This window comes from uncultured Paraglaciecola sp., from assembly GCF_943787955.1.
Taxonomy (GTDB): domain Bacteria; phylum Pseudomonadota; class Gammaproteobacteria; order Enterobacterales; family Alteromonadaceae; genus Paraglaciecola.
The window spans coordinates 1-115,343 of sequence record NZ_CALSOK010000015.1 but is presented as its reverse complement, the minus strand read 5'-3'; the positions used below and the strand labels follow the sequence as shown (position 1 = coordinate 115,343).

General features: G+C 41.2%; 89 protein-coding genes, 2 tRNA genes and 4 pseudogenes (1 of these 95 running past the window's edge). 70 read left to right on the top strand and 25 right to left on the bottom strand.

Annotation, left to right across the window (positions count from 1 at the left end; all coding sequences use genetic code 11):
- The 3 genes in view from Q0Y52_RS14855 to Q0Y52_RS14845 are tightly spaced (each overlapping or abutting the next) and all read left to right on the top strand, a layout consistent with a single transcriptional unit that may run on beyond the window.
- Positions 1-911: the 3' portion of a TolC family protein gene (locus tag Q0Y52_RS14855; RefSeq protein ID WP_297822912.1), read on the top strand. Its footprint begins 442 nt before the window's first position; 911 of the gene's 1,353 nt are visible here — the last part of the coding sequence; the start codon falls outside the window, past its left edge; its stop codon occupies positions 909-911.
- Positions 908-2,437: an efflux RND transporter periplasmic adaptor subunit gene (locus tag Q0Y52_RS14850; RefSeq protein ID WP_297822910.1), complete on the top strand. Its 1,530-nt coding sequence runs from the start codon at positions 908-910 to the stop codon at positions 2,435-2,437. The genes Q0Y52_RS14855 and Q0Y52_RS14850 overlap by 4 nt, the downstream gene beginning before the upstream one ends.
- Positions 2,430-5,549, top strand: a complete 3,120-nt coding sequence (locus Q0Y52_RS14845) for an efflux RND transporter permease subunit (protein ID WP_297822908.1) — start codon at positions 2,430-2,432, stop codon at positions 5,547-5,549. Before Q0Y52_RS14850 ends, Q0Y52_RS14845 begins: the two co-directional genes overlap by 8 nt.
- Before the next feature lie 474 nt (positions 5,550-6,023).
- On the opposite strand, the gene suhB is transcribed toward Q0Y52_RS14845, so the two are convergent.
- A complete protein-coding gene (gene suhB / locus Q0Y52_RS14840) occupies positions 6,024-6,797 on the bottom strand; it encodes an inositol-1-monophosphatase (protein ID WP_297822906.1) in 774 nt (257 codons plus the stop codon).
- A 261-nt stretch (positions 6,798-7,058) separates the two neighbouring features.
- On the opposite strand from suhB, the gene trmJ reads away from it, so the two are divergent.
- The 11 genes from trmJ (at position 7,059) to Q0Y52_RS14785 (ending at position 19,245) form a co-directional block, all read left to right on the top strand.
- Entirely contained in the window at positions 7,059-7,796 is a 738-nt protein-coding gene (gene trmJ, locus Q0Y52_RS14835) for a tRNA (cytosine(32)/uridine(32)-2'-O)-methyltransferase TrmJ (protein WP_297822904.1), read from the top strand.
- A 235-nt stretch (positions 7,797-8,031) separates the two neighbouring features.
- Positions 8,032-8,841, top strand: coding sequence for a serine O-acetyltransferase (cysE, locus tag Q0Y52_RS14830; RefSeq protein WP_297822901.1), 810 nt, complete (start codon positions 8,032-8,034; stop codon positions 8,839-8,841).
- Between the two features lie 87 nt (positions 8,842-8,928).
- A complete protein-coding gene (gene iscR, locus Q0Y52_RS14825; RefSeq protein WP_297822899.1) occupies positions 8,929-9,417 on the top strand; it encodes a Fe-S cluster assembly transcriptional regulator IscR in 489 nt (162 codons plus the stop codon).
- Positions 9,418-9,429: 12 nt separating this feature from the next.
- Positions 9,430-10,653: an IscS subfamily cysteine desulfurase gene (locus tag Q0Y52_RS14820; RefSeq protein ID WP_297822897.1), complete on the top strand. Its 1,224-nt coding sequence runs from the start codon at positions 9,430-9,432 to the stop codon at positions 10,651-10,653.
- A gap of 132 nt (positions 10,654-10,785) precedes the next feature.
- Complete coding sequence (gene iscU, locus Q0Y52_RS14815) at positions 10,786-11,166, top strand: Fe-S cluster assembly scaffold IscU (protein ID WP_297822895.1); 381 nt, start codon at positions 10,786-10,788, stop codon at positions 11,164-11,166.
- A gap of 33 nt (positions 11,167-11,199) precedes the next feature.
- Complete coding sequence (gene iscA / locus Q0Y52_RS14810) at positions 11,200-11,523, top strand: iron-sulfur cluster assembly protein IscA (RefSeq protein WP_297822892.1); 324 nt, start codon at positions 11,200-11,202, stop codon at positions 11,521-11,523.
- A 55-nt stretch (positions 11,524-11,578) separates the two neighbouring features.
- The gene (hscB, locus tag Q0Y52_RS14805; protein WP_297822889.1) at positions 11,579-12,106 is read left to right on the top strand and encodes a co-chaperone HscB; all 528 of its coding nucleotides are present in this window, start codon (positions 11,579-11,581) and stop codon (positions 12,104-12,106) included.
- 37 nt (positions 12,107-12,143) lie between these two features.
- The gene (gene hscA, locus Q0Y52_RS14800) at positions 12,144-14,006 is read left to right on the top strand and encodes a Fe-S protein assembly chaperone HscA (RefSeq protein ID WP_297822888.1); all 1,863 of its coding nucleotides are present in this window, start codon (positions 12,144-12,146) and stop codon (positions 14,004-14,006) included.
- Between the two features lie 27 nt (positions 14,007-14,033).
- Positions 14,034-14,372, top strand: coding sequence for an ISC system 2Fe-2S type ferredoxin (gene fdx / locus Q0Y52_RS14795; RefSeq protein WP_297822887.1), 339 nt, complete (start codon positions 14,034-14,036; stop codon positions 14,370-14,372).
- Between the two features lie 161 nt (positions 14,373-14,533).
- Positions 14,534-14,824 (top strand): YebG family protein, encoded by a 291-nt coding sequence (locus Q0Y52_RS14790; protein ID WP_297822885.1) that lies wholly within the window; start codon positions 14,534-14,536, stop codon positions 14,822-14,824.
- A 704-nt stretch (positions 14,825-15,528) separates the two neighbouring features.
- Positions 15,529-19,245, top strand: coding sequence for an EAL domain-containing protein (locus tag Q0Y52_RS14785; RefSeq protein ID WP_297822883.1), 3,717 nt, complete (start codon positions 15,529-15,531; stop codon positions 19,243-19,245).
- Between the two features lie 447 nt (positions 19,246-19,692).
- Here Q0Y52_RS14785 and glnD read toward each other — a convergent pair whose 3' ends face one another.
- On the bottom strand, positions 19,693-22,308 hold the full coding sequence (gene glnD / locus Q0Y52_RS14780) for a [protein-PII] uridylyltransferase (protein ID WP_297822881.1): 2,616 nt from the start codon (positions 22,306-22,308) through the stop codon (positions 19,693-19,695).
- Positions 22,309-22,448: 140 nt separating this feature from the next.
- Positions 22,449-23,240 (bottom strand): type I methionyl aminopeptidase, encoded by a 792-nt coding sequence (map, locus tag Q0Y52_RS14775; protein WP_297822879.1) that lies wholly within the window; start codon positions 23,238-23,240, stop codon positions 22,449-22,451.
- A gap of 676 nt (positions 23,241-23,916) precedes the next feature.
- On the opposite strand from map, the gene rpsB reads away from it, so the two are divergent.
- The 18 genes from rpsB to tilS all read left to right on the top strand — a co-directional run bounded on the left by rpsB (position 23,917) and on the right by tilS (position 44,678).
- Positions 23,917-24,648, top strand: coding sequence for a 30S ribosomal protein S2 (gene rpsB, locus Q0Y52_RS14770; RefSeq protein ID WP_297822876.1), 732 nt, complete (start codon positions 23,917-23,919; stop codon positions 24,646-24,648).
- A gap of 164 nt (positions 24,649-24,812) precedes the next feature.
- Positions 24,813-25,685 (top strand): translation elongation factor Ts, encoded by an 873-nt coding sequence (gene tsf / locus Q0Y52_RS14765; RefSeq protein ID WP_297822874.1) that lies wholly within the window; start codon positions 24,813-24,815, stop codon positions 25,683-25,685.
- A 220-nt stretch (positions 25,686-25,905) separates the two neighbouring features.
- A complete protein-coding gene (gene pyrH / locus Q0Y52_RS14760; RefSeq protein ID WP_297822872.1) occupies positions 25,906-26,655 on the top strand; it encodes a UMP kinase in 750 nt (249 codons plus the stop codon).
- Between the two features lie 16 nt (positions 26,656-26,671).
- Complete coding sequence (gene frr, locus Q0Y52_RS14755) at positions 26,672-27,229, top strand: ribosome recycling factor (protein ID WP_297822870.1); 558 nt, start codon at positions 26,672-26,674, stop codon at positions 27,227-27,229.
- A gap of 17 nt (positions 27,230-27,246) precedes the next feature.
- Entirely contained in the window at positions 27,247-27,987 is a 741-nt protein-coding gene (gene uppS / locus Q0Y52_RS14750) for a polyprenyl diphosphate synthase (protein WP_297822868.1), read from the top strand.
- A gap of 40 nt (positions 27,988-28,027) precedes the next feature.
- On the top strand, positions 28,028-28,891 hold the full coding sequence (locus tag Q0Y52_RS14745; protein ID WP_297822866.1) for a phosphatidate cytidylyltransferase: 864 nt from the start codon (positions 28,028-28,030) through the stop codon (positions 28,889-28,891).
- Positions 28,891-30,099 (top strand): 1-deoxy-D-xylulose-5-phosphate reductoisomerase, encoded by a 1,209-nt coding sequence (gene ispC, locus Q0Y52_RS14740; protein WP_297822864.1) that lies wholly within the window; start codon positions 28,891-28,893, stop codon positions 30,097-30,099. Before Q0Y52_RS14745 ends, ispC begins: the two co-directional genes overlap by 1 nt.
- Positions 30,096-31,445 carry a sigma E protease regulator RseP gene (gene rseP / locus Q0Y52_RS14735; protein ID WP_297822862.1) on the top strand — a complete coding sequence of 450 codons (1,350 nt, stop codon included), beginning with the start codon at positions 30,096-30,098 and terminating at the stop codon, positions 31,443-31,445. The genes ispC and rseP overlap by 4 nt, the downstream gene beginning before the upstream one ends.
- Before the next feature lie 62 nt (positions 31,446-31,507).
- Entirely contained in the window at positions 31,508-33,985 is a 2,478-nt protein-coding gene (gene bamA, locus Q0Y52_RS14730; protein ID WP_297822861.1) for an outer membrane protein assembly factor BamA, read from the top strand.
- A 49-nt stretch (positions 33,986-34,034) separates the two neighbouring features.
- A complete protein-coding gene (locus Q0Y52_RS14725) occupies positions 34,035-34,550 on the top strand; it encodes an OmpH family outer membrane protein (protein WP_297822859.1) in 516 nt (171 codons plus the stop codon).
- Between the two features lie 29 nt (positions 34,551-34,579).
- Complete coding sequence (gene lpxD / locus Q0Y52_RS14720; RefSeq protein ID WP_297822857.1) at positions 34,580-35,614, top strand: UDP-3-O-(3-hydroxymyristoyl)glucosamine N-acyltransferase; 1,035 nt, start codon at positions 34,580-34,582, stop codon at positions 35,612-35,614.
- Between the two features lie 39 nt (positions 35,615-35,653).
- The gene (gene fabZ, locus Q0Y52_RS14715) at positions 35,654-36,100 is read left to right on the top strand and encodes a 3-hydroxyacyl-ACP dehydratase FabZ (RefSeq protein WP_297822855.1); all 447 of its coding nucleotides are present in this window, start codon (positions 35,654-35,656) and stop codon (positions 36,098-36,100) included.
- A gap of 3 nt (positions 36,101-36,103) precedes the next feature.
- Positions 36,104-36,871: an acyl-ACP--UDP-N-acetylglucosamine O-acyltransferase gene (lpxA, locus tag Q0Y52_RS14710; protein ID WP_297822853.1), complete on the top strand. Its 768-nt coding sequence runs from the start codon at positions 36,104-36,106 to the stop codon at positions 36,869-36,871.
- Positions 36,872-36,874: 3 nt separating this feature from the next.
- A complete protein-coding gene (gene lpxB / locus Q0Y52_RS14705; protein WP_297822851.1) occupies positions 36,875-38,068 on the top strand; it encodes a lipid-A-disaccharide synthase in 1,194 nt (397 codons plus the stop codon).
- Positions 38,069-38,099: 31 nt separating this feature from the next.
- On the top strand, positions 38,100-38,693 hold the full coding sequence (gene rnhB, locus Q0Y52_RS14700) for a ribonuclease HII (protein ID WP_297823050.1): 594 nt from the start codon (positions 38,100-38,102) through the stop codon (positions 38,691-38,693).
- Positions 38,694-42,179 carry a DNA polymerase III subunit alpha gene (gene dnaE / locus Q0Y52_RS14695; protein WP_297822848.1) on the top strand — a complete coding sequence of 1,162 codons (3,486 nt, stop codon included), beginning with the start codon at positions 38,694-38,696 and terminating at the stop codon, positions 42,177-42,179. It begins immediately after the preceding gene.
- Positions 42,180-42,234: 55 nt separating this feature from the next.
- A complete protein-coding gene (accA, locus tag Q0Y52_RS14690; RefSeq protein ID WP_297822846.1) occupies positions 42,235-43,191 on the top strand; it encodes an acetyl-CoA carboxylase carboxyl transferase subunit alpha in 957 nt (318 codons plus the stop codon).
- Between the two features lie 110 nt (positions 43,192-43,301).
- Positions 43,302-44,678, top strand: a complete 1,377-nt coding sequence (tilS, locus tag Q0Y52_RS14685; RefSeq protein ID WP_297822844.1) for a tRNA lysidine(34) synthetase TilS — start codon at positions 43,302-43,304, stop codon at positions 44,676-44,678.
- Between the two features lie 94 nt (positions 44,679-44,772).
- Here tilS and Q0Y52_RS14680 read toward each other — a convergent pair whose 3' ends face one another.
- Genes Q0Y52_RS14680 through Q0Y52_RS14665 form a run of 4 tightly spaced genes read right to left on the bottom strand, consistent with a single transcriptional unit; the run spans position 44,773 to position 51,447 of the window.
- Complete coding sequence (locus Q0Y52_RS14680; protein ID WP_297822842.1) at positions 44,773-45,996, bottom strand: CaiB/BaiF CoA-transferase family protein; 1,224 nt, start codon at positions 45,994-45,996, stop codon at positions 44,773-44,775.
- 45 nt (positions 45,997-46,041) lie between these two features.
- Positions 46,042-46,914, bottom strand: coding sequence for a DUF72 domain-containing protein (locus Q0Y52_RS14675; protein WP_297822839.1), 873 nt, complete (start codon positions 46,912-46,914; stop codon positions 46,042-46,044).
- Positions 46,915-46,971: 57 nt separating this feature from the next.
- Positions 46,972-50,529, bottom strand: coding sequence for a M1 family aminopeptidase (locus tag Q0Y52_RS14670; protein ID WP_297822836.1), 3,558 nt, complete (start codon positions 50,527-50,529; stop codon positions 46,972-46,974).
- 12 nt (positions 50,530-50,541) lie between these two features.
- Positions 50,542-51,447 carry an ABC transporter ATP-binding protein gene (locus tag Q0Y52_RS14665; RefSeq protein ID WP_297822834.1) on the bottom strand — a complete coding sequence of 302 codons (906 nt, stop codon included), beginning with the start codon at positions 51,445-51,447 and terminating at the stop codon, positions 50,542-50,544.
- Positions 51,448-51,625: 178 nt separating this feature from the next.
- Here Q0Y52_RS14665 and aspS point away from each other — a divergent pair, with 178 nt between their 5' ends.
- The 14 genes from aspS to Q0Y52_RS14595 all read left to right on the top strand — a co-directional run bounded on the left by aspS (position 51,626) and on the right by Q0Y52_RS14595 (position 62,370).
- Positions 51,626-53,392 (top strand): aspartate--tRNA ligase, encoded by a 1,767-nt coding sequence (gene aspS, locus Q0Y52_RS14660; RefSeq protein WP_297822832.1) that lies wholly within the window; start codon positions 51,626-51,628, stop codon positions 53,390-53,392.
- Positions 53,393-53,404: 12 nt separating this feature from the next.
- The gene (gene nudB, locus Q0Y52_RS14655; protein WP_297822830.1) at positions 53,405-53,848 is read left to right on the top strand and encodes a dihydroneopterin triphosphate diphosphatase; all 444 of its coding nucleotides are present in this window, start codon (positions 53,405-53,407) and stop codon (positions 53,846-53,848) included.
- Between the two features lie 51 nt (positions 53,849-53,899).
- Positions 53,900-54,421 carry a crossover junction endodeoxyribonuclease RuvC gene (gene ruvC / locus Q0Y52_RS14650; protein WP_297822827.1) on the top strand — a complete coding sequence of 174 codons (522 nt, stop codon included), beginning with the start codon at positions 53,900-53,902 and terminating at the stop codon, positions 54,419-54,421.
- A gap of 41 nt (positions 54,422-54,462) precedes the next feature.
- Positions 54,463-55,086, top strand: coding sequence for a Holliday junction branch migration protein RuvA (gene ruvA, locus Q0Y52_RS14645; protein ID WP_297822824.1), 624 nt, complete (start codon positions 54,463-54,465; stop codon positions 55,084-55,086).
- Between the two features lie 115 nt (positions 55,087-55,201).
- The gene (gene ruvB, locus Q0Y52_RS14640; RefSeq protein ID WP_297822822.1) at positions 55,202-56,209 is read left to right on the top strand and encodes a Holliday junction branch migration DNA helicase RuvB; all 1,008 of its coding nucleotides are present in this window, start codon (positions 55,202-55,204) and stop codon (positions 56,207-56,209) included.
- A gap of 552 nt (positions 56,210-56,761) precedes the next feature.
- Positions 56,762-57,166, top strand: a complete 405-nt coding sequence (gene ybgC / locus Q0Y52_RS14635) for a tol-pal system-associated acyl-CoA thioesterase (protein WP_297822820.1) — start codon at positions 56,762-56,764, stop codon at positions 57,164-57,166.
- Entirely contained in the window at positions 57,156-57,866 is a 711-nt protein-coding gene (gene tolQ, locus Q0Y52_RS14630; protein WP_297822817.1) for a protein TolQ, read from the top strand. The genes ybgC and tolQ overlap by 11 nt, the downstream gene beginning before the upstream one ends.
- A gap of 11 nt (positions 57,867-57,877) precedes the next feature.
- Positions 57,878-58,300, top strand: coding sequence for a protein TolR (gene tolR / locus Q0Y52_RS14625; protein WP_297822814.1), 423 nt, complete (start codon positions 57,878-57,880; stop codon positions 58,298-58,300).
- Between the two features lie 7 nt (positions 58,301-58,307).
- The gene (gene tolA, locus Q0Y52_RS14620; protein WP_297822811.1) at positions 58,308-59,201 is read left to right on the top strand and encodes a cell envelope integrity protein TolA; all 894 of its coding nucleotides are present in this window, start codon (positions 58,308-58,310) and stop codon (positions 59,199-59,201) included.
- 11 nt (positions 59,202-59,212) lie between these two features.
- Positions 59,213-60,571: a Tol-Pal system beta propeller repeat protein TolB gene (gene tolB, locus Q0Y52_RS14615; protein WP_297822808.1), complete on the top strand. Its 1,359-nt coding sequence runs from the start codon at positions 59,213-59,215 to the stop codon at positions 60,569-60,571.
- Between the two features lie 40 nt (positions 60,572-60,611).
- The gene (pal, locus tag Q0Y52_RS14610; protein ID WP_297822805.1) at positions 60,612-61,181 is read left to right on the top strand and encodes a peptidoglycan-associated lipoprotein Pal; all 570 of its coding nucleotides are present in this window, start codon (positions 60,612-60,614) and stop codon (positions 61,179-61,181) included.
- Between the two features lie 11 nt (positions 61,182-61,192).
- Positions 61,193-61,939: a tol-pal system protein YbgF gene (gene ybgF, locus Q0Y52_RS14605; RefSeq protein WP_297822802.1), complete on the top strand. Its 747-nt coding sequence runs from the start codon at positions 61,193-61,195 to the stop codon at positions 61,937-61,939.
- A gap of 231 nt (positions 61,940-62,170) precedes the next feature.
- Positions 62,171-62,246, top strand: a tRNA-Lys gene (locus tag Q0Y52_RS14600).
- Between the two features lie 48 nt (positions 62,247-62,294).
- Positions 62,295-62,370: transfer RNA gene (locus Q0Y52_RS14595), tRNA-Lys, on the top strand.
- Between the two features lie 937 nt (positions 62,371-63,307).
- Here Q0Y52_RS14595 and Q0Y52_RS14590 read toward each other — a convergent pair.
- A complete protein-coding gene (locus Q0Y52_RS14590; protein ID WP_297822799.1) occupies positions 63,308-64,117 on the bottom strand; it encodes a thioesterase family protein in 810 nt (269 codons plus the stop codon).
- A 785-nt stretch (positions 64,118-64,902) separates the two neighbouring features.
- Between Q0Y52_RS14590 and Q0Y52_RS14585 the strand changes: the two genes are divergently transcribed.
- Positions 64,903-65,721, top strand: coding sequence for an alpha/beta hydrolase (locus Q0Y52_RS14585; RefSeq protein WP_297822796.1), 819 nt, complete (start codon positions 64,903-64,905; stop codon positions 65,719-65,721).
- Between the two features lie 54 nt (positions 65,722-65,775).
- Here Q0Y52_RS14585 and glgC read toward each other — a convergent pair whose 3' ends face one another.
- The 9 genes from glgC to Q0Y52_RS14540 all read right to left on the bottom strand — a co-directional run bounded on the left by glgC (position 65,776) and on the right by Q0Y52_RS14540 (position 75,994).
- Positions 65,776-67,038: a glucose-1-phosphate adenylyltransferase gene (gene glgC / locus Q0Y52_RS14580; RefSeq protein WP_297822793.1), complete on the bottom strand. Its 1,263-nt coding sequence runs from the start codon at positions 67,036-67,038 to the stop codon at positions 65,776-65,778.
- A gap of 794 nt (positions 67,039-67,832) precedes the next feature.
- The gene (gene lgt, locus Q0Y52_RS14575) at positions 67,833-68,615 is read right to left on the bottom strand and encodes a prolipoprotein diacylglyceryl transferase (RefSeq protein ID WP_297822790.1); all 783 of its coding nucleotides are present in this window, start codon (positions 68,613-68,615) and stop codon (positions 67,833-67,835) included.
- Positions 68,616-68,702: 87 nt separating this feature from the next.
- Positions 68,703-68,936 carry a hypothetical protein gene (locus Q0Y52_RS14570; protein WP_297822787.1) on the bottom strand — a complete coding sequence of 78 codons (234 nt, stop codon included), beginning with the start codon at positions 68,934-68,936 and terminating at the stop codon, positions 68,703-68,705.
- 4 nt (positions 68,937-68,940) lie between these two features.
- The gene (locus Q0Y52_RS14565; protein WP_297822784.1) at positions 68,941-69,840 is read right to left on the bottom strand and encodes a hydroxymethylglutaryl-CoA lyase; all 900 of its coding nucleotides are present in this window, start codon (positions 69,838-69,840) and stop codon (positions 68,941-68,943) included.
- Positions 69,830-71,932, bottom strand: a complete 2,103-nt coding sequence (locus tag Q0Y52_RS14560; protein WP_297822781.1) for an acetyl/propionyl/methylcrotonyl-CoA carboxylase subunit alpha — start codon at positions 71,930-71,932, stop codon at positions 69,830-69,832. The genes Q0Y52_RS14565 and Q0Y52_RS14560 overlap by 11 nt, the downstream gene beginning before the upstream one ends.
- An 11-nt stretch (positions 71,933-71,943) precedes the next feature.
- Positions 71,944-72,738: an enoyl-CoA hydratase/isomerase family protein gene (locus Q0Y52_RS14555; protein WP_297822779.1), complete on the bottom strand. Its 795-nt coding sequence runs from the start codon at positions 72,736-72,738 to the stop codon at positions 71,944-71,946.
- A gap of 13 nt (positions 72,739-72,751) precedes the next feature.
- Positions 72,752-74,359 carry a carboxyl transferase domain-containing protein gene (locus tag Q0Y52_RS14550; RefSeq protein WP_297822776.1) on the bottom strand — a complete coding sequence of 536 codons (1,608 nt, stop codon included), beginning with the start codon at positions 74,357-74,359 and terminating at the stop codon, positions 72,752-72,754.
- Between the two features lie 58 nt (positions 74,360-74,417).
- A complete protein-coding gene (locus tag Q0Y52_RS14545; protein ID WP_297822773.1) occupies positions 74,418-75,587 on the bottom strand; it encodes an isovaleryl-CoA dehydrogenase in 1,170 nt (389 codons plus the stop codon).
- The gene (locus Q0Y52_RS14540) at positions 75,584-75,994 is read right to left on the bottom strand and encodes a MerR family DNA-binding transcriptional regulator (protein WP_297822771.1); all 411 of its coding nucleotides are present in this window, start codon (positions 75,992-75,994) and stop codon (positions 75,584-75,586) included. The genes Q0Y52_RS14545 and Q0Y52_RS14540 overlap by 4 nt, the downstream gene beginning before the upstream one ends.
- 224 nt (positions 75,995-76,218) lie before the next feature.
- On the opposite strand from Q0Y52_RS14540, the gene Q0Y52_RS14535 reads away from it, so the two are divergent.
- The 4 genes from Q0Y52_RS14535 (at position 76,219) to Q0Y52_RS14520 (ending at position 80,984) form a co-directional block, all read left to right on the top strand.
- The gene (locus Q0Y52_RS14535; protein WP_297822770.1) at positions 76,219-77,409 is read left to right on the top strand and encodes a thiolase family protein; all 1,191 of its coding nucleotides are present in this window, start codon (positions 76,219-76,221) and stop codon (positions 77,407-77,409) included.
- Positions 77,410-77,427: 18 nt separating this feature from the next.
- A complete protein-coding gene (locus Q0Y52_RS14530) occupies positions 77,428-77,784 on the top strand; it encodes a hypothetical protein (RefSeq protein WP_297822767.1) in 357 nt (118 codons plus the stop codon).
- A 171-nt stretch (positions 77,785-77,955) separates the two neighbouring features.
- The gene (gene kynU / locus Q0Y52_RS14525; protein ID WP_297822765.1) at positions 77,956-79,191 is read left to right on the top strand and encodes a kynureninase; all 1,236 of its coding nucleotides are present in this window, start codon (positions 77,956-77,958) and stop codon (positions 79,189-79,191) included.
- Between the two features lie 1,136 nt (positions 79,192-80,327).
- Positions 80,328-80,984: a TorF family putative porin gene (locus tag Q0Y52_RS14520; RefSeq protein WP_297822763.1), complete on the top strand. Its 657-nt coding sequence runs from the start codon at positions 80,328-80,330 to the stop codon at positions 80,982-80,984.
- Between the two features lie 1,314 nt (positions 80,985-82,298).
- Here Q0Y52_RS14520 and Q0Y52_RS14515 read toward each other — a convergent pair.
- The 4 genes and pseudogenes from Q0Y52_RS14515 to Q0Y52_RS14500 form a co-directional block, all read right to left on the bottom strand.
- A pseudogene (locus tag Q0Y52_RS14515) lies at positions 82,299-82,989 on the bottom strand (IS3 family transposase); the annotation flags it as partial.
- A 4-nt stretch (positions 82,990-82,993) separates the two neighbouring features.
- Positions 82,994-84,150, bottom strand: a protein-coding gene (locus tag Q0Y52_RS14510) for an IS3 family transposase (protein WP_297817961.1) whose coding sequence is annotated in 2 segments (ribosomal slippage) — positions 82,994-83,904 and positions 83,904-84,150 — 1,158 coding nt in all. Because the reading frame shifts where the segments join, the coding sequence is not laid out codon by codon here.
- Between the two features lie 58 nt (positions 84,151-84,208).
- Positions 84,209-84,579 (bottom strand): annotated as a pseudogene (locus Q0Y52_RS14505) (transposase); the annotation flags it as partial.
- A gap of 272 nt (positions 84,580-84,851) precedes the next feature.
- Positions 84,852-85,805 carry a hypothetical protein gene (locus Q0Y52_RS14500; RefSeq protein WP_297822761.1) on the bottom strand — a complete coding sequence of 318 codons (954 nt, stop codon included), beginning with the start codon at positions 85,803-85,805 and terminating at the stop codon, positions 84,852-84,854.
- Between the two features lie 146 nt (positions 85,806-85,951).
- On the opposite strand from Q0Y52_RS14500, the gene Q0Y52_RS14495 reads away from it, so the two are divergent.
- The 4 genes from Q0Y52_RS14495 to Q0Y52_RS14480 all read left to right on the top strand — a co-directional run bounded on the left by Q0Y52_RS14495 (position 85,952) and on the right by Q0Y52_RS14480 (position 89,206).
- Positions 85,952-86,275: an Ig-like domain-containing protein gene (locus Q0Y52_RS14495; RefSeq protein ID WP_297822759.1), complete on the top strand. Its 324-nt coding sequence runs from the start codon at positions 85,952-85,954 to the stop codon at positions 86,273-86,275.
- 212 nt (positions 86,276-86,487) lie between these two features.
- Positions 86,488-87,075: a hypothetical protein gene (locus Q0Y52_RS14490; protein ID WP_297822756.1), complete on the top strand. Its 588-nt coding sequence runs from the start codon at positions 86,488-86,490 to the stop codon at positions 87,073-87,075.
- Positions 87,075-88,607 (top strand): tail fiber domain-containing protein, encoded by a 1,533-nt coding sequence (locus Q0Y52_RS14485; protein ID WP_297822754.1) that lies wholly within the window; start codon positions 87,075-87,077, stop codon positions 88,605-88,607. The genes Q0Y52_RS14490 and Q0Y52_RS14485 overlap by 1 nt, the downstream gene beginning before the upstream one ends.
- On the top strand, positions 88,604-89,206 hold the full coding sequence (locus tag Q0Y52_RS14480; protein WP_297822752.1) for a sulfotransferase family 2 domain-containing protein: 603 nt from the start codon (positions 88,604-88,606) through the stop codon (positions 89,204-89,206). The genes Q0Y52_RS14485 and Q0Y52_RS14480 overlap by 4 nt, the downstream gene beginning before the upstream one ends.
- Before the next feature lie 87 nt (positions 89,207-89,293).
- Here the strand turns inward: Q0Y52_RS14480 and Q0Y52_RS14475 are convergent, their stop codons facing one another.
- Both Q0Y52_RS14475 and Q0Y52_RS14470 read right to left on the bottom strand, forming a co-directional pair.
- Positions 89,294-91,573: a DUF255 domain-containing protein gene (locus tag Q0Y52_RS14475; RefSeq protein WP_297822749.1), complete on the bottom strand. Its 2,280-nt coding sequence runs from the start codon at positions 91,571-91,573 to the stop codon at positions 89,294-89,296.
- A gap of 73 nt (positions 91,574-91,646) precedes the next feature.
- Positions 91,647-94,739 carry a CRTAC1 family protein gene (locus tag Q0Y52_RS14470; RefSeq protein ID WP_297822747.1) on the bottom strand — a complete coding sequence of 1,031 codons (3,093 nt, stop codon included), beginning with the start codon at positions 94,737-94,739 and terminating at the stop codon, positions 91,647-91,649.
- A 431-nt stretch (positions 94,740-95,170) separates the two neighbouring features.
- On the opposite strand from Q0Y52_RS14470, the pseudogene Q0Y52_RS14465 reads away from it, so the two are divergent.
- Together Q0Y52_RS14465 and Q0Y52_RS14460 are read left to right on the top strand one after the other, a co-directional pair.
- Positions 95,171-96,017, top strand: a pseudogene (locus Q0Y52_RS14465) (GDP-L-fucose synthase).
- Between the two features lie 506 nt (positions 96,018-96,523).
- On the top strand, positions 96,524-96,757 hold the full coding sequence (locus Q0Y52_RS14460; RefSeq protein ID WP_297822745.1) for a transposase: 234 nt from the start codon (positions 96,524-96,526) through the stop codon (positions 96,755-96,757).
- A gap of 73 nt (positions 96,758-96,830) precedes the next feature.
- Here Q0Y52_RS14460 and Q0Y52_RS14455 read toward each other — a convergent pair whose 3' ends face one another.
- Together Q0Y52_RS14455 and Q0Y52_RS14450 are read right to left on the bottom strand one after the other, a co-directional pair.
- Positions 96,831-97,238, bottom strand: a complete 408-nt coding sequence (locus Q0Y52_RS14455; protein WP_297822743.1) for an IS3 family transposase — start codon at positions 97,236-97,238, stop codon at positions 96,831-96,833.
- 71 nt (positions 97,239-97,309) lie between these two features.
- Complete coding sequence (locus Q0Y52_RS14450; RefSeq protein WP_297822741.1) at positions 97,310-97,591, bottom strand: transposase; 282 nt, start codon at positions 97,589-97,591, stop codon at positions 97,310-97,312.
- Positions 97,592-97,978: 387 nt separating this feature from the next.
- Here Q0Y52_RS14450 and Q0Y52_RS14445 point away from each other — a divergent pair, with 387 nt between their 5' ends.
- From Q0Y52_RS14445 to Q0Y52_RS14385, 13 genes and pseudogenes are all read left to right on the top strand, one after another.
- Complete coding sequence (locus tag Q0Y52_RS14445) at positions 97,979-101,464, top strand: Ig-like domain-containing protein (RefSeq protein ID WP_297822739.1); 3,486 nt, start codon at positions 97,979-97,981, stop codon at positions 101,462-101,464.
- Complete coding sequence (locus Q0Y52_RS14440) at positions 101,406-103,895, top strand: Ig-like domain-containing protein (RefSeq protein WP_297822737.1); 2,490 nt, start codon at positions 101,406-101,408, stop codon at positions 103,893-103,895. Before Q0Y52_RS14445 ends, Q0Y52_RS14440 begins: the two co-directional genes overlap by 59 nt.
- Complete coding sequence (locus Q0Y52_RS14435; RefSeq protein ID WP_297822735.1) at positions 103,876-104,190, top strand: Ig-like domain-containing protein; 315 nt, start codon at positions 103,876-103,878, stop codon at positions 104,188-104,190. The genes Q0Y52_RS14440 and Q0Y52_RS14435 overlap by 20 nt, the downstream gene beginning before the upstream one ends.
- A gap of 1 nt (position 104,191) precedes the next feature.
- Positions 104,192-104,995, top strand: a complete 804-nt coding sequence (locus Q0Y52_RS14430; protein ID WP_297822733.1) for an Ig-like domain-containing protein — start codon at positions 104,192-104,194, stop codon at positions 104,993-104,995.
- Positions 104,982-107,864, top strand: coding sequence for a tandem-95 repeat protein (locus Q0Y52_RS14425; RefSeq protein ID WP_366939300.1), 2,883 nt, complete (start codon positions 104,982-104,984; stop codon positions 107,862-107,864). The genes Q0Y52_RS14430 and Q0Y52_RS14425 overlap by 14 nt, the downstream gene beginning before the upstream one ends.
- Positions 107,865-108,050: 186 nt before the next feature.
- The gene (locus Q0Y52_RS14420) at positions 108,051-108,224 is read left to right on the top strand and encodes a helix-turn-helix domain-containing protein (protein WP_297822729.1); all 174 of its coding nucleotides are present in this window, start codon (positions 108,051-108,053) and stop codon (positions 108,222-108,224) included.
- A complete protein-coding gene (locus Q0Y52_RS14415) occupies positions 108,225-108,779 on the top strand; it encodes an IS30 family transposase (RefSeq protein WP_297822727.1) in 555 nt (184 codons plus the stop codon).
- Positions 108,776-108,955: a hypothetical protein gene (locus Q0Y52_RS14410; protein ID WP_297822724.1), complete on the top strand. Its 180-nt coding sequence runs from the start codon at positions 108,776-108,778 to the stop codon at positions 108,953-108,955. The genes Q0Y52_RS14415 and Q0Y52_RS14410 overlap by 4 nt, the downstream gene beginning before the upstream one ends.
- 240 nt (positions 108,956-109,195) lie before the next feature.
- Positions 109,196-110,311, top strand: a complete 1,116-nt coding sequence (gmd, locus tag Q0Y52_RS14405) for a GDP-mannose 4,6-dehydratase (RefSeq protein WP_297822722.1) — start codon at positions 109,196-109,198, stop codon at positions 110,309-110,311.
- A 275-nt stretch (positions 110,312-110,586) separates the two neighbouring features.
- On the top strand, positions 110,587-112,725 hold the full coding sequence (locus tag Q0Y52_RS14400; protein WP_297822720.1) for an FkbM family methyltransferase: 2,139 nt from the start codon (positions 110,587-110,589) through the stop codon (positions 112,723-112,725).
- Positions 112,726-112,861: 136 nt separating this feature from the next.
- Positions 112,862-113,829 (top strand): annotated as a pseudogene (locus tag Q0Y52_RS14395) (GDP-L-fucose synthase).
- A gap of 103 nt (positions 113,830-113,932) precedes the next feature.
- The gene (locus tag Q0Y52_RS14390; protein ID WP_297822718.1) at positions 113,933-114,616 is read left to right on the top strand and encodes a hypothetical protein; all 684 of its coding nucleotides are present in this window, start codon (positions 113,933-113,935) and stop codon (positions 114,614-114,616) included.
- 3 nt (positions 114,617-114,619) lie between these two features.
- On the top strand, positions 114,620-115,075 hold the full coding sequence (locus Q0Y52_RS14385; protein ID WP_297822716.1) for a hypothetical protein: 456 nt from the start codon (positions 114,620-114,622) through the stop codon (positions 115,073-115,075).
- Positions 115,076-115,343 lie beyond the last annotated feature (268 nt).

Below are 115,343 nucleotides of genomic sequence, written 5' to 3'. Positions count from 1 at the left end.
CTGACCAGACTATCCGCTTAATTGAACGTGATCGTGTGCTTTTTGAACAATTGGTAGATATTGTAAAAGCCAATTATTCCTCAGCCCAAGGAAATACCCGTCAACAAGATGTGATAAGCGCACAACTTGAGTTGGCACGATTAGATGACAGATTAACCACCGTTAATAGTCAGCGAGATATCGCCCTTACAAACTTGTCTGAATGGCTGACACCATCGGCACAACTGGCAGTATCTGAAACCTTTTCAGGAACCACTCCTGTTCCAACATTCCCTGAACTGTCAGATGAAATTAAGGGGCTTTTACAAAGAGCAGACAATACGGGGTTGTCACAGCTATTAACGCATCATCCCGCCTTACTCGCTATCGAACAATCAGCTAAAGCGGGAGATACAGCGGTAAATTTGGCGAAACAAAAATATAAACCACAGTGGGGTGTGAATGCTAGTTATGCCTACCGGGATGACGACCAGCTTGGGCAAAGCCGTGCAGACTTCTTTTCTATCGGTATTACAGTGGACGTGCCTATATTTGGTTATGCACAACAAGACAGTGAAGTGGCGGTATCTCGCCTAACGGCGCAAGCCATAGAGACCGACAAACGTTTATTACAACAACGCATGCTAGCTCAGATGTTAAACCTGTATCAGCAGGAAACCCGCTTTGGGCAGCGTGAAGCTGGATTTTTAAGTGCTATATTGCCACAAATTCAAGAGCAAGCAGATGCGTCTTTGTCAGCCTATACCACTGATGACGGGGATTTTTCAGAGGTGATGCGCGCTCGAATTTCCCAGCTTAGCGCACAAATAGATTTGATCGATATTCAAATTGAAAAGTGCAAAATACGCATCCAGCTTGGGTATTTCTTGGAAGGTCACACAGATTCAAATAACAAGGGGGAGTATCGATGAAAACGCTATATGCCATCATCGTTGGTGGAGTTGGCGGGGTAATATTAACCGCGACTATTTACTCACAATTTGTATCCACAGAAATGGATATGACTCAATCAGCCTCCACAGAGCCAGATCCCCTTTACTGGGTCGCTCCTATGGATCCTAATTTTCGCCGTGATGAGCCCGGGAAATCACCTATGGGTATGGACTTAGTGCCTGTTTTTGCAGACGTCAACAAAGGAAATGATCTTGGTGTTGTGCGGATTTCACCCAGTGTAGTCAATAATTTAGGAGTGAGAACGGCAAAGGTTAAGCTGACCATACTTCAAGAGCCTATAAAGACAGTAGGTTACGTGCATTACAATGAAAATAACCTGGTGCATGTGCATCCTCGTGTTGAGGGATGGATTGAAAAACTTTATATCAAGGCGGCGGGTGAACAGGTTAGTAAGGGGGAGCCTCTTTATGCTTTGTATTCGCCTGAACTGGTGAATGCCCAGGAAGAATACTTATTAGCTAAAAAGCGTAATAACCAAGAGTTAACCTTAGCGGCAGAAAGTCGCTTGTTAGCATTGCAAATGCCTGCACAAAGCATGAGAGAGCTTAAAACGAGTCAAGTGGTTCAACAAACTATTGTGTTTAACGCCCCTCAATCTGGGGTGATAGACAACTTAGCCATCAGGGAAGGGTTTTTCGTAAAACCTGGCACCACTATAATGTCTATCGGTGCGTTGGATGATGTGTGGGTAAAAGCTGAGGTTTTTGAACGCCAAGCCGCACAGGTTAAAATTGGTCAGTTGGTCACTATGACGCTTGGTTTTGTGCCGGGGAAAACATGGCAAGGGCAAGTTGATTATGTTTATCCCACAGTCGATGCCAAAACCCGCACACTGAGAGTCAGATTACGTTTTGACAATGCTGATATGTTGCTCAAGCCCAACATGTTTGCTCAGGTCGTCATTCATAACGACTCACAAGAGCCAACCTTGTTGGTGCCTAAAGACGCGGTTATTCGCACCGGTACCCAAGATAGAGTGGTGTTAGTTGTGGGCAAAGGTCAATACAAATCTGTAGAGGTGAATTTAGGACAAGTCACCAATGCATTTGCGCAAATATTAGGTGGGGTAGAGGTGGGTGAGCAGGTAGTGGTCTCCGCTCAATTTTTATTAGACTCCGAGAGCAGTATCCATTCTGACTTTATGCGTATGTCTCTTTCGCCAGGCAATGATGCTCAAAAGAATAGAGCAGATGATGTTCAAGTGATCACAGAAGATGAAAAAGTAGACTCAGCTAATGTGGAAGGCGTCATTAACCACATCAATCTGCAGACTCGCGTGGCCAATATTAGTCGTGGGCCTATCGAAAAGTGGGGGCGTGGCCCAGCAACCTTAGATTTTGTTTTTACTGAGAGGTTATCCCTCAACAAATTACAGCAAGGAGATAAAATACACTTCACTTTTGACATCCAAAATGGTGATTTCTTGATTACCGATTATGCGCTCACTATGCAGGGAAATGGGCAGGAGCATGATCATGATTGAGCGCGTTATCCATTGGTCAATTACCAATCGTTTTTTTGTGTTACTGGCCACTTTTATTATTATTGGCCTAGGATTGTTTGCATTACGCAATACACCTGTTGATGCCCTACCTGATTTGTCTGATGTGCAAGTTATTATTAAGACCAGTTATCCTGGGCAATCCCCACAAGTTGTCGAAGACCAGGTGACGTACCCTTTGACCACCGCCATGTTGTCTGTACCGGGAGCCAAAACCGTCCGCGGTTTTTCATTTTTTGGTGATTCTTTTGTCTACATTATATTTGATGATAAAACTGACCTGTTCTGGGCGCGTAGCAGAGTGATGGAATATTTGTCACAAGTAGCTGGACGCCTCCCAAAGGCAGCAAAACCACAATTAGGCCCTGATGCAACTGGTGTGGGCTGGATTTATTTATATGCGCTGATAGACCGAACGGGCAAACATGATCTTAGTCAGTTACGTTCTATTCAAGATTGGTTTCTCAAGTTTGAGTTGCAAACTGTGTCTGGTGTATCTGAAGTGGCTTCGATTGGGGGGATGGTCAAACAGTATCAAATTATAGTCGACCCAGACAAGTTACGTGCATATGATATTCCTCTAAGTCTTATTCAAATAGCGATTAAACAAGGCAATCAGGAAGTCGGTGCCTCTGTGATCGAAATGGCTGAGGCTGAATACATGGTCAGTGCCTCTGGCTATATTCAATCTATTCAAGATTTGTCCCTTATTCCGTTGGGTATCAATAATAAAGGCACCCCTTTGTTACTAAGAGACGTGGCTGATATTCGTCTTGGCCCACAAATGCGCAGAGGCATAGCAGAGCTTAATGGCGAGGGCGAAGTGGCCGGCGGGGTGGTGGTGATGCGTTTTGGGGAAAATGCGCAACAAACCATTGCTGGGGTAAAGCAAAAGTTAGCGGCGTTAAAAGCTAGTCTACCTGAGGGCGTTGAAATAGTGACGGTCTATGACCGTTCAGATTTAATTACGCGGGCTGTGGATAATCTATGGTCGAAATTAGGCGAAGAATTATTTATTGTTGCTTTGGTGTGTGCCGCGTTTTTATTTCATATTCGTTCATCTATAGTGGCTGTTGTCAGTTTGCCTATAGGTATTCTGGTGTCATTTATCATCATGTATTGGCAGGGTGTCAATGCCAATATTATGTCTTTAGGGGGCATTGCCATAGCGATAGGTGCCATGACTGATGGCGCAATAGTGATGATTGAAAACATGCATAAACACATGGAAAAAACACCACTAACTGATGAAAACCGTTGGCAAATAGTAGCAAAGTCAGCTTCTGAAGTCGGGCCAGCTCTATTTTTTAGCTTATTAATTATCACTGTGAGCTTTCTTCCCGTGTTTATTTTAGAGGCACAAGAAGGCAGAATGTTTGCTCCACTTGCCTATACCAAAACTTATGCAATGGCGGCGTCAGCAGGCTTGGCCATTACCTTAGTGCCAGTGCTGATGGGGTATTTCATTCGGGGTAAAATTGTGAGTGAAAAGAAAAACCCATTAAACAGACTTTTAGTGGCCATTTATTTACCTGTTTTACGTGTAGTGTTACATCATCCCAAGACTACTGTGTTGGCCACTTTGCTCATTGCTGTGGTAGGTTTTTATCCTATTAACAAACTCGGAAGCGAATTTATCCCCCCTCTGGATGAAGGTGACTTAATGTATATGCCTACTACTTATGCAGGTTTATCAATAGGTAAGGCCCGCGAGCTTTTGCAACAAACTGACAAGTTGATCGCTACCGTTCCAGAAGTGAGAAGTGTATTTGGTAAAATAGGTCGCGCCGAGACTGCCACTGATCCTGCGCCACTGACTATGATTGAGACCTTTATTCAGCTTAAACCACAAGACGAATGGCGAGATGGTATGACCACCGAAAAGTTGCGTACAGAGCTTGATAAACTGGTGCAGATACCTGGCTTGACTAATGCGTGGGTGATGCCGATAAAAACCCGTATCGATATGCTCGCTACAGGTATTAAAACACCCGTTGGTATTAAGGTGGCAGGCAGTGACTTGATTGTTATTCAACGTATCGGTCAAGATATAGAGGAAATTCTTTCACAGATGCCGGGTACCGCTTCGGTGTATTCAGAAAGAGTTGCCGGTGGGCGTTATATAAAAGTGGATATCAAGCGTGAATTGGCATCTCGTTACGGTTTAAATATTTCAGATGTGCAACAAGTGGTATCGACCGCTATTGGTGGCATGAATGTGTCCGAGTCGGTTGAAGGTTTGGAACGTTACCCTATTAATTTACGTTACCCACAAAGTTATCGAGACTCACCAGAGCAACTTGCTTTGTTGCCTATCGTGACGCCAAGTGGACAGCGTATTGCTTTGGCTGACGTAGCAAAAATTTATGTTGAAGACGGGCCCGCGGGGATAAAAAGTGAGAATGCGCGAATAAACGGCTGGACTTACATTGATATTAAAGACATTGATGTTGGCAGCTACGTCCAAAATGCAAAGGCGTTATTGTCTTCAGAGTTAGTCTTGCCCACGGGTTACAGCCTAACTTGGGCAGGGCAATATGAATATATGCAGCGGGCGAAAGAGAAACTTGCCTATGTATTACCTTTAACGCTTGCGATTATAGTTATTTTGCTGTTTATCAACTTTCGCAACTTTGTCGAGGTCGCCATTATAATAGGCACTTTACCTTTGGCTTTAATGGGGGGTGTTTGGTTGTTATATTTGGAAGGTTTTAATCTGTCTGTGGCATCTGGTGTGGGTTTTATCGCATTGGCTGGCGTAGCAGCAGAGATAGGTGTGATTATGCTGGTCTATCTTAATCAGTCGTACCAAGAATTGATACGAACCCATCAAAATAATAATACTGAGCCTAGTTTAGACGATTTGGTTGAATCGGTGATGAAAGGAGCTGGGCTTAGGGTAAGGCCTGTGATGATGACCGTTGCCACCATTATGTTGGGTTTATTACCTGTCTTGTATGGCTCAGGTACAGGTTCAGAAGTGATGAGTCGAATTGCTGCGCCTATGGTAGGAGGCATGACCAGCGCATTAGTGCTATCGTTAATTATTGTGCCTGTGGTGTATTTATTATGGCGTAAACAAGCGATTAAGTGATAAACAAAAGGTGCTCACACTTTAGACGCAGGATAACGTTAATGTGTGAGTCGCCATTGATCAATATAAAACCACTTATTGATAGTGTGATGTTCGTTATACAGGTTTACTTTTACCTCCCATTGATCCTTCATCCGTCCAGCCAGTTTTTTTATCAATCATTCTTCTATTATATGAGCTGATTGGCATCGTTTTTGGTGTCATTAAGTTGAGGGGGCGCAATATAGCCCCAAAAAGGTTTTAGCTTACTAAGCTTGAAGTCTTAGCGCTACGTGATGACATTGAGAACCTAACATCTCTTTAAGGTTTATCATTAATGGATAAATCTAAATAGAAAGTTTGCCTGCATAATATGTGCTTGGATGGAGGCGTAAAGATAATTTTCGAAGATAACAAAACAGGATGACAAATATCACTCTACAAGTGAGGCATAAAAAAGGCGAGCGAATGCTCGCCTTAAAAACTTGTGATATGTTATTTTAAATATTTGACTAAACTTTGCACAATTTTGGGGCTGCCAGCCACAATATTGCCTTTATGCATAGGGTCATTACCCCCAGAAAAATCTGTGACCAATCCTCCTGATTCACGCACCATTAATTCACCGGCTGCAATATCCCAGGGTTTGAGACCACTTTCCCAATAACCGTCATAACGGCCGGCTGCGACGTAAGCTAAATCTAATGCTGCAGAACCACTGCGACGTATATCACCTGCCTGCATAAATATTTTATTAAACCCTGCTAAATACTGGGGTAGTCTGGTTTTATTTCTAAAAGGAAAAGAGGTGGCAAGGATCGTTTGGCTCAATTCTTTGGCATTACTAGCACGAATACGAAAACCATTAAGCTGTGCACCAGCACCTTTGCTTGCTGTGAACAATTCGCCACGTATTGGATCAAATATCACACTTTGATCCAACCGTCCTTTGTGCATGAGGGCGATAGATACCGCAAAATGAGGGATACCTTTAATAAAATTGGTGGTGCCATCTAAGGGGTCAATCACCCATTTGAAATCGTTGTCACCTTCCACTACACCCCCTTCTTCACCTACAAAACTGTGATCTGGGTAGGATAGTTTGATTTTGTGGATTATAGCCTGTTCGGCTTCTTTATCGATGCGAGTGACGAAATCGTTGTCGCCTTTTGCTTCAGTTTGCAAGTCGGTCTGATTATCAAACCCATTAGCAATGATATTACCCGCAGCACGCGCAGCACGGATCGCTATATTCAGCATAGGATGCATAGTTAACCACCAATTTTAAAAGAACATTAAACAAAAAACGCTTAAGAATGTTCAGTCAACCTAATTACGTGTACTGAACAAAAAATCGCAGCGAAGTATACCAAAGCTCGTAAATTTAGCAAACAGAATGTTTTTTTGGAGGCTTGTCTTACTGCCTAATCCTCTGCATATTTATGCTAAATCGTCATTTTGAGGTGGTGTGGGTATGTGCTATTATGCGCGCCCTAAAATTGACCCGTTAAAAAAAAGATACCACACATCATGTTAGAGAATATTCGCATAGTGCTTGTTAATACCTCCCACACAGGCAACATCGGCTCGGCTGCAAGGGCAATGAAAACCATGGGGTTAAGTCAATTGGTGTTGGTTGATCCTATTAGTGCACCAGATGGTAAATCCAGTGCTTTGGCAGCAGGCGCGGGTGACGTGTTAGCGAATGCAAAAATAGTAGATACTCTGGCCGAAGCAGTGGCTGATTGTGGTTTAGTGATTGGTACCAGCGCTCGTTCTCGTACTTTATCTTGGCCGATGTTAGAGCCAAGAGGATGTGGTGAGAAAATGATAAATGAAGTGTCTAAGTATCCTGTCGCTTTGGTGTTTGGTCGTGAAAATAATGGATTAAGTAATGATGAATTACAACAATGTCATTTTCATGTGTGTATCCCAGCAAACCCTGAATATAGCTCCTTAAACATAGCCGCGGCAGTTCAAACTTTGTGTTACGAAGTGCGAATGGCTTACCTAAATTTATCCCGTGGTCAATACCCAGAAAATCATCCTGAAGACTCAGAATATCCTTTGGCAGAGGATCTTGAAGGTTTTTATAGTCATTTGGAACAAACCCTTATCAAAACGAATTTCATCATTGCCAAACATCCGGGTATGGTAATGGCCAAGTTACGTCGATTATATAACCGTGCTCGACCTGAGACTCAAGAGCTGAATATATTGCGCGGTATTTTAGCATCGGTTGATAAAACCAATAAAAATCGAGAGTAATAAATTAAGTGATTTCAATGTAGGTAAAGAAATTTCGAGACATTTGAAATTAACTGGAATCTTTAAGTCGATGTTAGTGCTAAAGATATTGATAAAATTATTTATGGGGAAATGCATGCTTCTGTCGAGGCACGAGAGATATTGTTTAGTGATACACACCCCATGGTAAGTAATGAAAAGTGGGGCGCAAACAGCTGTACTTACAGACGATACTTATCACAAACTGAGGTTGATAATGTTTAGTAGAATGAAAGAAGATGTGCAAAGTGTGTTTCATCGTGATCCAGCCGCACGTAATACTTTTGAGGTGCTGACTAATTACCCAGGCTTACATGCTATTTGGTTTCATCGTCTGAGTCATAGATTATGGAAAGCAAACTGGAAATGGTTGGCTCGTTCTATTTCCACTTTTTCTCGTTGGCTTACGGGTATTGAAATTCACCCTGGAGCAAAACTTGGGCGACGTTTTTTTATAGATCATGGTATGGGTGTGGTCATTGGAGAAACTGCTGAGATTGGTCATGATGTGACCTTGTATCATGGTGTCACACTGGGTGGAACAAGTTGGAACGCTGGGAAACGACACCCTACATTAGAAGACAACGTAGTAGTGGGTGCTGGCGCCAAAGTACTAGGGCCAATCACTGTGCATACAGGTGCCAAGGTAGGATCCAACTCAGTAGTGGTGCGTGATGTACCAGAAAATGCCACTGTTATTGGTATTCCTGGACGTGTCGTGGTGGAGCAACATAAGCCTGAAGCGCCGACTAATGGGGAGCGTGAAAAAATAGCCAAAAAGTATGGTTTTGATGCGTATGCGGTAGCAACAGATAATCCTGACCCTATCGCTCATGCTATCGGTGTGATGGTGGATCATGTTCACCTTGTTGATAAAAAAGTTGAGGAGATGTGTCAAGCAATCAATAAGATGGGGGGGGATGTCTGTGGTGAATCGTTACCCACTTTAGACTTGGAAGACTTTTCTGATAACGAACATGGAGAGGATATCAAAAAGGTCAGTGACGCCTTCGATCCATACATATAATACTTGACTAAATTACTAGGTTAAATACTTGACTAAATTAGTCAGGTATGCAAAAATTTAAGCAAATATGGTATCGGGTTTATTACTATGAAGTTGACTTCAAAAGGTCGTTACGCAGTGACAGCTATGTTAGATGTGTCTTTACACTCTACACGTGGGCCTGTGTCTTTAGCCGATATATCCGAGCGCCAAGAAATTTCTTTGTCTTATCTTGAACAACTTTTCTCTCGTTTACGTAGAGAGAAGTTAGTAGACAGTGTACGCGGTCCTGGTGGCGGTTATAAACTAGAACGTCCAGCTAATGAAATATCTATCGGTGAAGTTATCCGAGCGGTAAATGAATCTGTTGATGCTACTAAGTGCCAAGGTCAAGGCGGTTGCCAAGGCGGAGAACGATGCCTAACCCATAATTTGTGGGAAGGCTTAAGTGACAGAATTAGTGTGTTTTTAGACGGTATTACTTTGGGTGAGCTCATGCAACAGCAAGATGTGAAGCAAGTAGCCGAAAGACAAGACAAACATAAACATCATAATCAAATAGCGGCAAACGAAATTTCTATTAGTTTGCAGCTTTAAGCGGAGTAAAAAATGAGCGAATTAAAGCTTCCTATCTATCTGGATTATTCTTCAACGACTCCAGTAGATCCTCGTGTTGCAGCTAAGATGGCAGACTGCTTAACGACAGATGGCGTATTCGGTAACCCCGCATCTCGTTCACACAAATTTGGGTGGGTAGCAGAAGAAGCAGTCGATGTCTCTCGTAACCAAATAGCTGATTTGGTCAATGCTGACCCAAGAGAAATTGTATTTACCTCAGGTGCGACTGAATCCAATAATCTAGCCATTAAAGGCGCTGCTAATTTTTACGGAAAAAAAGGTAAACACCTAATTACCCTAAAAACCGAGCACAAAGCGGTACTAGATACCATGCGCCAGTTAGAGCGGGAAGGTTATGAAGTGACTTACCTTGACCCAGAGCCTAATGGTTTAATTATTTTAGATAAGCTGATTGCAGCTATCCGCCCCGATACCATTTTGATTAGCATTATGCATGTCAACAATGAAATTGGGGTGATTCAAGATATTGCAGCCATTGGTGAGATGTGCCGTGAGCGCAAAATTTTGTTTCATGTGGATGCCGCACAAAGCACAGGTAAAGTGCCAATCGATTTACAAACTACCAAGGTAGATTTGATGTCGTTTTCTGCACATAAAACGTATGGCCCTAAAGGTATAGGCGCTTTGTTTGTTCGTCGTAAACCACGCATCCGCTTAGAGGCGCAAATGCACGGTGGCGGTCATGAGCGCGGCATGCGATCTGGCACTATGGCGACGCACCAAATTGTAGGTATGGGCGAAGCTTTCCGCATTGCCAAAATAGAAATGGCCGCTGAAAACGAACGATTGATGATGTTACGTAACAGGTTATGGAATGGCATTAAAGATATGGAAGCCGTTTACTTAAACGGTGACATGGAAAGCCGTATTGCTGGTAATCTTAATGTCAGTTTTGCTTATGTTGAAGGTGAATCATTGATTATGGCACTCAAAGATATGGCCGTATCTTCTGGTTCAGCTTGTACATCTGCAAGCCTTGAGCCTTCCTACGTTCTTCGCGCACTGGGCTTGAACGACGAGTTGGCACATAGCTCAATCCGTTTTACCACAGGGCGATTTACGACAGAAGCTGAAATTGATTATGTGATCGGGGTCATACGTAACGCGATAGATAAGTTACGTGACATGTCGCCACTTTGGGATATGTATAAAGAAGGCATTGATTTGAGTACGGTAGAATGGGCTCATCATTAGAGGGCTCACATCGAATCCTTAAGCAATAGTCATCTAAGATCCAAAAGTAGTTTGAATTAATAGATTAGCGAAATTAATATTGATGTGATGCAGGAATGAACATTTCGTCACATAAACAAAAGGTAAAATATCATGGCTTATAGCGAAAAAGTAATTGACCACTACGAAAATCCACGCAACGTTGGTGGTTTTGATAAAAACGATCCATCAATTGCAACAGGTATGGTTGGTGCGCCTGCTTGTGGTGATGTGATGAAGTTGCAACTTAAGATTGATGAAAATGGCATTATTGAAGACGCTAAGTTTAAAACTTATGGCTGTGGTTCCGCCATCGCTTCAAGTTCATTGGTAACTGAATGGGTAAAAGGTAAGTCTATTGACGAAGCTTCTACTATCAGTAACATGGATATTGCTGAAGAATTGGCTCTGCCACCTGTAAAAATTCATTGCTCTATTTTGGCTGAAGATGCCATAAAAGCAGCAGTTGCAGATTATAAAAGTCGCCAAGTCTAAGATAAGATAAGTTTAATTAAGTAGGAGTAGCCAGTGGCCATTACTGTATCCGATACCGCAGCATTACGTGCTAAAACTTTTCTCGAAAATAGGGGAGCTGGTTTAGGGCTGCGTCTTGGTGTGAAAACCACTGGCTGTTCCGGATTAGCTTATGTACTCGAGTTTGTTGATGGCATTAATCCTGACGATAAATTATTCGAAGACAACGGTGTTAAAATTATTATTGATGGGAAAAGTTTGGCTTATCTTGATGGTACCCATCTAGATTTTGCCAAAGAAGGCTTAAACGAAGGTTTTCAATTCACTAATCCCAATGCAAATGGTGAGTGTGGTTGTGGCGAAAGCTTTAATGTTTAATGCTATCTTTGCTAAACTCTGCCGCATGTAAAACATATCAATCAATAGTCATCAGATGAATTATTTTGAACTTTTCAATATCCCCGTGTCTTTCGATGTGGACTTGTCTTTGTTGCCACAAACTTATCAGCAATTACAGCGCTTAACCCACCCAGATAAGTTTGCTAGCGGTAGCGAGCAAGAGAAGTTGCTGGCCGTTCAACAAAATTCGCAAGTAAATGATGCATACTCTGTACTTAAATCACCGCTATCTAGAGCAGAATATTTATTGAGTTTGCGCGGTATTGATTTAAAACATGAACAACAAACCATAAAAGACAGCGCTTTTTTGATGCAACAAATGGAATGGCGTGAAGAGTTAGCTGATATAGCACAGCGATCAGATCCTTTGGGGGCTTTGTCTTCACTGGAAGCTGAAATTAATCAATCGATTAAAAGTGATTTGACTAAGTTAAGATGCTTCCTTAAAAGTACTCACGACATGGCGGAACAACATGCGGCCAATATTATTCGGCAACTTAAATTTTCATATAAAATGTTATCTGAAATTGCGCTAAAAGAAGACGTGTTAAGTGATTTTTAACTTGACTCATTGTAACCTAAAAGAAACGAATTAGACCATGGCATTTTTGCAAATATCCGAACCCGGTCAAAGCGCCGCTCCACATCAACGTAAGTTAGCAGTTGGTATCGATTTAGGTACCACCAACTCATTAGTGGCATCTGTACGAAGTGGTGAAGCACTCACGTTACCTGATACCAAAGGAAGACATTTATTACCCTCTGTTGTCAGATATTTAACTGACTCAGAAGTGATTGGACAGGAAGCCAAACAACACGCCAGTATCGATCCGACTAATACAATTGTGTCAGTGAAACGTTTTTTAGGGCGCTCGGTAAAAGACATTCAAACGGCTTACCCACATTTACCTTACCAATTTACAGATCCTTTATCGCCAGTGATGAGTGTTGCTTCGGGTGATGTAAATCCTGTACAGGTATCGGCAAAAATTTTAAACGAGCTTAAAAAGCGTGCAGAAAAAACCTTGGGGGGGGAATTACAAGGTGCAGTCGTCACAGTGCCTGCTTATTTTGATGATGCCCAGCGCCAAGGCACTAAAGATGCTGCGGCACTTGCCGGTTTGAAGGTTTTACGGTTACTCAACGAACCGACAGCTGCAGCTGTCGCTTATGGTTTGGACTCTCGCCAAGAAGGCATTATCGCTGTTTATGATTTAGGCGGTGGCACCTTTGACATTTCTATTTTGCATTTAAGCAAAGGGGTATTTGAAGTGCTTTCTACCGGTGGTAATTCTGCACTAGGTGGAGATGATTTTGATGCCTTGTTGGTAGAATTTATTCGCCAACAAAGTCAGTTAACGGGGGAATTATCTAAAACTTTGCATCGTACATTGTTGGATAGAGCGAAAGATGCCAAAGAAGTATTAAGTCATGAATCTGTGTTTACTGTACATTTTGAAGATGACACTGGCAGACATCTTTCAGTGCTGATAAGTATTGACAAATTTGAACAACTAATTGCACCTTTGATTAAGAATACTTTACGAGCTTGTCGCAGAGCCCTAAAAGACGCTGAGTTAGCAAAAAAGGAAGTGATTGAAGTGGTGATGGTAGGTGGTTCGACTCGGGTGCCCTCAGTGTGTAAACACGTAGGCGATTTTTTTGAGCGTACTCCACTTACTTCCATCGACCCTGATAAAGTGGTCGCAATTGGGGCGGCTATTCAAGCCGATATTTTGGTGGGTAATAAACCTGACAGTGACATGTTGCTGCTAGATGTTTTACCCTTGTCTCTGGGGATAGAAACCATGGGCGGTTTGACTGAAAAAGTGATCCATCGCAATACCACTATCCCCGTGGCCAAAGCGCAAGAATTTACCACCTTCAAGGACGGACAAACCGCCATGATGGTACATGTGGTGCAGGGTGAACGAGAATTGGTGCAGGATTGTCGCTCCCTTGCGAAATTCACATTACGAGGCATTCCTCCCATGGCAGCAGGAGCGGCTCATATACGGGTAACATTTCAAGTAGATGCCGACGGATTGTTAAATGTTAGTGCGATGGAAAAGTCCACAGGTGTACATGCCGAGATCCAAGTTAAGCCCTCATATGGACTAGAAGATAATCAAATTGCCACGATGCTAAAAGCATCAATGGATAACGCTGAAGAAGATATGCAAGCTCGTATGCTCAAAGAGCAACAGGTTGAAGCCGCAAGAGTGCAAGAAAACTTGCAAGGTGCATTAGATGCCGACGGCCTAGCCTTGCTTGACGCATCAGAAATACAGGCCATTGCAGCAGGGATTGCAGAGCTCAGCGAGTTGGCAAAAGGCACAGACAAAGACGTCATTAAGGCGGCCATCGAACAATTAGATAAGTTGAGCGAAACCTTTGCACAAAAACGCATGGATCAATCGATTAAAAGCGCCTTCTCTGGGCAGTCAGTTGACAGAATTTAAAATAAATTGAATATTAGGAATCTAAATATGCCACAAGTAATTTTTTTACCTCACGATGAGTTGTGCCCAGATGGCGCCGTCTTAGAAGGTGAAAAAGGCACCTCAGTATTAAACCTTGCTTTAAAAAACGGCATTGGCATTGAACACGCCTGCGAAAAAGTATGCGCTTGCACCACTTGTCATATCATTGTTCGTGAAGGCTTTAACTCATTAAATGAGGGGGATGAGCTGGAAGAAGATATGTTGGATAAAGCATGGGGGTTAGAGCCTAATTCTAGACTCGGTTGCCAAGCTATTATACAAGACGAAAATTTAGTGGTAGAAATCCCTAAATACACAGTCAATATGGTGAGTGAAGGACATTAGCCTAGAGCCTCTAAGCTTTATTTTTGTGAAGAGAGCCAGCTATGTGCTGGTTTTTTATTGCCTTCAAGTTAACAGTTTCGGATAATGACTCTAATAACAGCTGTTCATACGTACAGTTATTATGTTAACTTATTCAACTAATTTAAAAAAGAGAGTAATTTATGGCCGTAATCACACGTTATGTAGTTGAACACAAAGGGGTGGAGAAGTTTGTGACCGCAGATAAAAAAGAAGCCGACCAGTACGATAAAATGCTCGATGTAGCGGATAACCTAAGTGAGTATATCGAAGGCAAAGGTATTAAGATTGATGTATCTGTGTTGGAAGAGCTGTCTATTATGCTGTCTAAAAATAAAGACTCTTTGGGCAAGTTGTTAAAAGGCACTACAGCTGATGTGTTATTGACTGAAGAAAAAGCAGAAGTGGTCAAGATTGATAAAAAGAAGGCTTAAGTTGGTTCATGCCTTTGTAAAAAATATTGCGTTACTTAGCCAGTTTACATTTTCAAATAGCTTTTTGATAAATTAAATAAACAGAATTCGCGCTAAATGCCTTAGGACTTCCTATCCGTGAGGGCTTATAGCGCGAAGGTAAAATGTAAACTGCCTCCTAACCCCTCAAACCTTGGTGTTAATATCATAAATAATAACAAACACACTTAAAGTTACAGTGGCCATAACCCTCAGCGTATTAGCTGAGTTGGGGAGTGGATAAAATCAATTGCTAGCGCGTTCAGCAGACGGTGGAAGGAGCCGCTTTTCTAGCCATTTAAATACCCAGTTCGCGCTGAAAGCAGGCATCTAATGGTGAAAGTAGAACGCCGCATCAGATAAGTCTGTTTAAAAAATATTCAAAACTGGTTTGCCCAACATTGGGAGTCGCTTGTTGTAAATTCTGAATGACGTGAAAACAGTCGAGTAATAGACGTAAAGCAGCCAATTTTGACTCTTGCAAAGATAAAAAAGAGAGGTGAAAAGTGAAAAATACGAGGCATCGTGTATTTTCATTTTATGAAAATTGATGTTTTTTTTACCTCTTCTCTATCTTAGAGCGGCTCTTTATGCTCAAATCTGCTAGATGTCTAAAAGGGAGCTTTATGCGACACATTTATATTTTCTATCAGTTCTTTGTCTTCTTCTGCTTAATTGGGTGTCAGTTGAGCTTTGCGAATCCTGATTACCGCTTTAAAACTCTCAATACCTCCGATGGTTTGCACTCAAATGAAATATATAAAATATTTCAGCAAAAAAATGGCTTTATGTGGTTTGCAAGCGACCATGGAGTGAGTCGATATGACGGCTTGTTGTTTGAACACTACCATTATGCCCCTGGCCAAATTAACCACATATCGAACAACCAGATCACCGATATACTGGAGGATAGTCGCGGTAATATCTGGATCAGCACCGAAGCAGGTTTAAACAAAATAAGCCCGGATGGCGCTGTTTCCCTCTTTCAACCTGATCCCAAACAGCCCAATTACCTGGATCAAATTTGGTTGTTGAGTTTATTTGAAGATACTCAAGGTATCCTTTGGTTAGGTACGGGCAAAAATTTAAAGCGCTACGATCCGGTGGAGAATCAATTTGTAACCTACACATTATCTATGCCTGACGAATCGACCTATGCTTTGGCGATATATCAAATAGCTGAGACTTCCCTTGGGCTGCTCTACCTAGCTACTTCTAAAGGGCTGGCGATAGTTGATCATGACTCAAAACAATTTTCCCTGGTGGCGAAGGTCAACAGTCAATTAGTGGATGAGGACAGTACCCATCTATTAACCGTTTTATCTGATGACAAATTATTGTTGGGCACTAGAAAAAGCGGATTGCTCTTATATGACATTACAACTAAAGAACTGCAGCAGTTCATAAATCAGAAAGATGGACGAAGCTTAGCCGCAAACAACATTGCCAGCCTGATGGTCAATCCAAACGGAGATATTTGGATTGGTCACAGCGACATGGGTATCTCAATTTATCATCGCCAGAATGGCACTTTTAGTTACATTAAGGCTGAAGAATTCGGTTCTTATAGCTTACCCAGCAATACCGTTCAAAGCTTATTAATTGATAAGTCTGGTTTATACTGGATAGGCACATCAGAGGGGGTTGCCCTTTATTCACCCTTGCAATTGGGCAGTCAGATCTATCGAAAGCGCCCCGTCAATAGTGGACTGTCTAGTAATTATATTTATGACATGTATGCCGATGACAAGGACAATATTTGGCTGGCGACAAGTAACGGCATAAACAGGTTAAATACCCTGACGCAAACGATCGCAGTATTTCCTCTGACCTATCCCAATGGTGAGCAATACAATGAACAGTCAATATATCAAATATCCGCTGCGGCGGATCATCAACTTTGGTTGGGTACTGACGAGGGGCTTAAATTATTTGATCCCCTGACGGGATTTTCACGGGGGGTTCAAGGCCAACCAGGTCTGCCAAACAACCCCATATATACGCTCTTAACTACAAAGGATGATAACCTTTGGATAACTGGTTACATTAATGTAGGGCTGAGACTATTTCATCAAAACAAGGGAGTAAGTAAGGTCTTCCTGGATGATGAAAACTCTGAATACTTTGCCGGTGGTAATTTTACCAATGCAAAGATCTTATCTTCTTTGGGGGAGTTATGGTTGGCAACGACGAATGGTCTTGTCCGGGTTAACCCCGAATCTGGCCTGGTGAATCACTATGAAATAGGAGGAAAACAAGGGAACACCAGAGTCACCAGTATTGTAGAAGGTCAAGATAATACCTTTTGGTTAACCACAGATGGTGAGGGATTACTCAGGGTTAGCCCCTTACCTGAGGAAGATGATCTACTTGATATTCAATATGTGACGAAGCCCTATGGGCTAGGTCAAAATGAATTACAAGCGGTGCTCAAGGATGGGGATACATTATGGTTGAGCAGTAGAACCGAACTCATTAAATTTAACGTGACTACTGGCAAGTGGCAATTGTTTCCAAGCTTGATTGGAGATGACCAACTCTTATTTTTAGAAAATGCCATTCTGAAAGTTGGTAATATCTTATACCTCGGAAGCACTCGGGGACTAGTATCAGTCGATACGACAAAGCTATTCAGTAACAAATTTGATGCGCCAGTGAAAATAACCGGAGTGACGGCTGGAGGACATCAGTTGCTGGGCCATATTGATAGTCTTTTAGCGCCGCCGATTTCTTTAGCATACCAAGAGAATAGTCTGCAGATAGCCTTTGCCGCACTAGACTTCACCAACTCGCTAAATAACCAGTATCAATTTAAATTAGAAGGTAAGAACGAAAGTTGGGTAAACACTGCCCAAAAAGGAGTTGTTTACTTCAACAGTTTAAGTGCTGGTGATTACATATTTAAGGTCAAAGGAACCAATAGTGATGGCCTTTGGAGCTCTCAAATTGCCTCCTTTAGTTTTACCATTGAGCGCCCTTGGTGGTTTTACATTACATTGGCTCTGGTTGTTTTACTTATCTTGTTAGCGCTTAAGTTTCTGCTTAAGGGGAAGCATTATATGTACTTTTTACACGAAAAGGCCCACGTAGATACATTGACCAATATCGCCAATCGATACAGCTTCAATACGCAACTTACCCAGCATATGGCCAATCAAAGTCCATTTGCCCTAGTTAATTTGGATCTAGATAATTTTAAAGACGTGAATGATCGCTATGGTCATCATGTGGGGGATTCGTTGTTGATTGAAGCCGGTAAACGTATCCAAAGCTGTATTAGAAAAAATGATACCTTGGGCCGACTTGGTGGAGATGAATTTGCTATTATTGTGACACGATTTCAGGCGTTACCCGACCTGTATGAGATCACCGAACGCATACGTTCTGTACTCAGTCAAAAGTACTTTTTGGAGGAGCACATTATTGTCAGTTCATCTAGCATAGGGATTGCCCTTTACCCGAATGATGCCACTGACAAAGCCACGTTATCAAGCTACGCCGATGCCGCTATGTATGCAGCAAAGGAGCATGGCGGCGATCATGTCTTTATGTTTAACAAGTCTTTAAGTCAGGCATTAAGCAAAAAAGAAAAAATTCTAAACAACTTAAAGCAGGCTTTAGGAAATGCAGAACTCTATTTACTTTACCAACCACAAATTCATCAATTTACCGATAAAATGGTAGGAGTAGAAGCACTTTTACGCTGGCGGCATCCTATAGAGGGAAATTATTCTGCCTATGAATTTATTCCTGAAGCCGAGTCTAATGGGATGATTATTGCCATTGGGAATTGGGTAATCGAAACAGCCTGTAAACAAGCGAAGCATTGGCAACAAATTGATGTTGATGGCTTTAAGGTATCGATTAACATATCTGTTGTGCAAATATTGCAAGCGGATTTTGTTGGAAAGGTAAAAAAAATTATCGCTAAAACTGCAGTTGATCCACAGCTTATCGAGTTTGAAATTACCGAGAGCGTACTGATAGAAAATTTCTCCAAATGTCAGAAAATTCTCACGCAGATACAGGGTTTGGGAATTACCATTGCTATCGATGACTTTGGGGTGGGCTTTTCTTCATTTAGTTACTTAACCCAATTCTCTTTTGATACCTTAAAAATAGATCAAAGCTTTGTTAAGGATATCAAACTGAATAATTTGAATTACAAAGTGGTAAAAAATATATATCAGCTGGCAAAAGATCTCGACCTAGAAGTGGTTGCAGAAGGTGTCGAACATGAAGAACAACTGTTTCTTTTAGCACAATTTGACGGGGCGATAATTCAGGGGCATTATTTTTGCTATGCGCTAGAGGCCGAGGTGATTACAAACTTGCTAAGTCATCAAAGTTTAGATAAGCAGCCCATCAGTACCTTGTTTGCCCAACAACTAAATATGAACTAAAAGTATTTTCGGTTCACAAACAAGACCGGTGTCATTTATCTTGCGCCTTTCCTTGCCGCAAGTCTAAGTTGATAAAGCAAAACAAGTAAAACAAGTAAAACAAGTAAAACAAGTAAAACAAGTAAAACAAGTAAAACAAGTAAAACAAGTAAACAGGGTCAGAGAATTGGATTATGTGAAAAAAATCCCAACCTTTTAGCACGCAACGACAGTATGTAGAAATTGCTGTAGGGCCGGGCCATTGAGGTGTGTGAGTTCAATCTATCGATGCTACTCACATGCCAAAGCAGACTATCAAAACCAATTTTATTGGGTAATAGCTAAGACCGCTTATGGCAAGTACCCATTAACTTGATAGCCCTGTTCGTCTTTTTTTTGTTCTGAAATTTGCAGTTTTAAGATGCACCACAACGGTAATACTTTTAGTCAGCAGGTTATCCCACAATTCTAATCTAAAGCGTCACACAGTCGTTTCTTTAACTGCACTTGTTCTGTGTGAGTCAGTGGCTGGTCAAACTCGTTACTCACAATAAATAAATCTTCTGCACGCTCTCCAATAGTGGATATTTTGGCTTGATGCAACTTGAAATTAAAGGCAATAAATTGTTCACTTATGTTAGCAAGTAACCCCGGTGCATCTAGGGCTTCAAGCTCAATCAAGGTGACATTGGTTTGGCTAGGGTAGAATCTAATTTTGGTTTTTACATCCAACTGCTTCATTTGACGTGACATTTTGCGTCTGTTGATGTGTTCTTCGCCAGGTTTATTTAACTGAGTTTCTACGGCTTCTCGTAAACTGTTTAAACGTGATTCAGAGGTGATCCTATCGCCGTTATGTTCAAATATAGTAAAGCTATCAAATATAAAGCCATCTTGTGTACGCATGATTTGTGCATCGTGGATAGAGCAATTTCGGCTATCTAGCACAGACGCTATTTGAGCAAACATCATGGGTCTATCTTTACCATATACCATTAATTCAGCACCTGCTTTAGACGTGTCAGCACTGGTGCCAACCATCAAAAAGTCATCGGTCATAGGGTGAGCGGCTAATATGAGGTTAGCATGCCATGCGATCTGTGTTGGTTTAAAACGAGTAAAATAATCATCACTGAGGCGTTGCCAAAACTGTAATATTTGCGTCTCGTTCATGCCGTTGTCAAGCATAGAGGCCATCGCTTGGGCTTGATGTTCGCTGATCCTGTCTTGTAACGCCACTTTGCACTCTAAACCATTGTCTAAGGCCTTTTGTGTGAGTAAATATAATTCTCTTAAGAGTGTTGCTTTCCAATCGTTCCATAGATTGTCATTGGTTGCCCGAATGTCGGCGAGGGTTAACACATATAAGTGGTTTAAATTGTTGTGGGTACGCACCGCTTGTGCAAACTCGTTGATCACTGTCGGGTCGTAAATATCTCGTCTTTGTGCGATGACAGACATTAACAGATGACTTTCCACTAACCATCTAATGAGTTCAGTATCGATAGCATTGATGTCATGGTGTCGACAAAACTCTGCTACGTCCACTGCGCCCAGTTTAGAGTGGTCACCATTTCGGCCCTTTCCAATATCATGATAAATGGCAGCAATATATAACAGCTCTGGCTTATCTAGGTTTTTGACTATATTCCCACAACGAGGGAATTCTTTATTCTCAGGTTGTGAATAATGATAAATATTCTTGACCAATCGATGAGTATGTTCGTCAACTGTGTAAGCATGGAATAGATCAAATTGCATCATGCCCACTATGTTATCCCACTGAGGGATATAAGCCTGCAAAATGCCATGCTTATGCATAATATCCCAGCCTAACGCAAAAAAGTCTGGGTGTTTGGCTAATTTTAAAAATAACTCACGACATTCTGCCCGTTCTACATAATATTGCTGTCGAAACTCTCGTCTTGCCAAGCGTAATTGGCGCAAACAATCAGAATGTAAATCTTGTATTTGAGGAGTATCTGCAATCAATAGTAGAAATTGTAAAATAGCTTCTGGAGAGGCGAATACGTTATCTTTCGTCGGGGCAATATAACCGTCGAGTAGTTCAAAGTTTGTATTGATTTTAATATGTTGTTTGACGTTCAAGTTAAGAACATCTTGGCTAAAGCGTTGCATTAACATTTTGTTCAATTCACTAATACGCCTAACGGTTCTGAAAAAGGCTTTCATCATGCGCTCTACTGACGCTTTCCCTTCGTCGCCATAACCTAATCGTGTGGCAACATCTGTTTGATAATCGAATAATAAGCGGTTTTCACTGCGACCAGCCACAATGTGTAAAGCAAACCTAATCCGCCAAAGGCTTTCACGACATTCTATTAACTCATCAAATTCTTGTTGATTAAAATAACCATGTGCCACTAAGTCTTTGCCATCTGTCGCGTTAAAATGCTTCTTTGCCACCCAACCTATAGATTGGATGTCTCTTAAGCAACCAGGGCTTTCTTTGACGTTAGGCTCCAAGTTATATGACGTGTCTTTAAATTTTCGATGACGTTCTTTTTGTTCTTGATATTTTGCCAAGAAAAAATCTTTGCTGCTCCAATAGCTCCGTGAGTTGAGTTTTTCTTGTAAGTCTTCAAAAGTCACTTCACAGCCAATTAATAAACGTGCTTCGACTAAGTTTGTCGCTATAGTGACGTCTTGTTTCGCTAGCTGAAACGTTTCTTTGATGGTACGCACTGATTGCCCAACATCTAATCCAATATCCCATAAAAGTGTAATAAACTGACTTATATGTTCTTGTTGTTTTTTTGATAACGATTTTTTGCTTAGCACTAGCAAATCGATATCTGAGTGAGGTTGTAGTTGTCCTCTTCCGTATCCACCTACTGCAATTAAGGCTAAATGATGCTCAAGATGCAAGTCCATTAATTGCCAGATATGCCTCAGTAATGCATCGGCTAATGTGGCCCTGCCTAACACCAGCCCTGTGACTTCTCCTGTACTCAATTCACTCTCTAGCCATTCGTAACTATTTGCCACTATGGTTTTGTACGCAGCAATATTATCTGCATTGTTGATCAGTTTTATTTGGTTAAGTAGGCTGTGTAGAGACAACGTGAATACCTTTAAATGAGTGGTGGCCTAATCAATTAACACAAATTACGTGAATCACGGGTTATGACAAATAACTATTTACAGCAAGTAATGATTATTTGTCATAAGGTTTGATGAATGATGACCAGCGTGATACAGAGCTAGTGATTGATAATACGTTCAATATCTTCGTCGTCTCGTAGGGTCAAAATTTCGACGCCGTTGGCAGTGACCAGCAAGGTATGTTCCCACTGTGCGCTTAAACTCCGATCTTTGGTGACGACAGTCCATTTATCAGGTAATACTTTTGAATAACGTTTACCTGCATTGATCATCGGTTCAATGGTAAAGCACATTCCCTCTTCAAGAGTTTCTCCGGTGTTAGGCTTTCCGTAATGCACTACTTGAGGGTCTTCATGAAAGTTGGCACCTATACCATGACCACAATATTCACGCACAATTGAATAATTGTGACTTTCAGCATATTGTTGAATAACATGGCCAATGTCTCCTAAACGAGCGCCAGGCTTGACCATTTTTATTCCTTTATACAAAGACTCTTGCGTCACCCTGATCAGTCTTTCAGTCATTATAGAGGCTTTTCCTACCACAAACATTTTTGATGTGTCGCCGTGATAACCGTCTTTAATAACAGTTACATCAATATTAACTGAATCTCCATCTTTGAGTTGCTTATCAGCAGGAATACCATGGCAAATAACATGATTGACTGAAGTACAAACAGATTTTGGAAAAGGTGGGTTGCCATAATTAAGAGGAGCAGGAATGCACTTTTGGACATCAACAATATAATTGTGACAAATCTGATTCAGCTCATTGGTGGTCACACCTTTTTTGACATATTCACCAATCATTTGCAATACATCTGCAGCAAGGCGTCCAGCGACGCGCATTTTCTCAATTTCAGCTGGTGTTTTAATTGTGACAGGCAATGCTCTATTCCTACTAAATACAATTCGTTTAATAAACACTATTGTATCTTTTCGGAGTGAATCCTGCCAGAGCTGAATAAAGATGGTTATTAAATTGTCTATTTGTGCTCAATCACAGGACGCTAGTTTCTGATTAAGCTATGTGATTTTTGCGTTTGGTTATTGTTTAATTTTAATAATTAATCTTTTTTGAAGCGACTATAAAGGGTTCAAGAAACCGAACCCCCGAATAGGTACTAACAAAGATACGCTCTATATTGGTGTTTTTAAGTTAGCCAATAACTAAGGTTGCTTAGGCTGAGAACAGTCAGATTGCTGATTTCCCCAAAGTAACTATGAATATTCGTTGCGCAAATGTTTTTCATTTATTTTGACTCAGGGCGAATACTGATTTTTATGTAATAAAATCTTTAGCTTAGGGTAAAGATTTTTGGTTGATTTTAATCGTTATTATTAATACTTAACTTGAATATATATCACCCCCATGCTATAAAATGCACCGCTGAAATTAATGGAGGTGTGACCCCCTACGTAATTATCGCGAAGAAGCTAAGTAAATTAGCGTAAATATCACACATACATCGACACATTTTTCGGGGTGTCTACTAAGAGCTTTTCTAAGTGGATCGAGAACTGGGATGTATGGAGGCCTAACCCCTATTAAGGAATTTTTATAATGGCAAATGTATCTATGCGCGACATGCTTCAGGCAGGCGTACACTTTGGACACCAGACCCGTTATTGGAACCCAAAAATGAAACCTTTCATTTTTGGATCACGTAATAAAGTCCATATCATCAATCTAGAAAAAACAGTTCCTATGTTCAACGAAGCACTTAACTTCGTTGGTAACATAGCTTCTAAGAAAGGTAAAATCCTTTTTGTTGGTACTAAGCGCGCTGCAAGTGATGCAGTGAAAGACGCAGCAGACAAATGTGACCAATTCTATGTTAACAAACGCTGGTTAGGCGGTATGTTAACTAATTGGAAAACAGTTCGTCAGTCAATCAAACGTTTAAAAGAACTTGAACAGCAAAGCCAAGACGGTACGTTTGAAAAATTGACCAAAAAAGAAGTGTTAATGCTCACGCGCGAGATGACCAAGCTTGAAACTAGCCTTGGTGGGATCAAAAACATGGGTGGTCTACCAGACGTGTTATTTGTTGTTGATGCAGACCATGAGCACATTGCTATCACTGAAGCTGGCAACTTAGGTATCCCAGTTGTTTCAATTGTTGATACTAATTCAAACCCAGACGGTGTTGATTACATCGTACCTGGTAATGATGATGCTATCCGTGCTGTTCAACTTTATCTAAATGCTGCAGCTGATGCTGTTATCAATGGCCGTGATCAAAACCTAGAAGCGCAAGCTGAAAAAGGTGAGTTCGTAGAAGCTGCTGAGTAATCCGCTTAGAGATAAACGACACTCTAGGTAGCGAGCATCTGCTACCTAACACGAATAAATTAAACGGGGGCCTATGCCCCTGTTTTTAAATCTTAATTTCATATAATTTGTTTAATTGATTAGTTTGAATGAGTCATACAAATTATTTTGGTGAGGAAACGAAAATGGCAGTGACTGCAGCCCTAGTAAAAGAATTGCGTGAGCGTACAGCCGCCGGCATGCTTGATTGTAAAAAAGCATTGGTTGAAACTGATGGTGATATTGAGCTGGCAATCGAAAATATGCGTAAGAATGGTCAAGCGAAAGCCGCTAAAAAGGCAGGTCGTATTGCCGCTGAAGGTGTGATTTTGACTAAAGTTGCTAAAGGTGTAGCAACTATGATGGAAGTGAACAGTGAGACTGATTTTGTTGCTCGTGATGATGGTTTTGTGTCGTTCGGTCAAAAATTAATTGAAGTGGCATTTGCCAATAAGATTAACGACATGGACACACTCAATAGTACTGAAGTCGATGGCGTTAAAATCAGCGAATTACGTGATACCCTAGTAGCTAAAATCGGTGAGAACATCAGCCCTCGTCGTGTTGTTACTGTTGAAGGTGATAACCTTGGTGCTTACGTTCACAGCGCACGTATTGGTGTTATTGCAATTTTACAAGGTGGTGATGAAGAATTAGCTAAAGACATCGCTATGCATGTTGCTGCTTCTAGCCCATTCTTTGTAAAGCCTGAAGATGTGCCTACTGAAGTCGTAGCTAAAGAAAAAGAAATTCAGCTTGATATTGCTCTTCAATCTGGCAAACCACCTGAGATTGCAGAAAAAATGGTTTCTGGTCGTATGAAGAAGTTTACTGGTGAAATCAGTTTGACAGGCCAGCCTTTCGTTAAAGATCCTTCTATCCTGGTTGCTGATTTACTTAAATCAAAAGGTGCTGACGTCATTAACTTCGTACGTTTTGAAGTTGGTGAAGGCATCGAGAAAAAAGAAGAAGACTTTGCAGCTGAAGTGGCTGCTCAAATGGAAGCTGTTAAAAAATAAAAATGCTACAAGCATGAATACCAATATCAATTTTAATTTACGCTGAGACATGCATTTTATAGTTGTTTGGGTATAATACTGGCACCTCAAATTGAGGTGCTTTTTTATATATACCTGTATTGTTTGGTATCTGTTATTTTAAAACAACACAGGTATATGTACGATAGGCCTATAGGCCCTAACATCACAGCCTTTTATCACCTTTAGGAAATGTCACTCTATGAGTATCGCACCCAAGTCCGCTTATCGAAGAATATTGTTAAAACTCAGTGGTGAAGCATTAATGGGAGATGAAGGCTTTGGCATCGATCCAAAAGTGCTAGAGCGCATGGCACAAGAAATAAAAGAAATAGTTGAGTTGGGTGTTGAAGTGGGTTTGGTTATTGGTGGTGGTAACCTGTTTCGAGGAGAAGGTTTGGCCAAAGCTGGTATGAACCGTGTAGTTGGTGACCATATGGGTATGTTAGCTACTGTTATGAATGGTCTTGCAATGCGTGATGCATTGCACCGTGCTTTTGTTAACGCCCGTTTGATGTCCGCTATTCCTTTAAATGGTGTGTGTGACAACTACAACTGGGCAGAGGCCATCAGTTTACTAAAGTCTGGTCGCGTAGTGATTTTTTCTGCGGGTACGGGGAATCCCTTCTTTACTACTGACTCTGCTGCTTGTTTACGCGGAATTGAAATTGAAGCGGATGCAGTATTAAAAGGGACCAAAGTAGATGGCGTATACGACGATGATCCAGCCAAAAATCCAGAAGCAAAATTATACAAAGTATTGTCTTATGATGAAGTGCTAGACAAAGAATTAAAAGTAATGGATTTGGCAGCCTTCACTCTTGCTCGCGATCATAATGTACCCATTCGTGTGTTTAACATGAATAAACCTGGCTGTATGAGAGCGGTTGTAATGGGCGAAAATGTAGGTACGTTGATTTGCCATACTGAAGAAATAAAACAAATAAAGTAGAAAAAGGAAAACTATTGTGATTGACGAAATTAATGATGACGCGCGTCAGCGCATGGAAAAAAGTATCAGCGTGTTAAAGGGGCAACTTTCAAAAATTCGAACTGGCCGAGCACATCCAAGCCTACTCGATAGCATTATGGTGCCTTATTACGGTTCAGACACGCCACTTAAACAGCTAGCCAATATCATTGCAGAAGATTCTAGGACGTTAGCACTAACAGTGTTTGATAAAAGTTCTGCAAAAGCGGTTGAAAAGGCCATTATGCAATCAGACCTAGGTCTTAATCCTATGAGTGCAGGTTCTGTTATGCGTATACCAATGCCTGCTTTGACTGCAGAGCGCCGTAAAGACTTGATTCGTGTTGTGCGTAGTGAAGCTGAACAAGGTAAAGTAGCTGTCCGTAATATTCGTCGTGATGCGAATAGTGATATAAAAGAATTATTGAAAGAAAAAGAAATCAGTGAAGATGACAGCCGTCGTGGTGAAGATGATGTTCAAAAACTAACCGATGCTTTTGTAAAGGAAATTGATGAAATTTTAGTAGCAAAAGAAAAAGACTTAATGGAAGTGTGATTGAGCTATAACTGATAATGAATTCATCTGAACCATTACTCGAACCCACGATGCCACAACATGTTGCTATTATCATGGATGGCAACGGCCGCTGGGCTAAGAAAAAAGGCAAAATCCGCACTTTTGGTCATAAAGCGGGTGTTAAAGCAGTGCGAGCAGCTGTTTCCTATGCATTAAAAAATGGTGTGAAAGTGCTCACACTGTTTGCTTTTAGCAGTGAAAATTGGAACCGACCATCCGAAGAGATTGGGGTGCTAATTGAACTCTTTAAGATGGTGCTTGGCAGTGAAGTTAAAAAACTGCATAAAAATAATGTCAGGCTCAACATAATTGGTGATATGAGTCGGTTTGATAGTAAACTGGTTAATAGGATAAGCGAAGCAGAGGCTCTTACTGAAAAAAATGATAGTCTAGTTTTAAATATTGCCGCCAACTATGGCGGTCGATGGGACATAGTGAATGCGGCTAAAGAGTTAATTAAACAAGTACAAGCTTGTCAAGTTGATGTGGCAGATATCGACGAAGATACATTTGCACGTCATACCTGTGTAGCAAGTTTACCCTCAGTAGACTTATTGATCCGCACCGGTGGGGAACAAAGAGTCAGTAATTTTTTGTTATGGCAAATTGCCTATGCTGAATTATATTTCTCAGAAGACTTTTGGCCAGATTTTAATGAAGCCGTTTTCCAAGCTGCGGTGGACGCTTTTCATGAACGTCATAGACGTTTCGGTAAAACCTCAGAGCAAGTAAGTTAATGATTAGTAAAAATAAAATCAATAAATGTGAGAAGAATCCGTGCTAAAAAAACGGATTATCACCGCGCTCATTCTTGCCCCTTTGGCGTTATTTGCCATTTTATATTTACCCCTATTCAGCTTTGAAATTATGATTGCATTAGTTATGGGCCTAGGTGCTTGGGAATGGTCAAGTATGTCGGGTATGACCCGCACTTTCATAAAAAATACCTATGCCGCACTAGTCGTTGCAGTCTGCCTGATATTGTCATATGTGCTGCCTTCAGATTTAATTTGGTATCAAGGTCAGCTAAATAGTTTATATACCTACATACTATCCATAGCGGTCATATGGTGGGTAGTGTCCTTGGCGATGATTATTGCCTATCCCAGATACAGTTCTGTGTGGAATACCAGTAAAATACTCCGAGGTACATTTGGTTTTTTAACTCTCATACCGACCTGGGTTGCAGTTGTTTCACTTCGCACAAGTTTGTACGATGTTGATCCATACTACGGCGCATCTTTAATTTTTTATGTGTTGGGTATTGTTTGGGCCGCTGATATTGGTGCTTTTTTTGTTGGCGTGAAATTTGGAAAACATAAGTTGCGGCCTGAAGTCTCGCCAGGTAAGACCATTGAAGGCCTTATGGGAGGTGTTTTTGCATCTTCAGCCATTATTGCTTTTGCTGCATTACATTATCAACTTGACTCATCCCGTATCTGGCTACATATATTGGTAGGTGCATTAACTGTTGGGGTTTCTGCCTTAGGCGATCTAAATGAAAGTATGTTTAAACGCTGTGCTGGTCTAAAAGATAGTGGAACATTACTGCCTGGACATGGTGGTGTTATGGACAGGATTGACAGCTTGACTGCGGCATTTCCTGTTTTTGCATTTTGTTATGTCATGTGGATGGCTTGATGCAAAATATTACCATTCTGGGTGCGACAGGCTCTATAGGTAAAAGCACTATTGATGTGCTGATGCGCCACCCCAAGTTGTTTAGTGTCTTCGCATTGACGGCTAACAGCAATGTTGAGTTGTTATTGCAGCAAGCTCAACTATGTTCTCCTGAATATGTGGTGGTTGCCGATCCTAAGCAATTCGAAGCAGCTAAAAAGTTATTCTCAGAGAATCTACTTACATGTGAAGTGTTAGCCGGCCATGAGGCACTGGAGCAAATTGCTGGTGCACCGGAAGTGGATATAGTGATGGCCGCTATAGTAGGAGCTGCTGGACTGTTACCTACCTTGGTGGCGGTCAAAGCGGGTAAAAAAGTGTTGTTGGCTAATAAAGAATCGTTAGTCATGTCTGGTGACTTATTTATTCAAGCCGCAAACAAATATAACGCTGAAATTTTACCCATAGACAGTGAACATAATGCTATTTTTCAATGTTTACCGACTGATTTTAAATACGGTGAACTGAGCTCTTCAGGTATCAGTAAAATTCTTTTAACGGGGTCAGGTGGACCTTTTTTGAATTTGCCATTAAGTAAGCTGCATCATGTCACACCAGACCAAGCATGCGCCCATCCTAACTGGGACATGGGACGAAAAATATCAGTTGATTCTGCTACTATGATGAATAAAGGTTTAGAATTTATTGAGGCTAAGTGGTTGTTTGGGCTTGAATCATCTGATATTGAGGTTGTGTTACACCCGCAAAGTATTATTCACTCTATGGTGCAATACATAGATGGCTCGGTGTTGGCTCAAATGGGTAATCCGGATATGCGAACACCTATTGCTCATGCATTGGCTTTTCCCGACAGAGTCGAATCCGGTGTCTCTCCTTTAGATTTTAATCAATTATCTAATTTTACTTTTACAGAGCCTGAAGCTGAGCGTTATCCTAATCTGATACTCGCTATGCAAGCAAGTAATGCTGGGCAGTATGCCACTACCACGCTTAATGCAGCAAACGAAGTGGCAGTAGATGCGTTTTTACAAGGGAAAATTGGTTTTATACAAATTGCACAAGTGAATGAAGAATGTTTGCAACAAACATCACCTCACAACCTAGACACTATTGAAGCCGTAATCGAAAGTGATAACGCTGCCCGAAGGCTCGGTTTGAATATTATCGGGAATATTAGTCAGTCTTCGATGCAGAAGGTTGGAACTTGAGTTTTCTAATTAGTTTTGCTTCTTTTATCGTCGCTTTAGGCATTTTAGTGGCGGTACATGAATGGGGCCATTTTTGGGTCGCTCGCAGATGCGGAGTGAAAGTCGAACGATTCTCTATTGGTTTCGGAAAAGCCTTATGGCGTAGAACAGACAAGCTAGGTACCGAATATGTGATCGCGGCTATTCCATTGGGCGGCTATGTGAAAATGCTTGACGAAAGGGTTGATGAAGTAAGTGAAAAAGACTTACCCTACGCCTTTAATCGTCAGCATGTGTTGAAACGTATTGCTATTATCGCTGCAGGGCCGGCTGTGAATTTTCTGTTTGCAATATTTGCTTTGTTCGTTATGTACCTAATAGGTTTACAAACTATTAAGCCTGTTGTCGGTGATATTGAACCTGATAGTGTTTTCAGCCAAAGTAACATTCCTCAGAATGCCATTTTTACGCAAGTCGGGGATCGCCAAGTAGTCGACTGGGAAGATGTCGCTTATGAGTTTATGTCATTTATTGGCAACAATGAGATGCTAGTTAAATGGACAGATGATGAAAGCTTTTATGAACGCTCAGCTACCATTAACTTAAGTCAGTGGGAGTTCGACCCAGATAAAACCTCGGTCTTTGCTAGCTTGGGTCTCGTTCCCTTTCGGCCTAAAGTGCAAAATGTGTTGGGATATATTGAAGATGGCTCTGCTGCACAGATCATTGGATTCCAAACAAATGACAAAATTCTCAGTTTAGATGGAACTAGTATGCAAAATTGGGAACAAATAGTGGGTTATGTTTCAACAAGACCTAATCAAACTGTTCAAGCTAATGTGCTTAGAAATGATAAAATCATAAGCTTAAATGGAACTATTGGTAGTAAAACTGGAGAACAAACTGCAAAAGGGTATATGGGGTTTTCTCCTACTCTTGAACCATGGCCAGAGGGGGTTGTGTTTGTTCATCAATATGGCGTTGTAAAAGCTATGTCAAAAGCGATGGACAAAACATGGCGTTTGATGACACTCAGTATTGAGATGCTTGGTAAGCTGATAACAGGTGATGTATCTGTGAAGAATTTGAGTGGTCCTATTTCGATTGCTCAAGGTGCAGGTATGAGTGCCAGCTTAGGTCTAGTGTATTTTTTAGGCTTTTTAGCGTTAATTAGCATTAATTTGGGCATAATTAACCTTTTACCTCTGCCAGTACTTGATGGTGGACACTTACTCTATTATTTTATAGAGCTTATTAGTGGACGGCCTGTTCCAGAATCAGTACAAGAAGTAGGATTTAAAATTGGTGGCGTATTGTTACTGCTATTAATGAGCATCGCGATAGTAAATGACATTACGCGAATATAATTTTTATCGGTCGATTTGACCATGCACAACATGTTTTGTGCGTTTAGGAAGAATATTATTAAATGAAGTTTAAACAGTTAGTTGTTGCGGGATTAATTTTATCCATTGCTAGCTTCGCGAAAGCAGCCCCGAGCAGTGAATTTGTCGTTAAAGATATTAGAATTGAAGGTTTACAGCGTGTTGCTTTAGGCGCAGCTTTGACTTATCTGCCTGTTACAGTTGGCGATGAGATGAATAGCTTTAGGGTTTCACAGCTTATTAGGTCTATGTATTCTTCTAGTCATTTTGAAAATATTAAAATATTTCGTGATGGAAACACACTCTTGGTGCGCGTCTCTGAAAGACCTACTATTAGTAATATTGTATTTGAAGACAACGATGATATTAAAGATGAGCAATTACAAGAAAGTCTAAATGATGCCAATATTTTGGTAGGGGAACCTTTAGATAAAACTGTTTTGACCTCTATTGAGAATGGTTTAAAAGACTTTTTTTACAGCATAGGTAAATATAACGCTGACGTGACGGCGATTATTACACCACTACCGAGAAATCGGGTTGACCTTAAATTGTTATTCGAAGAAGGCGATTCAGCTAAAATTCAACAGATAAATATAGTGGGTAATGAGTCTTTCAGTGATCCTGAGTTGTTAGAACTGGTTGAATTGAAATTTGATACACCATGGTGGGACTTTTTATCAGAAACTCGCTATCAGAAACAAACATTAACTGGCGATATGGAAACTATTACTAGCCATTACAAAGATCGTGGCTATCTGCGTTTTAATATAGATTCTACCCAAGTATCCATGACGCCGGATAAAACAGGCATCTATGTGACCTTAAACGTCAATGAGGGTGAGCAATACACAATATCTGACGTAGAACTAATGGGTGACTTATTGGGTTATGAAGATTATATCGAACTTGTATTACCGTTAACTAAAGGCGAGTTATATAATCAAGCTGAAGTCACATACACTGAAGAATTCATTAGTAAATACTTAGGTCGATATGGTTATGCTTATCCCACTGTCACGACTATTCCAGATATCAACGAGGAAGATAAAACCGTAAAATTAATTTTGTCCGTAGATCCTGGTAAACGCATATATGTGCGACGAATAAATTTTACAGGAAATAATAGTACTGCTGATGAAGTACTTCGCCAATCGGTTTCTCAGATGGAAGGCTCTTGGTTATCTACTGCTACATTAGAATCGTCTAAAAATAGCCTTTCGCGTTTAACGTATATGGAAAATGTAGACTTTGAAACGGTTCGTTTACCTGGCGAAATAGATAAAGTTGATGTGAATTTCACAGTTAAAGAGCAGCCTTCTGGAGCCTTTAATGCGGGCATAGGTTATGGCGATCGTACTAAGTTAAGTTTAAATGCAGGAATTCAGCAAGATAACTTTTTAGGCACAGGTAAACGTATTGCATTTAATGTGAGTACGGTTTCGTATCAGAAGAGTGTGCAGTTGTCATACACAGACCCATATTTTACCATTGATGGGATCAGTTTAGGTGGTTCAGTGTCTTATAGTGAATTTGATGGTAGCTCTGCTAACCTCATTCAGTACAACAGTAAACAGTTTTCACTAGGCAGTAATATTGGTTATCCCATTGACCAATTTAACAGAATTAATTTTGGTTTAACTTACAGCACAGTAGAGCTTTTTCAGAGACAACCTTTTGTGCAAACTACGCGCTTTAATAACCAGTTTGTAGATGAAAATGATCCAGATGCTCCCATTAATTATGATAGTTTTCTTGCTTCAGTCGCTTGGTCACGTACTACCTTAAACCGAGGTGTGTTCCCAACCGCAGGTTCGTCACAACGTGCCTCATTTGGTATGACTACACCTAACTCAGACGTAAACTATTTTAAGACTGAAATAGATGGCAAATGGTATTTCCCATTATCACGCAATCAACGCTGGTCTTTCTTAGCACGTTTAAAAATGGGCTATGGTAATGGTTATGGGAATGTAGGTGGTATTGACCAAATATTACCTTTTACTCAACATTTTACAGCAGGTGGTTCAGATTCATTAAGAGGGTTCGAAAACAATACAGTTGGACCTCGTGGTATACAAGTGACACCATCAACAATCGTTACCGACCCCAATGGTAAAGTGATTTTAGGCGATAATTCAAATGATTCAATCTCTATTTCTTCACGTTCATTAGGTGGTAATGCCATGATATTAGGTGGAATTGAGTTAATCGTACCCACCCCTTTTGTTGAGGTAGACTTTGATAACTCTGTGCGTACTAGCTTATTTTTGGATGCAGGTAATGTTTGGGATACTGAGTTTGATTATGACAGTTATAAAGACTTAAATTTGATTAGTTCATATAGTGATGATGGATTAATTGATTATAGTGACCCAACCCTCTATAGAGCTTCAGGTGGAGTTTCTGTACAATGGCTATCACCTATGGGGCCTATGGTATTTAGTTTCTCGAAAGTAATACAAGAAAGAGAAGGCGATGATTCTAAATTCTTCACCTTCAACATAGGGCAAACATTTTAATTTCTGGTTGGCAAACCGACCAAAAACAATTATCAACTAGGAGTTTATTTTGAAAGATTTTACAAAAAATTTAATTGCAGGTGCATTATTAACCACAGCTATGGCTAGCACATCTGTCTTCGCTGAACAAAAAATTGGTGCAGTGAATGTACAAGGTGTTTTTCAGGCTATGCCACAAGCTGCTGACATCCAAGAAACAATCGCTGCACAATTTAAAGATAAGACAGAAGAAGTGAGTCGTCTCGAAAAAGACATTAAATATTATCTAGAAAAAAATCAGCGTGATGCTGCCACAATGAGCGAAAAAGAAAAAACTGAACTTGAAGGCAAAATTATTGCTTTACGTGAAGAATACACGGCCAAAGCCCAACCTTTGCAGAAAGAAATCCAAGCGCGTTTACAAGAAGAACAAAACAAGTTGTTAGGTTTGATTAAGCAAGGCATTGATGCCGTAGCATCTAAAGGAAAATACGATGTCATATTGAATTCTAATTCTGTGGCCTTTATCAACCCAGACAACGATATTTCTCAATTGGTTCTAGAGCAAGTTGGTAAAATTAACTAAATAACCTTAGTGGTTCGAACGGAGGTATTTTGAGTCACGCAATTAGTCTTATTCAATTAGCTCAAAGCATAGGTGCACAATTGCACCTATCAGGGCCTGATACCCAAGATACAATTATTTCTGGATTATCTACTTTATTGAAAGCTGGCAGCGGTCAGGTTTCATTTTTGTCGAATAAAAAGTATCGAGGTCAGCTTCAGGATACGATGGCACAAGCCGTGATTTTGCATCCAGACGAATTACCTCATTGTAATTGTTCCGCCCTAGTTATGAGCGACCCCTATGTTGGGTTTGCAAAGGCAGCACAATTACTAGACACCACTCCGGCACCCGCACACGAGATATCACCTTACGCTGTCATTGGGGAAAATGTTGAATTGGGTAAAGATGTTAAAATTGGCGCTCATGCTGTTATAGAGGCAGGCGCCAAACTTGGGGGTAATGTTGTTATTGGTCCGGGATGTTTTGTGGGTAAAAACGCACGCCTAGGTGCCAATACGAAATTATGGGCCAATGTGTCTATTTATCATGATGTGGTAATAGGCACAGATTGTTTGGTTCAAGCTAACACCGTGATTGGTAGTGATGGTTTTGGTTATGCGAACGATAATGGTAAGTGGATTAAAATTCCACAACTTGGCAGTGTTATAATCGGTGACAGAGTAGAAATTGGCGCTAGTACTACAATTGATCGTGGCGCGTTAGATAATACTATTTTGTCTGATGGTGTAATCATTGATAATCAATGCCAAATTGCCCATAACGTTGAAATTGGTGAAAATACTGCAATGGCAGCTTGTTCTGTAATTGCAGGTAGCACAGTTATTGGTAAAAATTGCAGCATGGCCGGTTTAGTGGGTATTAATGGCCATATTACTGTTTCTGACAATGTCGTTTTTACTGGTATGAGTATGGTCACCAAAAGTATTTCACAGCCTGGTGTCTACTCGTCTGGTATACCCGCTTCCGCCAATAGAGAATGGCGCAAAAACATAGTAGCATTACGAAGTATTACTAGCCTTAATCAGCGTGTTAAAGCATTGGAAAAAAGCCAGCAGCAGTAGTGATTTAACTACAGACTGGTTAGTTTAGGAGAACACTTTTTGGCTAATAATGTAAACATTCTTGAAATAGAAGATATCATGGCGTTGCTTCCCCATCGTTATCCTTTTTTGTTAGTAGATAGAGTGACAGATTACACTCTCAATGAGTCCATATCGGCTTATAAAAATATCACTTTTAATGAGCCTTGTTTTACAGGACATTTTCCGGGTAAACCGATATTCCCTGGTGTTATGATCCTAGAAGCGTTAGCCCAGGTTGCTGGCGTCCTAGGTTTTAAAACAGCGGGAAATTCTGACGACTTGTATCTGTATGCTGGGATCGACAAAGCACGCTTTAAAATGCCAGTAGTGCCAGGCGATCGTATGGACATGGATGTAACATTAATTAAAGAGCGTCGTGGTATTTGGAAGTTTCATGGTGTGGCAAGTGTTGATGGCAAAGCTGCATGTGAAGCCGAATTCATGTGTGCCATGAGGAAAATGTAACTGGTGATCCATCCTACTGCCATTATCCATCCCTCTGCCCAATTGGGTAAAAATGTCTCAGTTGGTGCATTTTGTCTGATTGACGCTGATGTCAAAATAGGTGATGACACTGTGCTTGAATCTCATGTGGTAGTAAAAGGAAAAACCAGCATGGGTACAGGCAATCATATTTATCAATTTGCCTCTGTTGGCGAAGATTGTCAGGATAAAAAATATGCAGGTGAGCCCACTGAGTTACTTATAGGCAACAATAATATTATCCGTGAATCTGTGACTATACACAGAGGCACTACTCAAGATAACAGTGTGACTAAAATTGGTTCCAATAATTTACTCATGTGTTACGTACACGTTGCCCATGATTGTGTCATTGGTGACAATAGCATACTCGCTACAGGAGCCACCTTGGCTGGGCATGTACATATTGGTAATTGGGTGATTATGGGTGGTGTGACCGCTGCACATCAATTTTGTCATATTGGTGACCATAGTTTTATTGGCGGAGGGGCAATTGTTTTAGCTGATGTGCCGCCTTATATCATGTTAGGGAACGATAGCACGCCACGTGGTGTTAATGCTGAAGGATTAAAGCGTCGTGGTTTCGCAAGTGAAACCATTATGCAAATCAAGCGTGGTTATAAAATTTTGTACCGTAATGGCAATAGAGCCTCAGAAGCCGTTGAAAAACTATTTGAATTGGCGGGTGATACCCAAGAAGTTAGACATATGGCTGATTTTGTTAGTCGCTCCTCTCGAGGCATTGTTCGCTAATTTATGAGCGAACAATGCCTCGAGAGGAGCGAAAAGAAGAGTGAAAAAGCACTCAAGGTAGGCATAGTTGCCGGCGAAGCGTCAGGTGATATTCTTGCCGCCGGTCTTATTAAACAACTCAAAAAGCGTTATCCGAATGCTACTTTTGAAGGTATCGCTGGACCAAAAATGCAGGCCCAAGGCTGCCACAGTTTATTTGACATGGAAGAGTTGTCTGTGATGGGATTGGTCGAAGTTTTATCCCGTATCCGGAGACTGTTGTTTGTTCGCAAGTCTATCTTAAATCACTTTCTCGCTAATCCCCCTGATGTGTTCATTGGTGTTGACGCACCTGACTTTAATCTAGGTTTAGAGCTGAAACTCAAAAAACATGGTATTAAAACTGTGCAATATGTCAGCCCTACAGTATGGGCTTGGCGCGAAAAACGTATATTTAAGATAGCCAAAGCTACCAACTTAGTATTAAGTATTTTCCCTTTTGAAAAGCAAGTGTATGACAAACATCACATCCCTTGTGAATATGTTGGTCATACCATGGCTGATGATATTGCTATCAAGCCCGATAAACAGAAAGCCCGCCTTTCTTTAAAACTTAAAGAAAGTGCAACAGTCCTGGCTCTGTTGCCCGGCAGTAGGAAGCGTGAAGTTGGTACATTAATAGATGTATTTATTCAATCCTGTTTGCTATTAAAGTCGGATATAGCGGACTTAAAAATATTGATCCCTGTGGTTAATCGGCAGCGAAAAGACCAAGTAGACCAACATATCCAGACCCACAATCCTGATTTGTCAATACAAGTTGTAATAGGCCATGCTAGAGAAGTCATGATTGCCTCAGATGCAGTGTTGCTCGCCTCTGGTACCGCAACTCTTGAAGCCATGTTATGTAAGAAAAATATGGTTACAGCTTATAAACTTAGCGGTTTAACGTATCAAATGATGAAGTATCTCTATAAAGCTAAATACTTTGCTCTACCTAATGTATTAGCCGACGAAAAGTTAATTCCAGAGTTGTTGCAAGACGATGTGACACCACAGAAAATAAGTGATTTATTATTACCTATGTTGACTTTGCAAAGCGGTGATGAGCAACAAGCACTTATTACCAAATTTGAAACTTTACATGAATCACTTAAACAAGATGCAGATATGCAGTCTGCCACTGCTGTGGCTAACTTGATTGAGCAACAGCCATGAGCCGATTAAAGCCATGAGCCAACTTAAAGAAATGATTCATCTGATTGCAGGCGTCGATGAAGTAGGCCGAGGTCCTTTAGTGGGGGACGTGGTCACTGCGGCGGTTATCCTTGATCCACAGCATAAAATTCTTGGGCTGGCCGATTCGAAAAAATTATCCGAGAAAAAGCGTGATATTATGGCTGCCGAAATTAAGCAATACGCTTTAGCTTGGTCCATTGGTCGTGCCAGCCCCAAAGAAATTGACGAACTCAATATTTTGCAGGCTACTATGCTCGCTATGACCAGAGCGGTACAAGGATTGTTGATCCAGCCGACTCACGTAATGGTTGATGGTAATCGTTGTCCAAAATGGGGTTACTCTAGTGAAGCCATAGTTAAAGGAGATGGTTTCATTGCTGAGATATCGGCTGCTTCAATTATTGCAAAAGTGACGCGGGATAAAGAAATGTTAACTCTAGATCAACAATACCCAGAGTATGGCTTTGCCAAACATAAAGGTTATCCAACAGCATATCATCTGGCTAAGCTTGCCAAGCTTGGACCACTCCCTGAATATCGTATGAGTTTTAAGCCGGTGCAGCAATCTCTTGCTATGCGCGACGGCCAGTTAGCAGGCTCTTAAATGACACAAGAATTACCACAAAACCCAGCTAACTTCGTACATTTACGTGTGCATAGCGATTATTCAATGTTGGACGGGCTAAATAAGGTCAAACCTCTTATCGCCCATGTTAAAGAATTGGGCATGCCTGCAGTCGCTATTACTGATCAAATGAACTTGTGTGGTTTGGTTAAGTTTTATAGTCAAGCACACGCTAACGGTATCAAGCCTATTATTGGTGTGGACTTTTGGGTGCAAAGTAACGAGTTGGAAGGGACATTGTTCCGTCTTACTTTGCTAGCCTTGGATAATAAAGGCTACAAGAACATCACTCTGTTAGTCTCCAAAGCCTATTTACGTGGCAGTATTAAAGACAGAGCGGTGATCGACAGAGATTGGTTAGTGGAGCACAACCAAGGCATCATTATATTATCAGGGGGTAAAGCGGGTGATTTAGGTCTGTTGCTGATGAAAGGTAATATGGATATTGCCCATAATGTCACACAGTTTTATCAACAGCACTTTGCGAACCGTTTTTATTTAGAATTGACCCGCACGGGTAGGGCTGGTGAAGAAGACTATATTCACCGAGCGGTAGATTGGGCGCAACAATTCGACTTGCCAGTGGTTGCTACGAATGAAGTTTGCTTTATAGATAGACAAAACTTTGATGCCCATGAAATTCGTGTGGCTATCCACGATGGTTACACATTAAACGATCCCCGCAGACCTAAGGAATACTCAGAGCAGCAATACTTACGTACGTCTGAAGAAATGGTTGCGTTATTCGCTGATATCCCTGAAGCCATACAAAATACCGTGGAAATTGCAAAACGTTGTAATGTCACCGTGCAGCTTGGTACTTACTTTTTGCCTGATTTTCCCACTGACGGTATGGATATTAAAGACTTTTTGGTCAAGGTATCCAAAGAAGGCTTAGAACGACGCCTGGCGTATTTGTTCCCTGATGAGCAGGTGCGAATAGAAAAACGTCCTAAGTATGATGAGCGTTTAGCAATTGAGCTTGTCGTTATCAACCAAATGGGGTTTCCCGGTTATTTTTTAATCGTAATGGAGTTTATTCAATGGAGTAAGGATAATAATATCCCTGTTGGGCCAGGCCGTGGGTCGGGTGCCGGCTCTTTGGTCGCCTATGCGCTGGATATTACCGATCTTGATCCACTTGAATATGACTTGTTATTTGAACGATTCTTGAACCCTGAACGTGTATCGATGCCAGATTTCGATGTCGATTTTTGCATGGACAGACGTGATGAAGTTATTGATCATGTGGCCGAAATGTACGGCCGTGATGCCGTATCACAGATTATTACTTTCGGCACTATGGCGGCAAAAGCAGTGGTGCGTGATGTGGGCCGTGTTTTGGGGCATCCTTATGGTTTTGTTGACCGAATATCTAAACTTATTCCGCCTACACCGGGAATGACCCTAGAAAAAGCGTTTCTTGAAGAACCTCGTTTACCCGAGTTGTACAACCAAGACGAAGACGTCAAAGAGCTGATTGACATGTGTCGTATACTGGAAGGTTGTACCCGTAACGCGGGTAAACATGCCGGTGGAGTGGTGATTTCTCCTACAAAAATAACCGATTTTTCTCCGCTCTATTGTGATGATGAAGGTAAAAATCCGGTCACCCAATTTGATAAAAACGACGTAGAGACGGCTGGCTTAGTGAAGTTTGATTTCTTGGGGTTACGGACACTGACCATCATTCAGTGGGCGACTGATATGATCAAAAAGGGAAAGGGCATTGATGTTGATATTGCTGCTATCCCACTTGTCGATGCAAAATGTTTTAGGCTACTGCAAAATGCAGAGACCACCGCGGTATTTCAGCTTGAATCCCGTGGAATGAAAGAGTTGATTAAACGCCTCAAACCAGACTCTTTTGAAGATATCATTGCACTTGTAGCTTTGTTCAGGCCAGGTCCATTGCAATCAGGTATGGTTGAAAACTTTATCGACCGAAAACATGGCCGTGAAGAAGTTTCCTACCCTGATGCAGAATATCAACACGAGTGTTTAAAAGAAATTTTACAGCCAACCTATGGCATTATTCTTTATCAAGAGCAGGTCATGCAAATTGCTCAGGTCATGTCGGGTTATAGCTTGGGTGGCGCAGATTTATTACGCCGTGCTATGGGTAAGAAAAATCTAGAGGAAATGGAGAAACAGCGGGAATCATTCGAGACTGGGGCCAAAGATAATGGCATTGATCCTACACTTGCCATCAAAATATTTGACCTAGTAGAAAAATTTGCAGGATACGGTTTTAATAAATCACATTCTGCCGCTTATGCTTTGGTGTCTTATCAAACTTTATGGCTTAAAGTCCATTACCCTGCAGAATTTATGTCTGCAGTTATGTCAGCGGATATGGATAACTCAGACAAAATTGTGACCTTGGTTGATGAATGTAATCGCATGGGATTAACTATTTTACCTCCCGATGTGAATGCTGGCAGTCATAAATTTACTGTGGATCAAGAAGGGCGCATTGTCTACGGTATCGGTGCAATCAAAGGGGTCGGTGAAGGTCCGATCGAAGCTATTATTGAGGCACGCGAAGATACCGGTAAGTTCAATGATTTATTTGATTTTTGTGCCAAAATCGACCTTAAACGTATTAATAAGCGCATATTGGAAAAATTAGTACTGGCAGGTGCATTGGATAATTTGGGCCCTCACCGTGCGTCATTAATGTCTTCTTTACCCGACGCACTGGCAGCGGCAGGCCAACATGCTAAAGATAAAACATCGGGGCAATCAGACATGTTTGGTTTACTCACCACAGAGCCTGAAAAAGTACAGCAAGCCTTTGCTGATGTACCACTTTGGCCTGAGAAAGTCTGGTTAGATGGCGAGAAAACTACGTTAGGCCTTTATCTAACAGGACATCCAATCAATCAGTACCTGAGTGAAATCAAACACTATGCACCTTGTCGTTTAGTTGACCTAAAGCAAACTAATAGAGACCAAACCGCTTATGCTGTGGGTTTAGTATCAGGGGTTAGAGTGATGACGAATAAACGAGGTCGTCGTTGGGCATTAGTGACATTAGATGATAAAAGCGCCAGGATAGACGTAAGGTTTTTCCCTGATATGTTTGAGCAATACGAAGAATTACTGCAGGAAGATAAAATTTTGGTCATAAGTGGACAGGTCAGCTTTGATGAGTTCTCTGGTGGCAATACAATGGCGGCACGTGATGTGATGGATTTAGTCCAAGCCCGTGAGAAAAATGCCAAGGGTCTGCAAGTTCATTTAGAATCAAGCTGGTGTAATCCGTCAAGTGTGGCTAAACTACGAACCATTTTGGAACCTTATCAAGGTGGAAGTTGTCCGGTTCAGATACATTATGTACACCCAGACGCAAAAGTAGATTTAACCTTGGGTGCGCAGTGGTATGTTACACCCCAAGATGAGTTACTATATGACTTGCAACAGCTATTGGGTAAACCTCAGGTTGACTTGGAATTTCACTAACTTACTTTTGCAAGCGTATGTATGAAAGCCGTAAACAATTATTATTAGGTGTTCAATGAGTGTAAATTTTTTAGAATTCGAAAAACCTATCGCTGAATTAGAAGCGAAGATTGAAGAGTTGAGATTAGTCAATCAAGGCGGTGAATTCGATCTCAATATCGAAGAAGAGATCACCAAACTTCGAGAAAAAAGTTCAGAATTAAGCCGCAAAATTTTTGCAGACTTAGGCGCCTGGCAAGTATCTCAAATTGCGCGTCATCCAATGCGCCCTTATACCTATGACTATCTTGAACGTATTTTTACCGAATTTGATGAACTTGCTGGTGACAGGGCCTTTGCTGATGACAAAGCTATCGTTGGTGGTTTAGCTAAAATTGATGGGCAGTCAGTGATGATCATTGGTCATCAAAAGGGCCGCGATACTAAAGAAAAAATCAAACGTAATTTTGGCATGCCTAAACCAGAAGGTTATCGAAAAGCGTTACGTCTAATGGAAATGGCTGAACGTTTTAATTTACCTATTATTACGTTTATTGATACTCCTGGTGCATACCCTGGAGTAGGCGCAGAAGAGCGCGGTCAAAGCGAAGCTATTGCCCGTAATCTTAAAGTTATGTCTGGCTTGAAAGTGCCAGTCATATGCACTGTGATTGGTGAAGGCGGCTCTGGTGGTGCATTGGCAATAGGTGTAGGCGATAGAGTGAACATGCTTCAATACAGCACTTACTCCGTTATTTCACCAGAAGGTTGTGCCTCTATTTTGTGGAAAAGTGCTGAAAAGGCACCTCAAGCTGCCGAAGCTATGGGTGTCAGTGCTGAAAAAATCAAAGAGTTAGGATTGATCAATCAAATTGTGAATGAACCCTTAGGTGGTGCGCACAGAGATTATGACAGTATGGCAGCTAACTTAAAAGCGACGCTTAAGCAGCAATTAGCTCAGCTGGCTAGTTTATCTACCGAAGAATTGTTAGCCCAACGTTATGAACGATTGATGTCTTTTGGTTATTGTTAAATAATCAGTGCTACTTTATAAATCAAAGCATAAATCAATGCATAAATAAACATATTATGTAGAGCCATCTGAAAAGATGGCTTTTTTGTTATCGGAGGGTGTAAGTCACCATGTCAGTCTTGAGTACACTAAGAGAACAACTCAGTTGTGAGCCGCTTTTCTCAGCGACTCATATCATTGTTGCCTACAGTGGTGGCTTAGACTCACATGTTTTATTGCATGCTCTTCACAGTATAAAACAGAAAGGTGAACACGACTTTCAACTCAGTGCTATTCATATTCACCATGGTTTAAGCAAGCATGCTGATCAGTGGCAAACACACTGTCAGCGAGTGTGTAATCAATTAAACATAGCGTTTCAAACTGCGAATGTATCCGTTGAAGCGCTACCAAGACAAAGCCTTGAGGCACAAGCAAGAGAAGCGCGTTACAACAAGTTAGTTGAATTAGCACCAGTGAATAGTCAAGTGCTTCTAGGACAACATCAAGATGACCAACTCGAAACCTTTTTATTGCAGTTAAAGCGAGGCGCAGGGCCTAAAGGTCTATCGGCAATGAATCGTGCTTGGGTGTCACCTTGCTTATTACATGCGAATAAACAAGTTGGATTTTATCGACCGCTATTAGATATCAGACAGCACACTATTGTGGACTATGCTCAGCAACATATTTTGAAATGGTGTGAAGACGAGTCTAATCAAAATACTGATTTTGAGCGTAATTTTTTGCGCCATAAGGTTTTGCCTGTTTTACAGCATCGTTGGCCTGAAATATCCCGTTCAGTGGCGCGAAGTGCCGCAATGTGTGCCGAACAACAACGTTTATTAGATGAAGTATGTTGTGAAAAGCTTAAGCCAATAAAAGCCTCAGCTAACAGTCTCCATTTACCTGCCCTGAAGCAGCTGGATCAGGCATGGTTACATCAGTTGGTGCGCTATTGGTTATCTGAGTTAGGAATTCAAAGCCCTTCTTTAGCGGTGTTAAATCAACTTATGCCAGAGGTGCTTAATGCTGCAGATGATGCTAAGCCAATTTTGCAATGGAACGGCTGGCAGTTTAGGCGGTTTAATCAACAGTTATTTGTGATAAGAGCCAGTCTAGAAAAAGTCTTAATACATAAGATTTGGCAGGGAGAGGAGAGTATACAATTACCTGAAAATATGGGGCGCTTAACGTTTACCCAAATCAATGATGTCCAAATTGAACAGATATCACAGCTAACCGTCAATCCAAACTTGGGGCCTATCTTAATCCGTTCAGGTGGATATTCTGCGCGATTTAGACCTGCAGGCAGCAATCACTCCAAACCCGTTAAACAATGGTTTAAACAATGGAAAGTGGCGCCATGGTCTAGGGATTCGGTACTGTTAATTATTCAGAATGAGGAAGTGTTAGGTCTATTCATTGCAGGCTGTTGGAAGATAGCCGACAAAAGTGACATCAAGAGTGTAAACGATCCACAGTGGCTAATAACATTGGCTTATTAAGCTTAAATATAACCACTCAGTTCGAATGTTATCTTATGGGTTTTGGAACAGACCGCGTTGCTATTGAAGTGCGACTATCTCGTCGATACGTCTATTAAATAATCTTTGATTCTCGTAATTCAGTTACCGTGCTGGTGTCATAACCTAGCAGCTCAATTAACACATTTTCAGTATGTTCTCCCAGGTTGGGTGGAGCCTGATGGTAAACGATAGGAGTACGAGAAAAGTTGATGGGGTTTGCCACTGTTGGCACTTTGCCATTGACGGGGTGGGTGAGTTCACCTAGCATTTTACGATGTTTTATTTGGGGGTTTTCGAAGACTTGGGCAATGTCATTGATTGGGCCACATGGCACCCCCTTTATTTCTAGCTGTTGTAACCAAAATTCACTTTTTTTTGCTTTGATGATGTTTGCCAATTGCTGAATAACAACATCTCTGTTGTGCACTCTTGCTTGATTAGTGACAAAGTGAGGGTCATGTATCAATGTTTGGCAATTTGCCACCTGACAAAAATCTGCAAATTGCGAGTCGTTGCCTATGGTTAAAATAATGAAGCCATCTGCAGTCTGAAAGGTTTGATAGGGTACAATATTAGGGTGAGCATTACCCATGCGTTGTGGGGTGTTCTGGCTGACTAAATAGTTCATCCCTTGATTGGCTAAACAGGCAACTTGCACATCAAGTAAGGCAAGATCTATATGCTGTCCTAACCCTGATTTTTCACGCTCAATAATAGCCGCTTGTATGGCTGTGGTGGCATACATGCCAGTGAGAATGTCGGTGAGTGCTACGCCAACTTTTTGTGGGCCACCGCCAGGTAGGTGATCGGGCTCACCTGTTACACTCATCAGTCCGCCCATACCTTGTAACAAAAAGTCGTATCCGGCTCTTTGCGCATAGGGTCCGTCTTGACCAAAACCGGTTATTGAGCAATAAATTAACTTAGGGTTGATGGCCGATAAACTGGCGTAATCAAGGTGGTATTTTACTAAGCTGCCTACTTTGAAATTTTCTATTAATACATCACAACTATCTATCAGTTGATGGATAATAGCTTGTCCTTCTTGGTGGCGAATATCTATTGTAATAGACTGTTTTCCACGATTAGCAGATAAAAAATAAGCGGATCCTGTGGGATTTTCAGCTGTTTTATTATTTAGAAAAGGAGGGCCCCAGTGACGAGTATCGTCACCTTGAATGGGTTTTTCTACTTTGATTATTTCTGCGCCTAAGTCTGCCAACATTTGTCCGGCCCAAGGCCCCGCTAATATGCGACTTAGTTCAAGTACGCGAATATGTGAAAGTGCTGATGACATAAGTTGCTCAAAAATTACTGTGTGAAGTTATATTATACAGGCAATTTAAGCACCAAAAAAATCTAACTGGTTATTATGGGTTTTAGGTAAAATGATTGAGGGAATTAAGGTGTCGGGGTAGAGCTGTTTAAAGTCATTAAAAAAGGCTTCAGCTAACCAAGGTGCATCGACTGTATTGGCCATATGAAAAAACAAATAGGGCGACTTGCCCTCATCTAACCATTGTTTGGTTTTGTGGATCCAAGGTGTATAAAACGGTTTATTGGTCTGAATAACCGGATGACCTACAAAACGCACTAATGGGGTGTCCGATGTGGCAATCACATTAGTCGGCACTCTGGGTTTCTTTCTATGTGCATCTTCAATGACTTTGTCGCCATTTGCAGGACAGGCAAATAAAGCTCTGGTGTCCATGATCACGCGATTGATATTATTTTCTAGCAGCAGTTGATTAAATGCTTTTTCGTTATCACTCTTATCAAAAAAACCTAAGTGCCTGACTTCAATTGCATAGCGAAAATTCTTAGGTAACAGTTGGATGAAATGCGTTAGGGTGCCGAGTTGACTTGGGTTAAAACTGGCAGGTAGTTGTAATATTAAGCAGCCTAACTTATCTTCCAATAATGCCATACGCTTGAGGACTAAGTGTAAGTCGTCTTTAATATTTAACAGTTTTTTATCGTGACTGATACTGCGGTGAAACTTAAAAGTAAAACAAAAGTCATTAGGTACCTGCTCAGCCCAGCGCCTTATCGTTTTTTTATCAGGAATATGATAAAAACTGGTGTTGCCTTCTACGCTATTAAAATGCCGCGCGTAAGTTCCAAGGCTCTGTTCTTTTACTGTGTTGGCTGGAAACAAACTACCGAACCATTGTTCATGAGTCCATATAGGGCAACCCGTTTTGATTAAAGCCACTTACATTTCCTCAATAAAAAGCCCTCAAAGTGAGGGCTTAGCTTAACAAATTAACCATTACAACTTGATAATATTATTACCTGTGTCTCGGTCAATAAAGCGTACAAAAGGATCTATAGCGGCAAAGTTAGGCATTTCGTCAACGATGAGTTCAATCACCGTATCGCCACTTTTAATGGCGTGCAGCTCTTGATAGATTATTTTGTTTTCAGCGGCAAAGTCATTAGGATCTTCGCTGAACAAAACAATCTCTACTTCTTTAGCAAAAGGTTGTTCTGTTTCTTGGCCTTTACCGTCCGCGCTAAATTGCTGTGCTGAGACGGTTAACGTGACTTTGGTTTTGCCTTTTTCAAGCGCTTCATTTGTTACCTCTTTAGCCCGCAAATCGTAAATAGTAATTTGCTCAAACAAGTCTTTAATATAGGCCTGCTCTGCTTTGTTTGACACGCTGTGTAAATGTCTGACTAAGTCTAAGGTAGTAGGGTACAAGTCTTCTCTAAACTTATATTCTTTAAGCAATGCTTGCAGGGCTTGATTAAGGCGTTTTTCACCTAGTGTATTGACTAACGCCATCATCACTACTGAGCCTTTGCGGTAATGTATGTATTGTTGGTTTTCGGAGCGTAACAGCGGCATTTCTTCAATCCGTTCTGCGCTTCGACCTCTTAGGTAGCTATCCAACTCATAAGTGAGGAACTTGCGCAGCCGGGTCTCGCCGTATTTTTTCTTCATGACCATTAATGCACTGTATTGCGACAATGTTTCCGACAATATCGCACTGCCTTGTACATTGGCCGCGTTCAATTGATGCCCCCACCATTGGTGGGCTACTTCGTGAGCAGTTACATAATACACAGGATCAATATCTTCTGGATTACGTAAGTCTGAAATGAAGCCAATGTTTTCAGAGTAAGGCACAGTATTGGCAAAACTTTGCGCAAAACTGCGGTAACCTGGAAACTCAATAATCCGTAATTGTTTGTGTTGATAGGGGCCAAAAACCTGTTGAAAGTAGTCGAGTGAGTCTTGGCTGGACTCAATCATTCTGTCCACATTCCAATGATGATCTTTATGGTAGTAGACCTCGATATTAATCCCATTATGATCGACTTTTTTTGTTTCGAGGTTAGCCGACATCACGCTAAAAAAGTTGACCATAGGTGCATCCATTTCATATCGATAATAATTGCGGCCATCCTGTTGCCATTCTTTTTGTAAATACCCCGGCACTATGGCAAATTGGTCACCACTGGTGGAGACTGTAGCGCTAAAATCTATAAATTCGACTCCTCTTCCAAAAAAGCTTTCCGTGTAGCGGCTAGTATCTTCAAGTTTATATGCCCGCTGTAGAGGATCTAAGTCTCGTTTACGGCGTTCATGCTGATCTCTTATTAGGTAACTTTCATTGAAACCAAAAGATGGGAATAACTCAAAGTTGTTTATAAATGTACCGTTTTTTACCAGAGTATTGTCTTCACCTCTGTCTTTAAACCCTTGATGAGCACGGGTCACTTCGACTTGACCCGCGCGTTCTTCGCCAGGTGCCATAGGTTGAGTTAATTCAAACCATGCAAGGTTGTATTGGGTATTGATTTCACCTAACTTTCCACCAGATATCACGATATCGAGGTCTTTGGTAAATCGTGGAATATTGAGCAGGAAACGATCGATGGATTGATCTGTGCGGTTAATAAGAGTAATGGTCGCGCTGGCTTCGATACGTCCTTCTTCGGGGAAAATATTGATTGCCGCATCAATGCCGACAACACTTGGCATAGGCGCGTCACGAAATTCAACGTAGTCTTTTTCGTAATCAGCTTGTGTATTCAAACTCTCTTCTTGGCCATAAAACTCATTCAACACTTTTGTGTTGTAATGAATATACCCACCTGTCGCCAGAAATATCAGCATGGCAGCCATGGCAATACTTTTACCTTGATTTCCTAACTGATAACTTAACAAACTAAAACGTTGTCTAAGTGATGCATGAGGACCCCTTTGCCACATGCCATAACTCATCACACCCAGAACCACTGACAGAGCGGCCCAATACAACATGTACCAGTTCTGAGTCTGAATAAACCAGCCATATCCATTCAAATCTGAGTATTGCAAAACAGGCGCGGCGCCAAAATTAAACATGTTGTGTTCAATGCCTATTTGAGAGAAGGCAATGGATACAAAGATGTAGCCAACAAAAATCAACATCCCCACATATTTATTAGGACTAAGTACTTGAATTAAAAAAGCTAGCACTACAGTTAAACAAAATGGCAATACGGCAAAATATAATAAGCTAATTAAATATTGCCCAAGCTCGATATTTTCATAACCCGAGAGTAATTGTTTAATAATAGCGACTATTAAGCCTAAGAAATGTAGCGATACGATAACTAACATTACAGCCAGCAATTTTGATAACCAGAAAGTGACATTGGGCACAGGCATACTGTCTATAATATCACCCATACCCACAGTCTTTTCACGCCAAACTACTTCTGCGGTGTAATAAGTAATGACAATAATCGTCATTAGGCTAAAAGCCCCCACAATAATTTGCACTAAGGTTTGCGTGAGTGGCCAGTTTGGAGCGCCATATATCCCGTTTATGTCGAAAAAGCTGGCAATGAGTTGAAAGGCCGAAAATAACAATAAAACAGGGAATGCCGGGCTTAACACGACTTGTTTTATTTCAAATTTGGTGCGCAGCATAAATTGCGCGACACTATTATTGACTGAGGCTTTAATCGCTATATTGCTGTTAGCGGGTATTACATCAATTTTTTCTTTCTTTATTTTTTTGCTGGTTTTGTTCGCTGCTAAATTTAATGATTTAAACAGTCCGCCTGTGGTCAGCAAAATAAAGCCACCCACCGCTAGCCACAATAAACGGTTTTGTAATATTGCACCCTCAAAAACCGGTAATAGTGAATTCTTTTCAAAGGCTGTCCAGTAGCGGGTATATTCGCGAAATGAATTGAGTCCAAAGGGGTCGAGCAGTGCTCTAATCGTTCGTTGCTCGGGTTCATTAAACACTTGTCCTGCAACCACATATAAAATAAATAGACCTAACGCACAGATGTAGCCTGCCATCACACTTTTGAAAAGGTTGGTCGCACCGTAAAATAAAGCTGAAAAAATAAAGATGGTTGTGGTGGAGAATATCAAGAAGGGTTGTAGATACATCATCAAGCTGTTCAGGCCAATTCTGTCACCATCCACCCAAGGCATTAGGCTTCCTATCAATATACCCACTGGTACCATGGCGAACACAGTTAAACATATCAAATATGCGCCCAAAAATCTTCCGAGGTTATAACTAAAGGAACTGATTGGTTTGGTATAAATAATCTCTGACATCAAAGACGTATGGTTACGCGTTGCGGTACCTGCCACAAAGTTGACCACCATAAACATCGCAAAAATGCTTAAAATTAACATGATTTGAGTCACAGCAAAGGGGCTATTAAACAAGACATTGCCACCTGATCCAATTTGCACCTGATCAATGGTGATGGCCAAAAATGGCAATAAGAAAAAGACCAAGCAGGTCACAATAAAAGAGGGTTGGCGAGTAAAGTAGCGCCATTCAAACCCTAACATTTGAGTAAACATGATAGAGCTTCCTTATGCTACTTGGGTTGAATGAGAATTATGTTGAGGATTTTGTCGAGAATTATGTAAGGTAGAAAAATACACATCTTCTAGGGTCGCAGGGGTACTTTCAAAACCTTCAGGCGCGTCGGGTGCCAGAACATGTAAAACCGTGCGACCAGCAAATAGACGTTTAGAAATAACAGGCAGCGTATTTTCTAATACCGCGGCTTCATCAATAGACACCGTTTTACGCCAAATTTGTCCGTTTAAATCGCCAGTAATGTCCAAGGGATTCCCTTGCAATAAAATTTGTCCGTTACCTAATACCGCCATATTGGGGCAAAGCTCAGACACATCATCGACTATATGAGTAGATAAAATAATGACTTTTTCTTCGCCTAAAGTAACCAGTAAATTATGGAAGCGATTACGCTCTTCTGGATCAAGGCCTGCTGTTGGTTCGTCTACAATCAATAAATCGGGGTCACCCAATAACGCCTGAGCAATACCAAAACGCTGGCGCATGCCGCCAGAAAAACCACTGACCGCCTTTTTACGATGTTGAAATAAATTAGTGCGGGCTAACAATCCATCTACGGCTTCTTTACGCTCTGCTTTTTTAGCAATGCCTTTCAATATCGCTAAGTGGTCCAATAAATCATAGGCACTCACACGAGGGTAAACACCAAATTCTTGTGGTAAATAACCTAAACGTTGACGTAATTCGTTGGGCTGGGTCAGCACATTGATCTGATCGAATTGAATACTACCTGTATCGGGTTGTTGCAGCGTTGCAATCGTGCGCATCAAGCTGGATTTTCCGGCTCCATTAGGTCCAAGCAGACCAAACAAGCCTTTGGGGATATCTATACTGACATCGTTAAGGGCTTTCACCCCGTTGTCGTAAATTTTTGTTATATTTTTAATTTTTAGCATTGCTCGTTCCCTGTTATTCAATTTTAATGTTGCAAATATGCAGAATTCATTTTCATTAGTCTATAGGTGCAACATTTTCTTACGAAAACTGAGAATTTAATTTAGCAAAATGCTGATCTGGTTTATACTCTGCGACCTTAATTTTTCATCAATGTTTACGTTTTAAAGGCGGTTTTTCATGCGCACAGACTATTGTGGCAATATCAATTCATCTCATATCGGACAAACCGTCACATTGTGTGGTTGGGTTAATCGTAGTCGTGATTTAGGTGGGGTGATTTTTCTCGACCTACGCGACCGAGAGGGTGTGGTGCAGGTGGTATTTGACCCTGATTTAGTCGAAACCTTTGATATTGCAAATAGCCTACGTAATGAATTTTGTGTGCAGTTAAGTGGTGAGGTGCGCGCCAGGCCATCAGGCCAAGTTAACAAAGAGATGTCTACTGGCGAAATTGAAATGCTCGGTAAATCTTTGACCATCCTCAACAAAGCTGCGCCACTCCCCCTAGATTGGAATCAAGAAAATTCTGAAGAACAGCGACTAAAATATCGTTACTTGGACCTACGTCGTCCATTGATGAGCGATCGTTTGAAATTCAGAGCCAATGTCACCAGCACTGTGCGCAACTATCTTGAAAAGGATGGTTTCTTGGATATCGAAACCCCTATTTTGACCAAAGCCACGCCAGAAGGTGCCCGTGATTATTTGGTGCCAAGCCGCACTCATAAAGGACAGTTTTTTGCTTTGCCACAATCACCACAATTGTTTAAACAATTATTGATGATGTCGGGCATGGACAAATATTATCAAATCGTAAAATGTTTTCGTGACGAAGATTTACGAGCAGATCGCCAACCTGAATTCACTCAGATTGATATTGAAACGACCTTCTTAGATGCTGGTGGTGTGATGGCGATCACTGAAGGGCTAATACGTAATTTGTTCCAAAAAATGTTGTCGGTAGATTTGGGCGAGTTCCCAAGCATGACATACGCAGATGCCATGCGCCGTTTTGGTAGCGACAAACCTGATTTACGCAATCCATTAGAATTGACTGATATAGCTGATTTACTGAAAGACGTTGAATTTAAAGTGTTTTCTGGCCCTGCCAATGACGCTAAAGGTCGTGTTGCCGTTATCTGTGTGTCAGGCGGTGCTAAGTTATCCCGCAAACAAATTGACGACTACGGTAAATATGTGGGTATTTACGGTGCAAAAGGGTTGGCGTGGATGAAAGTCAACGATCTTGAAGCCGGAATGGAAGGATTACAATCACCTATCCTTAAATTCTTAAATGAAGACGTGGCCAAAGGTATCGTTGAACGCAGTGGTGCACAAAGTGGCGATATTCTTTTGTTCGGTGCCGATAGCAATACAGTGGTCACAGAAGCCTTGGGTGCGCTTAGGCTAAAATTAGGCGAAGACTTAGCGTTATTAGAAGGTGACTGGAAACCACTTTGGGTTGTGGACTTTCCTATGTTTGAGGAGTTTGATGGTCAGTTTCATGCATTGCATCATCCGTTTACAGCACCAAGAGATATGACCCCAGATGAACTAGCAGCTAACCCCGCAGGTGCTTTGTCAAATGCATACGACATGGTACTAAATGGTTGTGAGTTAGGTGGCGGGTCGGTACGTATTCATCAACAAGATATGCAAGCCAAAGTGTTTTCACTGTTAGGAATTAGTGATGAAGAGGCCGAATTGAAATTTGGTTTCTTGCTTGAAGCGCTTAAGTTTGGTGCGCCGCCCCATGCTGGTTTAGCTTTTGGCTTAGACCGCTTGGTGATGTTGATGACGGGTGCTACATCTATTCGTGATGTCATGGCATTTCCCAAAACTAACACAGCAGCTTGTCCTTTGACAAACGCACCAGGTGAAGCCAATCCGCAGCAACTCAAAGAGCTTTCAATTCAAACGGCGATAGAAAAGAAAGCGGATTAATCGGTTAATACTGTGGCACCCAAATATCGTATTCCTCAATCTGCCCTTACGGTTGTATATAACCGTGCTGGGCAAGTGTTGGTGATGCAACGCAATGATGATCCCGCATTCTGGCAATCAGTGACCGGCACCTTAGAGCAAGGTGAAAAGCCAATCAAGACGGCTTTACGTGAGGTATTAGAAGAAACCAGTATTGATATAATAGAATCTGCTTATCAGTTAATTGATTGCCAAAAAATCAATACCTATGAAATCCGTGATAGATGGAAACACCGCTATCCACCAGGTACACCCTACAACACAGAACATGTATTTGTAGTTGAAGTCGCCAATGAGCAGGGCATAGTATTAACTGAACACTCTGCCTATCTATGGTTAGACAAATCATCCGCTATGCAAAAAGTGTGGTCGGACACTAATCGTGAGGCAATCTCTTTATATGTGCCAGATTTATAAACTTAATTGTTACCTTAAGCGGTCAACTGTGTCAGTTCGAGACATGGATTAATGGCGATTATTTTGGGCATTGATCCAGGCTCCCGGATAACAGGTTACGGGATCATTAAAAAAGTCGGCCAAAAATCCGAGTATATTGGTAGTGGTTGTATTCGTCTTCAAGGCGACGAGCTTGCCTCTCGCTTAAAACAAATTTTCGATGGAGTGAGTGAAATCATTCATCAATTTCAACCCACTGACTTCGCAATCGAGCAAGTATTTATGGCTAAAAACCCCGCCTCTGCTTTAAAACTCGGTCAAGCAAGAGGTGCAGCCATAGTCGCTGCAACGGCATTTGATTTACCTGTTGCTGAATACTCAGCACGGCAAATTAAACAAGCAGTCGTAGGCAAAGGTAACGCTGATAAATCTCAAGTGCAGCACATGGTAACGTATTTGTTAGGGCTGGCAGCAAAACCGCAAGCCGATGCCGCTGATGCTCTGGCTGTTGCATTGTGTCATAATCACACCCAACAAAGCTTAATAAAGATGTCAGGCCAAGTGAAAAAAACCGTGCGTGGGCGTTTGCGATAACTCACTGAAGTGAGCCGTTAGTTAAAATACAAGGAAACAAAATGATTGGTAATATTCGTGGCATATTAATTGAAAAACAGCCACCGGAAATTCTGATAGAAGCGGGTGGCGTAGGATATGAAGTACAAGTACCTATGACCAGTTTTTATCAATTACCCGAAATTGGCCAAGAGGCCAATATATGTATTCATTTTGTGGTGCGTGAAGATGCACAGCTGTTGTTTGGTTTTGCCAACAAACAAGAACGTGCTGTATTTCGCGAATTAATCAAAGCCAGCGGTGTGGGGCCAAAATTGGCGCTCACTATATTGTCTGGTATGAACGCGCAACAATTTATGCAATGTGTCAGTCTGGAAGATGTGACCGGTTTAACTAAGTTACCTGGAGTTGGCAAAAAAACAGCTGAACGCTTAGTGATTGAAATGCGTGATAGGTTAAGTAAGTTAGCCAAGGAGCAGGGCTATGCACAAACAGTTCATCTCACACCTGAGTTACCTGTTGAGAACACCTTTGTACAACGTACCGATGCGAAAGAAGAAGCCTTAAGTGCATTGATTGCTTTGGGATACAAACCTCCGCAGGCAATGAGGGTGATTAATGGTGTATATAAACAAGATATTAGTAGTGAAGCGCTTATCCGAGAAGCCTTGCGAGCAATGGTCTAACAAAACTTTTCGAAGTGACATGTGTTTGAAAAGCGACTTTTTAAAGACGGCTTTCAATAATTTTGTTACTGTATAAAAGTACACTTATCAACTAAAAATATTAGCAAGATAAAACATGATTGAAGCAGACCGCATAATAAAACCCACCGCCAGCCATGAGGATGAAGTGGTTGACCGCGCCATACGACCTAAAATGTTGGCAGATTATACTGGTCAAAATCATGTTTGTTCGCAAATGGAGATTTTTATTGAGGCAGCGCGAAGACGAAGTGATGCCTTAGATCATTTACTTATTTTTGGTCCTCCTGGATTAGGTAAAACTACGTTAGCCTATATTGTAGCGAATGAGATGGGTGTAAACATTAAAACCACTTCTGGCCCAGTGCTTGAAAAAGCCGGTGATTTAGCTGCGCTTTTGACAAATCTCGAAGAAAATGATGTGTTGTTTATTGATGAAATTCATCGTCTTAGCCCTGTAGTTGAAGAAGTTCTTTATCCTGCGATGGAAGACTACCAGCTGGATATCATGATCGGTGAAGGCCCAGCGGCGCGCTCAATCAAATTAGAATTACCCCCTTTTACTTTGATAGGTGCTACGACAAGAGCTGGTTCACTCACTTCCCCTCTTAGAGACCGTTTTGGCATTGTGCAGCGTCTCGAATTTTATAATATTAAAGATCTTACCCAAATTGTAAAACGCTCGGCCAGTTACTTAAATTTAAACTTACAAGAGGAAGGTGCTGTTGAAATTGCTAGAAGGTCCAGGGGCACACCTAGAATTAGTAACAGACTATTACGCCGAGTAAGAGATTTTGCCGAGGTCCGCTCAGACGGTAATATTACTTTAGAGGTAGCTAGCCAAGCCTTGGATATATTGGACGTCGATAGAGAAGGCCTTGATTATATGGATCGTAAGTTGCTGTTAGCCATTATTGAAACATTTATGGGGGGTCCTGTGGGGCTGGATAACCTTGCCGCGGCTATAGGTGAAGAGAGAGAAACCATAGAAGATGTGATTGAGCCGTTTTTGATCCAGCAAGGGTTTTTGCAGCGCACTCCGAGAGGACGCATTGTCTCACAGCGTGCTTTTTTGCACTTTGGTAAAGATTTCTCACCGGAGTAATTACTTTTAGGGTTTGTCGGGTAAATTAAAGCCAAAAAAAAGCTCACATATAATATGTGAGCCAAACAACTAGTGTTAAAGGGAAATAAATCCAGGGAACTTGTCAAATAAACTAATTATCACATTGTTGAATCAAAATAGCTCAATAATGTGCAGTCCAGAAAACAAAGGCTATTTTAGCCAAATTAATGAAATACACAATTGAATTAAATTAATCTTTGGATTATAAAATCTAATGCACTTTAATTCTAAATCCAACTTATTTGAATTTTTATTGTATGAAACATTATGAATTATATTAGATATTTACACCGTGTTTTTTAAATGTTGATATTTTTGCATGATGATTTTTTGTTTTTTAAATGTTATTTTGATTAATTTTATGAGTGTAAGTATATGTATTAAATGGGTTTCGTCATTTTTTTAACTTTGATTCGTATTTATATATTGTTTGTTAGCATAAAAATTCACGGGTGATGATATTTGATACCATCAGTTTTGGTGTTAAACATACATCATAATTTTCTTAAACATATAAAAGTATTTTTTACCATGAGTAAATATAGGCATAATGTGCGAGTGTATTACGAGGATACAGACGCGGGAGGTATAGTTTATTATGCTAATTATTTGAAGTTCTTAGAGCGCGCCAGAACCGAGTGGTTGAGGCAAATGGGCACAGAGCAAGACATTCTTTTGGAACATTCCTTAGGTTTTGTCGTCAAACGGGTTGAAATGGACAATCACGCGCCTGCTCGTTTCAATGAATTGTTGTGTATTCAGTCTGAAATAGTAGAATTGAAGCGTGCTAGTTTAATATTCAAACAGACAATCATAAGTCCAAACGAACAATGTTTGGTCAGTGCTTTAATCAGAGTCGCTTGTGTCAATTTATCCAATATGAAACCACAAGCCATTCCTGACAAAATTTTAGGGGAATTTTCACGTGTCATCTGAGTTATCTTTCATAGAGCTTATTTTAGACGCCAGTTTGCTTGTGCAATTGGTCATGTTGTTGTTGCTTGGAGCCTCAATTGCTTCATGGGCATTTATTTTTGAACGCAGTCGCGCGCTAAATTTCGCTCGCTCTGAGATGAAAAAATTTGAAGATAAATTTTGGTCTGGTGTCGACCTTAATCAATTTTATAAAGAATTAGCGGCTCGTCAATCACTGGAAGGTATGGCTAGTATGTTTTGCTCTGGCTTTAAAGAATTTGTTCGATCTCGCAAAAATGTTTCTACTCCAGCGGATGCAATTATGGAAGGCGCTTCAAGGGCTATGCGAGTTTCTTTATCTCGTGAAATAGACAGTCTAGAAAGTCGACTTCCCTTTTTGGCTACCACGGGTTCAATTAGTCCCTATATTGGTTTGTTTGGCACTGTATGGGGGATAATGAATTCGTTTATCGCTCTAGGTGGCCAACAACAAGCAACCTTATCTATGGTTGCGCCGGGTATTGCTGAAGCATTGATTGCCACAGCAATGGGGTTATTTGCTGCTATACCAGCTGTTATCGCCTACAACCGATTTAGTCATCAAGTTGAAAAACTTGAAAATAGCTATGGTAATTTTATGGAGGAGTTCTCGAGTATTTTACATAGGCAGGCATTGTCATCAGGTGAAAATACGTCTCGCTCAGCTCAACCAACTGCTTAGGCTTATTGATTATGTATCTAAGAAAGCGCAGACGCCCTGTTTCAGAAATCAATGTGGTCCCCTATATTGATGTAATGTTAGTGTTACTGATTATTTTTATGGTAACTGCACCTCTTATTACCCAAGGTGTAAAAGTCGACTTACCCAAAGCAGAGGCTCAGCCTTTGGAGGAAGAGTCAAAACCTCCTTTGGTTGCATCTGTTGATGCGCAAGGTCAATATTTTTTGAATGTGGGTGATAGCCAACAAGAACCTTTGTCAGCAATAGATTTAGCGACTTTAGTGGCGGCTCATCTTCAGGTAGAGCCAAACACACCAATAGTTGTTAAGGGTGATGGAGCTATTGCTTACAGTCAAGTGGTGCAGTTGATGGTTTTATTACAACGGGCAGGTGCGCCTTCTGTTGGATTAATGACTACGCCGCCCGAAGGTTAATATATAAATGTATAAGTTGCGTATCGCACTCTCTATCTCATTATTTTTGCATATAGCAGTGATTGCTGCTTTGCTGATAAACGGGCATTTCTCTCAGTCCAAAGTAACACCTGAAACGTTACATTCTGACCCTATTATTGAAGCAAAAGTCATTGATGAAAATCAGTTGCAGAAACAAGTTCAGAAGGTTAAAGATGAACAAAAAGCTAAACGAATAAAAGAAGAAAATTGGGTGAAAGAGCTCGAACGTCGTGCTGCAAATGCAGAAAAAAAGCGCAAGCAACAAGAGACCGAGGTATCTAAATTAAAAGAGCAGACTAAAAAACAGCTTCTAGACAAGAAAAAAGCTGAGCAAGCGACGGTGGCTGCAAGGGAAAAACAAAAGCAAGAAAAGGCTAAAGCCAAGCAGCTAGAAGCTGATCGCAAGCGTAAAGAATTAGAAAGGGAAAAAGCCGAAGAGCAAGCAAAACAAGCTAAGGCAAAGCGCCAAAATGAAGAAAAGGCTCTGAAAAAAGCTGAGCGCAAGCGTCAAGATGAAAAGCAAAAAGCAGAACAAGAAAAAATGCTCGAAGAACAGCTTCAGGCAGAACAAGCCGTTCGTCAATTAAAAAGAAATAAACAAGTTTTGTCTGAGGTGCAAAAATACCAAGCGCTTATCAAACAAACAATTCAGCGAAACTTGATAGTGGATGATGCGATGAAAGGTAAATCTTGTCGTTTGAATATTCGACTAGCCTCAAATGGGTTAGTAACTCAAGTAAAAGAATTGGGTGGAAATACCATTTTATGCCGAGCCGCTAAAGCTGCAGTATTCAAGTCAGATACATTGCCAGTGTCAAAAGAAGTCGATGTTTACCAACAATTACGTGAAATTAATTTAACCGTTGAGCCAGAATTATAATGTTAAAACCTATGTCCATAACTAAACAGATATTACTTTCATTTTTTATTTTATCAGTCAGTCTTCATACATTTGCCGCACTGGAAATTGTTATAACCGAGGGTATTGATACTTCCAGACCCATCGGTGTAGTGCCTTTTCAATGGGTTGGTGAGGGGGTGATGCCAGAAAGGCTAACTAGTGTTATTGCTGCTGATTTACGCCGCAGTGGTAAATTTAATCCTATTGATGCTATTAATATGCCGCAACATCCTTATTCAGATAAAGACGTGGACTATAGTGCATGGGCAACAAAAGGTATTGAAGCTGTGTTGGTCGGCAAAGTCGAACTATCTGGTATTGATAGGTACACAGTGTCATATGAATTAATCGATGTATTACGTGGTCAAATTACTGGGGGGCAGTCGCAAGTACTTAGTGGCGGCAAACTTATTGCTAGCGACGATCATGTGTTGGCCGTCAGCAAAATGACTATTTCGGGCAATGATTTCAGAAGGCATTCACATCGTATTAGTGATGTAGTCTACGAAAAGTTAACGGGTGAACGAGGTGCCTTTTTAACGCGTATTGCTTATATCATCGTTCGCGATAGAGATGTTAATGAATTACCCTTTCAATTAGTTGTGGCGGATTATGACGGCGCCAACGAAACCACATTATTACGTTCTCCCGAGCCTTTAATGTCACCAGCTTGGTCTCCTGATGGTACAAAATTAGCTTACGTCAGCTTTGAGAATAAACGTCCGCAAATATTTATCCAAGATATCTACACTATGAATAGAACCCAGATGACTAGTTTCCCTGGCATTAACGGTTCACCCAAGTTCTCGCCTGATGGCAAAAACTTAGCTTTGGTGTTATCAAAAGATGGAAATACTGAATTATATACTATGAATATTGCCAGTAGGCAATTACGCAGAGTAACTAACAATAGAGCAATTGATACTGAACCAAGCTGGACTCCAGATAGTCAGAGCTTAATATTTAGTTCAGAACGGGGTGGTAAACCTCAGATATATCGCGTAAATTTAGAGTTGGGAAAGGTACGTCGCTTGACCTTTGAAGGCGAGATGAACTTAGGAGGCACTATTACCCCAGACGGCAAACAAATGGTAATGGTTAATCGTACTCGTGGTAATTACAATATATCACGGCAAAACTTGACAAACGGAAATCTTCAGGTATTAACTAAAACCTATTTAGATGAGTCACCCAGTATTGCTCCTAATGGCAGTATGATTATTTACAGTACATTACATCAAGGCAAGCAAGTATTGTCTTTAGTATCCTTAGATGGCAGATTTAAAGCGCTTTTACCAGCGGCTGATGGTCAGGTGAAGGCTCCGACTTGGTCACCATTTTTGCGTTAAATACATTTTCACTTAAATTTTATAAAAACAGGATAAAAGAATGCAACTAAATAAAATTTTTAAAGGGTTGGTTATCGCTCTTCCAGTTGTAACTATGATGGCTTGTTCATCAACAGACGATGCAGCAGCAAAAGCAGCTGTAGAGGAATCACGCATTGCCCAAGAGCAAGCAGAAGCGGATCGTAAAGCGAAAGAAGCACGTGATTCAATGGTTGAAACCGGCACAGTTGAACCTGTAATGACTCCTGCTGAAGAAATGAAGCAAGAGTTAATGGCGCTAGAAAATAATCAATTGGTTTACTTTGATTTTGATCGTGCCGACATCAGCTCTGAGTTCTATGACATTTTAAATCAACACGCTACATTTTTAACTAAAAACAGTGGGCAATCAATTGTAATTGAAGGTCACTGTGATAGCCGTGGCACACCCGAATATAACATTGCATTAGGTGAGTCTCGTGCAAAGTCAGTGCAAACTTATTTATCGAATGCAGGTGTTAGTGCATCTCAGATGTCTGTTGTGTCCTACGGCGAAGAAAAGCCTGTTAACAACAACACATCTGCAGCGGCTTTTGCTGAAAACCGCCGTGGTGTTTTGGTTTATCAATAATAGAGCTTAATATGATGAAACGCACCTTAGCGATAAGTTTGCTAGGGCTACATGGAGTCGCAGTGATTGCGGCTCCTGCGCCTGTGACAGATGTAACCAGAAGTAATAGCGAACAACGTATTACTGAGCTGGAAAAAAAGTTTTCAACCCGCACAGATGCACAACATCGTCAGCAAGAGCAACTGGATGTTATGCAAAGTGAAGTTAATGAGCTTCGTGGCTCAATAGAAGTGCAAAACTATCAATTAGAGAAGATTCTCGAACGTCAAAGAGAGCTATATCTCGAAATAGATAAGCGCATTGAATCTGTTAAGACACAAACTTCGACAATGCCAGTAGATGCTGTTAATACTCTAGTTACGACTGTCGAAGTGCCCTTATCAGAGAATGAAAACGAAGCTTATGATAAAGCTGTTAATTTGATCCTCAAAGATAGGTTATATGAACAAGCCATACCTGAGTTTCAAACATTTTTACAAAACTTCCCAAATTCTAGTTATGTCCCCAATGCACATTATTGGTTAGGGCAGTTATTGTTCAACAAACAAGACTGGGCCATTGCTGGAGAACAATTTCAGACGTTAATTGTTAATTATCCAGATTCGAGTAAAAGAGCGGATGCAACGTTGAAGTTGGGCATAACTGAAATGGAACGTTCAAATGCAGCCCGTGCTAAACAGCTTTGGGAACAAGTAGTTGCTGAATTCCCCAACTCGTCCTCAGCTAAACTCGCTGAAAAGCGACTCAAAGGACTTTAATAAATAAGATGCCTGTTTAGTTTTGATTGTGTTACTCAAACATAATTGAGATATCTATGGGGTACTTGGGGTGTTTTTTTCAGTCTCCATGGTTCGTTAAATACACTATTGTTCGGTTTTTCAGCAAACGGTTTGAATTATTGAAATAATAATGTCATTTGGGTTGCGCTGGCGTTTCAATTGAGTATTATATGCCGCCTTCGCTTGAGGCGAAAAGAAAAAATGAAAAGTGGGTCGTTAGCTCAGCTGGTAGAGCAGTTGACTTTTAATCAATTGGTCGCTGGTTCGAATCCAGCACGACCCACCATTTTTTTTACTCTTAGAGCGATGTGAATACTTATTAAATTTAATCGATGGGTCGTTAGCTCAGCTGGTAGAGCAGTTGACTTTTAATCAATTGGTCGCTGGTTCGAATCCAGCACGACCCACCATCTCTTTAAAATTTAGTCTAGGCGCATTTAAGTTATTAGAAACCTTAAAGTATTGGAATACATATCCTGTCTGTTTATATACACCCAAAATCTTTCATTCACGTATTTTCGATCTAGAGCTATAGAGCAGTTAAAGTCCCTGATTTTACCTCACCCACATATTTTCTTGATTCAAATTTAAATATATTGATTCATTGTCCCTACAAGTCTTCAGTGTGTTCAAATACATGCTGCTAATGATATACAGTTTGTATTGCCTTTTGCGGCAAGTCATTTAATCGAACTGAACTGTGTTCCTAAAGCATCTGATTTCATTCTTGATACAATTCGTTAGGTCTTAGCTTATATGGTTAGCCATGAGCCTAAAGGAGCGCTGTTCATAAACAATCCTGTTACATCATCTTAGTTGTTTCGACTGTAATCTTTGAAATTTTATATAATTCAGCATTGAGAAAAATTTATCATATTACACTCAATAATACGGACTCTTAAATTAATCAGCACAACTGGTCAGGCTGAAATAGTTTGAAATGTTATCTGTGGGCGGTTGATTGAACAATCTGGGTGAACGGGTTATGGCAAAGTTAAATCCAGAGGATGCGAATAAATACGTATCTATCTCATTCAAATGGTAAAAACCTTTGGGATGTATACCTTTAGATTTTTCGTAACTAGAGCCACAGCAAAATTAAAATTATTATTCAATTCGCTTAATTATTAAATCTTAGTAACATTAACCGTAAGCTTTATTCAACATATGCCGACATAACAAAAAACGTACTAAAGCACAGGGATTGATGTTGAATGTGTTAACAATGCACTCGATTCCAGTCATTTGCAGTTAATGAATGCACGCATTGACTTTATTTAGCCCAACAACATTTGCTATGGGCTTAATACATTTCGGATAACTAGCTGTTACTTTTCATCGTTGCGATTAAGCAAATACTGCCACTACCTGCCTACTAATAGCTACTAAGCTGCCATGCTTATCCAAGATATTGGCTTCTGTATGCGCATACCCATCAGCTGCCTGTCTAGTATGTGCTTGATAAGCAAACCAATCACTACCTGAAATTTTCTGATGTGGATGAATAAACTCTAAATTCCAGCTCATAGTACTGGCCATGGCAGGCCAGCTTAACATTTGTAAAACTGTTGGTGGCCAAATATCAATTAAAGCGATTAAATGGGCGTCAGAAAAGTCACATGGCTGTTCTTTAAAACGCATCCACCCATGTATGTCACTGTCCTTTCTTCCAGTAAATGGCCATCCACCTTTAGTTTGTGCTAAATCAAAATTCTTTAAAAACTTGGGTGTCACCTTTGAGATCTTGGGCATGAAATCCGGTTTTTGTGGAGGGTCCATTTTGTGTTGTAGTGGATCAGATATGTTAACTTTAGACTGTCTAGCGATACCAAAGCTTGCTTGGCTCATCAATGCAACTTTGTTGTCTTGCACTACTTGGCCGACAACTTGAGTCACATTCTTTCCTTCCCTAAGAACCTCAATAGTGATGCTAAATTCAGTATCTGCTTCAATTGGACCTATAAAATTTGTGCTTAGCGAACGCATCACTTTTTCAGAGTCAACGACTTCACGCATTGCCTGATAGACTAAAGTGGCAGAAATACCACCGTAAAGTGTACGACCTTGCTCCCAAGTATTAGGGACTGACAGGGTGATGTTATTAATATTTGATTTTGCCTGTTGTTTGACTGAATTTAGCAATTTATCAATATGCATTACTACCTTGACTCCGTTAAATCGATTATCAGTAAATGACTAATTTTATTTGTAACGACTTATCATAAGACTTGGATGTCGTTAGATGATTTCATGTTTTTATGGTTGAGCATAACTAACTGTTATAATTACAAAAGATTATAATTTACTTGTCACTACTAGGATTTATAAATGTCATGCACTCACTTTTTAGGTTGATTTTTCGGCTACATCAGGTTTAGCCTGCAATCTTATAGAACTTGCTTTAGCCCGCATCGTTTTGGGTATCGGTGAGGTAGGTGAACGTTCAACTTCTCATTATATAGGGGGCGCCTAATTATTATCTTCTGTCACAAGTTGATTACACTTAGTTCTGCTATTATGGGTGCATTAAATAAAACATAGCAGCTGGCATCACGTGTTGTAAATAGTGTTTAAATGACTGTTAACTAGTATCTCATTGCATAGTCTAATAACCTCTGGTTTGGTTTATGACACACTACTTATTAACGTGTGTGATGTGCGATTTTTTAGATAGGCCAAGCCTAAATGCTACCCATAGATGTCACTAAACAAGGTTTAGAACTACCGATAACAATAGTCACTATGGCCAAAGCTGAAAGATAAAAAAGTTTGCACCTAAAATAAGTGCATACTGCTATGACCAAGCTTATTAAGTAGGGTATAGCGGTAGTTCAAATTTCATGTATGTGAGTAAATGTCCTAAGATATGATGCCTAAAAATCAATAATAACAGAGGCTCTTATGAGCGCCCGAAATACACAGCACCCTAAAACAGGTTTAAGATGACGAAATCAACAAAAATCAACCTTCACTTTGCACATGCTAATGGGTTTCCAGCACCTAGCTACCAACAACTTTTTAATCAGTTACCTGATGATTTCGAGTTACATGCATTAACCAAATTTGCTCATTCAGCGCGCTTTCCAGTAAGTGCCAACTTAAATAATCAAGTAGCAGAGCTAATTGATTATTTAACCCACAAGGTCGCTAACCCTGTTTATGTTGTAGGCCACTCCTTTGGAGCCGTAGTGTCCTTTATGGCTGCTTGCGAAAGACCTGATTTAATTAAAGGTGTGATAATGCTTGATCCTCCTATTGCTTCAGGGCTTGCTAGGCTCGTATTTAAATTATTAAAGCATACCCCCCTAATAGATAAGTTTTCACCTGCTGGTAAAGCCAAAGTACGTTGCCAAAGTTGGCCTTTAGGCACTGATTTGGTTGCTTATTTTAAATCTAGGGCTTTATTCAAAACCTTCCAACTGGAATGCATTCAAGATTACGTAACAGCTGCGATTGACGAACAAGAGGATAAGTTACAACTTAACTTTGATGCGCAGATTGAAGCGAGTATTTATCGAAATGTGCCAGATAATATCAATCAGTACTATCAACGATTATCCTTACCAAGCTTACTTGTCACTGGTAGTCACAGTGATGTGTGTATTCCAGCGTTTTTGCGCACTTTTGTAAAAAAAAGCAATATTGAACATCTTTGTTTTGAAGATGGGGGGCATATGTTTCCGTTTGAAAAACCACAGCTAGTAGCAAAGATTATTACTGATAGAATTCGTTTATGGGAGAAGGCTAGCAACTTACAATAAAAAGCCGCAGTTATAGCGGCTTTGTAATGACTCGGATGGTGAAAGGTATTAGGTTTAATAGCCTACTTTTAATCCCAACATCTCTCGGGTAACTAACACCACTCCCTTTTCTGTGACTCGGAAACCTCTGGCTAAATCATCCTCGCGACTATGGCCAATAATAGTGCCCTCGGAGATCACACAACCACGGTCAATAATGGCTTTACGTATGCGGCAATGACGTTCTACTTCGACATCTGGCAATAATACAGAATCTTCTACTTCACTGTATGAATGCACCCTTACATTAGAAAAACATAAGCTACGGCGTAAAGTCGCGCCAGAAATAATACAGCCACCTGAAACCACTGAGTTAATCGCGGTGCCCCTGCGATTATCTTCTTCCCATACAAACTTAGCGGGAGGCAATTGTTCTTGATAGGTCCAGATTGGCCATTTTTTATCATACAAGTTGAGTGCAGGAACAGGCGCCACTAATTCCATATTGGCTTGCCAGAATGAGTCTAAGGTACCTACATCGCGCCAATAGGCTTCGGTATCATCATCACTTTTGAATTGGAACGCATAGACTGAACCCTCTTTGATAATTGAGGGAATAATATCCTTGCCAAAATCTCGTTCAGATCCAGATGTTTCGGAATCTGTTTTTAATTGCTCAAACAAAAAATCTGTATCAAAGACATAATTGCCCATGGAGGCTAGACATTTTGTGGGATCGTTAGGTAAAGGGGTAGGGTTCTCAGGTTTTTCTTCAAACCCAATAATTTTGAAATTTTCATCTACTGACATGACACCAAATTGTCCCGCGGCTTCCTCCAATGGAACGGCCATGCAGCTAACTGTCATTTTGGCTCCCGACTCGGCATGTTGCGCAATTAAATTACCGTAGTCCATTCGATAGATATGGTCCCCAGATAACACCAATACATATTTTGGTAGTTCGTCACGAATAATATCAATATTTTGAAAGACTGCATCTGCCGTACCTTCATACCAGTTATCTGAAAAGCGCTGTGATGCAGGAAGGATTTCAACCGACTCGCCTAGCTCTTTCTTAAAATGTCCCCAACCTCTGACTAAATGCCGAATGAGCGAATGAGACTTGTATTGGGTGACCACCCCCACATTGCGGATCCCTGAATTAATACAATTGGATAATGGAAAGTCGATAATACGAAACTTACCGCCAAAATATAATGCAGGTTTTGCTCGCCAATTAGTCAATTCATAAAGTCTTGAGCCTCTTCCTCCAGCTAAAATGAGTGCGTAGGTATCACGTGTTAAATTACTGATATAACGAGACGCTTGGTTCGCCATAAATCCCTTCTCCTGTAGGTTAACATTACTTTATTTGTCTTTAATTTTCATCAAGACATAATCGAGTTTACACGACAGCTAAGTAAATTCAATCAGGACTATTTGAGGGAGCAAATAAAATTTTTTTTGGTGGAAATATTAATTTTAGACAATAATAGATTAGATCCAGTTAAGGAAAAACCTTGCCTAAAATTACTTATTTGGTCTTCGATTAAATCGCCATGTTTGAATTGGTTGGTGCAGTTAAAATTTTAGCTTTATCGCTCGTAAATATAGAGGTGGTATCAAACATGGTCTGTTTGAAAGGGTAATGTTAATTCAGCAGCAGGAATTAGACTAGCTGTTAAATGAGTTGATGATGTACTCATAATCAAAATATAAGTTTTCTGCATACAGCGCCACACTTTTGGCTTTTGACATGGATATCGTGCGCCACACTTTTGGACATGAAATTGCCACGCACCTAGCAAGTCGTTTGATCATGTTAGATCACTGATATGGAGGGCAGGCGCAATATATAAAAAGTTCTACAGCCAAAAATACAGGACCATTCATTTGCCCCCTTTACTGGATAATTAAGCATCTTAACTAACCACTATCAGTAGATAATTAACGCAGCAAGCTGAGCCCAATCAATTTCACACATCGATATCGCTAAAGTGCTCAGAAAAGCGAACTATAGGCCACTGAAACCACGATGCTAATAGATGTATACCAAAGTATTAGAAGTGAAATGCCATTCAGCAATCTAAAACCTTAGATGCAGATGGCACTTTTATTATGTAAAAAATTGGTTAAGCGCGGCTTTTTTTCCATGCATTAAATAACAAATAAATACCGACAACAAAAAAAGGAATACTTAGTAGTTGTCCCGTGTTTATGAGCGTATCTGAGGCGTAAGCGGCTTGTTTGACTTTTACAAATTCGATGAGATATCTAGCGGTAAATACTAAACATAAAAAACCACCAAATACTGCACCTGATTGCTTTTTGATATTTGAAAAGCGGTATAACAATATCAATGCTATAAATATGCTCAAGTAAGATAATGACTCATAAAGCTGGGCTGGGTGCCGAGGCAGTAGGTCAATACGCGCAAATACCACGGCCCAAGGTACATCAGTCTGAATACCAATAATTTCAGAATTCATAAAATTAGCAAAACGCACAAAGAAGCCAAACAATGCGGTCGCAATAGCGAGTCTGTCTAATAACCACAAATATTTAACTTTATGTTTTCTTTGGAAAAAATATACCGCAATGATCACACCTAAACCACCCCCATGGCTGGCAAGACCTCCCTCCCATATAGCGAGTATTTTCAGTGGGTTACTAAAGTAAAACCCTGGGTCATAGAATAAACAATGACCAAGTCTAGCACCCACAATAATGCCGAAAACACAATACATCAAAAGTGAATCAAGTAATTCCAGTTTTATTTTTTCTTGTCGGAAAATCCATTTCATGACGTGCAAACCAGCTAAAATAGCTGTGGCAAATAAGGCACCATACCAATGTATTTTCAATCCCAAAAATTCAATTAATACTGGATTTACGTCCCAAGTAAAAAATTCCATTCAACCCACCTTACTGCTGTTCGTGTAACTAAAGAATATCAATATATTCTACCCAAATGACTTTTCAAACACGTGCTACTTTATCACTTAATCGCGTTTTTTGATGGCAAAGCGAGGCGGATGACCACTGATAACAACGTAATAAGCTAGTATGCATAACATTGAAAAGATGATCATACTGATGGAAATACTTTGCCATCCATCAAAAAAAAGTGTGTAAAGTAACATACCCACAACTATTATTGTGGGCGATGCGGTTAGTGCAATCATCACTCTGACATTAGCCGGTAGTGTGGGGCGAGATGTGTTTTGTTCAGTCAAAAAATTATCCTTCTGCTGTTATTGCTCGAGCTACTTTGGAGTTCGATTGTCTACCTAAGGCTTGCATCATTGTTAATCCTGCCTGAGTCAGCTGATTAAGATTGATACCTGTTTCGATATTCATACCATCGAGCATATAGATTAAATCTTCTGTGGCGACATTGCCAGAGGCACCTTTTGCATAAGGGCAGCCACCTAAACCTGATACCGCACTATCTATCACTGATATACCCTGTTGCAGGGCAACCAATATATTAGCCAATGCTTGGCCGAAGGTGTCATGAAAATGTATGGCTAGTTTATCTTCTGGGATATGGTTTAAAACGGCATCTAACATTTGTTGTGTTTTTACTGGCGTCCCTGCACCGATGGTATCGCCTAAGGACACTTCATAGCAGCCCATCTCGATTAACAGTTGACTAACCTCTACCACTTTTTGAGGGGCAATATAGCCTTCATAAGGACAACCCAATACACAAGATACATAACCCCGAACAGGAAGTTGATGCTTCTGCGCCAGCTCTATCACTGGTAAAAAGCGCTCAAGGCTTTCGGCGATAGAACAATTAATATTTTTTTGCGAAAAGGCCTCTGACGCGGCACCAAAAATAGCCACTTCGTCAGCTTTTGCCTCGATGGCTGCCTCCATACCTTGTAAATTAGGAGTGAGCGCTGTGTACCGTACATTATGTTGTCGTTTAATGTGCTGGAACACAGCAGCACTGTCAGCCATTTGTGGGACCCACTTAGGTGATACAAAACTTCCGGTTTCTATCACACTACAACCTGCTGCAGCTAATTGTTCGACTAATGCAACCTTGGCCGCTAAGGACACTAAACCTTGCTCATTTTGTAAACCGTCTCTTGGGCCTACTTCGACTATTTTGACCGACTTAGGTAACATTCTTAGATGACTCTTTGTTAGTTTTTTTGGGTTGTATAACTTGAACAGTTTGAAAAGTCAGTAATTCGGCACCGCCATCTACCAACTCACCTGTTTTAAAATAAAATTCACTGACGCTACCAGTGGCAGGGGCTTTTAGACTGTGTTCCATTTTCATGGCTTCCATCACCATTAAGGTTTGACCTAGTTTAACTTGCTCACCTGGTTCGACTAAAATAGCGACCACGGTGCCGTTCATAGGCGCGATAAATCCCGCGTCGGCATTATTGTCTTGGGTATTACCTATATCAGCCTGTAATGATTTAAATCGGATGACCTTACCATGACAAAATACCGAGTGGCCATCTTGATGGGCGTTAACAATGGCGAGTGTTTTGTGACCATTGATGGTGGATATGAGCTGGTTTTTTTCAATCACACCTGCGCACTGATAGTCTTGCTGGTCGACGTTGATATGAAACACACTTTGGCTGCCAGTTTTTGATTGGCTGAAGGCTTTTGATTGGCTGAAGGCTCCTGAGTGACTAACGGCTCCTGATTGACTCACTTGTACTGAAAAAGTGTTGTCGCCAACCATTAATTCTAGGTTTTGGAGGTGTTGCTCATTCGCTCGCCACGCATTACTCGACGACCAAGGTGAATATGGGTCTTGAACATTTGACGCGCTGTTTTGTTGACTACTGAGCATCAAATACAATACAGCTATGGGTAATAAATTCTTGATATCTTGCTTATCATTAAGCAGTAACAAGTCATGATTTTTTTCTATAAAACCAGTGTCAATTTGCTCAGACTTAAAGGGACCACTACTGGCTAAGTTATACAAAAAATCAATATTTGTGACGACACCGTCAATATGATATTCGGTCAAGGCTTTGGTTAATCTTGCTAGGGCTTTGTCTCGGTTTTCGTCCCAAACAATTAATTTTGCGATCATCGGGTCATAAAAGATAGAGACTTCATCACCTTGAACCACACCCGTATCTACGCGAACATGCCCCGATTCAACGGGTGGATGCAGTAGAGATAATCGGCCGGTTGCGGGTAGGAAATCATTATGTGGATCTTCAGCATAAATTCTTGCTTCAAAAGCATGACCATTAATTTTTAGGGCATCTTGTGGCAATGGCAAGGGTTCGTTGTTGGCGACTCGCAGTTGCCATTCAACTAAATCCTGTCCAGTGATCATTTCAGTGACGGGATGTTCGACCTGTAAACGGGTATTCATTTCCATAAAATAGAATTGTCCATCACTGTCTAATAAAAACTCTACTGTGCCAGCTCCGGCGTAATGGATGGCTTTTGCTGCTTTTAATGCGGCTTCGCCCATTTGGGTTCGTAGTTCTTCGGTCATGCCAAAAGCAGGGGCTTCTTCTATGATTTTTTGATGGCGACGTTGTACCGAGCAGTCGCGCTCAAACAAATAGACGCCATCGCCAAAGTTATCACAGAAAATTTGGATTTCAACGTGACGAGGTGCGGTGAGGTATTTTTCGACTAACATCAAATCATCGTTAAAGCTCGACATCGCCTCACGTTTTGCGGCTGCTAACGCATCGTCAAATTCGCTACTTGTCCATACTTGGCGCATGCCTTTACCACCCCCACCGGCAGCCGCTTTGAGCAATACAGGGTAGCCCATTTTGTCAGCATGGGACTTTAACCCCTCGACACTTTGGTCGTTACCATGATATCCAGGTACTAATGGCACCTTGGCAAGCTCCATTATATTTTTGGCTGCCGATTTTGAACCCATAGCCTCAATAGCGCTGACAGGAGGACCGACAAAGACAATATTATGTTGCTTACACAAATTAGCAAAGATGGCGTTTTCTGATAAAAATCCATAACCAGGATGAATTGCATCAGCACCCACTTTAAGGGCGATTTGAATGATTTTTTCAGCTTGCAGATAACTCTCTTTAGAGGGAGAGGGGCCAACATGAAATGCTTCGTCAGCCATTTTTACATGTAAGGCTTGTTGGTCGGCATCTGAATACAAGGCAACGGTTAATATACCCATACGTTTAGCTGTTTTGATGATGCGGCAACTAATTTCTCCGCGATTAGCAATCAACAATTTAGTGAACATGGTTTACTCCGTTATCCTTTTATCCAGTTGGCTCGGCGTTTCTGTAAAAACGCATTGAGGCCTTCTTGACCTTCGTCAGACACCCTAAGCTCGGCAATTTTCTCACTAGTTGTCGCTAAAAGTGCATCAGATATAGGTTTATTCTGAACGTCAAAAATAAGCTGTTTGGCTGCTCGAATTGCTGCAGGTGAGTTTTTAAGAATATGCTCAATTAAGTTCTCAATGGTGCTGTCTAACTCTTCCTCTACCACGGCTTCACTAAGTAAGCCTAGACGTCTGGCACGGCGCGCAGAAAATACTTCGGCTGTGGTAAAATAACGCCTAGCGACTCTTGCGCCTATGGCATCAATCACATATGGACTAATGGTGGCTGGGGCCAATCCAAGCTTTACCTCACTTAAACAAAACTTACTTAACTTGCTACCAATGGCCATATCGCAACAAGCAACCAGACCCACGGCACCGCCAAAAGCAGCACCTTGCACTTTAGCTATAGTGGGTTTATCAAGAGTATTAAGGATGAAAAACATCCTGGCTAAGGCATTGGCATCAGCCAAGTTCTGCTCATAGCTATACATTGCGATGCGCTGCATCCAGTTTAAATCGGCGCCAGCACTAAAGCTTTTTCCCACTGCTGCCAATATCATGACCCGAATATCATTATTCTGATCAACGCGGCTAAATATGTCGGTTAGTTGCAGGATCAACTTATCGTCAAAAGCATTATGGATCTCAGGCTGATTTAAGGTGACGGTGGCGACACCTCTCTCATCTATTTCAAATAAAACGTTATCGGTTTGATTCATTATATTCTCATCCTTACATTCTAAAGACGCCAAACCGGGTGTCCTCTATAGGTTTATTTAAACTTGCTGAAATACATAGGCCTAGCACCTGACGTGTGTCAGCTGGATCTATTACACCGTCGTCCCACAAACGCGCTGAAGCATAATATGGATGACCTTGGGTTTCGTAGGTATCAATAATGGGTTGTTTGAACTGTGTTTCTTGTTCTGCACTCCATTGCTCATTGCTTCGCTCTTTTTGTTCGCGTTTGACTTGCGCCAGTACACCGGCTGCTTGTTCACCGCCCATCACAGATATACGGGCATTAGGCCACATAAACATAAAACGTGGATCATAGGCGCGGCCACACATGCCGTAATTACCTGCACCAAAACTCCCCCCAATCAAAATGGTAAATTTAGGTACTTTAGCGCACGCTACAGCGGTCACCATTTTTGCGCCATGTTTTGCTATGCCGCCTGCTTCGTATTGTTTGCCCACCATAAAACCAGTAATGTTCTGTAGAAATACTAAGGGGATTTTACGCTGTGCGCAGAGCTCAATAAAATGTGCGCCTTTTTGTGCCGACTCTGAAAATAAAATACCGTTGTTGGCGACAATGCCCACCGGGTAACCAAAAATCCTGGCAAAACCACAGATCAATGTTTGACCATACAACGCTTTGAATTCATCAAATTCTGAGCCATCTACCACGCGTGTAATCACTTCTCTCACATCATAGGGTTGGCGTTTATCTTTTGGGATAACCCCATAAATTTCGTCATTTGCATAAGCTGGCTCAACAGGCTCGCGCACATCAAGTTCAATTGATTTTGTACGGTTTAGTCTGGCGATTACGTCTCTGGCAATTTTTAATGCGTGATGGTCGTTGTTGGCTAAATGATCGACCACTCCTGATGTACGACAATGCACATCGCCCCCCCCTAAGTCTTGTGCACTGACCACTTCACCTGTGGCCGCTTTCACTAAAGGAGGACCGCCAAGAAAAATGGTGCCTTGGTCTTTCACAATAATAGACTCGTCAGCCATGGCCGGCACGTAAGCGCCTCCCGCGGTACATGAGCCCATTACCACAGCAATTTGGGGGATGTTTTGCGCTGATAAGTTAGCTTGATTGAAAAATATTCGGCCAAAATGTTCTCTGTCAGGAAACACTTCATCTTGACGAGGCAAATTGGCCCCACCTGAGTCGACTAAATAGATACAAGGCAAATTATTTTGTTCTGCTATGGTTTGGGCCCGTAAGTGCTTTTTCACTGTTAACGGGTAATAACTCCCCCCTTTTACGGTCGCATCGTTGGCTACTATCATACATTCGATGCCAGATACACGGCCTATGCCCGCAATCACCCCCGCTGCAGGTACATTGTCTTCATACACTCGGTATGCAGCAAACTGTGACAATTCTAAAAATGGCGACCCAGGGTCAAGCAGGGTATTGATCCTCTCCCTTGGAAGCAGTTTTCCTCGACCAATATGCCTTTGGTTCGCATTGTCGCCACCGCCATTTTTGATTGTCGCAATTTTATCTTTTAGGTCGTCTACTTGCACTTGCATATGAAGTGCGTTAACCATAAATTCTTGGCTTTTAGTATTTAGCTTACTGATGATTTTCGGCACAGTACTGCTCCAGTTATTTGCTGTAGGAGATTTTAAAACAAGCTTTTAAATAAGCCATTTAAGCGGACTCTTTAAACAACTCTCGACCAATCAACATTCTACGAATTTCAGACGTCCCCGCGCCAATTTCATACAACTTGGCATCTCGTAATAAACGCCCCGCTGGAAATTCGTTGATGTAGCCATTGCCTCCTAGAAGCTGAATCGCGTCTAAAGCCATTTTTGTCGCCAGCTCTGCAGAATAAAGGATTGCGCCTGCTGAATCTTTACGGGTGGTCTCACCTCTGTCACATGAACGTGCCACGGTATAAACATAAGCTCTTGCAGCGTTCATTTGGGTGTACATATCAGCTACTTTGCCTTGAACCAATTGAAACTCACCAATCGATTGTCCAAACTGTTTACGGTCATGGATATAAGGCACGACTAAGTCCATACACGCTTGCATGATACCCAGCGGTCCTCCGGATAGAACGACACGTTCGTAATCCAAACCACTCATCAACACTCTTGCGCCACTGCCTTCTTGGCCTAGTATGTTTTCTTGTGGCACCTCACAGTCTTGAAAAACCAGTTCGCAGGTATTGGACGAGCGCATCCCTAATTTGTCCAACTTCTGCGCTTGGGTAAATCCTGGCGTACCGCGTTCAACGATAAATGCGGTCATGCCTTTGGCACCTGCAGATACATCGGTTTTGGCATACACTACGAAGGTATGCGCATCAGGACCATTGGTGATCCACATTTTGCTGCCATTTAACACATACACATCGCCGCGTTTGTCAGCACGCAGTTTCATGCTAACAACATCTGAACCTGCGTTTGGCTCACTCATCGCTAAGGCGCCGATATGTTCACCGCTGACTAACTTGGGTAAGTAGGTGTGTTTCTGTGCATCGCTGCCGTTTTTGTGGATTTGATTAACACATAAATTTGAATGTGCGCCGTAACTTAACCCCATACCTGCTGAAGCACGGCTGACTTCTTCCATTGCAATAACGTGGGCCAAATAGCCCATATCAGAACCGCCGTATTGTTCACCAACCGTCACGCCTAACAGCCCCATTGCACCTAGTTTTGGCCATAACTCATTAGGAAAACTATTATTTTTGTCTGCCTTGTCGGCTAAGGGAGCGATTTCACCTTGGGCGAAGTTATATACATGGTCACGCAACATATCGATATCTTCACCGAGACCAAAATTTAACGTTGGATAGAGGGCATTCATGCGGTTTGTCCTTGCTTTAAGGTATTGAGCGTTAAGGCATTGAGTTCTTCTTGGCAGCGGGCTTCAACGTCTTCTAGTTCAGCCTTTAGCATTTCAATGTCTTCTAATTGTTGTTGCATATGAGCACGTTTTTCATCGGTCATTTTGAGCATTGCTTCTAGCTGTACTTTTGAATTTTGGTGACTGTCGTACAGATCAAATAAGGTTTTGGTTTCTGCTAAGGAAAATCCTAAACGTTTACCACGTAAAATCAGTTTTAAACGAACCTGATCTTTTTTCATATAAATACGGTTTTGGCCAACACGAGTTGGGCTTAATAAACCTTGCTCTTCATAAAATCGAATAGAGCGCGGGGTAATGTCCATTGATTTGGCTAGTTCGCCTATGCTGAAAGTTTGTTCACTCATTTTTCTCTCACGTCAGTATGTTCCATATTTGTTGGTAGTCGTTATTAAAGTTTACGTTTACGTTTACGTAAACTAAAACTCAATGTAAAGTGTTATGGTTTTAAAATCAATATTGTAAAGCGTATATTGACTAAGTCAGTCATTGTGATGACAGTCAAAGCGTGCAAATTCCTGTACGCCAGTGGCTAATAAAATAGTAAATAGAGCAAAATCTAGGAGTTTTCATGTCTGATAATACAATTGTAATTGTGTCTGCAAAGCGCACCCCTTTAGGTGGGTTTATGGGGAATTTGTCGCCTATGACGGCTACAGAAATAGGGGCCAGTGCTATTCAAGCTGCAATGGAAGCCACCCTAGACTCATCTATGCTATTGTCACATATCGATGAAGTGATCATGGGCTGTGTGTTGCCAGCAGGTTTAGGGCAATCTCCAGCCAGACAAGCTTCGTTAAAAGCAGGTTTACCCTTAGCCACTGGCGTAACAACTATTAACAAAGTGTGTGGCTCAGGTATGAAAGCCCTTATGTTGGCTCATGATTTGATCAAAGCGGGCACGGCACAAGCGATAGTTGCGGGGGGGATGGAAAGTATGAGCAATGCCCCTTATTTATTGCCAAAAGCCCGTGCTGGTTATCGCATGGGGCATGGACAAGTACTAGATCACATGATGCTTGATGGCTTGGAAAACGCCTACGATGGGCAAGCTATGGGATGTTTTGCCCAAGCAACAGCCGATGCTGAAGGCATAACTCGTGAACAAATGGATGAATTTGCTTTAGCCAGTTTACAAAAGGCTAACAGTGCTCAAGATGCGGGGTTGTTTGCTGATGAAATCACCCCAGTTACTGTTAAAAGTCGTAAAGACGAGTTGTTAGTTGCTAGCGATGATGGCCCGATACAAGCCAAACCAGAGAAAATACCGACATTACGCCCAGCATTTAAAAAAGGCGGAACAGTGACTGCTGCCAACTCAAGTTCTATTTCTGATGGTGCGGCTGCTTTGTTGGTTATGTCTGCTAGTAAAGCCCAAGCTTTAGGTTTAACGCCTTTAGCCAAAATTGTTGCCCATAGTTCCCATGCCATTGAGCCAGAGAATTTCACCGTTGCTCCAGTGGGCGCCATGGAAAAATTATTTGATAAAACGGGCTGGTCTCATGAAGATGTCGATTTATTCGAAATTAATGAAGCCTTTGCTATGGTCACTATGTTGGCCATTAAAAAGCTAGGGTTAAACCCAGATAAGGTTAACATTAAAGGCGGGGCCTGTGCCCTTGGGCATCCTATTGGCGCATCTGGTGCAAGAATTATTGTCACCTTATTACATGCCCTTAAACAAAATAATCTGAAAAGAGGTATTGCGGCATTGTGCATCGGTGGGGGTGAAGCTACTGCAATTGCGGTTGAAATGATCTAATCTCACTATTGGTTTAGCTTGTTTAGAAGCAGTGTTAGTTTTAACACTGCTTTTTTCATTAAGGAAATCGACTGTTTTGAATGGGTTACTCACATTCACCCTGAGCATCCTCTCGCTCACTGTTATCGCTTCGCAACTCGTCATCGTATTTCCAAAGGTATAGAGCAATGTTGCCTACTAAAAGTCACCGCATTGCCATTTAGACACGCAGGTCAGCAAATAGACTATGGAGAAGACCCTCTGCAATTCGCCTTGCTTTGGCGAGCTAAAAAGGCGACTAACGTTATAAAGCTTGATAATAAACAGCAAAATCCGCTGGTTACGATATGGTTAACCCGAGTTAGCAGCCATTACACGTCAACACCTCTATTTTAAAAGGCGATAAAGACAATATCGTAGCAGCATTTAAGTTAGACAAGTTTAGGCGTAAGATCATTATGTTAGAAAATATGGGGTATTTTGACTGGATCCACCCTGGTTCTTAGGCGGCAGATTCAAGTCTGAAGTGCATAACACCTAGACCCAACAATTAAACGGATTAGTAAAATGAATTTTGATGAGATTATTACCTTAGATAAAGCGGATCCTTTAGCTAAAAAACGCCAAGAGTTCGACCTGCCAGCGAACACCATCTACCTAGATGGTAATTCATTAGGCGCGTTACCTAAAGTGGTCAAATCAAGAGTGGCAGAGGTGGTTAGTCAGCAATGGGGAAATGACTTAATAAAAAGTTGGAATAGCCATAGCTGGATTGATTTACCGATTAAAGTGGGCGAAAAAATAGCGCCCATTATCGGCGCGGGCCAAGGCCAAGTAATTTGTTGTGACTCTATATCTGTGAATTTATTTAAGCTGTTATGCAGTGCCTTTAAACTTAATTCAGAGCGAACAGTGGTGTTGTCCACCAAAGATAATTTTCCCACTGACTTATATATGGTGCAAGGGTTGAGTGATTTATTAGGACCCGACTTATGTCAACTTCAGATGGTTGAAGAGCAAGACATACAGCAAAGTTTAACGGAGTCCGTAGCTGCATTATTGCTCACCCAAGTGAATTTTCGTACTGGTAGGTTATTGGATATGGCAAAGCTAACTCAGCTTGCCCATGACAAAGGTGTTTTAGTTATTTGGGATTTAGCCCATAGCGCTGGCGCGTTGCCTGTGGAACTAGATAAATGTGAGGTAGACTTTGCTGTGGGGTGTGGTTACAAATATCTAAATGGTGGGCCAGGCTCACCGGCTTTTTTATACGTGGCCAAACGTCATCAACAAGCGGTTAAACAACCCTTATCTGGCTGGATGGGGCATGCAAAACCTTTTGCTTTCGACGCTCAATACCACCCTTCCCTTAATATTAACCAATTTCAGTGTGGTACGCCTAGTGTGATATCTATGAGTGCCTTGGATGCAGCGCTTGATGTATGGCAAGACGTGGATATGTTGCAGATTAGAAATAAGTCTGAAGCGTTAGCAGCTGTATTCACTAAGCTTATTAACATGAATGAATGTTTGCATGAATTAATTTTATGTTCACCTGATAATGCCCATCAAAGAGGCAGCCAGTTGGCCTTCTCTCATGATGCTGCATTTTCAATTTGCCAAGCTTTAATTGAAAAAGGTGTAATAGCTGATTTTCGTGCGCCCAATATATTGCGCTTTGGTTTTACACCACTTTATACCTCGTTTGAAGACATATGGAAGGCCGTGACAACCTTGGTCGATATTGTAGATAGTGAGTTATATAAAAACCCACGTTTTAATATTGCTCTCAAAGTTACTTAGATTTAGTGCTAAGTAACTTTGAACGATGGTTTTTGCTACCTTTTAAATTTTGATAGATGGTTTATGCAGCTAACAATATAGTGATTATCACCGGTGTGAACCGAGGAATTGATGCAGCAATTGCTAAAATTATTTTGCAAAATAAGGTAATGTCATATGTATCAATTTATTAACGGATGATACTGCTGGAGAGCAATAAAAGAGAGCATTTTCAAATGTTTCATTCTGAGACTCTATGCTTCAAAAGATTGCAAAATAAAACTATTATTCGAAGTAAGCAGACCAAATGTTAGGTTACCTGAATGTAGTGATTAATCATGTTGGAATATAAAAAAACTGTGTCAACTTGATGAAATCGACTAACAAAGGGTTAGTTTAGTATTGAGATCTCAATGTGATACATTGTTTTACATGCCTGAACTACCTGCAAAGGCATATTGTTAGATAAAAATATAATAAAATTTGATTAGCAAGGAGTGTAATTTAGCTGCAACCCAATCGGAATTGAATGTGAGAAACTTATGGGATATATTTCTGTCTATAAATACACATACAAGTATAGATTATCAACAGAGTATTTAATTATGAATGGCCGGTTTTAAAAGTTATGAATAGCTATCTCACTTGCTAGAGAAAAGCGATTATCATATTTTGAGCTGAATGCGTTGTTCTTCCTATCCTAGTTATGCACTTATTATTTGAATCCAAGACCTTATTTAGGCATGGTGTTACTTTTTTTCATTATTACTTGTGAGTTAAGAGCTGCATAGCAATTATAAAATTTTCTGACGCTTCGTGTTGTGAAAAGAGACTATACGTTACAGGCAAGCCACTTTGCTTGGCACTTAAGAACATATTGTAGGCTTATTGGGGAGGATTAAAAGCAAAGCAAGATTAAATATAAAAATTGACTTGCATCAATCAGAGAAATGACAAAGTAGGGCAGTCAATGTAAGTAAAACGCCTGCATAGAATAATTTTGAGTAATAGCAAACGTGCAAATATTCAGTAAATACTATGTTAGCTCATATATCAAAATAGCTATTTATGCACAGTCATATCGTGGTTATTTGGATTTTGTAATGATGGAGCAGATTAAGCTCAAATTAACTGAAAAATAAGGTACGAGGATAACTATGAATAAGAAACATGTGAAGCATGCTATATGCTTAAGTGCCGCTATCGCATCTAATTTCGCCAATATTAGCATCGCTAATGCTGGGGGCGAAATTAGTTACAATGCAGGAATTGTGAGCCAATATCTTTGGCGTGGCTTCAACCTAAATAATGAAAAAATAGCGGTGCAAGGTGGTGTAGACTTTGAGCATGAAAACGGAATTTACGCTGGCATATGGGCTTCACAGTATGATTTCGGTGATGACGATGATGGTATTGAAACTGATTTGTATGGCGGCTATGCTTTTAGCCTTAATGATAGTTTTTGGCTTGATTTTTCAGTCACACGTTACCAATATTCAGGCGATTCTGATGCTAGTCTTGAGTGGAAAGCAGGGATAGGCCACGAATTTTTCACACTAAATTATCATCGTGATCAAGACTTAGATACGAAATATTTAGAGCTCAATTCAAGCTTCCCCCTAAATGATACGTGGACCATTAATGGTCATGCAGGCAATAACAATGATGGACAAGAAAACTACTATGATTATTCTGTTTTTGTGAATTTCGCCCTGAGCGAAAATATTGAGTGGTCTGGTGGCTATTCAGATCATGAATTTGATGAAAAAGGTTCGGAAGGAACTTTTTTCTTCAGTCTAAATGCTTCGTTTTAGATAAAAAATTGTTTCCGAATGGGTAGTGTGATGTAGCATTGTGAAACTCGCTGCAGCTGCTTTTTAGTCTATCCTTAATGCTTGTTATCTCACTCGTAAAGGGATGACTAAATTTGTAAGTTTACAACATTTCATTAGCGGCTAATGTCTACTCATGGCTGCTTGCGAAATTTGACTATAAACAGGCCACCTGTTTTTGCTGCTTCATGAGAGGCCTCAAAATTCAGGTTATAGGCGGCGGAATACGAAACCAATGTGCTATGAAGGTTGATAGAATTACAATATTGAAGTTGTGCCGGCTATATTACAGTCTGTGGGTCCTTGCCAGATGTTACATTATGCATACCACTTGTATACCAAGATAGTTAGCTTCATTTAAGTAAGAATGGCATAGGAGATTTTATACTCTGTTGGCTTGCCAATCTTTCTTCAATGGATCTTCACCTTCTCTTTGTCAAACACTGATTTTTCTTACATAGTCGACAAACATTATGTGATGTGTCAATGATTGCTTAATCAATTGAATATGGTCATTAAATTTAATATTTTATTATTGTTCTTTTAGAAATTTATTTAATGTGAAAACGTCTTGCAATAATTAATAGCATATAAGTTTTGTTTCTGACATAAGGGTATTTAAAAAACCGACTAAAGAATCGATTTCAAAGTTATTTAGTTCTAATGGTTTGATTAATTTATCAATACTTTCCATTTTATCGCCACCAGGATTGTAGAATTTGACTGTTTCCCTCTGCGTCAGATTAGTTGTCACATCAAAAATATTTAATTAAATAGAGAGTGATAAGTAATATGCTATGCAGATTTTGATAGCGTAAAATTTGATAGTGATGTTTAACGTTGCTGTGTGCTAAAAACTGTAAAGAGAGTGATTTTAAATGCAAAAATTACAATCTAAAAACAATAAATAATATTGTCCTTTATAAATTTATTCCTTTTTGTATGAAAATTTAAATGAATGTTTTAATTCTAGGATTTTATGTTACTGAAGATAATGATGGATATGTTGAGACAATTTACAAAATTAAAAATAGTGATATCGGTGTTTTAAAATTTGGCTTGTGAGAAATACAACCTCATCATTTAGCATTTTTTTAAAATGAGTTTTAAAAATCACACCGCAGATATCGTCGCCTTAGAATTTTGACAGCTGAATTTCGGGCTTTTTTATCTCAAACATTATCTTTTTTTAATGTGATCTTCCCCCAATTTTATAGACACTTAGCTTGCCTGTGAATACATGATTTCATATTCATCTGGAGACACATGGCCAAGATGGCTATGCAGTCGAGTTCGATTGTAAAATACTTCTATGTAATCAAACAAATCTGCTTTGGCTTCACTTCGGGTTGCGTTCACTTTTCGCTTTACACGTTCAGTCTTGAGCGAGTGGAAAAAACTTTCTGCAACAGCATTATCCAGACAAATGTCCTCGTCTGCTCATACTCGGAGTCAGATTATGCGCTTTTAGGAAATCTCGATAATCACCGCTTGCATATTGGCTCCCTTGATCGCTATGAACAATCACCTGTGTTGCTTTGGGTCGTCGCCATACGGCCATGAGCAGCGCTTTAATCACAATATCTGATGTCATAGTCGGTTGCATTGACCAACCAATCACTTTGCGTGAGAACAAGTCCAATACGACAGCCAGATACAACCATCCCTCATAAGTCTTGATGTAAGTAATATCTCCAACCCAAGCGGTATCAGTCTCGCACACAACAAATTGCTGCTGTAGATGGTTATCTGCTGCAATATGAGGCGTAGAAGGCTTAAAGTAGCGCCGTTTATAACCAATATTAGCTCTGAGTTTGGCTTGCTTCATCAACTTAGCCACACGGTTTTCACCGCATGTTTCACCCGAACGACGCAGCTCATGTGTGATGCGTGGACTGCCATACACACCGCCACTTTGCACATAACTGGCTTTAATCTGTTCAAGCAATCGTACATTGTCTTTTTCCGCATTAGATTGAGGCTTGTTCTGGTCAAGTCCAACCGGACACTTTTCTAAAGGAGTTTTCAAATTCAATTGGCGATTGATCCAAATTAGCTGAATGTAGTCGCTCAACATTATAATATTTCATGTACCTAGCAACATCTTCTCGCATATGTGTTCGAGTGGGCTGCGGTACTTTAAACAACCAATCATGCTTTAAACTTCCAAAGAAGCGCTCCACAACAGCATTATCCCAGCAAGCTCCAACATCTCCCATACTAGCTCGACACTCTAATCGCGACAGTAGATTTCTAAAGCCTTTACTCGTGTACTGAGAGCCTCTGTCACTGTGAAACACCAAACCTTTTGGTGGTTTGCGTAAATTATGAGCCTTTGTCAGTGCTTGCTCGACCAAATCACGCGTCATGCGTTTTGATATATGCCAACCTACAATCCGGCGTGAATACAAATCCATGACAATGGCTAAGTACAACCAGCCCTCACCAGTCTTTAAATAGGACACATCACCCGCCCAAATTTGATTGGGTCCAACAGGATTGAAATTCATATTTAGCAAGTTGTCAGCCACAGCATCACTGTGTTTGCGCTTGGTTGTCACTTTATAAGCTATTCGCTGAGTCACAACTAATTTAAGCCGTTCCATTAACTTAATGGCGCGATACCGCGTTATTTCAAAGCCTTCTTTGCGTAGTGCTTTAGCAAGCTCTCTGCTGCCTAAACTGTTTCGACTTGCCTTGAATAATGCTTTGGCTCGTCGATACAGTCTTAGCATTTGAGCGCTAATGAGTTCACCAGGTTTTTTTAGCCATGCGTAGTATGCTGACGAACTCACTTCCATCACTTTACAAGCGACTGACACAGGATACTTAGCATCAAGCTCACTTATAAAAGAATATCTTACTTCATTTCTTTCGCGAAGAAGGCACTTGCCTTTTTTAGGATTTCACGCTCCATTTGTAGACGTTTACTATCTTTCCTGAGTTGAATTAACTCTGCTCGTTCATCGCCAGACAACACGTCACCTAGTGCCTGTTTCTTATGCTTAGCTACCCAGTTGTAAAGTAGTTTGTCTGTCACACCTAAAGATGCAGCAGCTTGTACGATTGGATAGTCTTGCTCTATTACCAGAGCGACCGCTTCTTGTTTAAATTCTGCGGGATAATGTTTATTTGTTCGTTTAGTCATATTCACCTCAATTAACAGGATTATAATCCTTTATTGAAGTGTCCGGTTAATTCAACCACAACAGCTCTTTCAACCAGGCGTAAAAACCACTGCGGTGGACATTTAACACCTTGCACATAGTGTTAACGCGGTAAACATGGAGTCGTGATTTTATGAACGTGTACTTTTCTTTGACTCGCTTGCAAAGTACACGGCGGCCTCCTTTAGGATGTTACGCTCTTCTGTCAGGCGTTTGACCTCTGCCTTAAGCTGGCGTATTTCTTCTTGCTCTGCGGATTGACTGGCGGGTACTTTCGCCTTACTCACCCAGTAGTAGAGTGACTTATCGGATATACCTAAACGCTTAGAAACGTCAGGTACGGAATAGCCTTTTTCAACCACTTGGCGAACGGCTTCTTGTTTAAATTCATCGGGATATTTTTTATTCATAACACTTTTTACCTTACTTCGGTTTCTAAGTAAAAAGTGTCTACAGTTTCAGGGGAAGATCACAGTTTTTATCAGATCCGTTTTTCAGGCCCAGTAGCAAGTACGCCATTCCCATCTTGTACCTCTATATTTCTAAAGTCATTAAACAGCTTTCCCAAGGTCGTGTTTGAGCCATCTATGTTTAAGAACCCAGAGTATTAAAAATGTTGAATGAACACCATTAATACTTCTGAGCACCAATGAATGGAAAGTCCAATGCTGCTGTCTAAAAGTTACTTGAATTTAAAGTGGCTAAGTAGGTTTTCAAGCTTTTGATTGGCAATCGTCTTATCCGCTTTGGGCACGCGTGTCTGTACCAGTAAAAAACGATTATTCTGATAAGTTAGCACTTGTTTTATCCAGTACGTTTCGCCAGCAACGTTCACATAGGCTGTGGTTGCTAACGCAGATATTTTGTCTAATTTAGCTGCTTCATTGGCGAGTATTTCGATGTCTTCTGGTGAAGTTCCACTTGATATTAAAAGTTCAGCTAGCGGGTTAATGGTTGTGTTTTCACTAGCGCCATGGCTTATTACCACTGAACTTTTTCCAGAGCTGTCTGATAGTGGCTGCATGACTACTGAATTGCGAAAACGTTTCGTTATGTTGTACTCAGGGATTTCAGTTAGTGTAAAAGGTAGCCCTGTAAATAGGCGTAGCTTATTTTCGACATTTACAGCGAGGCTGTTTACCGATTTATAAATTGCTTGCCTATGACTTTTATTGGCACTTTCGGGGTAACTGGCTTCAACAACAACCGAAGATAGTTCGTCACCGCATATTAATAATTGCTTATCAAAAACAGTGCCTGCCACTATCTGTTTCAGTTCCACAAGGTGACAAACAGCGTTAGCTACATTAATTTCTTGCTTGTCAATAAGCTGCAAATTTCTGAGGGCCAGATTTTCTTTGTTTAAACCTGCTAGGTATTCTTGGTTAGACACTTCAACTTCATACACTTTAATTCTCGAAAAGCTCTCTGGTTGCACAAATCCATAATGCTCAGGGGTGAGATTAAAACCTATGGGAGGTTTAAGGCTAACCTGAAAGCCATCATTGAGAACGAATCTTTGAGCTTGAATCGGCTCTGCAGGTTGTGCTGCCTCTATCGATTGGCGCAACAAAGTAGTGTCGCAAGCAGACAACCATACACCAACGAGTGCTACAAATAACTTTTTGAATAGCATGCTTTAAATTTCACCTTTAATCAGAAGTTTTGCTCTATAGGCATAAATCTATCATATAAATTTATCAACATCGCTACAACACTGCTACAACAGAGCAATGACCAGTTTTAGGATCTTATTCGGGCACCGCTACTGTATTGTATGCTATGTATGACGATAAAGGTATTACAGCCACTGCCAGCGCAACCATTTCATATGGAGTAAATGATGACAGAGGCGCTATAGGTAAAGCAATGGTTATTGTCAACCTGATGGTAATACTAAATCAAGCCCCAGTTGCACAGAATGATACTGCGAGTAAACACGATCAAACGTCAATAACGTTTAATGTGTTAGCTAATGATCCAAATCCAGATGATGATGAACTTATCTTAGTAAGTGCAACTTCAACTAATGGCAATGTTATTACAAACAGCAAAGTTGTATATATACTGTTTCAGATGGTTTTGCTGAAGTCAGCACATTCTTAACGTCAGCATATTAAACGCGCATTTTAAAACAAGTTAACGCTAAAGGTGGTAGTTTCTTTGGCTTGTTTATATTATTATGGATAAGTTCACTTATCTAACGTTTAAGTAGTGGTTTAGGCAACACATGTTGTATAAATAATCGCGAATTAAAGTAGAGTAATTAGCTAAAAAGGTGGTCGGATTTTGTAGACCACTGCATTGGGAGTAATAAAATGTTTTTTATAGCCAGAAAACTCACGTCTTTTTCCTTAAAGGTAACGCTTATCATGTTACTTCACTCCACTGTACTGGCTTATGCCGCTGAGGAAGAGGGCATGCTTGAGCCTTATGAGCTCAATATGCGCATGTTACAACACAAACGACAGCTTGAACTCAATAGTACCCCCAGAGAGCCATTGCTTGTGATGCATAAAAGTGGGTATTTAGATGTGACTGCATTTGATAATTATGACGAGTTTGTTATTACCGTTACCAATCAGCAGGGGTTCACAAAACAAGTCAAAAACAGTACCGGTAGTGTCGACATATATAACTTAAACTTACCTAACGACGGTAAATACGAGTACGAAATATTGGCAATGAAATTCACCGGTGAAGTCATAGCCGATGTCATGAATAACGGTAGGGGCCTGAACGCATCAACCAATATAGCCATTACGCAAAAAACTAGCGGTCACTTTATCACCAAAAACAACCAGATTTTAGTACCAGAGACGCGACTTGAACAACGGCCCGAAATGTTTCCTGGTAAACCACAACAGCCACCTGTTAATCGTTCATTCTTTGGGAGAGAAAAATAATGAAACTAAAAAATAAAATCATCCCCAGTGTTTTATGCGCAGCCTTTTCTCTTCCATTCACTAGCGCCATTGCTGACGTGGTACACCAAGACGATGTTATAGTTGTTGGAAGCTTGTGTGCAGGCTTTGACTGCGTTAACGGTGAAAACTTCGGCTTTGACACTCTTCGCATGAAGGAAAACAACCTCAGAATAAAATTCATAGATACCAGCACCAGTAGTAGTTTCCCCACAAATGACTGGCAAATCACCATAAACGATAGTGCTAACGGCGGTGTTAACAAATTCTCCATTGAGGATATTGACGGCGGTACTACCCCCTTTACTATTTTGGCATCAGCGCCTAATGACAGCCTCTATATTAGCTCTAATGGCAACATTGGCTTAGGCACCTCAACCCCACTGGTGGACCTTAGCATCAAAACCGGTAATACCCCCACATTACGCCTTGAGCAAAGTATCAGTTCAGGTTTTGCTGAACAAATCTGGGATGTGGGTGGCAATGAATCTAACTTTTTTATCCGGGATGTCAGTAACGGTTCAACGCTTCCGTTCAGGATCGTACCAAGCGCACCAAATGGCAGTATTCATATTGCCGCTGATGGTGACGTAGGCTTTGAAACTACCACGCCAGATGGCCAATTCGACGTTGCACACTCTGCTGACGCCAATAACCATGCATTTTTAATTGGTACAGACAGTGCGGTTGGCGTCAATATCGATAATGGTCAGATCCCAAAAGGTTTATTCGATGTGCAAACCACCGGTGGTGTTTCAAGGTTTACGGTTGAAGCTGATGGGGATGTGGGTGTTGGTACAAACACACCGTCGGGTCGGTTTGAAGTTAAAAGCTTGGACGGAGTCAATAGTTACTTCAATATTGACGATTCAGGGGATATGGGTATTGGGACTAATGCACCGAATAAAACGTTGCACTTGGAAAGGAGTGATGGTCTGACGGGAATGTTAATCAAAGAAGCTAGCATTGTAAAAGATAATACTAGAGTGCTTCTTCAGCTAGAAAATAACGGTTCAGCAAAAATAAACCTCGTTGATTCGAGTACTGATAGCTCTGCTAATTGGATTATTGCGACCACATCTAGTGAGCTTGTTTTTAACGAAAAAACCTTCAATAATGCACCTGAATTTTCTATGGGAGAAAATGGAGATCTATTTGTAAGGGGAGACGTTACAGCAAATAATGTATTATTGACGTCTGACAGAAATATGAAAGAAAATTTCCAACATATAGATACCGTAAATGTTCTGCAAAAAATAGCTAAACTGGAAGTATTGCGTTGGAACTATAAATTAGATGACGATAGCAACCAGCATATTGGGCCGATGGCTCAAGACTTTAGCTCTCTATTTGGGTTAGGCGATAGTGACCAACATATCTCATCAATTGATTTAACGGGTGTAACACTAGCTGCGATCAAAGCTTTAAATTCGATTGTTGAAGTTCAAAAAGAACAAATCGATAAATTGGAAGAAAAAATTGAAAGCTTAAGAAAAAAAAATAATTCAGATTGATTTTATTTGAACATAAATGTTTATTTATTCATATTCCCAAAACAGGCGGAAATAGTATTCAGAATATACTGAATACTTTTTCAGAGGATGATATCGTAACATTTGAACATCATCAGGATGGGATTGAACGTTTCGAGGTTAGAAATAAGGAATATAACATAACCAAACATTCAGCATATACAGACTATCAGCAGCAACTTAAGTTATCAGATTTCTCTCTGTTATTTAAATTTGCTGTTATTAGAAATCCTTGGGATAGATTAATATCTTACTATTTTTCGCCACACAGAAATGTCAGTATTTGGAGTAGAGAAGAGTTCATAGAGCTGGTTCATAATGTAAAACCGATAAGGCATTATATTTGTCCAAAAAATTGTAAAGACAAGCTTGATTCACACATTGATTTTTTAGCTAGATTTGAATTTTTAGAAGATGATTTAGTCAATATATCTCAGATAATTAATATTGATTTTAAAAATCTTCCACACCGAAATAAGTCAATAAGAAGAGATTACAGAAGCTACTATGATGACCAATTAAGGAAACTAGTTTTTAATAAATTCAAGGAAGAGATAGAATTTGGTGATTATCAGTTCTAATGATAGATGCCGTGTAAATTAAAATATTTAATATTCAATCTTCGAGAAGTGGATAGATATTATAAGTATATTGGTTTTGGCTGAAAGTCATGGGTTAATAAATTCTAAGCTTTCAGGAAACAAGCATAATTGTTCGTTGCAGGCCTGTACGTTTAAAATGAGTTTATCGCCTTTAGTTTTATCTGTTGTAGTCACAAAAATACTAAAATCCCCTTCAAACAAGCTAAGTGGTTGAACTGAAAACCCAAGAGTTTGAGTCACCGAGCTCGGGTAAGTGACGTGTATAGGCTTACCGTTGCTAGTCGATATTTCTGTCGCTATAAGGCTTTTTTCGAGCGGCTTGTTAGAATTAATATGCCAGCCGGGAGCCATGTTAATTTCAATTAAAGCGCCATCTTTAGTGGGTGTAAACCAAGCATTGCCATTGCCTCTGGCAAATAGTTGTACGGGCTCAAACGACGGCTGTTTTTGGTTGAGTAATAATTGATAGGATGAAAAATAATCGCCCGGCTCAGTGATAGCTTGCTGTTTAACGGCATTTAGCTGTTGCCGGGAGCTTTCTTTCATTTGAGTCAATATGTTAGTTTGGGTGTCAATCGATGACAGTTGTTTACCAACAGCAGTCAGTACTGCCAAAGGAGAGATAAACTCCTGATCCCGTAGCCAGTTAATCTCATTAGTATTGTTTGATAGCAGCTCAGAGCCTTTTTGATAGAAATAGGTTGCCTTGTCTAACAAATCAGGATGTTGAGTAATGATATAAGCCTGTAATAACGCCTTACTAAGCCAAGCATAATCTTCCAAGGTTGCTTTGCCAAATTCGGTTTCACTCATCACCGCTCGAGACAATTGCTTTTGGTTAACATGCTGCTCAAGTAGGTAATTTAAGAGCGTTAGCGCAAGATGCTTATAACGCTGCTCACCAATATAAACATAGGCATCAAGTAAGCCGGTTACCAATAGAGCGTTCCATGAAGTGAGGACTTTTTTATCAATATGAGGTGGAGGCAATAAGGCTTTAAGCTGAATGAAAGGGTTGTTGTCGCTATCTGCGGTCAACAACGGGCTTCTGTAGAGTTGTAGCATGCCAGATTGATGAGATTTAACCCATTGGTATTTAGCCTTCCAATCGTCACTAACGTTGACAAGCTCAGACTCTGAAAACAAATAATAGCCGCCTTCTTTACCTTGATAGTCAGCATCTATTGCACTGTAAAACCCGCCATTGGCTGCACTCATCCAACTATTGATAAAGTTCACTGTCTGACGCACAACTTCAGCATATTCAGGTTGGTTTAATAGTCGGCTGGCTTTAGCATAAACGGAAATGAGTAGCGCTTGGTTGTATAACATCTTCTCAAAATGAGGTTGTTGCCAATTACTGGATTGGGCATACCTGAAAAACCCGCCGTGTAAATGATCCCAAAGTCCGCTGTTGATCATGTTATCCAAAAACAGCCTAATATTTTTGTCTAACTCGGCGGTTGGCTTAAGTTGATATTGATAGAGCATCAATTGTAGTAATGCTGCATTGGGAAACTTTAGTTCACCCTCTAGTCCACCATAGCTTTCATCCAGTTGGTTAGCTATTTGGTCAAGGCGCTGTTTTAGTAGTTTGTTGTCCCATTTTGCGGGTTCAGATTGGGGTTCGGCTTTAAATTGATTTTCCAGGTTGCTTGCTACCTGCTCTATACGTTCAGGCTTTTGCTGCCATAGCATGCTGACGCGACTCAGTGTATTAAGTAAGTCAGGTTTGCTTACATAAGCATCCGTCCAGAACAGCTTGCCGTCTGGGGTAAGAATAGCGTTTAATGGCCAACCACTTTCGCCTTTCATAAGTGCTTGTTTTTGACTAAACAGGCGGTCGAGCTCTACATCAACTTCTTTGTCCAGCTTAACATTAATAAAATTACGGTTAAGAGCCATCGCCACTTGTGTATCTAAAAAGCTCTCTTTTTCCATGACATGGCACCAATGGCAAGTAGAATAACCAATGGATAAAAAAATCGGATGGTTCATTTTTTTGGCCATTGCGAGCGCTTGGTCATAACTATTAACCCAGTTAACCGGATTAACACTGTGACGCAAAAGATAGGGAGAATAGTTGTTGATCAGGCCATTTAAAAATGCAGCCTTATCTACATCAATTCCTGCATCTTTTAATAATTGCTCCAGCTGCGCTTGTTTACTGCCAAAAGTGTGTTGCCAGCTAGAGAACTGCGTATCGCTAACATTTGCTTGTGGGGGCTTTTGAAGCTTTGAGAGTTGCAACGTAGAGACTTCATCAGCCCGAGTTGTTAAACTCCAAATGATCAGAACGGATGCCGTTAGAAAAAGTCTATAGCAACTTCCTATCAAAATACGCATTTTTTTCTCCGGTGTACACTGAGCAATTTGTCGGGGTGAGTATTTCGATGATCCTGACGAATTCATCATGGAGTTATAGCCTGACTTCCAGTACTTGATTGGCTTTAACGCCTAAAATAATCTGGATCTTACCGTTAGGCCAAGTCACCTCAACATCTACCTCATTAGCAGAGCCGACACCAAAGTGTTGTTGCTTAGGGTGAACCGACATATAGCCATCAGTACTGCGGACTTCCCGCCAGACTTTTTGCCCATTAGGCAAAGTAACCAACAGCTTGGCACCAATTGCATCGCGAGCCACTTTCTGTTTGGGATCCCCTGTCAGTTTAACCTTCAACCAATTACGTTTAGATTTATCCAAGTTATTTATAAACAAAAGTGCAGGTCCGTGGTAGTTGTTAACGATAATATCGAGATCACCGTCGTTATCATGATCGAAATAGCTTGCACTTCTTGAGTTACTTAACACATCCAGTCCGGAGTGTTGAGCAGTGAAATTCAGCTTACCACCATGATTCTCAAAAAAAACGTTCTTTTCGAGAGGGCTCACAGGTATCAGGATATCTGCCATCTTATTACCGTCAGGATCTTGATAAAGTGCATTCTTACTTGAGTACACATTGAATTCATTCATGCCATTTAATACATATAGATCATCGTCTCCATCCAAGTCGTAATCAAAAAAATCACCGTCCCAAGACCAACCGGTAGAAGAGTAACCCCGTTCAACCAAGGTGGAGTTTTCGTAGCTTAAATCTTTTGTATCCAATGACAAAAACAAATCATTGGCTTCAATTACCCGCATAGAAGCCAGATTATCGGCATCAAACTTAGCTTGGGTGTCTTGATTTGGTAGTACGTAGGTTTCATCCTTGTTCATCGTGACGATATTGGAAATATAAAGATCGGGGAGTTGGTCAGCATTCAAATCAACAATGCCGATCCCCATAGTATAAGATGGTTTATCTGTATTTAGACTAGCCGAAACTTCTTTAAACGTGTTGTTCCCTTGATTGATATAGTAGCCATTAGTGCCAAAATCATTGCCTACGATAATATCCTGCTTGTTGTCCTTGTTTAGGTCGGTATGTGCAACAGCTTGCGCCCAGCCAGAATTGTCCAATCCTGATTGTTGAGTCACATTTTTAAATGTAAAGTTACCAAGGTTTTCAAATAACTGATTAGGCGAACCATTTGTGTTGTAACGTTTTAAGGTTGGTAGCTCACCCTTGAGATAATTACCAAAATAGGTAATGTAAATGTCTAGATCACCATCGTTATCCATATCAAACACAGTAGCCGGCCCACCCACTAAGTTTTCGCCACCTAAAGCCGCTATCATTGTTAAGTCGTTAAATTTTTTCCCTTTAAGGTTTCTATACACTCTGTGTTGGTCATTTACCAAGGTGATCACAATATCTTGCCAACCATCATTGTCGATATCTGCAATAATCGGTTGTCTCATCTCGCCAGGCATATCATCATTATGGCGCTTCCATTGAAGACCAAACTCTTTGCTTCGTTCCTGATAAGTGCCATCCCCCTGATTGATATAAAGCGCCAACCCTCGGCCTCCTAGTAATAAAATATCCATGAGGCCGTTATTGTTAATATCTTCTACAGCGACGCCAGAGCCGCCAAATGCCGGAGGGATAGTTATATTTCCGAGGTTTTCCTCTGTTTTAATAAAAGTTCTAAGTTGACGGTTAAGCCAATCAGATGTTCTGTGCTGATAATCAATGCCAGCAAGGCCGCTTATTTCACTAAAACGCAGCTTAAGTTGATTGCTAACAGATGGGGCCTCTGATGATCCTATAGTCTGTTTTTGCTGTTGGCTGGGCTTGACCTTGTTATGCAATTGGGTGCGTTGTTTGATGACTTTCTGGGCAGATAGTAAAAACTCTGCTTTGAGTCTGTCTTTGTCATTGTTTAAAACCAGCTCACCCGCGATTCTAAATAAAAGTACCCCATACTGGGCGATATTCTCCACCAACAACTCAGCTGCAAATGGATCAGGCTCGAGATAAATGGTAGCGTCATTATTATTAATGCCTTGTAATAAATATTGCCAGTGCACACCGGCATCTCTAAAGGCATCCATATCATATGACTCAATATAGGCTTGTTGATGTTTGGCTAACTTTGGGAAAAACAGTGCGTCTTCATATTCATTGATCTTGTGAGGAATAAATTGCTGGGCAAACTGATAAATGTCTTGCTCTCTGATAACTCGCTGACCGTCCTGCATGGCTAGCTGCTGTGCCCCCTCATAAAGTTGACGGGAAAACTCCGCCATTAACGATGAAAAAACATCGATAATTTTATCAGCCTGCTGTTGCTCCTTAGGCCAGGTAACTCGAGCAAAGTAAACCTGTAAATTACGCAAAAACAACTGATTACTGACGCGGTTATATTGCGAATATGCATCCAGCTTGATATCGGCCATTTGCAACAACAGCTTAGGCTGAATAGGTTTATAGTCTATTGCAGTTTGATAAGTATTATTTGCCCGTTTTGTGGGCTCAATACTCAGCAAGTCCTGCCAAGTTTGGCTAATGTTGACGATACTAATCAGCCGCTGGTTATTTAACTTTGCATCGTTGTCAGTTATCTTCAACACCGCTAAAGTATAAAAATCTAGGGTGTCTTTTATCCTATCAATAGCTTTGGAAGATAGGGGGAGTAGGTCATTGTCAAAATCTAAAAGCAGCTCTTGCTGCACCGCGAGTACCGCTCGTAAAGAGTAGGCGATACTCGCATATTGACGCTTATCATCTTTGTGTATTGTTAAGGTCTGTTGATTATTGAAACCAAGTTGCCAGTGACCATTATCATTGATATTTACCTTGAATAGTTCAGCCGATACTTTTTTAATATGAGCTTCCAAAATCACACTTTCCTTTTCCAGGATAGCCAACTCAGACCCCTTTTGCCATAAAGAATGTATCAACTCCTTTTGCAGCATATTTTTCGCAAATCTGGCTTCATTATCAAATGGAGTTCCAAACATAAAGTCTTCAAGTCGAGAAGCTGTGGCATAACATTTTGGTTCAGATTTAGCTTCAAGCTTATTGATGGCAGTGAGGATATTTTGCACAGAGCTATTTTGCGCATTAACGGGAAAACAAAAAAGTATCAGAAAAACAAAACTTAGATATCTATTCATGGAGATTGCCAAAAATTTTAATAGTTTAATATGGTAACAAAATTAATGTGCCAAAAGAGTCATAAATCACTAACATGTATAAAATATTGATTTTTAGATTTTTTATCTGCTCGGCATGGCCAAAGTAGTTGTCCTACCAACGTAAGCGAACTTAAATTGACTTATTCACTCCATTCAATGAGCTCACTTTTTATAGAGAATAGAGAACTTGTCAAGTCACTTGGCAATAAATATTCGTTTGGTTATTTTAATAATATATGCCATTTATCGTTTGATATTTTCGATTATGCCATTCAAAGTTGATTAAATTGAAGTACAATATTACTTATATATACTTATACGTGTTCTTTATTTTAAAAAGTGAATAGGATATGAAAAAAATATTTGTCGCGGGCCACCGAGGAATGGTAGGTGCCGCCATCTAAAGATAGTTGGAAAAATCGCGATACGATTAAAATTATCACTCGCTCGCGCACAGAATTAGACTTGACTAGTCAAGAGGCTGTTTCACAGTTTTTTATCGAAAATAAGATTCATGAAGTCTATTTGGCGTCAGTCAAAGTGGGTGGTATACAAGCCAACAATACGTATCCAGCAGACTTTATCTATGAAAACCTAATGATTGAAGCGAACATCATTCATGCTGCACATAGTAACGAGGTTCAAAAGCAACTTTTCTTAGGCTCTAGTTGTATTTATCCCAAACTGGCTGAGCAGCCTATGACCGAGCTGGCATTGTTAACAGGGACATTGGAAGAAACGAATAAACCTTATGCTATAGCTAAGATTGCCGGTATTAAGTTATGTGAATGTTACAATCGCCAATATGGGCATGACTATCGAACGGTTATGCCAACCAATCTATACGGGCCTCATGATAACTTTCACCCGGTAAATTCACATGTTATTCCTGCTTTGCTTCGCCGCTTTCATGAAGCTGCTGAGCGCGGTGATGCCGAAGTTGTAGCTTGGGGTAGCGGTAAGCCAATGCGTGAATTTTTGCACGTAGATGATATGGCGACAGCCAGTATTCATGTAATGGAACTGGATAAGTCAGTTTATGATGAAAATACTGAGCCAATGTTAAGCCATATTAATGTGGGTACTGGTGTCGATTGCACAATTAAAGAGCTTGTCGAAACGGTCGCAGCAGTAAGTGGTTTTAACGGAAATATAGTTTGGGATCTCAGTAAACCTGATGGTTCACCAAGAAAGCTAATGGATGTTTCAAGATTACATGCGTTAGGTTGGCAGTATAGTTACGATTTACACAGCTGACTAAAAAACGCTTACGATTGGTTTTTAGCGAATCAGGATAACTTTAGACGTTAGTCAGTTTTAGTCCCTGTGTAGCTCAAAGATACTGCATACTTTTTTCTGCCACAGGCACGTTTGCATGTGCTGCTCGGAACCGAGCACCTATTTTATTGATTAATCGGTTTCATGTTATTTAGCAGATAGAATAATCACGACTCCCTTCACGGAATGTTACTCTGTTTTTTAACCTGTGAGGCAACAAATTTTCAGTATCCAGGCCATCAGAAAAATGTTTCCCATATAAAATATGGTGAATCTTAATTGGGGAAAGTTTATTATTTTTAGTCACGTACCACTGAGTTTCAACTAAGGCTTCCCTGGAATAAAAAAGTTTACGTGTGTTCTTGGTATTTAATCCTGTTTGGCTACTTGATAACCACGTATGCCTAGCTAGGTCTTGAATTTTGCATGTCTGACTTTTTAAAGTATGGTTATTTTATTCATATCTAGTATAGACGGGAGAATACATGGGTCGGCCATTACGATTAGAGTCTGCCGGTGCGCTTTACCATATTACTTCAAGGGGGGATGGCAGGAACTTAATCTATCTTCAAGATGATCATTTTGAGTTGTTTCTGCAGATTTTAGCTGATGTATGTGAGCGCTATCAGTGGGTTGTTCACGGATATTGTTTAATGAATAACCATTACCACCTTTTAGTTGAGACACCGGATGCCAAACTTAATCAGAGGATGCGCTAGTTTAATGCCCAGCGCTCTGGTGGTTATTCGCAAAAAACAAATCGGTGAGCATTTTGGCTTACAACATTCTAAATTAGTCGCCTTGTTGCAAAATACAAGACCTGACTCCAGTTTTTCTAAAGCAGCGCTTCAAGAGGTCCGGCTCTGGTGATAATGTATTCTTAGAGTTTGTGGTGATGACAAATTTCTTAGCCACTTTGGATTGAATACCGTTCATTCTCATCAGCCTTGCCACGCGTTGGCGGCTAATACTTTCGCCATCGACTATCAAATCTTGGTGAATGCGTGGGGAGCCATAAATAGAATCGCTTGCCTTGTGGAAACAACGGATTTTTGTCACAAGACGACTATTATCTTTAGTCGTTTTACTCGCCGGTTTACCCAGCCAGTCATAGTAGCCGCTTGTCGACACACCAAGCATTGAGCACAATATATTCAGTGAATGATTGAGGCGTTGCTCGCGAATAAAGGCATACTTCACTTGAGCTCTTTTGCAAAGTATACCGCTGCTTTTTTTAGGATGTCGACCTCTTCGCGAAGCCGGTTATTTTCTTACTTCAGTGCTGAAACTTCACTCTGGTTTTCTTTAAGTGGTCGTCCCTTTTTGATGGGGAATGCTTCTTCAACTTTAGATTCAAGCTGTTCTTTACACTTATAAAGCATATTACGTCGGATACCCAACTCAGCAGCAATCTCAGCTGATGGTTTATCAGATTCAGACATTAAGCGAATGGCTTCTAACTTAAATTCCTTGGTAAATGTTTTGCGTTGATTACTCGTATTGGATACTCCTAAGCGACTAATGTATTGTCGCTTATTTAAAGTGTCCGTCAAACTGTAGCAGGTTCAACTTGACCCCAGTTTTGGTTGCAAAATACAAGACTTGACCCCAGTCTTTTTGTGGTTGCAAAATACAAGACCTGACCCCAGTCTTTCATGTGACCCCAGTCTTTCATGGGTTCAACTTGACTCCAGTTTTGGTTGCAAAACACAAGACTTGCCCCCAGTCTTTTTTGTGACCCCAGTCTTTTTTGACCCCAGTCTTTTTTTAAAAAATCGGCAAGATGAAATATATGCAGGCTTTTTAAATACTTAATGGTAAGATTCGTTTTAAAATTATTGCATGAACCAAGATGCAAGTCAGTGTTGTTAAAACCTATTAGGTTTTATAAAAAAATCGGTAGCCGTGACATTATCATTTGTAAATTAGCAGGGTAAAAAATGAACAATATAATACATAAATTAACTCAATGCTTAGTCTTTTTGCTGTGTGCATGCTTCAGTGTGATTGCCAGTGCTGTACCAACATTTAGTATCGCGTTTTCGCCGTCCACCATAGGCCCTGGTAGTGTCTCAACACTGACCTACACCATCGATAACTCTGCTGAAACCACGCCTGTTAGTGGACTGGCTTTTTCGAATACCTTGCCCACAGGCATGACCATCGCCAATACGCCTAACGCCGTGAGCACCTGTAGCAACGCTAACTATACTGCTACATCAGGTGCAAGCAATATTAGTTTTAACGATTATCGCTTGGGCAAACTGAGCAGCTGTACATTATCGATAGATGTGACTAGCGCCACTGGTGGTACGCACACCAATACTCCCAGTGCACTGACATCCAGTGCGGGCAGTGTTAGCGCTGCATCAGCCGATTTAATTGTGGACACTTCAAGGCCAGGGTTCTCCGTGGCTTTATCGCCTTCTACCATCGCGCCGGACGGTGTGAGTACGCTAACCTATACCATTGATAACAGCTTAAATGGTGCAGATGCCACCTTTCTTGCATTTACAACGAACTTGCCATCGGGTGTTCTTGTATCTCCACTGCCCAATCTGTCTACAAGTTGCACAGTCGGTGGTCTTGGAGTTACTGCAGTGGCATTCGCCAGTGTAATAACTGGGAATTTTGTTTCTTTGACCGCAGGTAGTACGTGCAAAATAAGTGTAGACATTACTGCTGCAACCGTGGGTGCCTATGATATCTACTCCGGCGATTTGACCCGATTTGGAAGCAGTTCAAGTGGGGGTAGTAATACGCTTCTCAATGTTGAACGCTCGTTTCTTGATATCAGTTTTCCAGCCGCTGTTACCCCAGGCTCTTCTGCCACGCTGACGTTTGGGATCTTAAATAACAATAGAGATCAGGATATTACAGCTCTAACGTTCACCGACGATTTAAATGCTGCACTCAGCGGACTAGCGGCTTCTGTTCTACCATCGACTGGTTTTTGTGGTAGTGGTTCAACAATGAGTGGCACATCTAATCTGACTATTTCTGGCGTCAACCTTACTTCAGGAGATAGTTGTAGTTTCGATGTTACGGTGTTGATCCCCTTAAATGCTGCAGCAGGTAGCTATACCAATACCACCAGTACAATCTCATACGATTTAGCCGGCTCCTCAACTACTAGTTCTGCATATAACAACACTATCAGTGTTTATAATGCGCCAACAGTAAGTATGTCATTTATGGATGATCCCATTAATACGGGTGAAGATGTGACTTTACGTTTTACCATAACAAATACCGACACCAATAATGATGCAACGGGGATCACCTTCACTCAAAATATTAACGATACCTTTTCTGGAACCGTTATAAAAACCTTACCCGATGCTAATAGTTGCGGTACAGGCTCGACATTTGCCAAAAGCACCACAAATGGTGACACCTGGTTCATTGACGTCAACGGTGGGAGTCTCATAGCAGGGGGGAGTTGTACCTTTGACGTGATACTTACCACGCCAGCTGACGGTAAGCCCAGCTCTTATGCCTTTACCACCAGTTTTATCACCGCAACTGTAGTAGGAGCAGTAGTTTATGGTGTACCTGTTAGCGATAACCTAGTAATTGTCGCGGCACCAGCATTATCGCTGTCCATAGTAGAAAGCTCGATAGAACCCGGTGATACAGTCAATGCCGAATTTACATTAAACTATAATGAAAACAGTACCGCCAATGCGACAAATGTGACTTTTACTGTGGATTTAGATAACGCCTTATCCGGTATGACAACCAGCACAGCTTCACAAACTGATGTTTGTGGTAGCGGCTCAACCTTCAGCGGTACCAATACTTTAACCCTGACTGGGGGCTCGCTTATACCAGATAGCACTTGTACTTTCTCTGTGGCTTTGCAAATCCCCAGTGATGCAATACCAAGCATCATTACCATGGACAGTTCAGCAGTCAGCGCAACAACTTCGGGAATGTCTGTTACTTCGGCCACAGCATCCGATACGCTTCTCATATCGGGTTTGAGTCTGACACAAGAATTTGTCGGCAACCCGGCATTACCCGGCGCAATCATTACCAGCCGTTATACCATCAGCAATCATGCCGATGCACTGGCCGCAACCGCTATGAGTTTTAATCATAATTATCAATTAATTATCCCTACATTTACCGCTATTGCATTACCTACAACACCTTGTAACGGAAGTTCAACCCTAAGTGGTACAACCAACTTGATATTTAGCGCCGGTGAATTACAACCCGGTGAAAACTGTACTTTTGATGTGTCATTGCAAGTGCCTTTGGGGGCCTCAGAGGGTGTTTTTAACAGTGCCACTTCTAGCATGTCTGCCACAGTGAATGGCAATAACACCGCAAACAGTGCGGCAAACTCAACCTTAATCATTGAACAACTCACTGTGTTACTAAGCACCAATGAAGCCAGTCCAACATCTATTACCCCTTTTTCTGTTGCAGTCAACTTTAGCCGTAATGTCACCGGTTTGACCGCCAGCGATTTTGTTGTTGGCAACGGCACTGCCAGCAATTTGCAAGGCTCCGATGCATCTTACACGGTAGATATTACCCCAACAACCGATGGCAGCGTCACTATCGACTTACCCGCAAATGTGGTCAATGATGCGGTTGACAATTCGGTGCAAAACCCGGGGGCAAGCCAACTTACGATTGTGTATGCCAGTGTCCCGGCCACCGCCACCCCCAGCCTTACCATTTCAGCGCCCAGTGTGAGTGCAACTGACACAGGGCCGGTGATTTATACCGTCACCTATGCCAATGCAGCCGAAGTTAATTTAACCTCGTCATCTATTACTCTGAACAATGGCGGTACTGCGGCGACGGCCACCGTCACGGTCACCGATGGCAGCAGCACAACACCCACTGTGACTTTGAGTGATATCAGCGGTGATGGTACCTTGGGTGTAAGTATTGCTGCAGGTACCGCTAGAAATGGTACCGAAGTAGCTGCGTCTGCCGGACCCAGTAACACCTTTGTCGTTGATAACACCTCACCATCTTTAAATGCTTATTCACCCTCACAAAATGCAGTTGATGTGAGTGTCTCAACTACTCAATTGATACTCACCTTTAGTGAAACCGTAATTGCCAATACCAGCAATAATTTAATCGAAATCAAAAATGTTGCTGATAACGCCGTCATTTACTCCTTCGCGGCAGATTCCTCAGCTGTAGTCATTACGGGCAATACTGCCACTGTCTCTTTTTCCCCTGCTCTACCAGAGAGTCGTGCTCTCTACGTGACAGTAGCAGCCAATGCCTTTAAAGACGCTTTGGGTCATGTTTTTGCCGGTATTAATGACGATTCGACTTGGCGTTTCACTGTAATTAATCGGCCCCCCCGTCATCAGCGGCGCACCAGCGGCTCAAGTGGCAGAAGACAGCAACTACAGCTTCACTCCGGCCGTAAGCGACGTCGATGTTTATGATACCGCCGCGTTTAGCATAGTGAACGCACCTAGCTGGGCAAGTTTTGATACCACAACAGGCGCTTTAACGGGAACGCCAGACAATGATGATGTGGGCGTAACTTCAGGGATTGTGATAACGGTCACCGATAGTGCTGGTGCACAAGCGAGTTTAGCGGCCTTTAGTATCACAGTGGGCAATATCAATGATGCCCCGGTTATCACAGGAACACCGGCGGCTCAGGTGGATGAAGACAGCAACTACAGCTTCACCCCGTCTGTAAGCGACGTCGATGCGGGGGATACCGCCGCGTTTAGCATAGTGAACGCCCCCAGCTGGGCAAGTTTTGATACCACAACAGGCACTTTAACGGGAACGCCGGACAATGCTGATGTGGGCGTAACTTCAGGGATTGTGATAACGGTCACCGATAGTGCTAGTGCACAAGCGAGTTTAGCGGCCTTCAGTATCACGGTGGGCAATACCAATGATGCCCCGGTTATCACAGGAACACCGGCGGCTCAGGTGGATGAAGACAGCAACTACAGCTTCACCCCGTCTGTAAGCGACGTTGATGCGGGGGATACCGCCGCGTTTAGCGTAGTGAACGCACCTAGCTGGGCAAGTTTTGATACCACAACAGGCGCTTTAACGGGAACGCCAGACAATGATGATGTGGGCGTAACTTCAGGGATTGTGATAACGGTCACCGATAGTGCTAGTGCACAAGCGAGTTTAGCGGCCTTTAGTATCACAGTGGGCAATATCAATGATGCCCCGGTTATCACAGGAACACCGGCGGCTCAGGTGGATGAAGACAGCAACTACAGCTTCACCCCGTCTGTAAACGACGTCGATGCGGGGGATACCGCCGCGTTTAGCATAGTGAACGCACCTAGCTGGGCAAGTTTTGATACCACAACAGGCGCTTTAACGGGAACGCCGTTTAATGCTGATGTGAACGTAACTTCAGGGATTGTGATAACGGTCACCGATAGTGCTGGTGCACAAGCGAGTTTAGCGGCCTTTAGTATCACGGTGAGTAATACCAATGATGCCCCGGTTATCACAGGAACACCGGCAGCTCAGGTGGATGAAGACAGCAACTACAGCTTCACTCCGGCCGTAAGCGACGTCGATGCGGGTGATACCGCCGCGTTTAGCATAGTGAACGCACCCAGTTGGGCAAGTTTTGATACTACAACAGGCGCTTTAACGGGAACGCCGGTTAATGCTGATGTGAACGTAACTTCAGGGATTGTGATAACGGTCACCGATAGTGCTGGTGCACAAGCGAGTTTAGCGGCCTTCAGTATCACGGTGAGCAACACCAATGATGCCCCGGTGGCAGTGGCAGACAGTTACACTTTGAACGAGGGTGATAGCCTTTCTACCACTGGGGTGCTTATTAACGACAGCGACATCGATGCAGGTAGCGTGATAACAGCAGTGTTGGTGAGTAATGTCAATCATGGCTCTTTAATGCTTAATTCCGACGGCTCATTTACATACACTCACGATGACAGTGAAACCATCAGCGATAACTTTACTTACAAGGCCAATGATACCTTACTGGACTCGAATACGGTCACGGTCACTTTGAGCATTAACCCCGAAAACGATGCGCCGCTAGCGAATGATGATACTTTGAGTGTCAATGAAGATGCTGTAGTGCAAATAGCTGTATTGGACAACGATATTGACAGTGAAGGATTTTTGTTAGCGTCGAGCACCAGCATAATGACTGCACCAAGCAATGGTGCAACCAGACTTAACACCGCTAATGGTGTTATTACTTATACTCCTGATGTCAATTTTAATGGCAGCGACAGCTTTACTTATCAGGTCAGCGATGGCGAGGGTGTGACTTCAAACGTCGCCACGGTAAGCATTGTCGTGGTTGCGGTGAACGATGCACCTGTGATGAGTAATGATATTCAAACCACTAACGAAGACGTTGCCATTTTAATTGACGTATTAGCCAATGACACAGATGTCGACGGCGACACGGTGAGCACCGTTATAATTGATACTCAGCCAAATAATGGTTCGGTGACGATAGAAAATGATAAAATTAACTACCAACCCAACAGCAACTTTGAGGGTACTGATAGCTTTACTTACTATGCCCAAGACAGCACGGGTGCAATCGGTAATGCTGCTACTGTGACTATCAATATCACAGGCGATAACGATTTACCGCGTGCTGTTAATGACAGCGCTATCACAGATGAAGACACCCCAGTGAGCATTGATGTACTCGCTAACGACAGCGACGTTGATGGTGGCATCGACAGTCGTACTGTAAGTATGATAGGCGCGCCAAGTCAAGGTAGCATAAATATAAACAGTGTAAACGGCGCAATCACCTATACGCCCAGTGCCAATTTTAACGGCGAAGACAGCTTCAATTATGTGGTAAAAGATGTAGATGATGGGTACTTCAAATGAGGCCACAGTTAGCATTACCATTAACCCTATCAACGATGCCCCCGTGGCCAACGATGATTCTGTTACCAATTTGTTTGAAGATATTAGCTATCCTATCAACGTGTTAGGTAACGACAGTGATGCTGAAAATGGTATTGACATTACCACAGTGAGCATTGACCGCGAGCCTAATGAAGGTTTAGTGAGCGTGGATCCGACTACAGGCGTGATAAGTTACACCCCAGGCGCAAACTACTTTGGCAGCGACAGCTTCACCTACAGGGTCAGCGATGATGGTTCGGGAAGCGCGGGGTAGCATGATAAACCCTAAGCAATCTAATGTGGCGAAGGTCAATCTAACGATAGCTAGCGTAAATGACCTTCCCGTTGCTAACGATGATATTTACAGCGTAGCGGAAGACAGTAATACTAATAGTTTCAACATACTGAATAACGACAACGATATAGATGGCAGTCTAGATGAAACGACGGTTACCTTGTTACAAAGCGTCACGAATGGCAGCCTAAGCATCAATAACGACGGCACTGTGGACTACGTCCCAAGTGCTAACTATGTTGGCAGTGACAGTTTCATTTATACCGTTAACGATAACGAAGGTGGGATTTCAAACACTGCTCTCGTCAACATTACAGTCATCGCGGCTAACGATGCACCAGTGGCGGTAAATGATAGTGCGAGAGTGAATGAAGATAGCAGCACCAACATTGAAGTATTGGCTAACGACTCTGATAGTGATGGCGATACGTTAACGGTCACCAGTGCTGCTGCCGTCAATGGCACGGTGAGCATCAATAGTAATGGCAGCTTAAATTACAGCCCTAATGTTAACTTCAATGGCACGGATACGATTACTTATGGGATAAGTGATGGTAATGGCGGCAATGCTTCTGCAACTGTGTCGGTCACTGTTTCCGCGGCTAACGATGCACCAGTGGCGGTAAATGATAGTGCGAGAGTGAATGAAGATAGCAGCACCAACATTGAAGTATTGGCTAACGACTCTGATAGTGATGGCGATACGTTAACGGTCACCAGTGCTGCTGCCGTCAATGGCACGGTGAGCATCAATAGTAATGGCCGCTTAAATTTACAGCCCTAATGTTAACTTCAATGGCACGGATACGATTACTTATGGGATAAGTGATGGTAATGGCGGCAATGCTTCTGCAACTGTGTCGGTCACTGTTGCCGCACTGAATGATGCGCCGGTCATGAGTGGTACTCCGGCCACCCAAGTAGCAGAAGGTGATAATTACAGTTTCACCCCAACAGTGAGCGACGTTGATGTGGATGACGTTACGACCTTTAGTATCAGTGGCAACCCTCAGTGGATGCTCTTTAACAATAAGACAGGAGCAGTCTCAGGTACACCAATACAAGCGGATGTTGATGTTACAAGTGATGTGACTATTACCGTGAACGACAACTCCGGCGCTGACAATGCAAAGGATAGCATTAGCTTTAATGTCACTGTGAGTAACATTAATCAGGCACCAGAAGCGGTGGCAGATAGTTTTGTGTTTGACCTTAATAACAAAAATACCTACACCTTGAATGTACTCAGTAACGATACTGATGTTGATGGAGACGCATTATCTATCACCGGTGCCAGTGCCAGTATTGGTAGTGTAACGATTGATGGTGCGAGTCTTATATTCATGACACAAGCGGGTTTTGTCGGACAGGTGGAAATCACTTATGCCATCACTGATGGTAACGACACCTTTGTTACCACTACTGTAGATGTTTTGATTGAGGGTGATTCGAATCAAAGTGCCCCGATTATCACAGCTCCGGCAGCTGTAGAAGTTGATGCAATAGGCTTATACACCCGAGTTGAATTGGGTGTGGCGACGGCGACTAACCGCTTTGGGCAGCCAATACCTGTATCATTAGTCGCTAGTCAGCCACTATTTAGACCCGGTAACAATATTGTCTATTGGCAAGCAGAAGATAGCCAAGGTCTCAAAAGTGTGGCAAGTCAATCTGTCGTTGTGTACCCACTAATTAGTATGAGTCAAGATAAAACGTCAGTAGAAGGGACTTCACACGATGTGAGGGTTTTCTTAAACGGCCCGTCACCTATTTACCCTGTCATTATAGGTTATAGCGTGAGCGGCTCAGCTGATGATAACGACCATAACCTTATTTCAGGCGAAATTGTTATTGAATCTGGAGAGGTTGGTAGCATTAGTTTTGATGTTTTAGCTGACGACATGTCAGAAGAGAGTGAAACGTTGACCATTACACTCGATGATACGCTTAACCTTGGCGCTAAACCTGCTCATACCTTAACGATTGTTGAACAAAATATTGCACCACAAGTGACTTATAGTGTGACGCAAGACAATGAACAGCGTTTTTTAATTGAAAACAATGCGGGTGAAGTGGTTATTCAAACTGAGGTTTTTGATAGTAATACGCCTGATACACACCAGTATCAATGGCTAAATAGCGAGAGTTACTTGGTCGATGTTGACAATGATGAGACCACTTACACTTTTGATACCACAGGGTTAACAGCAGGTATTCAAACATTGACGTTAGTGGTGACAGATAATGGTGATAAGCCTCTATCCACAGAAACCAATATTTATCTTGAGATTACCGATACCTTAGCTGTATTAACTGACATCGATAGCGATGGCGATTTAATTCCTGACAATGAAGAAGGGTTTGGCGATGATGATTTTGATGGTATTCCTAATTATCTTGATGTACCAAGTGCATGTAATGTCATGCCACAGCAAGTTAGTGAGTCACAAGCCTTCCTTGTTGAAGGTGAAGCAGGCGTATGTTTACGTAAAGGCGCAACGGTAGCCAATAACAAAAGCGGCGGCCTTGAACTGTCGCCTGATGAAGTGCCAAACGATGAAGAAACGCTTAATGTCGGTGGTTTATTCGACTTTATCGCTTATGGTTTACCCCAAGCAGGTCAAAGCTTCAATCTAGTGCTACCTCAACTCCAACCCATACCTGCCAACGCATTGTATCGGAAGCTTACGCCAATAAATGGCTGGGTTGATTTTGTTGTTGATGTTAATAACCAGGTTTCTTCAAGCCAAGGATACTATGGCTTTTGTCTTCCTCCTGGCGATGCGAGCTGGTCAATAGGGCTAAACGAAGGCCATTGGTGTGTACAGTTAACGATTGAAGATGGTGGGCCCAACGATGATGATGGTTTAGCTAACGGGAGTATTAATGATCCTGGTGGTGTATCAGTGATGTTAACCGACAATACCCCCCCTGAAGCACAGGCGGATATTGTTAGAGTTAAAGGTAATGAATCATTAATCATTGATGTCTTGAGCAATGATTCAGATGCCGACGGCGATATGCTTAATATTAGCACCGTTAACGTTACGTTTGGCGTTGTGACCATTACATTTGACAATCAATTAAGTTACCAAAGTCAGACTGATTTTATTGGCGAAGATAGCCTCGTTTACACTGTTTCTGATGGTAATGGTGGCAGCGCCAGCGCCACGGTAAATATTACTGTCTATGGCAATGATGGGCCGATTGCGGTAAATGATAGCGCCAATACAGATGATCGAACTCCGATAGATATTAATGTTTTAGGCAACGACAGCGATACTGATGGTGATAATTTAACGGTTGTCAGTGCAACAGTGGATGAAGGTAGTGTGGCGATTAATGGCGATAATACTCTAACGTACACGCCTGTTAGTGGCTTTGTAGGTGCAGCCACCATTATTTATATCGTCGATGACGGACAAGGCGCACAAGCAACGGCACAAGCAATAGTGAATGTTAAAACGTATATAAGCATTACGGTAAACAAAAAATCTAGTGGTGGCAGTTTAACTCTAATGCTTTTCGCTTTGATGGGGCTTGTTTTATACCGTTTGCTTTGTCAGCGACTTCATCAGCAGCTTTGTCAGCCCCAACGTGCGCAACAACCGTTTGTAAATCGGTGTGATGCTTTCATAGCTTCTTATTTGTGAGTTTGGGGTAGTAATTAATGTTTCTTGGATTCAAATAATAAGTGCATAACTTGAACGGGTAGAAAAAGCGGTCAGCTGAATATATGCTAATCGCTTTTTCTCCGGCAAGAGATGCAACAATGAAAACATATAAACAACTGACCTATGAACAACGATGCCAGATTTATGCCTTAAAGTAAAACAGGTATGAGCCAAAATAAAATAGCCAAACAATTAAATGTTAGCCAATCAACCATTAGCAGAGAGTTTTCCCGTAATACAGGTAAACGAGGTTATCGTTCAAGCAAGCTCAAACATCATCAGATAACGCCGATTAGCAGCTGTAAAACCATTAAAATGACAACAAACTCATTGCATTAATTGAGTCAAAATTACAGAAGAAGATGGAGTCCAGAGCAGATATCTGGGTGGCTTAGAGAAGACCAGAACATCTATATTAGCTATGAAACCATTTATCAGCACATTTGGTCTGACAAGCAATGTGGTGGTCAATTATTCCAATATTTACGTAGAAAAGGTAAAGCTTATCAATCACGTAGCAAAGATAAACAAGCTGGCAGAGGGTTTATTAAGAACCGTATAAGTATTGATGAACGCCCAGCCGTTGTTGATGATAAAAGTAGAATTGGTGATTGGGAAATTGACTCTAGTTATTGGCAAGGGCACAGTGGGGCACTGGTTACTATTGTTGAGCGGAAAACGAGTTTTACTGTGTCGACACGTATAGATGATAAATCAGCCAAAACAGTCACAGCAGCAACCATTGCTTTATTAAAGCCATTTAAAGATGCGGTGCAAACGATCACAGCGGATAATGGTAAAGAATTTGCTTACCATGAAAAGATGACAGAAAGTTTGAAATGTGGTGTTTATTTTGCAGATCCCTTATTGTTCGTGGCAACGAGGGTTAAATGAAAACACCAATGGTCTATTACGACAATATTGGCCGAAATCAACAGACTTTCAAAAAAGTATCGCAATCAGCAGTTGAAGATGTAATAGTGAAGCTCAATGATAGGCCAAGAAAGAAACTAAATTACAAAACGCCAGCCAAATTAATGGCTGAACACATGGTGGCTATAGCTGCTTAGGGGTTATGCACTTCAGACTTGAATCTGCCAAGATAAAAATTAATATTTTATCAGAGTTTTAATTTATACTAATGCCTTGGATATGAGCCTGTTAGCCAAAAAGCTAAAATCGTCTATACAACGAAAAGTCTATTTATTGAGCATTAAGTAATAAAGGATCACAGTTGCCCCCTTTTGTTAAAAATGACATTTATCTTGTTGAATTAACCTCGCAATTATAAAAAAAATATTGAGGAAAAAATGAAAAGAGCACTTATTACCGGTGTAACTGGTCAGGACGGCTCCTATTTAGCCGAGCTATTATTAGAAAAAGGATATGAAGTGCACGGGATTAAACGTCGTGCGTCTTCGTTTAACACCCAGCGTGTCGATCATATCTATGAAGATGTGCATATCCAAAATGCCCGCTTTAAGTTGCACTACGGTGATTTGACTGATTCATCCAATCTTATTCGTATTATGCAAGAAGTAGAGCCTGACGAGGTCTACAATTTAGGTGCGCAGTCTCATGTAGCGGTGTCGTTTGAAGCACCAGAGTATACGTCTGATGTAGATGCCCTTGGTACCTTGCGTTTACTCGAAGCTATTCGCTTTTTGGGCCTGGAAAAGAAGACGAAATTCTACCAGGCCTCTACTTCTGAGCTTTATGGTAAAGTGCAAGAAATTCCGCAAAAGGAAACCACTCCGTTTCACCCTCGTTCACCTTATGCTGTTGCCAAAATGTATGCTTACTGGATAGCGGTAAATTATCGTGAGTCTTATGGCATTTATGCCTGTAACGGTATTTTGTTTAACCACGAGTCACCGCGCCGGGGTGAGACCTTCGTTACTCGTAAAATTACGCGTGCTATCGCTAATATTGCACAGGGTGCAGAAAAGTGTTTGTTCCTAGGTAATATGGATGCCCTTCGTGATTGGGGTCATGCCAAAGATTACGTACGTATGCAGTGGATGATGTTGCAACAAGACCAACCCGAAGATTTTGTTATTGCCACAGGCAAACAAATTTCGGTGCGTGAGTTTGTACGTATGTCAGCTGAAAATGCCGGTATTACCTTAGAATTTAGCGGTGAAGGTGTCGATGAGATTGCAACCGTTACTGCTGTGACTGTCGAAGATGCGCCAAGCGTAAAAGTAGGTGATATTATTGTTAAAGTTGATACACGTTATTTCCGCCCAGCAGAGGTCGAAACCTTATTGGGCGACCCAAGCAAAGCCAAAGAAAAGTTAGGCTGGGTACCAGAAATCACTGTTGAAGAAATGTGTGTCGAAATGGTGAAGCACGACTTGGACAAAGCCAAGCAACATGCCTTGCTTAAAAAGCATGGTTTTGATGTGGCGCTACCTAAAGAATAGTTCACCCTGCCACAAAGGATACCTGGTGACGCACACAGAGAGAATGATTTCTAATGTTTTTTATTCAGTGAGCTCTGTGACCTCAGTGCTCAAGTGGATTTTGGTTAAGTTACCCTAGTAATTTCGGTAGTTAAGTTGTTGAAGAACAGTGTGGAAATAGTAAAACACGACTTGGACGAGACAAAACAGCATGATTTTGTGGTCCCGTTGCCAGAAGATAACACTATTAACCCTGTTGGCTCGCATGGAGAGTCATCAACCATCAGGAAAATACCTTGCTAGATAAAATTATGCGACAGACGTTTGTTGTTTCATTAGCGGAAGATGAAAACCTACGAAGTCATATACGTAAGCACTTTGATGAAATTGGAATAAAAAAATATAGCTTTGTTGAAGCTACTCTACCCACTGCAGATTCTGTAAAAAACCTTTACGTTAAAGGAAGGGTCGCCACGTACCCCAATTGCTTTAGGTGCTATCAAAATAGTTGCGACTGTGGTAATAACATCATCATTCCTCATCAGGTAGCTAATTGGTTATCCTTTGTCGAAACGTGGAGGAAAGTAGCAAACTGTGACGGGTGGTCTTTGATATGTGAGGATGATGTTTTATTTTACGAAGAAGCAATTCCTAAACTCAATCAGTTTATGAGTGAGCATGTAGCAATATTACCTCAAAGCCCCGTGCTACTGAGGCTCGCTAACTCCGGTTTAGATGCTAGTGTATCTCTGGAAGGCCTTGAAGCCTTGTCACTAAGTCAGCGGACCGTAATGAGCAATGTCGCTCATATAATGAATAAAGAGATGGCGATTCACCTGCTGGATAAATTTGATCCCATAGAGACCACCTCTGATATTTGGGTGCACAAACTAATCGCTGAGGATACAGGCGTCGTCGACCTGACGGTAGAGCCTCTGATTGCAACTGATTTGTCTTATAACAAGGAGTTTGCGCGTTTTACTTCGCGTATACACCCCAAGGGAATTGATGTAGCGGATATTGATAGGGCAAACCGTCATGTTAAAAGAGTTACTTCTGATAAGGAGTATTTGACGCTATTAGAATCATGGTTGGGAAACAAAGCAAGTGCAGAAAAATGTCTCGTAAATAGTAGTTTACGTTCTCTTTGCCGAAATCAAATTGATCTCATAGCAAAACTTAGCCCTGAACAACCTAAACGAAAATATTCGGGCCAACTCGATGCAGCACTTGAGAAAGAGTATGGCTTTCGTAACACTTTTGAAAAATGGACAAGTGTTGATAAAGACAATAATCCTATTCCATGGATGACTTATAGTGCTATTTTTTATCTACAACAGTTAAACCTTAAAAACAGCAATGTTTTTGAATGGGGCAGTGGCAATTCAAGCCTGTATTTTTCTAACCAGGCCTTTAATATAGTGAGCATCGAATCAAACCCAGAATTGTTTGATTATGTGAAAAGACAGAAACAGGCGAATCAAGATGTTGTGCTGAAGTCGCAACAAGATTATTGCAGCAGTATAAATGAATATCAAAAACGATTTGACGTGATCGTGATAGACGGTGATATTTTTCGTCGGCTTGAATGTGCTAAATATGCCATTAAGAAGCTTGCACATGGCGGGATTATTGTCTTAGATAATTCAGATTGGTTGCCGAACACGACGGAATTCCTGCGTCTATCAGGCTTCACACAGATCGATTTTGCTGGCCCTGGCCCAATCAATAGTTATCTATGGTGCACCTCTTTTTTTTTCAAAGGTGGTATATCGATTCCGTCGATTGCACGTGCGCGTCCTGGATTTCTGGCGGCGGGTATTCATAATGTCAGAGATAAGGCAATTCCATTCTTACAAGAGTCCGCTCGACAGCAAAAAGAGCGAGCATTTACAGAAAACTATGCAAGTATAAAACAAGACCTTTTACCCCCTAATACAGACGTATTTGAATCTCAAGAGGGGGAGGATGTCTTATTGCGCCGACTACTTAAGTGGTACTACTACAAGCCGGGCTTTTACGTGGATGTGGGCGCTCACGATCCGATTCGTTTTTCGAATACTTATCATTTTTATTTGCAAAGTTGGACAGAGATCAACATTGATCCAAGGATTGGCACAAAAGCACGATTCGACGCTTTGAGACCCAAGGATATAAATTTAGAACTTGGTGTCGCCAACACTGAGTCTGAACCTGTTTATTATGAATTTAAAGAACCAGCCTTCAACACATTTGATAAATCGAGCGTTGAATACGCAACAACTCGCACCGAATTGTTGGGAGAGTCGCTAGTACTAGTCAAAACACTTTCATCGATACTCGATGTGCATGTTGACGATGGTAAGCCAATAACGTTTTGTAATATTGATGTCGAAGGATTGGAAATCGAGGTTCTAAAGTCCAATAATTGGCAGCGTTATCGCCCGTTGATATAAGTCGTAGAGGCGCTGACACTTGATGTCTTGGCTGAAGTGAACCAATTTTTAATAACACGAAACTACACTCGTGTTGCCTCAACAAAAAATAGCTAATTTTTTGTGAAAACGAATTCTGGGAGGAAGTGAAATAAAAATGAAAAAAATCTTTATAGCGGGTCACCGCGGTATGGTGGGGTCGGCCATTGTTCGACAATTACAGGCGCGTGGTGATGCAGAATTAATACTGCGGACTCGATCGGAGTTGGATCTGACCAGCCAAAGTGCGGTTGCTGAGTTTTTTAAAGCCGAGCAAATTGATGAAGTATATCTGGCGGCAGCCAAAGTGGGTGGCATTATCGCTAACAACACTTATCCTGCTGACTTTATATATGAAAACCTGATGATTGAATGCAACCTCATTCATTCAGCCCATGTTGTTGGTATTCAAAAACTATTGTTTTTAGGCTCATCATGCATCTATCCAAAATTGGCCGAGCAGCCAATGTCAGAAACTGCTTTGCTTACCGGTACATTGGAAGAAACTAACGAACCCTATGCCATTGCTAAAATAGCGGGTATTAAATTGTGCGAGAGTTATAACCGTCAATATGGACGTGATTATCGCTCGGTTATGCCGACTAACCTATACGGGCCGCACGATAACTTTCACCCTGAAAACTCCCATGTCATTCCGGCTTTGTTGCGCCGATTCCATGAAGCTGCAGACGCGATGGTGATAAGCCGAAGTGGTGGCTTGGGGAAGCGGCAAGCCGATGCGCGAATTTTTACACGTGCAACGACATGGCAGCAGCAAGTCGATGCATGTGATGGAATTAGATAAAGCCGCTCTATGACGCCAATACTGAGCCTATGTTAAGTCACATCAATGTGGGTACAGGTATTGATTGTACGATAAAAGAACTGGTTGAAACGGTTGCCAGAGTAACAGGGTTTAAGGGGGATATTGTTTGGGATGCTAATAAACCTGACGGGGCACCGCGAAAACTAATGGATGTGACGAGATTACATATGTTGGGTTGGCAGCATAGTTATGAATTAGAAGCTGGTTTAAAAAATGCTTACGACTGGTTTTTAGACAATCAGGACAGTTTTAGGCGTTAGTTAAAGTATCCCTGTTGTTATTTAACCAAATTTTATCTCACATTGTGATTGGCAGAAGTGATAAGCTTTTGTCATTATCACTTCTGAAAAAAATAGGGAAAACATGGCTCAGCAACAAGAAAAATCCTACTTTGAGGAGATTCGTAGTTCACAGTTAAATTATTATCGTATGCGGTTGAACGCGGTAGTGTCAGGGCTTGATAATAAAGACATGGCTGAAGAATGCGCAAGTTGCCTGTCTGAATTAGGAACACGTATGCAAATTATTGAGGCGTTGCTTGTTGCTGAATCGCGGGTTAGTAGCAACGATATAGTTAGTTCGGTTTTGTCTGAATGGCAAGATTCTGTCACGCTAATTGCCAAAGATATGAAAAACATCGCCAATCTTAAAGAATTAGAGTTACATGCTGGACATCAATTCTGTTGGAGTGGTGCAGACAAAACCTTAGATTTTGTCATCTTTGTAAAACGAAATCGTGTGACAGAACTCACATTAGATATTGTTGCGGTGATGAAACCAGAATTTTTGAAACAGATGACCATTATTGTTGATGGGGTTTTACTTAAACACAAAGTACGAGAAGTTAACAAGGTTAGCCAGGTTTTTTCCCGTTTACCAAAACAGTCTACTAATACTCCAACCACAATACGGATAGTTTTACCTGCCACAGTATCACCCTCAGAACTAGGCACTAGCAATGATATGCGAAAAATGGGGATAGCATTGGCGAGTATTGGAATCCAACCCGTAGTTAGTTGTTTTACACGTTTAAGAGGGAAGTTATAATCGATGAGGGAACAGGATAAGTCTCTTCGTATTGGCTTGGTGCATAATTGGCCAGGTGCTAGAAACAGCGAGCTGGATATTATCCTGCGAATTATGCCAATTTTGGCACATTTAGGGCACGTAGGAATCATTATCGACCCAATGGGGCAGGTTCTAGATTCTTCAGGAAATCGATTATCGCCTGTGCGCAGACAAGATGATTTTGACTTGGTGCTTAATCTGCACTATCTCAACCCAAAGTTATTAAGCGGTTTATCTTATGCGGTTAATTGGAATCCACTTGCTTTTATAGTGGGTGATCCGATTACCCAAAAGCCACTGCCAATTAAGATGTTTAATTTTATTGTCGATTGCTTCCGTAGTCATGATAGGGTGTTGACTGCAGGCTCACCTAGAGTAGATGAATACGTCGAAACACTCCGGCAATCAATCGAGGCACAATGGTTAGTCCCCGCTTAAACTAAACCTGCACACCACTATTGTATCGCCAAAAGAGATTTCACCAATAACAGTAAACGTCGAGAATGCACGCGTATTTTATATTGGTGTGAATTGGGAAAAACTATCGACCGATAAAGATCGTACTATACGCCATGAAGGATTGTTTGAAACTTTAGATAAATCCGGAGAGTTTGTATTTTACGGGTTGAAGGAACAATACGGTGTGCTGTTGTGGGATGGCATATCACACTATCAAGGTGAATTACCTTTTGATGGCGGTGACAGT

Coding starts and splice junctions, on each gene's coding strand:
- Q0Y52_RS14850 (WP_297822910.1), top strand. CDS start 908: ATGAAAACGCTATATGCCATCATCGTTGGTGGAGTTGGCGGGGTAATA.
- Q0Y52_RS14845 (WP_297822908.1), top strand. CDS start 2,430: ATGATTGAGCGCGTTATCCATTGGTCAATTACCAATCGTTTTTTTGTG.
- suhB (WP_297822906.1), bottom strand. CDS start 6,797: ATGCATCCTATGCTGAATATAGCGATCCGTGCTGCGCGTGCTGCGGGT.
- trmJ (WP_297822904.1), top strand. CDS start 7,059: ATGTTAGAGAATATTCGCATAGTGCTTGTTAATACCTCCCACACAGGC.
- cysE (WP_297822901.1), top strand. CDS start 8,032: ATGTTTAGTAGAATGAAAGAAGATGTGCAAAGTGTGTTTCATCGTGAT.
- iscR (WP_297822899.1), top strand. CDS start 8,929: ATGAAGTTGACTTCAAAAGGTCGTTACGCAGTGACAGCTATGTTAGAT.
- Q0Y52_RS14820 (WP_297822897.1), top strand. CDS start 9,430: ATGAGCGAATTAAAGCTTCCTATCTATCTGGATTATTCTTCAACGACT.
- iscU (WP_297822895.1), top strand. CDS start 10,786: ATGGCTTATAGCGAAAAAGTAATTGACCACTACGAAAATCCACGCAAC.
- hscB (WP_297822889.1), top strand. CDS start 11,579: ATGAATTATTTTGAACTTTTCAATATCCCCGTGTCTTTCGATGTGGAC.
- hscA (WP_297822888.1), top strand. CDS start 12,144: ATGGCATTTTTGCAAATATCCGAACCCGGTCAAAGCGCCGCTCCACAT.
- fdx (WP_297822887.1), top strand. CDS start 14,034: ATGCCACAAGTAATTTTTTTACCTCACGATGAGTTGTGCCCAGATGGC.
- Q0Y52_RS14790 (WP_297822885.1), top strand. CDS start 14,534: ATGGCCGTAATCACACGTTATGTAGTTGAACACAAAGGGGTGGAGAAG.
- rpsB (WP_297822876.1), top strand. CDS start 23,917: ATGGCAAATGTATCTATGCGCGACATGCTTCAGGCAGGCGTACACTTT.
- tsf (WP_297822874.1), top strand. CDS start 24,813: ATGGCAGTGACTGCAGCCCTAGTAAAAGAATTGCGTGAGCGTACAGCC.
- pyrH (WP_297822872.1), top strand. CDS start 25,906: ATGAGTATCGCACCCAAGTCCGCTTATCGAAGAATATTGTTAAAACTC.
- uppS (WP_297822868.1), top strand. CDS start 27,247: ATGAATTCATCTGAACCATTACTCGAACCCACGATGCCACAACATGTT.
- ispC (WP_297822864.1), top strand. CDS start 28,891: ATGCAAAATATTACCATTCTGGGTGCGACAGGCTCTATAGGTAAAAGC.
- bamA (WP_297822861.1), top strand. CDS start 31,508: ATGAAGTTTAAACAGTTAGTTGTTGCGGGATTAATTTTATCCATTGCT.
- lpxB (WP_297822851.1), top strand. CDS start 36,875: ATGAGCGAACAATGCCTCGAGAGGAGCGAAAAGAAGAGTGAAAAAGCA.
- rnhB (WP_297823050.1), top strand. CDS start 38,100: ATGATTCATCTGATTGCAGGCGTCGATGAAGTAGGCCGAGGTCCTTTA.
- dnaE (WP_297822848.1), top strand. CDS start 38,694: ATGACACAAGAATTACCACAAAACCCAGCTAACTTCGTACATTTACGT.
- accA (WP_297822846.1), top strand. CDS start 42,235: ATGAGTGTAAATTTTTTAGAATTCGAAAAACCTATCGCTGAATTAGAA.
- tilS (WP_297822844.1), top strand. CDS start 43,302: ATGTCAGTCTTGAGTACACTAAGAGAACAACTCAGTTGTGAGCCGCTT.
- Q0Y52_RS14680 (WP_297822842.1), bottom strand. CDS start 45,996: ATGTCATCAGCACTTTCACATATTCGCGTACTTGAACTAAGTCGCATA.
- Q0Y52_RS14670 (WP_297822836.1), bottom strand. CDS start 50,529: ATGTTTACTCAAATGTTAGGGTTTGAATGGCGCTACTTTACTCGCCAA.
- Q0Y52_RS14665 (WP_297822834.1), bottom strand. CDS start 51,447: ATGCTAAAAATTAAAAATATAACAAAAATTTACGACAACGGGGTGAAA.
- aspS (WP_297822832.1), top strand. CDS start 51,626: ATGCGCACAGACTATTGTGGCAATATCAATTCATCTCATATCGGACAA.
- ruvC (WP_297822827.1), top strand. CDS start 53,900: ATGGCGATTATTTTGGGCATTGATCCAGGCTCCCGGATAACAGGTTAC.
- ruvA (WP_297822824.1), top strand. CDS start 54,463: ATGATTGGTAATATTCGTGGCATATTAATTGAAAAACAGCCACCGGAA.
- ruvB (WP_297822822.1), top strand. CDS start 55,202: ATGATTGAAGCAGACCGCATAATAAAACCCACCGCCAGCCATGAGGAT.
- ybgC (WP_297822820.1), top strand. CDS start 56,762: ATGAGTAAATATAGGCATAATGTGCGAGTGTATTACGAGGATACAGAC.
- tolR (WP_297822814.1), top strand. CDS start 57,878: ATGTATCTAAGAAAGCGCAGACGCCCTGTTTCAGAAATCAATGTGGTC.
- tolA (WP_297822811.1), top strand. CDS start 58,308: ATGTATAAGTTGCGTATCGCACTCTCTATCTCATTATTTTTGCATATA.
- tolB (WP_297822808.1), top strand. CDS start 59,213: ATGTCCATAACTAAACAGATATTACTTTCATTTTTTATTTTATCAGTC.
- pal (WP_297822805.1), top strand. CDS start 60,612: ATGCAACTAAATAAAATTTTTAAAGGGTTGGTTATCGCTCTTCCAGTT.
- ybgF (WP_297822802.1), top strand. CDS start 61,193: ATGATGAAACGCACCTTAGCGATAAGTTTGCTAGGGCTACATGGAGTC.
- Q0Y52_RS14590 (WP_297822799.1), bottom strand. CDS start 64,117: ATGCATATTGATAAATTGCTAAATTCAGTCAAACAACAGGCAAAATCA.
- Q0Y52_RS14585 (WP_297822796.1), top strand. CDS start 64,903: ATGACGAAATCAACAAAAATCAACCTTCACTTTGCACATGCTAATGGG.
- glgC (WP_297822793.1), bottom strand. CDS start 67,038: ATGGCGAACCAAGCGTCTCGTTATATCAGTAATTTAACACGTGATACC.
- lgt (WP_297822790.1), bottom strand. CDS start 68,615: ATGGAATTTTTTACTTGGGACGTAAATCCAGTATTAATTGAATTTTTG.
- Q0Y52_RS14565 (WP_297822784.1), bottom strand. CDS start 69,840: ATGTTACCTAAGTCGGTCAAAATAGTCGAAGTAGGCCCAAGAGACGGT.
- Q0Y52_RS14560 (WP_297822781.1), bottom strand. CDS start 71,932: ATGTTCACTAAATTGTTGATTGCTAATCGCGGAGAAATTAGTTGCCGC.
- Q0Y52_RS14555 (WP_297822779.1), bottom strand. CDS start 72,738: ATGAATCAAACCGATAACGTTTTATTTGAAATAGATGAGAGAGGTGTC.
- Q0Y52_RS14545 (WP_297822773.1), bottom strand. CDS start 75,587: ATGAATGCCCTCTATCCAACGTTAAATTTTGGTCTCGGTGAAGATATC.
- Q0Y52_RS14540 (WP_297822771.1), bottom strand. CDS start 75,994: ATGAGTGAACAAACTTTCAGCATAGGCGAACTAGCCAAATCAATGGAC.
- Q0Y52_RS14535 (WP_297822770.1), top strand. CDS start 76,219: ATGTCTGATAATACAATTGTAATTGTGTCTGCAAAGCGCACCCCTTTA.
- kynU (WP_297822765.1), top strand. CDS start 77,956: ATGAATTTTGATGAGATTATTACCTTAGATAAAGCGGATCCTTTAGCT.
- Q0Y52_RS14520 (WP_297822763.1), top strand. CDS start 80,328: ATGAATAAGAAACATGTGAAGCATGCTATATGCTTAAGTGCCGCTATC.
- Q0Y52_RS14500 (WP_297822761.1), bottom strand. CDS start 85,805: ATGCTATTCAAAAAGTTATTTGTAGCACTCGTTGGTGTATGGTTGTCT.
- Q0Y52_RS14495 (WP_297822759.1), top strand. CDS start 85,952: ATGTATGACGATAAAGGTATTACAGCCACTGCCAGCGCAACCATTTCA.
- Q0Y52_RS14490 (WP_297822756.1), top strand. CDS start 86,488: ATGTTTTTTATAGCCAGAAAACTCACGTCTTTTTCCTTAAAGGTAACG.
- Q0Y52_RS14485 (WP_297822754.1), top strand. CDS start 87,075: ATGAAACTAAAAAATAAAATCATCCCCAGTGTTTTATGCGCAGCCTTT.
- Q0Y52_RS14475 (WP_297822749.1), bottom strand. CDS start 91,573: ATGCGTATTTTGATAGGAAGTTGCTATAGACTTTTTCTAACGGCATCC.
- Q0Y52_RS14470 (WP_297822747.1), bottom strand. CDS start 94,739: ATGAATAGATATCTAAGTTTTGTTTTTCTGATACTTTTTTGTTTTCCC.
- Q0Y52_RS14460 (WP_297822745.1), top strand. CDS start 96,524: ATGGGTCGGCCATTACGATTAGAGTCTGCCGGTGCGCTTTACCATATT.
- Q0Y52_RS14445 (WP_297822739.1), top strand. CDS start 97,979: ATGAACAATATAATACATAAATTAACTCAATGCTTAGTCTTTTTGCTG.
- Q0Y52_RS14435 (WP_297822735.1), top strand. CDS start 103,876: ATGATGGGTACTTCAAATGAGGCCACAGTTAGCATTACCATTAACCCT.
- Q0Y52_RS14430 (WP_297822733.1), top strand. CDS start 104,192: ATGATAAACCCTAAGCAATCTAATGTGGCGAAGGTCAATCTAACGATA.
- Q0Y52_RS14420 (WP_297822729.1), top strand. CDS start 108,051: ATGAGCCAAAATAAAATAGCCAAACAATTAAATGTTAGCCAATCAACC.
- Q0Y52_RS14410 (WP_297822724.1), top strand. CDS start 108,776: ATGAAAACACCAATGGTCTATTACGACAATATTGGCCGAAATCAACAG.
- gmd (WP_297822722.1), top strand. CDS start 109,196: ATGAAAAGAGCACTTATTACCGGTGTAACTGGTCAGGACGGCTCCTAT.
- Q0Y52_RS14390 (WP_297822718.1), top strand. CDS start 113,933: ATGGCTCAGCAACAAGAAAAATCCTACTTTGAGGAGATTCGTAGTTCA.
- Q0Y52_RS14385 (WP_297822716.1), top strand. CDS start 114,620: ATGAGGGAACAGGATAAGTCTCTTCGTATTGGCTTGGTGCATAATTGG.